At 59.0% G+C, this 114,894-nt stretch carries 106 protein-coding genes and 4 tRNA genes (1 of these 110 only partly in view); 29 read left to right on the forward strand and 81 right to left on the reverse strand.

Features of this window, described 5'->3' with window-relative positions; all coding sequences use genetic code 11:
• Window positions 1–204: 204 nt before the first annotated feature.
• Complete coding sequence (locus AC13DD_RS10630) at window positions 205–1,659, reverse strand: glyceraldehyde-3-phosphate dehydrogenase (RefSeq protein WP_413540232.1); 1,455 nt, start codon at window positions 1,657–1,659, stop codon at window positions 205–207.
• Between the two features lie 235 nt (window positions 1,660–1,894).
• Between AC13DD_RS10630 and mfd the strand changes: the two genes are divergently transcribed.
• A complete protein-coding gene (gene mfd, locus AC13DD_RS10635; RefSeq protein ID WP_273082614.1) occupies window positions 1,895–5,428 on the forward strand; it encodes a transcription-repair coupling factor in 3,534 nt (1,177 codons plus the stop codon).
• Window positions 5,429–5,457: 29 nt separating this feature from the next.
• Window positions 5,458–6,285 (forward strand): CsiV family protein, encoded by an 828-nt coding sequence (locus AC13DD_RS10640; RefSeq protein ID WP_273072123.1) that lies wholly within the window; start codon window positions 5,458–5,460, stop codon window positions 6,283–6,285.
• Here the strand turns inward: AC13DD_RS10640 and AC13DD_RS10645 are convergent.
• From AC13DD_RS10645 to AC13DD_RS10665, 5 genes are read right to left on the reverse strand one after another with little or no spacing between them, the layout of a single operon-like run.
• Window positions 6,260–7,048, reverse strand: a complete 789-nt coding sequence (locus AC13DD_RS10645) for an S-methyl-5'-thioinosine phosphorylase (RefSeq protein WP_008175084.1) — start codon at window positions 7,046–7,048, stop codon at window positions 6,260–6,262. The genes AC13DD_RS10640 and AC13DD_RS10645 overlap by 26 nt on opposite strands.
• Window positions 7,045–8,268, reverse strand: coding sequence for a mechanosensitive ion channel family protein (locus tag AC13DD_RS10650; RefSeq protein WP_482931115.1), 1,224 nt, complete (start codon window positions 8,266–8,268; stop codon window positions 7,045–7,047). The genes AC13DD_RS10645 and AC13DD_RS10650 overlap by 4 nt, the downstream gene beginning before the upstream one ends.
• 24 nt (window positions 8,269–8,292) lie before the next feature.
• The gene (locus tag AC13DD_RS10655) at window positions 8,293–8,787 is read right to left on the reverse strand and encodes a L,D-transpeptidase (protein ID WP_053112429.1); all 495 of its coding nucleotides are present in this window, start codon (window positions 8,785–8,787) and stop codon (window positions 8,293–8,295) included.
• Window positions 8,788–8,842: 55 nt separating this feature from the next.
• The gene (locus tag AC13DD_RS10660; RefSeq protein WP_008173132.1) at window positions 8,843–9,520 is read right to left on the reverse strand and encodes a TetR/AcrR family transcriptional regulator; all 678 of its coding nucleotides are present in this window, start codon (window positions 9,518–9,520) and stop codon (window positions 8,843–8,845) included.
• Between the two features lie 60 nt (window positions 9,521–9,580).
• Window positions 9,581–10,483: a hypothetical protein gene (locus AC13DD_RS10665; protein WP_053112430.1), complete on the reverse strand. Its 903-nt coding sequence runs from the start codon at window positions 10,481–10,483 to the stop codon at window positions 9,581–9,583.
• A 174-nt stretch (window positions 10,484–10,657) separates the two neighbouring features.
• Here AC13DD_RS10665 and AC13DD_RS10670 point away from each other — a divergent pair, with 174 nt between their 5' ends.
• A complete protein-coding gene (locus tag AC13DD_RS10670; protein ID WP_008173129.1) occupies window positions 10,658–11,278 on the forward strand; it encodes a riboflavin synthase in 621 nt (206 codons plus the stop codon).
• Window positions 11,279–11,291: 13 nt separating this feature from the next.
• On the opposite strand, the gene AC13DD_RS10675 is transcribed toward AC13DD_RS10670, so the two are convergent.
• The 5 genes from AC13DD_RS10675 to AC13DD_RS10695 all read right to left on the reverse strand — a co-directional run bounded on the left by AC13DD_RS10675 (window position 11,292) and on the right by AC13DD_RS10695 (window position 19,706).
• Entirely contained in the window at window positions 11,292–12,440 is a 1,149-nt protein-coding gene (locus AC13DD_RS10675) for a class I SAM-dependent methyltransferase (RefSeq protein ID WP_104270135.1), read from the reverse strand.
• A 165-nt stretch (window positions 12,441–12,605) separates the two neighbouring features.
• The gene (locus AC13DD_RS10680) at window positions 12,606–13,652 is read right to left on the reverse strand and encodes a class I SAM-dependent methyltransferase (RefSeq protein ID WP_008173127.1); all 1,047 of its coding nucleotides are present in this window, start codon (window positions 13,650–13,652) and stop codon (window positions 12,606–12,608) included.
• Between the two features lie 124 nt (window positions 13,653–13,776).
• Window positions 13,777–13,950: a hypothetical protein gene (locus AC13DD_RS10685; RefSeq protein ID WP_008173126.1), complete on the reverse strand. Its 174-nt coding sequence runs from the start codon at window positions 13,948–13,950 to the stop codon at window positions 13,777–13,779.
• A gap of 120 nt (window positions 13,951–14,070) precedes the next feature.
• The gene (can, locus tag AC13DD_RS10690; RefSeq protein ID WP_008173125.1) at window positions 14,071–14,754 is read right to left on the reverse strand and encodes a carbonate dehydratase; all 684 of its coding nucleotides are present in this window, start codon (window positions 14,752–14,754) and stop codon (window positions 14,071–14,073) included.
• 65 nt (window positions 14,755–14,819) lie between these two features.
• Entirely contained in the window at window positions 14,820–19,706 is a 4,887-nt protein-coding gene (locus AC13DD_RS10695; RefSeq protein WP_482931116.1) for an NAD-glutamate dehydrogenase, read from the reverse strand.
• A 163-nt stretch (window positions 19,707–19,869) separates the two neighbouring features.
• Here AC13DD_RS10695 and AC13DD_RS10700 point away from each other — a divergent pair, with 163 nt between their 5' ends.
• From AC13DD_RS10700 to AC13DD_RS10725, 6 genes are read left to right on the forward strand one after another with little or no spacing between them, the layout of a single operon-like run.
• Complete coding sequence (locus AC13DD_RS10700; protein ID WP_014577587.1) at window positions 19,870–20,832, forward strand: AAA family ATPase; 963 nt, start codon at window positions 19,870–19,872, stop codon at window positions 20,830–20,832.
• Window positions 20,833–20,869: 37 nt separating this feature from the next.
• Window positions 20,870–21,811 (forward strand): DUF58 domain-containing protein, encoded by a 942-nt coding sequence (locus AC13DD_RS10705; protein ID WP_273096808.1) that lies wholly within the window; start codon window positions 20,870–20,872, stop codon window positions 21,809–21,811.
• Entirely contained in the window at window positions 21,808–22,278 is a 471-nt protein-coding gene (locus AC13DD_RS10710) for a DUF4381 domain-containing protein (protein ID WP_288366748.1), read from the forward strand. Before AC13DD_RS10705 ends, AC13DD_RS10710 begins: the two co-directional genes overlap by 4 nt.
• A complete protein-coding gene (locus tag AC13DD_RS10715) occupies window positions 22,272–23,300 on the forward strand; it encodes a vWA domain-containing protein (protein ID WP_082220533.1) in 1,029 nt (342 codons plus the stop codon). Before AC13DD_RS10710 ends, AC13DD_RS10715 begins: the two co-directional genes overlap by 7 nt.
• Window positions 23,290–25,104, forward strand: coding sequence for a vWA domain-containing protein (locus AC13DD_RS10720; RefSeq protein ID WP_482931117.1), 1,815 nt, complete (start codon window positions 23,290–23,292; stop codon window positions 25,102–25,104). The genes AC13DD_RS10715 and AC13DD_RS10720 overlap by 11 nt, the downstream gene beginning before the upstream one ends.
• On the forward strand, window positions 25,098–26,834 hold the full coding sequence (locus AC13DD_RS10725; RefSeq protein WP_482931118.1) for a BatD family protein: 1,737 nt from the start codon (window positions 25,098–25,100) through the stop codon (window positions 26,832–26,834). The genes AC13DD_RS10720 and AC13DD_RS10725 overlap by 7 nt, the downstream gene beginning before the upstream one ends.
• A gap of 3 nt (window positions 26,835–26,837) precedes the next feature.
• On the opposite strand, the gene ccmI is transcribed toward AC13DD_RS10725, so the two are convergent.
• The 9 genes from ccmI to ccmA all read right to left on the reverse strand — a co-directional run bounded on the left by ccmI (window position 26,838) and on the right by ccmA (window position 34,081).
• Window positions 26,838–28,106, reverse strand: coding sequence for a c-type cytochrome biogenesis protein CcmI (gene ccmI / locus AC13DD_RS10730; protein ID WP_482931119.1), 1,269 nt, complete (start codon window positions 28,104–28,106; stop codon window positions 26,838–26,840).
• Window positions 28,107–28,174: 68 nt separating this feature from the next.
• Entirely contained in the window at window positions 28,175–28,648 is a 474-nt protein-coding gene (locus AC13DD_RS10735; RefSeq protein WP_412536079.1) for a cytochrome c-type biogenesis protein, read from the reverse strand.
• A complete protein-coding gene (locus tag AC13DD_RS10740) occupies window positions 28,648–29,184 on the reverse strand; it encodes a DsbE family thiol:disulfide interchange protein (protein WP_008173107.1) in 537 nt (178 codons plus the stop codon). Before AC13DD_RS10740 ends, AC13DD_RS10735 begins: the two co-directional genes overlap by 1 nt.
• Window positions 29,181–31,187: a heme lyase CcmF/NrfE family subunit gene (locus AC13DD_RS10745; protein WP_053112449.1), complete on the reverse strand. Its 2,007-nt coding sequence runs from the start codon at window positions 31,185–31,187 to the stop codon at window positions 29,181–29,183. The genes AC13DD_RS10740 and AC13DD_RS10745 overlap by 4 nt, the downstream gene beginning before the upstream one ends.
• A gap of 37 nt (window positions 31,188–31,224) precedes the next feature.
• A complete protein-coding gene (gene ccmE, locus AC13DD_RS10750) occupies window positions 31,225–31,695 on the reverse strand; it encodes a cytochrome c maturation protein CcmE (RefSeq protein ID WP_104270017.1) in 471 nt (156 codons plus the stop codon).
• A 14-nt stretch (window positions 31,696–31,709) separates the two neighbouring features.
• Window positions 31,710–31,949: a heme exporter protein CcmD gene (ccmD, locus tag AC13DD_RS10755; RefSeq protein ID WP_053112452.1), complete on the reverse strand. Its 240-nt coding sequence runs from the start codon at window positions 31,947–31,949 to the stop codon at window positions 31,710–31,712.
• 3 nt (window positions 31,950–31,952) lie between these two features.
• The gene (gene ccmC / locus AC13DD_RS10760) at window positions 31,953–32,696 is read right to left on the reverse strand and encodes a heme ABC transporter permease CcmC (RefSeq protein ID WP_008173103.1); all 744 of its coding nucleotides are present in this window, start codon (window positions 32,694–32,696) and stop codon (window positions 31,953–31,955) included.
• A gap of 31 nt (window positions 32,697–32,727) precedes the next feature.
• Entirely contained in the window at window positions 32,728–33,453 is a 726-nt protein-coding gene (gene ccmB / locus AC13DD_RS10765; RefSeq protein ID WP_008173102.1) for a heme exporter protein CcmB, read from the reverse strand.
• Window positions 33,443–34,081 carry a cytochrome c biogenesis heme-transporting ATPase CcmA gene (gene ccmA / locus AC13DD_RS10770; protein WP_053112454.1) on the reverse strand — a complete coding sequence of 213 codons (639 nt, stop codon included), beginning with the start codon at window positions 34,079–34,081 and terminating at the stop codon, window positions 33,443–33,445. The genes ccmB and ccmA overlap by 11 nt, the downstream gene beginning before the upstream one ends.
• A 255-nt stretch (window positions 34,082–34,336) precedes the next feature.
• Here ccmA and fliK point away from each other — a divergent pair, with 255 nt between their 5' ends.
• Together fliK and AC13DD_RS10780 are read left to right on the forward strand one after the other, a co-directional pair.
• Complete coding sequence (gene fliK, locus AC13DD_RS10775; RefSeq protein ID WP_412536080.1) at window positions 34,337–35,596, forward strand: flagellar hook-length control protein FliK; 1,260 nt, start codon at window positions 34,337–34,339, stop codon at window positions 35,594–35,596.
• Window positions 35,593–35,907 carry an EscU/YscU/HrcU family type III secretion system export apparatus switch protein gene (locus AC13DD_RS10780; RefSeq protein ID WP_014577604.1) on the forward strand — a complete coding sequence of 105 codons (315 nt, stop codon included), beginning with the start codon at window positions 35,593–35,595 and terminating at the stop codon, window positions 35,905–35,907. The genes fliK and AC13DD_RS10780 overlap by 4 nt, the downstream gene beginning before the upstream one ends.
• On the opposite strand, the gene AC13DD_RS10785 is transcribed toward AC13DD_RS10780, so the two are convergent.
• From AC13DD_RS10785 to flhA, 17 genes are all read right to left on the reverse strand, one after another.
• On the reverse strand, window positions 35,893–36,996 hold the full coding sequence (locus tag AC13DD_RS10785; protein WP_014577605.1) for an ATP-binding protein: 1,104 nt from the start codon (window positions 36,994–36,996) through the stop codon (window positions 35,893–35,895). The genes AC13DD_RS10780 and AC13DD_RS10785 overlap by 15 nt on opposite strands.
• Window positions 36,993–38,798 (reverse strand): GspE/PulE family protein, encoded by a 1,806-nt coding sequence (locus AC13DD_RS10790; protein WP_482931120.1) that lies wholly within the window; start codon window positions 38,796–38,798, stop codon window positions 36,993–36,995. Before AC13DD_RS10790 ends, AC13DD_RS10785 begins: the two co-directional genes overlap by 4 nt.
• 31 nt (window positions 38,799–38,829) lie before the next feature.
• The gene (locus AC13DD_RS10795) at window positions 38,830–39,276 is read right to left on the reverse strand and encodes a protein-L-isoaspartate O-methyltransferase family protein (RefSeq protein ID WP_482931121.1); all 447 of its coding nucleotides are present in this window, start codon (window positions 39,274–39,276) and stop codon (window positions 38,830–38,832) included.
• A 26-nt stretch (window positions 39,277–39,302) separates the two neighbouring features.
• The gene (locus AC13DD_RS10800; protein WP_014577607.1) at window positions 39,303–39,695 is read right to left on the reverse strand and encodes a DUF2802 domain-containing protein; all 393 of its coding nucleotides are present in this window, start codon (window positions 39,693–39,695) and stop codon (window positions 39,303–39,305) included.
• Window positions 39,696–39,762: 67 nt separating this feature from the next.
• Window positions 39,763–40,251, reverse strand: coding sequence for a chemotaxis protein CheW (locus AC13DD_RS10805; RefSeq protein WP_008173094.1), 489 nt, complete (start codon window positions 40,249–40,251; stop codon window positions 39,763–39,765).
• A gap of 134 nt (window positions 40,252–40,385) precedes the next feature.
• Complete coding sequence (locus tag AC13DD_RS10810) at window positions 40,386–41,195, reverse strand: chemotaxis protein CheW (RefSeq protein WP_482931122.1); 810 nt, start codon at window positions 41,193–41,195, stop codon at window positions 40,386–40,388.
• A complete protein-coding gene (locus tag AC13DD_RS10815; protein WP_039881985.1) occupies window positions 41,188–41,985 on the reverse strand; it encodes a ParA family protein in 798 nt (265 codons plus the stop codon). The genes AC13DD_RS10810 and AC13DD_RS10815 overlap by 8 nt, the downstream gene beginning before the upstream one ends.
• A gap of 194 nt (window positions 41,986–42,179) precedes the next feature.
• Complete coding sequence (gene motD / locus AC13DD_RS10820; protein ID WP_008173091.1) at window positions 42,180–42,962, reverse strand: flagellar motor protein MotD; 783 nt, start codon at window positions 42,960–42,962, stop codon at window positions 42,180–42,182.
• An 18-nt stretch (window positions 42,963–42,980) separates the two neighbouring features.
• Window positions 42,981–43,721, reverse strand: coding sequence for a flagellar motor protein (locus tag AC13DD_RS10825; protein ID WP_008173090.1), 741 nt, complete (start codon window positions 43,719–43,721; stop codon window positions 42,981–42,983).
• On the reverse strand, window positions 43,721–44,884 hold the full coding sequence (locus AC13DD_RS10830) for a protein-glutamate methylesterase/protein-glutamine glutaminase (RefSeq protein WP_008173089.1): 1,164 nt from the start codon (window positions 44,882–44,884) through the stop codon (window positions 43,721–43,723). Before AC13DD_RS10830 ends, AC13DD_RS10825 begins: the two co-directional genes overlap by 1 nt.
• A 65-nt stretch (window positions 44,885–44,949) precedes the next feature.
• The gene (locus AC13DD_RS10835; protein WP_062782274.1) at window positions 44,950–47,100 is read right to left on the reverse strand and encodes a chemotaxis protein CheA; all 2,151 of its coding nucleotides are present in this window, start codon (window positions 47,098–47,100) and stop codon (window positions 44,950–44,952) included.
• Between the two features lie 16 nt (window positions 47,101–47,116).
• A complete protein-coding gene (locus tag AC13DD_RS10840) occupies window positions 47,117–47,902 on the reverse strand; it encodes a protein phosphatase CheZ (protein ID WP_053115437.1) in 786 nt (261 codons plus the stop codon).
• 20 nt (window positions 47,903–47,922) lie between these two features.
• A complete protein-coding gene (gene cheY, locus AC13DD_RS10845) occupies window positions 47,923–48,306 on the reverse strand; it encodes a chemotaxis response regulator CheY (protein WP_008173086.1) in 384 nt (127 codons plus the stop codon).
• A gap of 162 nt (window positions 48,307–48,468) precedes the next feature.
• Window positions 48,469–49,212: an RNA polymerase sigma factor FliA gene (locus AC13DD_RS10850; RefSeq protein WP_482931123.1), complete on the reverse strand. Its 744-nt coding sequence runs from the start codon at window positions 49,210–49,212 to the stop codon at window positions 48,469–48,471.
• A 31-nt stretch (window positions 49,213–49,243) separates the two neighbouring features.
• The gene (locus tag AC13DD_RS10855; protein WP_482931124.1) at window positions 49,244–50,056 is read right to left on the reverse strand and encodes a MinD/ParA family protein; all 813 of its coding nucleotides are present in this window, start codon (window positions 50,054–50,056) and stop codon (window positions 49,244–49,246) included.
• A 68-nt stretch (window positions 50,057–50,124) separates the two neighbouring features.
• Window positions 50,125–51,432, reverse strand: a complete 1,308-nt coding sequence (flhF, locus tag AC13DD_RS10860; protein WP_482931125.1) for a flagellar biosynthesis GTPase FlhF — start codon at window positions 51,430–51,432, stop codon at window positions 50,125–50,127.
• 60 nt (window positions 51,433–51,492) lie between these two features.
• On the reverse strand, window positions 51,493–53,673 hold the full coding sequence (gene flhA, locus AC13DD_RS10865) for a flagellar biosynthesis protein FlhA (RefSeq protein ID WP_053112468.1): 2,181 nt from the start codon (window positions 53,671–53,673) through the stop codon (window positions 51,493–51,495).
• Window positions 53,674–53,891: 218 nt separating this feature from the next.
• Between flhA and upp the strand changes: the two genes are divergently transcribed.
• Genes upp through AC13DD_RS10880 form a run of 3 tightly spaced genes read left to right on the forward strand, consistent with a single transcriptional unit; the run spans window position 53,892 to window position 56,135 of the window.
• Window positions 53,892–54,530 (forward strand): uracil phosphoribosyltransferase, encoded by a 639-nt coding sequence (gene upp, locus AC13DD_RS10870; RefSeq protein WP_008173081.1) that lies wholly within the window; start codon window positions 53,892–53,894, stop codon window positions 54,528–54,530.
• A gap of 2 nt (window positions 54,531–54,532) precedes the next feature.
• Window positions 54,533–55,789 (forward strand): uracil-xanthine permease family protein, encoded by a 1,257-nt coding sequence (locus tag AC13DD_RS10875; RefSeq protein WP_088556889.1) that lies wholly within the window; start codon window positions 54,533–54,535, stop codon window positions 55,787–55,789.
• The gene (locus AC13DD_RS10880; RefSeq protein ID WP_482931126.1) at window positions 55,770–56,135 is read left to right on the forward strand and encodes a hypothetical protein; all 366 of its coding nucleotides are present in this window, start codon (window positions 55,770–55,772) and stop codon (window positions 56,133–56,135) included. Before AC13DD_RS10875 ends, AC13DD_RS10880 begins: the two co-directional genes overlap by 20 nt.
• 381 nt (window positions 56,136–56,516) lie before the next feature.
• On the opposite strand, the gene flhB is transcribed toward AC13DD_RS10880, so the two are convergent.
• The 23 genes from flhB to AC13DD_RS10995 all read right to left on the reverse strand — a co-directional run bounded on the left by flhB (window position 56,517) and on the right by AC13DD_RS10995 (window position 78,314).
• The gene (flhB, locus tag AC13DD_RS10885; protein WP_008173077.1) at window positions 56,517–57,653 is read right to left on the reverse strand and encodes a flagellar biosynthesis protein FlhB; all 1,137 of its coding nucleotides are present in this window, start codon (window positions 57,651–57,653) and stop codon (window positions 56,517–56,519) included.
• 6 nt (window positions 57,654–57,659) lie between these two features.
• Window positions 57,660–58,445, reverse strand: a complete 786-nt coding sequence (gene fliR / locus AC13DD_RS10890; protein WP_008173076.1) for a flagellar biosynthetic protein FliR — start codon at window positions 58,443–58,445, stop codon at window positions 57,660–57,662.
• A gap of 3 nt (window positions 58,446–58,448) precedes the next feature.
• A complete protein-coding gene (gene fliQ / locus AC13DD_RS10895) occupies window positions 58,449–58,718 on the reverse strand; it encodes a flagellar biosynthesis protein FliQ (protein WP_008173075.1) in 270 nt (89 codons plus the stop codon).
• Window positions 58,719–58,726: 8 nt separating this feature from the next.
• Entirely contained in the window at window positions 58,727–59,503 is a 777-nt protein-coding gene (gene fliP, locus AC13DD_RS10900) for a flagellar type III secretion system pore protein FliP (protein ID WP_014577624.1), read from the reverse strand.
• 4 nt (window positions 59,504–59,507) lie between these two features.
• Window positions 59,508–59,957 (reverse strand): flagellar biosynthetic protein FliO, encoded by a 450-nt coding sequence (fliO, locus tag AC13DD_RS10905; RefSeq protein ID WP_014577625.1) that lies wholly within the window; start codon window positions 59,955–59,957, stop codon window positions 59,508–59,510.
• A 1-nt stretch (window position 59,958) separates the two neighbouring features.
• A complete protein-coding gene (gene fliN, locus AC13DD_RS10910; RefSeq protein WP_008173072.1) occupies window positions 59,959–60,450 on the reverse strand; it encodes a flagellar motor switch protein FliN in 492 nt (163 codons plus the stop codon).
• Window positions 60,443–61,441, reverse strand: coding sequence for a flagellar motor switch protein FliM (gene fliM, locus AC13DD_RS10915; protein WP_273094625.1), 999 nt, complete (start codon window positions 61,439–61,441; stop codon window positions 60,443–60,445). Before fliM ends, fliN begins: the two co-directional genes overlap by 8 nt.
• A 36-nt stretch (window positions 61,442–61,477) precedes the next feature.
• Entirely contained in the window at window positions 61,478–61,987 is a 510-nt protein-coding gene (locus tag AC13DD_RS10920; protein WP_008173070.1) for a flagellar basal body-associated FliL family protein, read from the reverse strand.
• 165 nt (window positions 61,988–62,152) lie between these two features.
• Window positions 62,153–63,343, reverse strand: coding sequence for a flagellar hook-length control protein FliK (locus AC13DD_RS10925; RefSeq protein ID WP_008173069.1), 1,191 nt, complete (start codon window positions 63,341–63,343; stop codon window positions 62,153–62,155).
• 153 nt (window positions 63,344–63,496) lie between these two features.
• Entirely contained in the window at window positions 63,497–63,844 is a 348-nt protein-coding gene (locus AC13DD_RS10930) for an Hpt domain-containing protein (RefSeq protein WP_008173068.1), read from the reverse strand.
• A complete protein-coding gene (locus tag AC13DD_RS10935; RefSeq protein WP_008173067.1) occupies window positions 63,837–65,594 on the reverse strand; it encodes a PP2C family protein-serine/threonine phosphatase in 1,758 nt (585 codons plus the stop codon). Before AC13DD_RS10935 ends, AC13DD_RS10930 begins: the two co-directional genes overlap by 8 nt.
• Window positions 65,595–65,618: 24 nt before the next feature.
• Window positions 65,619–65,924: an STAS domain-containing protein gene (locus AC13DD_RS10940; RefSeq protein ID WP_053112487.1), complete on the reverse strand. Its 306-nt coding sequence runs from the start codon at window positions 65,922–65,924 to the stop codon at window positions 65,619–65,621.
• Between the two features lie 122 nt (window positions 65,925–66,046).
• Window positions 66,047–66,490 carry a flagellar export protein FliJ gene (fliJ, locus tag AC13DD_RS10945; RefSeq protein WP_008173065.1) on the reverse strand — a complete coding sequence of 148 codons (444 nt, stop codon included), beginning with the start codon at window positions 66,488–66,490 and terminating at the stop codon, window positions 66,047–66,049.
• The gene (gene fliI / locus AC13DD_RS10950) at window positions 66,490–67,884 is read right to left on the reverse strand and encodes a flagellar protein export ATPase FliI (RefSeq protein WP_053112489.1); all 1,395 of its coding nucleotides are present in this window, start codon (window positions 67,882–67,884) and stop codon (window positions 66,490–66,492) included. The genes fliJ and fliI overlap by 1 nt, the downstream gene beginning before the upstream one ends.
• A complete protein-coding gene (locus AC13DD_RS10955; protein WP_041645327.1) occupies window positions 67,865–68,758 on the reverse strand; it encodes a flagellar assembly protein FliH in 894 nt (297 codons plus the stop codon). Before AC13DD_RS10955 ends, fliI begins: the two co-directional genes overlap by 20 nt.
• On the reverse strand, window positions 68,758–69,801 hold the full coding sequence (gene fliG, locus AC13DD_RS10960) for a flagellar motor switch protein FliG (RefSeq protein WP_008173060.1): 1,044 nt from the start codon (window positions 69,799–69,801) through the stop codon (window positions 68,758–68,760). The genes AC13DD_RS10955 and fliG overlap by 1 nt, the downstream gene beginning before the upstream one ends.
• The gene (gene fliF / locus AC13DD_RS10965; protein ID WP_482931127.1) at window positions 69,794–71,503 is read right to left on the reverse strand and encodes a flagellar basal-body MS-ring/collar protein FliF; all 1,710 of its coding nucleotides are present in this window, start codon (window positions 71,501–71,503) and stop codon (window positions 69,794–69,796) included. Before fliF ends, fliG begins: the two co-directional genes overlap by 8 nt.
• Window positions 71,504–71,518: 15 nt before the next feature.
• Window positions 71,519–71,887, reverse strand: a complete 369-nt coding sequence (fliE, locus tag AC13DD_RS10970) for a flagellar hook-basal body complex protein FliE (protein WP_008173058.1) — start codon at window positions 71,885–71,887, stop codon at window positions 71,519–71,521.
• A 251-nt stretch (window positions 71,888–72,138) separates the two neighbouring features.
• The gene (locus tag AC13DD_RS10975) at window positions 72,139–73,605 is read right to left on the reverse strand and encodes a sigma-54-dependent transcriptional regulator (RefSeq protein WP_482931128.1); all 1,467 of its coding nucleotides are present in this window, start codon (window positions 73,603–73,605) and stop codon (window positions 72,139–72,141) included.
• 12 nt (window positions 73,606–73,617) lie between these two features.
• On the reverse strand, window positions 73,618–74,856 hold the full coding sequence (locus AC13DD_RS10980; RefSeq protein WP_273082652.1) for a HAMP domain-containing sensor histidine kinase: 1,239 nt from the start codon (window positions 74,854–74,856) through the stop codon (window positions 73,618–73,620).
• 230 nt (window positions 74,857–75,086) lie between these two features.
• The gene (locus tag AC13DD_RS10985) at window positions 75,087–76,538 is read right to left on the reverse strand and encodes a sigma-54 dependent transcriptional regulator (RefSeq protein WP_104270007.1); all 1,452 of its coding nucleotides are present in this window, start codon (window positions 76,536–76,538) and stop codon (window positions 75,087–75,089) included.
• 70 nt (window positions 76,539–76,608) lie between these two features.
• Entirely contained in the window at window positions 76,609–76,938 is a 330-nt protein-coding gene (locus tag AC13DD_RS10990; protein ID WP_092033270.1) for an SOS cell division inhibitor, read from the reverse strand.
• A gap of 17 nt (window positions 76,939–76,955) precedes the next feature.
• On the reverse strand, window positions 76,956–78,314 hold the full coding sequence (locus tag AC13DD_RS10995; RefSeq protein ID WP_482931129.1) for a DUF1329 domain-containing protein: 1,359 nt from the start codon (window positions 78,312–78,314) through the stop codon (window positions 76,956–76,958).
• 224 nt (window positions 78,315–78,538) lie between these two features.
• Between AC13DD_RS10995 and AC13DD_RS11000 the strand changes: the two genes are divergently transcribed.
• Both AC13DD_RS11000 and AC13DD_RS11005 read left to right on the forward strand, forming a co-directional pair.
• A complete protein-coding gene (locus AC13DD_RS11000; RefSeq protein WP_008177455.1) occupies window positions 78,539–79,051 on the forward strand; it encodes a DUF6586 family protein in 513 nt (170 codons plus the stop codon).
• 51 nt (window positions 79,052–79,102) lie between these two features.
• Entirely contained in the window at window positions 79,103–79,363 is a 261-nt protein-coding gene (locus tag AC13DD_RS11005) for a hypothetical protein (protein WP_008177453.1), read from the forward strand.
• Between the two features lie 4 nt (window positions 79,364–79,367).
• Here the strand turns inward: AC13DD_RS11005 and AC13DD_RS11010 are convergent, their stop codons facing one another.
• Entirely contained in the window at window positions 79,368–79,859 is a 492-nt protein-coding gene (locus AC13DD_RS11010; RefSeq protein WP_053112501.1) for a cell division inhibitor SulA, read from the reverse strand.
• 42 nt (window positions 79,860–79,901) lie between these two features.
• Window positions 79,902–80,513 (reverse strand): transcriptional repressor LexA, encoded by a 612-nt coding sequence (gene lexA, locus AC13DD_RS11015; protein ID WP_008177448.1) that lies wholly within the window; start codon window positions 80,511–80,513, stop codon window positions 79,902–79,904.
• A gap of 215 nt (window positions 80,514–80,728) precedes the next feature.
• Between lexA and AC13DD_RS11020 the strand changes: the two genes are divergently transcribed.
• Genes AC13DD_RS11020 through AC13DD_RS11030 form a run of 3 tightly spaced genes read left to right on the forward strand, consistent with a single transcriptional unit; the run spans window position 80,729 to window position 83,193 of the window.
• Entirely contained in the window at window positions 80,729–81,730 is a 1,002-nt protein-coding gene (locus AC13DD_RS11020) for an amidoligase family protein (RefSeq protein ID WP_273157551.1), read from the forward strand.
• Entirely contained in the window at window positions 81,723–82,457 is a 735-nt protein-coding gene (locus AC13DD_RS11025) for a gamma-glutamyl-gamma-aminobutyrate hydrolase family protein (protein WP_008177443.1), read from the forward strand. The genes AC13DD_RS11020 and AC13DD_RS11025 overlap by 8 nt, the downstream gene beginning before the upstream one ends.
• A 31-nt stretch (window positions 82,458–82,488) precedes the next feature.
• Window positions 82,489–83,193 carry an SIMPL domain-containing protein gene (locus tag AC13DD_RS11030; RefSeq protein ID WP_014577645.1) on the forward strand — a complete coding sequence of 235 codons (705 nt, stop codon included), beginning with the start codon at window positions 82,489–82,491 and terminating at the stop codon, window positions 83,191–83,193.
• A gap of 2 nt (window positions 83,194–83,195) precedes the next feature.
• Here the strand turns inward: AC13DD_RS11030 and AC13DD_RS11035 are convergent, their stop codons facing one another.
• Window positions 83,196–86,879, reverse strand: coding sequence for a translocation/assembly module TamB domain-containing protein (locus tag AC13DD_RS11035; RefSeq protein WP_482931130.1), 3,684 nt, complete (start codon window positions 86,877–86,879; stop codon window positions 83,196–83,198).
• 74 nt (window positions 86,880–86,953) lie between these two features.
• Window positions 86,954–88,603 carry an autotransporter assembly complex protein TamA gene (locus AC13DD_RS11040; protein ID WP_273157559.1) on the reverse strand — a complete coding sequence of 550 codons (1,650 nt, stop codon included), beginning with the start codon at window positions 88,601–88,603 and terminating at the stop codon, window positions 86,954–86,956.
• A 291-nt stretch (window positions 88,604–88,894) separates the two neighbouring features.
• On the opposite strand from AC13DD_RS11040, the gene AC13DD_RS11045 reads away from it, so the two are divergent.
• The 3 genes from AC13DD_RS11045 to AC13DD_RS11055 all read left to right on the forward strand — a co-directional run bounded on the left by AC13DD_RS11045 (window position 88,895) and on the right by AC13DD_RS11055 (window position 91,805).
• Entirely contained in the window at window positions 88,895–89,902 is a 1,008-nt protein-coding gene (locus AC13DD_RS11045; RefSeq protein WP_008177437.1) for a hypothetical protein, read from the forward strand.
• Window positions 89,903–90,101: 199 nt separating this feature from the next.
• The gene (locus AC13DD_RS11050; protein WP_039882193.1) at window positions 90,102–90,437 is read left to right on the forward strand and encodes a hypothetical protein; all 336 of its coding nucleotides are present in this window, start codon (window positions 90,102–90,104) and stop codon (window positions 90,435–90,437) included.
• A 129-nt stretch (window positions 90,438–90,566) separates the two neighbouring features.
• Entirely contained in the window at window positions 90,567–91,805 is a 1,239-nt protein-coding gene (locus AC13DD_RS11055; RefSeq protein ID WP_008177432.1) for an SAM-dependent methyltransferase, read from the forward strand.
• Between the two features lie 66 nt (window positions 91,806–91,871).
• Here the strand turns inward: AC13DD_RS11055 and AC13DD_RS11060 are convergent, their stop codons facing one another.
• The 7 genes from AC13DD_RS11060 to AC13DD_RS11090 all read right to left on the reverse strand — a co-directional run bounded on the left by AC13DD_RS11060 (window position 91,872) and on the right by AC13DD_RS11090 (window position 98,113).
• Window positions 91,872–92,378, reverse strand: coding sequence for a phosphoketolase family protein (locus AC13DD_RS11060; RefSeq protein ID WP_482931131.1), 507 nt, complete (start codon window positions 92,376–92,378; stop codon window positions 91,872–91,874).
• Between the two features lie 74 nt (window positions 92,379–92,452).
• Window positions 92,453–93,124: a DUF998 domain-containing protein gene (locus tag AC13DD_RS11065; RefSeq protein WP_053112512.1), complete on the reverse strand. Its 672-nt coding sequence runs from the start codon at window positions 93,122–93,124 to the stop codon at window positions 92,453–92,455.
• Window positions 93,125–93,199: 75 nt separating this feature from the next.
• The gene (gene glgP / locus AC13DD_RS11070) at window positions 93,200–95,746 is read right to left on the reverse strand and encodes an alpha-glucan family phosphorylase (protein ID WP_482931132.1); all 2,547 of its coding nucleotides are present in this window, start codon (window positions 95,744–95,746) and stop codon (window positions 93,200–93,202) included.
• Window positions 95,747–95,898: 152 nt separating this feature from the next.
• Window positions 95,899–96,171 (reverse strand): DUF5676 family membrane protein, encoded by a 273-nt coding sequence (locus AC13DD_RS11075; RefSeq protein ID WP_053112513.1) that lies wholly within the window; start codon window positions 96,169–96,171, stop codon window positions 95,899–95,901.
• A 12-nt stretch (window positions 96,172–96,183) separates the two neighbouring features.
• Window positions 96,184–96,375, reverse strand: a complete 192-nt coding sequence (locus AC13DD_RS11080) for a hypothetical protein (RefSeq protein WP_053112515.1) — start codon at window positions 96,373–96,375, stop codon at window positions 96,184–96,186.
• A gap of 224 nt (window positions 96,376–96,599) precedes the next feature.
• Window positions 96,600–96,676, reverse strand: a tRNA-Met gene (locus AC13DD_RS11085).
• A gap of 99 nt (window positions 96,677–96,775) precedes the next feature.
• The gene (locus tag AC13DD_RS11090; protein WP_075267570.1) at window positions 96,776–98,113 is read right to left on the reverse strand and encodes an acetyl-CoA C-acetyltransferase; all 1,338 of its coding nucleotides are present in this window, start codon (window positions 98,111–98,113) and stop codon (window positions 96,776–96,778) included.
• Between the two features lie 310 nt (window positions 98,114–98,423).
• Here AC13DD_RS11090 and AC13DD_RS11095 point away from each other — a divergent pair, with 310 nt between their 5' ends.
• On the forward strand, window positions 98,424–99,830 hold the full coding sequence (locus tag AC13DD_RS11095; protein WP_482931133.1) for a 3-oxoacyl-ACP reductase: 1,407 nt from the start codon (window positions 98,424–98,426) through the stop codon (window positions 99,828–99,830).
• A gap of 41 nt (window positions 99,831–99,871) precedes the next feature.
• Here the strand turns inward: AC13DD_RS11095 and AC13DD_RS11100 are convergent.
• The 6 genes from AC13DD_RS11100 to AC13DD_RS11125 form a co-directional block, all read right to left on the reverse strand.
• Window positions 99,872–99,947, reverse strand: a tRNA-Val gene (locus AC13DD_RS11100).
• 18 nt (window positions 99,948–99,965) lie between these two features.
• Window positions 99,966–100,042, reverse strand: a tRNA-Asp gene (locus AC13DD_RS11105).
• Window positions 100,043–100,109: 67 nt separating this feature from the next.
• Window positions 100,110–100,185 (reverse strand) — tRNA-Val (locus tag AC13DD_RS11110).
• 173 nt (window positions 100,186–100,358) lie between these two features.
• Window positions 100,359–100,616, reverse strand: coding sequence for a hypothetical protein (locus AC13DD_RS11115; protein WP_008171388.1), 258 nt, complete (start codon window positions 100,614–100,616; stop codon window positions 100,359–100,361).
• Between the two features lie 47 nt (window positions 100,617–100,663).
• Window positions 100,664–101,536: a DUF2846 domain-containing protein gene (locus AC13DD_RS11120; protein ID WP_482931134.1), complete on the reverse strand. Its 873-nt coding sequence runs from the start codon at window positions 101,534–101,536 to the stop codon at window positions 100,664–100,666.
• A gap of 139 nt (window positions 101,537–101,675) precedes the next feature.
• Window positions 101,676–102,656, reverse strand: a complete 981-nt coding sequence (locus AC13DD_RS11125; RefSeq protein WP_008171384.1) for a hypothetical protein — start codon at window positions 102,654–102,656, stop codon at window positions 101,676–101,678.
• Between the two features lie 296 nt (window positions 102,657–102,952).
• On the opposite strand from AC13DD_RS11125, the gene purE reads away from it, so the two are divergent.
• The 6 genes from purE to AC13DD_RS11155 all read left to right on the forward strand — a co-directional run bounded on the left by purE (window position 102,953) and on the right by AC13DD_RS11155 (window position 110,194).
• Window positions 102,953–103,444, forward strand: a complete 492-nt coding sequence (gene purE, locus AC13DD_RS11130; RefSeq protein ID WP_008171382.1) for a 5-(carboxyamino)imidazole ribonucleotide mutase — start codon at window positions 102,953–102,955, stop codon at window positions 103,442–103,444.
• A gap of 17 nt (window positions 103,445–103,461) precedes the next feature.
• The gene (locus tag AC13DD_RS11135; RefSeq protein ID WP_008171379.1) at window positions 103,462–104,580 is read left to right on the forward strand and encodes a 5-(carboxyamino)imidazole ribonucleotide synthase; all 1,119 of its coding nucleotides are present in this window, start codon (window positions 103,462–103,464) and stop codon (window positions 104,578–104,580) included.
• Window positions 104,581–104,651: 71 nt separating this feature from the next.
• Entirely contained in the window at window positions 104,652–105,230 is a 579-nt protein-coding gene (sodB, locus tag AC13DD_RS11140; RefSeq protein WP_008171376.1) for a superoxide dismutase [Fe], read from the forward strand.
• A gap of 284 nt (window positions 105,231–105,514) precedes the next feature.
• The gene (locus AC13DD_RS11145; protein WP_008171375.1) at window positions 105,515–107,575 is read left to right on the forward strand and encodes a putative bifunctional diguanylate cyclase/phosphodiesterase; all 2,061 of its coding nucleotides are present in this window, start codon (window positions 105,515–105,517) and stop codon (window positions 107,573–107,575) included.
• A gap of 22 nt (window positions 107,576–107,597) precedes the next feature.
• On the forward strand, window positions 107,598–108,185 hold the full coding sequence (locus AC13DD_RS11150; protein ID WP_053112523.1) for a LemA family protein: 588 nt from the start codon (window positions 107,598–107,600) through the stop codon (window positions 108,183–108,185).
• Between the two features lie 11 nt (window positions 108,186–108,196).
• On the forward strand, window positions 108,197–110,194 hold the full coding sequence (locus tag AC13DD_RS11155; RefSeq protein WP_482931135.1) for a M48 family metallopeptidase: 1,998 nt from the start codon (window positions 108,197–108,199) through the stop codon (window positions 110,192–110,194).
• A gap of 4 nt (window positions 110,195–110,198) precedes the next feature.
• Here AC13DD_RS11155 and gspD read toward each other — a convergent pair whose 3' ends face one another.
• The 4 genes from gspD to groL all read right to left on the reverse strand — a co-directional run.
• Window positions 110,199–112,148 (reverse strand): type II secretion system secretin GspD, encoded by a 1,950-nt coding sequence (gene gspD, locus AC13DD_RS11160; protein ID WP_482931136.1) that lies wholly within the window; start codon window positions 112,146–112,148, stop codon window positions 110,199–110,201.
• Window positions 112,149–112,180: 32 nt separating this feature from the next.
• Window positions 112,181–113,032: a type II secretion system protein N gene (locus tag AC13DD_RS11165; protein ID WP_092030860.1), complete on the reverse strand. Its 852-nt coding sequence runs from the start codon at window positions 113,030–113,032 to the stop codon at window positions 112,181–112,183.
• A gap of 1 nt (window position 113,033) precedes the next feature.
• Window positions 113,034–113,825: a type II secretion system protein N gene (gene gspN / locus AC13DD_RS11170; RefSeq protein ID WP_482931137.1), complete on the reverse strand. Its 792-nt coding sequence runs from the start codon at window positions 113,823–113,825 to the stop codon at window positions 113,034–113,036.
• Between the two features lie 133 nt (window positions 113,826–113,958).
• Window positions 113,959–114,894 carry the 3' portion of a chaperonin GroEL gene (gene groL, locus AC13DD_RS11175; RefSeq protein WP_008171364.1) on the reverse strand. It continues 717 nt past the right edge of the window, so only the last 936 of its 1,653 coding nucleotides appear in the window; its start codon lies off the right edge, out of view — the gene reads right to left on this strand; the stop codon is at window positions 113,959–113,961.

Below are 114,894 nucleotides of genomic sequence, written 5' to 3' on the forward strand. Positions count from 1 at the left end.
GACACCCTTGCCGTCCGGCTAGTGGTTCCCCTTGCCGGGTCCACAGGGGACTTGCACCCCCAAGTCATCCGGCCAGCACCACCTGTACCGGAACAGCGCCCGTCAAGGCGCTACGCGCCATGCCTGGCGCACAACAAAAAACCCCGACAGCAATCGCTATCGGGGTTCTGAACACCATTACTTCACCAGATCGGCGCGATTCGCTCAGTCTCTCGCACGTTTGGGGAAGATCGGGTAATTTACGCCGGCCATCTGGTTGACCACACGAATCACCTGCGCGCTGTAGCCGAACTCGTTGTCGTACCAAACATACAGGATCAGACGCTTGCCACTGGTGATGGTTGCCTGGGCATCAACGATGCCGGCATGGCGGGAACCGACAAAGTCGGTGGAAACCACTTCCGGAGAGTTCACGAAGTCGATCTGCTTCTGCAGCTCCGAGTGCAGCGCCATATCCCGCAGGTATTCGTTAACACCTTCCACATCAACGTCTTTCTTGAGGTTGAGATTCAGGATCGCCATGGACACGTTCGGCGTTGGCACCCGGATCGCATTACCGGTCAGCTTGCCCTTCAGAACCGGCAGCGCCTTGGAGACAGCCTTGGCGGCCCCCGTCTCGGTAATTACCATGTTCAGGGCGGCGCTGCGCCCGCGGCGGCTGCCCTTGTGGTAGTTATCGATCAGGTTCTGGTCGTTGGTGTAGGAGTGCACCGTCTCCACGTGACCATCTTCGATGCCGTATTCGTCTTCAATCGCCTTCAATACCGGTGTGATGGCATTGGTGGTACAGGAGGCGGCTGACAGGATCCTGTCTTCGTCAGTAATCCAGTCGTTGTTGATACCATAAACGATGTTCTTGATATCGCCCTTACCCGGCGCCGTCAGGATAACGCGGCTGACGCCTTTTGATTTCAGGTGCAGGCCAAGACCGGCTTCATCACGCCACTTACCGGTGTTGTCGATCACGATGGCGTTGTTGATGCCGTAATCCGTGTAATCCACCTTGTCCGGCCCATCAGAGTAGATAACCTTGATATAGTTGCCGTTGGCAATCAGGGCGGATTCCTTCTCATCAACGGTAATGGTGCCATCGAACGGACCGTGCACGGAATCACGGCGAAGCAGACTGGCGCGCTTCTCGAGATCATTTTCCGCACCGCCCTGGCGAACCACAATCGCACGCAGACGCAGGTTGTTGCCACCCCCGGCCTTCTCGATCAGGATACGAGCCAGCAGACGACCAATCCGGCCAAAACCGTACAGAACGACGTCTTTGGTGTCATTGTTGGCATCTTCCTCGGACTGGGCAGCGTACTGCCCCACAACCGGGCCGATTTCACGCTTCAGGAATTCGGTCAGGTCGCCGCCTTCCTCTTTGAACTTGACCGCCAGCTTGCCGATATCCACGTGGGCACGACCGAGTTCAAGTTTGTCCATGGCCTGGAGGATCGGCAGGGTGTCGTGAACAGAAAGCTCGCTGTCTTCAACCTGGCGCACAAATCGGTGGGCACGGATGATATCGATAACCGACTGGTTGATGATGGCGCGGCCGTATACAGAAGTAACCACATTGTTTTTGCGGTAGAGGCGGCCGATCAGCGGAATCATGGCTTCCGCGGTGGATTCTCTTTCTGTCCAGTTGGACAGGTGCTGATTGATCTGTTCGTGACTCACGCTTGGACCTCTGCAATTGGCACTTGGAAATTGGGGCGCACATTATCCAATTTAATCCGGTCGACCGCAAATACGGCGGGCCATGACCTTCGTATAGGTCGCGCCGGCTAATAACGCAAACGCCGACCATGGCGCCGGCGCCATGACAGTGAGGGGCGCGAGCGTTAGAATACGCGCCTCACCGCTCCCGGACATCCACAGCAGGAGAACCTGACCGCCCATGAGCCAAGGTGCCAGCACACGCCCGTCACCCCTCCCCCTGATTGCCCCCGAATTTCCGTCTCGGCCGGCCGATCACCGAACATGGGGTCAACTGCACGGCAGCAGTGAGGCGCTGGCCATCTGCGAAAGTGCGCGCGCGCACAAGGGTCTGACCCTGGTCATTACCCGCAGCACCGCCGATGCCATCCGGCTTGAGCAGGCCATGCGCTTCTTCCTGGGGCTACCCCCGGAAGAAGACGGCCCGGCGGTCAGCGACGACGGGCTGGAACTGCTGTCGCTGCCCGACTGGGAAACCCTGCCCTACGATCTGTTTTCGCCCCACCAGGACATTATTTCCCGGCGAATCCGGACCCTGCACCGCCTGCCCGCAACCAGCCATGGGGTTCTCGTGGTTCCTGCACGCACGCTGATGCACAGGCTGCCGCCAGTAAATTACCTCCAGGGCAACACCCTGCTTCTGGAAGTGGGACAGCCCCTGGATATCAAGAGCTGGCGAATGCAGCTTGAGGCGGCAGGCTACCGGCATGCCGAGAACGTCTACGAGCACGGCGAATACGCGGTCCGGGGCGCCATACTGGACATTTTCCCCATGGGCGCCAGCCAGCCCTATCGGATTGACCTATTCGATGATGAGATCGAAACGCTCCGGACTTTCGACCCCGAGACTCAGCGCTCAATCGACCGGATCGAACGCATCGAACTGCTGCCCGCCTTTGAATTCCCCTGGCACAAAGAGGCGCGCTCCGGATTCCGCAGCCGCTGGTTCGAGCAGTTCCCGGATGCCGACAAAGACACCCCCATCTACCAGGACGTGACTCACGGCATTACCCCGCCGGGCATTGAGTACTACCTGCCGCTGTTCTTCGACGAGACGGCAACCCTGTTTGACTATCTGCCAGGCGCCACTCACGTTTTTACTGCGGACGGACTGAACGATGCGGTCAGCCACTTTGACAGTGAAACCCGCAACCGGTACGAAGATCGTCGTCACGATCGCCTGCGGCCGATTCTGCCGCCCAAGCTCCTCTTCCTGCAGCAGGAAGAGCTGTTCGGACAACTGAAGGCCTTCCCGAGGGTAACCGTCTCCGCGGAGACAAAGGATGCCGCGGGATCAGTTAACTGCCCCACGACAACCTTGCCGGATATCGCCATGGACGGTCGGGCCGCAGACCCTGCCGGTCGCCTCAAGCGGTTTCTGGGAGAGTTCGACGGCCACGTGCTGATATGCGCCGAATCGTCCGGTCGGCGCGAGGCGCTGATGGAGAATCTTGGCGAACAGGGTGTTGAATTGAAAACCCTGTCCGGCTGGCAGGCTTTTCTCGACGATAAGGAAAGCTCGGTCGCCATCACCATTGCCCCGATGGAGCAAGGCCTGGTTCTGCCCGAGCATTCCGTTGCCCTGATCACCGAGACCGCCCTGTTCGGCGAGCGGGTACTACAGCGGCGGCGCCGCGAGAAGCCTACGGAAACGGACGATGCCGGCTTCCGGGATCTGTCCGAATTGCGGATTGGTGCGCCGGTGGTTCATATCGACCACGGTGTTGGCCGTTACCTGGGCCTGGAGACCATCACCGTAGAGGGCGAAGCGAGCGAATTCCTGATGCTTGAGTACGCCGGGGGCTCAAAGCTGTATGTTCCGGTCTCCAGCCTGCACCTGATTTCCCGCTATGCCGGCAATGACACCGAACACGCGCCGCTGCACAAACTCGGGACGGACCGCTGGAGCACAGCGAAACAGAAAGCCCTTGAGAAGATCCGGGACACTGCCGCCGAGCTGCTGGATGTGTACGCCCGCCGGGAGGCGCGCAAAGGCTTCAGCTTCGAGGATCCCAAGGAAGCCTATCGTGCCTTTGCTGCCGGCTTTCCGTTCGAGGAGACACCAGACCAGCAGGTTGCTATCCAGTCGGTGTTCGAGGACATGACCAGCGAGCAGCCCATGGATCGCCTGGTGTGTGGCGATGTCGGTTTCGGGAAAACCGAGGTTGCCATGCGCGCGGCGTTCCTGGCTACTTGGTCGGGCAAGCAGGTGGCGGTTCTGGTCCCCACTACCCTGCTCGCCCAGCAGCATTATGAATCCTTCCGGGACCGTTTCTCGGATACCCCTGTGCAGGTCGAGCTGCTCAGCCGGTTCCGCACGGCTGGCCAGACCAGCAAGGCGTTGGAGGCGGTGGAGAACGGCCGGGCCGACATCGTCATCGGCACCCACAAACTGCTACAGGGCGACATCAAATTCAAGAATCTTGGCCTGGTTATCATCGACGAAGAGCATCGCTTTGGCGTTCAGCAGAAGGAAAGACTGAAAGCACTGCGGGCCGAAGTGGACATGCTCAACCTGACCGCCACCCCGATTCCGCGGACGCTGAACATGGCCATGGGGCATCTGCGGGATCTCTCGATTATCGCCACTCCTCCGGCCCGGCGGCTCTCGGTGAAAACTTTTGTGCGCCAGAAAGACAACGCCATGGTCAAGGAAGCCATACTGCGGGAGATTCTCCGGGGCGGTCAGGTCTACTTCCTCCACAACGACGTGGCCACCATCGAGAAGACGGCAGAGGATCTACGTTCGCTGATTCCGGAAGCGCGGGTGGGCGTCGCCCACGGGCAGATGAGAGAGCGTGATCTGGAAAAGATCATGTCCGACTTCTACCACAAACGCTTCAACGTGCTGGTGTGCACAACCATCATTGAGACCGGCATCGACGTTCCCAGCGCCAACACCATTATTATCGAGCGGGCAGACAAGTTCGGCCTGGCGCAACTGCATCAGCTTCGGGGCCGGGTCGGCCGTTCGCACCACCAGGCCTATGCCTACCTGCTCACGCCACCGCCGAAATCCATCACGGCGGACGCCAAAAAGCGTCTGGATGCGATTTCGGAGGCGCAGGACCTGGGTGCCGGCTTCATGCTGGCCACTCACGACCTGGAAATCCGCGGTGCCGGGGAGTTATTGGGGGAAGAACAGAGCGGGCAGATCGAAAGCATCGGCTTCACCCTTTACATGCAGCTGCTGGACGAGGCCGTCAAGGCCATTCGCGAGGGCCGAACCCCGAATGCCGACCTGCCACTTAGCCACGGCACCGAAATGAACCTGAGAATCCCGGCTCTGATCCCCGAGGATTATCTGCCGGATGTCCATAACCGCCTGATGCTCTACAAACGGATTGCCAGCGTGGACAGCCCGGAAGCATTAAAAGAACTTCAGGTTGAAATGATCGATCGGTTCGGATTATTACCGGATCCGGCCAAAAACCTGATCCGCCAGACCGAGCTTCGATTGCGTGCAGAAGCCCTGGGCATCGTGAAAGTCGATGCCGGCAAGGAGTGGGCGCGGATCGAGTTTGGCAGCTCGACACCGGTGGATCCGCTGGTTCTGGTTAAAAAAGTGCAATCCGCACCTGACCAGTACCGGCTCGAAGGCGCCAACAGCTTCCGTTTTCGGCTGAAGGATGCCACAACCGGTGGTAAACTCGACGGCATTTCCCGGATGCTTGGCGAGCTGGAGCCAGCAAAAAATGACGCGTCCGGCTCATGAACGGCCGACCAACAAGTGGAGTACGACCCTTGCAAATTGATGGAATTCGCTGGTGCCGATACCCGACCCGGGCCATCCTGGCAGCTCTGCTTCTGAGCTTTTCTCTAACAGGCGCCGCACAGCAGCCTGACAGGGCAACCTTGCCTCTTGAGCCCGGCACGCCGGTTCCGGATGACTACTACCGGGCGGAGTTTGTCATTCTTGAGCGGATCGTAGAGCCGGAAGCTGTGAACGAACGGATGTCTGATCGCTCGGTAGAGCCGCCCCTTGAGACCGAAGAGGTTCTCTGGTCATCGCTGGAGAATGGCACCACGGAAACCACACTGGAATTGGCGCCCCGAAAGGATCTCCATCTTGCCAGTGCCGCCGCCAGACTCGAACGCAGTGGCCGTTACCGTGTGCTTGTGGCTGCCGGTTGGTACGAGGCGTTTCCACCAGATTACGAGGGGACACCCTTGCGGGTTGAAGCAGGTGACTGGCTGAATGAGGCTCGCACCCGGGAGGTTGAGGGACACATCACCATCGACCGGCAACGCTATTTGCACGTCAATGTGCATCTGAACCACTGGCAACTGGCAGAAGAGACATCGGAGCCGCCTGTAGAGGCTGCGACCGAGCTCTCTGAAGAAACACCCCCCGCTCCGGACGCATCCGGAGCAAGTGACTCCGCCCCAATGTCAGCAGCAACCGGAGAAACAGCCGGTCAGCAACTACCTGTTCTGGCTGAACCCGCGCCCCTGGAATTGTTGACCTGGATTCGGGAAACCCGCCGGATGCGCAGTGAGGAAATCCACTTCCTCGATTCCCCCACGATCGGCGTGCTGGTGTTTTTCAAGAAGATTGAGGCAACGGAGTAAGCACCCCAAGGCCAGCCATCGAGACTTCGAGGATCCGCTTGACCCCGGACATTCCCTGCTCGATGGCCGCCTCAATTTCTTCCATGGTGATGATATGGTCGGATTTTCCAGCCGCCCAGTTCACCACCAAACCCAGACAGACGTAACGCATTCCAAGTTCCGCCGCCAGCGCGGCTTCCGGCATACCGGTCATTCCTACCAGGTCGCAGCCGTCCCGCTCCATCCGGATGATTTCAGCCGCGGTTTCCAGCCTCGGGCCCTGGGTTGCGCCATACACTCCGAAACCGGAAAACGGGACGTTTTCTGCTCCGGCGGCATCAATCAGGATCTGCCGCGCGCTCTCGTCGTAGGGCCAGGTGAAATCAATGTGGGTCACCGAGTCCAGACTGCCCCCGAAAAAGGTGCTGGCACGCCCCCATGTGTAGTCAATAATCTGGTCGGGAATAACCACATGGGCAGGTCCCATATCTGCATGAATACCGCCCACGGCGTTGACACCAACGACCGTTCGCACACCGGCATCGTAAAGGGCCTTGAGGTTCGCCCGGTAATTCACCTGATGGGGTGGAATACGGTGTGGGTTACCATGGCGCGACAGGAACATCACCGGCTGATCACCCAAGCGCCCCTCTACCAAGGGCGCTGAAGGCATGCCCCAGGGCGTTCCGGCTTTATTCTCGCCGGTGATTTCCAGGCCAGACAATGTGGTCAGGCCTGTACCCCCGATAATCCCGACAGGGTGCATTTTCTCCGGTGACGTCATTCTGACTCTCCTGAATCTTCTACATCTCCGGTGGTCTGGCGATTCTGCGATTTCTGCGCACTTTTCCCGGAGGAGGCTTCCCCACGCTTATCTGCCGAGTCGTCCGATTGCGATCCGGACAGCCGAACCCCTTCGGGCAAGTGCAGAGTCCGGGTCGGGAAGGCGACCTCAGCTCCGTAGCCTTCAATAATATCGCTGATCTTCAGCAGCACATCCTGTTTCACTTCGTGGAATGGAACCCACTGGGTTGTCTTGGTAAAGCAATACACCATGATGTCCAGTGACGAGGCATTGAAGGCCAGGAAATTCACAATCAGGGTCTCATCGCTCTCGATATCCTCATGCTGCTGAAGCATGGCTCTGATATCGTCAACGATCGTTGCCATCTGTGCGACATCCGCATAGCGGATGCCAATGGTCTCGTAGATCCGACGATTGCTCATGCGCGAGGGGTTTTCTACCGCAATGGTGGTAAACGCCGCATTCGGCACGTAAAGAGGACGCTTATCGAAGGTACGGATGGTCGTCAGACGCCAGCCGATATGCTCAACCGTACCCTCGATGTTCCGATCGGGCGATCGCACCCAGTCCCCGACCTTGAAGGGTCGATCCAGGTGGATGATAAAACCGCCGAAAAAGTTCGCCAGCAGGTCCTTGGCGGCAAAACCAACCGCAATACCGCCCACGCCGCCGAAGGCCAGTACCCCCGAAATGCTGTAGCCCATGGACTGCATGGCAATGAGCACGGCCGTAATGAGGACAACGGCCCGGGACAGTTTGCTCACCGCGTTGACGGTGGTGTAGTCCATGGGCTGTTTCATTTTCAGAGGAGATACGAGAATCCCCTCCGCTTCTTTGATCAATCGCAGAATCGCCCAGACCAGTACGAAGATGAAACCAATCTGCAGCACCGACTCATTGGCCTTGAAGATCTCCGCTTCCGAGTATTTGTGAGCCACTTCGGCAGCCCAATAGACCCCCTGCAGCCAGACAAAGGCGACCACCGGCTTGCGAGCCGCATGCAGCAAGGCATCGTCGAACAGGTTTTTGGTCTGGCTGAATTTGCGCTCAAGAGCCGCAATTATATGGCTGGCAATGTAGGCGACCGTGGCCGTTCCAAAAACCAGCGCAAAGACAACAATTCCGACACGCCAGGCTTCAGACAGCAGCCCGAAATTCTCGATCCAGCCATTCACCATGGCCATAACATCCCCGATCATCGGATTCCTCTGGTCTAGACAGTTTTATCGAATAGAAACGGCCGTTCCCGGCCTGACGCGATCAAACAGATCAATAATGTCTGCGTTGCGCATCCGCACGCAGCCATGGGACAACGGCACGCCCATGGGCTCGCTGTCCGGTGTGCCGTGAATGTATATGAAGCGGCGGAAAGTATCGACACCCGGGCCCCTGTTTTTGCCCCACTCGCGACCGCATAGCCAGAGAATCCGGCTCAGTATCCAGTCGCGTTCGGGATGAAGCCGGGCGAGATCCACGCTGTAGGTTTCGCCGGTGGGGCGCCGGGCACGGAATACTGCCCCAACAGGAAGACCGGCGCCAATACTGGCCCGGACATAGTGCTCACCACGCGGAGTGCAGCCACTGCCATCGCTCTCTCCCGGCCCGTTCAGGCCGGTGGAAACCGGATAGGTGGCAACAATCTCTCCGCCTTCGCTTTTCAGCTGCAGGCGCTGAAGGGTCAGGTCAATATCGATTCGAACAGATGCGGGGTGCGTCAAAACCGGCCAGGCTCCCTTGGAGGTTAAGAGGGAAGCCTAACCGAGAGAGAGGAATTCAGGCAACCGAGACCTTGCTGCCAGCTGGCGGGATCAGCATGGCGTCTTCGGCCTGCATGCCGGCTGCCAGGAAAGGCACCAGGCGGGCAGCAATTTCCTGGACGGTGGTTTCCACGCCCAACTTGTTCTGAAGAATATCGCGAAGCGCATCGCTGCTGGACATGGTAAACGCCGTTGCCCCCAGCATGAACTGGATACGCCAGTAGCGATCCACCGAGGAAAGCTGAGGCGTTGCTTCCTTGAGCAGGCGCATGAACCGGCTGAAGGGCTCGCTGTACTCTTGCTCAAGGAACTTGCGCAGATGGCCCTGTGACTGGGTATAGGCAAGCCCAAGCAGGCGCATGAAGATCGAGATACCCTTTTCGTTACGCTGGGGCATACGCACCGCACTCTCGGTAAGCGCCCAGAGCGTCTGATTCAAGGTTGGAGGCTTACCGCTGCACCGCTCTTCCAGCTCATCGAACGCGTTTTCCAGTGTGGCGGAAAACGGTGTCAGAAAGCGCGCAAACACCGCATGAATCAGTGCGTTCTTTGAACCAAAGTGGTAATTGACAGCGGCCAGATTTACTTTAGCCTTACTGGTAATCATTCGGAGCGAGGTTTCCGAAAAACCCCGGTCGGCGAACAGCTCTTCGGCTGCATCGAGAATCCGGTCAACGGTATCAGACTGCGCCATTTTGTTATCAATGCCTCTAGCAAACGTCTGTTTGAAACATACGTTTGAAGCGCATCTGTGTCAAGTTCTCGGCTCAGGCTCTGCGGCGACTTCTTCCCACCCCTGATCAATCGCTTCCTGATTACCCTCGAAAAAGGCTTTCTGAACGCGGCTGTACGCCTTCTCTGCCTCCAGCAGGTAAATCAGGTAAAGGCGCACGTGCTCCCGGCGAGTCAACTGGCGTGCCAGGACCCGGTTCTCCGACAGTCGCAACAGGTGGCCAAAACGCGTGTTCTTCAGCGCAGGGTTAAAATCCGACATCCTGGCACATTGCCAGATAAGGCCATCAGAGCCCTCCAGGTGGGCAACGTGCTGCCTTGCCTCGCGGAGCATCCGCTGCCGGGTCATAAGCAGATCAAGATAGGAAGGTTTTGTTGTGTAGATTCGGCGCACCGCCGGAATCCCGAGCAGCAGGATGATCACAAACGCACCGAAACCGCCGCCTGCAATCCAGGCTGGCACAAACCCGGTCAGCCCACTCAGAAAGATGGCTGCCGCAATCAAGGCACTGAATAACCAGAGGTCTCGGCCCCGACGCGCCTCGGCCATCGTAAAGTTGTCCGGCCAACCGTTCATCGCCAGCAGCTCAAAGTCCATCAGCAGCACCCGGTCGCATTGACGAAGCATCAACCGGAGTTTGCGTTGCCGGGATTCCGCCAGAATCCTCTCGGGCTTGCTGCTACCAGCGTCCCGATGCTGATCACCGCCCGAGGCTTCTTCGGACCCGGTTGCGGTATCCGGCGCCTGATCAACGGGCAGCGTTTCCGCGCCTTTTGCGGCATCCGCACCTGCAGCCGGCTCAGAAGGCTGGCTTCCCGCCTCCACGGGTGCGGGCACAGGATCGGCCGCCCGACCAGGGCGCAGCACGGGGGCCTGCGCCGGACTGTTTGCCCGGGTGGCGGCCTTACTCTGATTTTCAGCCATGGCAGATTGTCCGCATTCAGGGGTTATGAAGGGTATCGACCATGATGCAGGATACTTGAATGTTTACCCCGGTATACCGACATCAGTCGGGCCTTGGCATCAGTCAGCCCGCTCGCTATCCTTGGCGCACCTGCCGGAAAGGCGCCCCATACCACATTGAATGAGGTCAGGCTTATGTTCACAGGCATTGTCCAGGGCATTGCAACCATTGAAGACGTCACCGCAGAGCCCGGGCTCAGCACTTTTGCCATTCGCCTCCCCGCAGAAAAGGCAGATGGCGTTTCCATCGGCGCCTCGGTGGCAATCAACGGAACCTGCCTGACCGTCACACGCCAGGAAGACAGCGTGCTCTATTTCGATGCCATGCAGGAAACCCTGAGACTTACCACGCTGGGTGAGCTGACTACCGGGGACCAGGTGAATTTCGAGCGCGCCGCCCGCATTGGGGATGAAATTGGTGGCCACCTGCTTTCTGGCCATATACATACGGCGGCCAACATTGTCGAAATACGGCGTACGGAAAACAACGTCACGCTATGGTTTGAGGTGCCCGAGGAATGGGCCCGCTACATCTTCCCCAAAGGCTACATCGCCATCAATGGCGCCAGCCTGACTATTGGCGAGGTACGGGGCAACCGGTTCAACATCCATCTGATCCCGGAGACGCTGCGGGCCACAACCTTTGGGTCCTGTGAAGAGGGCCAGCGGGTGAATATTGAAATAGACAGCCAGACCCAGACCATCGTGGATACCCTGGCCCGGCTCGGGTATGACCGCCCGGCGCCAACATTGTAATCTGACAGGTTATTCAGCGGTTGCCAGCCCGAAACACCACGAACTTGGGGCTGGCGTCCAGCTGCTGCACTGACGAAAAGTACCGGCGCAGGCTTCGGTGATAGCCAAGGTGTCGATTTCCTACCAGGAGCAGGCGACCGCCCGGCCTCAGGTGTTGCGACGCCTGCTCGAATAACCGAAGTGCGATGTGATCACCGACCACACCACCCTCGTGGAACGGCGGGTTCAGTAGTATCAGATCAAAGGCTCCCAGATCGGACTCAACACCGTCGCGATGGGAAAAAGCGGCTTTGGCATCCGGAAAGGCTTTTTCAACATTACGACGGGCACTGAGCACAGCCTGGCTTGAAACATCGCTGAAAACCAACTGCAGACCCCGTCGCTCCGACAGCGCCGCCAAGCCCAGTACGCCGTTACCGCAGGCCAGATCAAGCGCCGAATCGCCAGCCCTGGCCGTCGACACCTCGTTGACCACATGTGGCAACATCAGGCGGGTGCCGATATCCAGCTTTTCCCGGGCAAACACCGCCGGCAATGCCTCTATGCCCACATCACCTTTTCGGTCGCCCAATCGGTAACCTTTCCAGGTCGCTGACCAATCCGCGAGAGTCGCAGCGCCCCTGTTACATCGAATCACCCGCGCTTTCTTTCGCGCCGGCAGCACCTGCTCTGTCCGTACAGCTTCGGCGAACACATCAACGCTTCTTGCCGGTAGATGCTTGATCATGCCGCCTGCCAGCAACACGCCGGAATCCGCCATCACGCGATTGAGCCAGCGCAGCAACCAGGCCAGATAGTCGGCCTGGCGGGGTATTCTCAATACCACCAGGTCAAACGGGCCCTCGGGCGCATTAATCCAGCTGAAAACAGATTCAGGTGGCGTGACTTCCGGATTCAAAGAAGCATTATGTGCCAGGGCAGCGGGCAACACAGCACTGTCGGCCACCACGGTCGGAGAGAGCGCTGCCAGCCCCAGTGAAAGAGCCCCGAACTGATCATCCACCACCAGAACACGGGGCTCACCCAGGGCTGCCGCCGCGCAAATGGCTTCCTCAAGCAGAAGCTCGTCCGCCGCATCCCATGCCCTCAGCGTCGGATCACCAGTGCCTGGCCGGGCAAGAATCAGTGAGCCTCCGGAGAAATCAAGTTGGGCGGTTGTCATTTCGGGCATGCTGGAGGCCTTTTGTCACAAAAGCGCCATTCTAGGCTGTTTATTCTAGAAATTAACCCTAACGTGGAAGGTGTTCACGCTGAACATCCCTTTTCCGGTTGGCTCCGTTGTTCTGGACGCGAACCTCTTGCCCCTCACCCCAGGGGCTTTTTTCGTTCAGGAACGTCGAAAAGCGCGATAAACGGTAAAACGCTGATTCTCCCGCAATCGTTCAACCGGGCCGATACAGCGCTTCATCAATGGCTCGTAGGGCAGAAAACTGTTCGCCACCAGGCGCACCTCACCACCCGGCGCCAGATGGCGCACTACCTCCCGAAGAAAACGCTCAGTCATCGACAGGTCTGTTCTGACACCAGAGTGAAAGGGTGGATTACTGAGAATAACGGGCCATGAACCCTCGATGCCCGGAAGGCCGTCCGAAGCCATGATCCGCCCGGAAACGCCATTGCGCTCATAGGTGGCCCTTGCACAGATAACGGCCTGGGACTGAACATCAATCCCGTCGATCGTCAGCCGGGGAAGGTCCTGCCGCTCTTGCCAGCGATGGAGCCAGGCACCGAGGACACCCGCACCACAGGCAAAATCCAGAACCGGGCCAGACCGCAGAGGCGCCCTGTCCAGCGTTTCCATCAGCAAGCGGGTACCGTCGTCCAGCTCACCAAGACTGAAAATACCGGGCAGTCCGGCAACATCCAGATGAACCGACTGGCAGTCAATCCCGGTCCAGGTCATCCACTCCCGAAGCGAGAATTCTGGAAGAGGTTCGATATTCTCAGCACACCAGACCTGGCAATGCCGGGCGCTATCGGTCTTGGTAGCCTGCGGCGCCACGGCCTTGAGTTGTTTCACGGCCCCGGCAATGCCTTCTTTCTTCTCACCTACCAGCACCAGTCGAGCGCGGGGTGCTGCCAGCCAGCGTGCCAGGGCAAGACGCAGGTCAAGCTCCGCCCGGGCCTTGGGAAGAAAAACCACGAGTGTGTCAAAGGTATCGGCAGCCAGAGCAGGATCGTCGTAGCCAAAACAGATCTGCCAGCCGTCGCGCCCGCTGAGTGAGGCACACACACCGGCATGCTCACTCATTGCCATACCGCCAGCGGGCAAATCCGTCAGCAGCTCACCAGCGGATACGCCCAAAAGGGCCAGCCTCCCCTGCACAAGGTGGCGGTTTCGCAACAGGACTTCATGGGAATTGGGCAATGACATTGATGGGCTTATCCCGAGTGGGTAGTTCAAAGACGGGATATGCTAACCGGAATGAGCCCTCGCGTCTCCCTTGAAAGACGGAGACCGGAGGGCCTTCAGAGAGGAAATACCATCAAATCTTCAATCACTTGTAACGGGCAACCGTTCCAACCCTCAGGGCGTCCTCCGGTGACATACCCCAGTCCTCAGCCTGACCGGCATCAGACGATTTCCGCCCCCGACCCCGTGACTCCGCGCTGGCCGTGGCATCTTTCCTCTGGTTCAGAACTGTCAGGGCTTTTTGCATCAATTCTTTCATGGTCACACTCCTCGCTTACTGCAGTATCTACTCTAGCAAAGCAGGAGGTGACCAACTGTGATGACGCCGAGGGTCAGGAAGTGACGCCCTTCACGAATTTTTGACGCAATTTTACATTCTTCACTGCATGATTTTCTGGCGTCCAGAGCGTACCGGCCTCTGAACCAGCTCATCGATGCTGTTCTGCCGTACCCGCTCACGATCTTCCTCGCAGGCTACCGACAACCCCATATCCCGCAGAACCCCATCCGAGACATCGTAGACAAAGCCATGAACCGTGAGCGGCTGACCCCGCCGCCAGGCTTCCTGAACAATGCTGTTCTGGCAAACATGCCCCACCTGCTCAACCACGTTGAGTTCGCACAGACGGTCGACCCGATCCTGAACGCCCGGCAGGGCATCGAGTACTTGCTGATGCCGGTCACGGACATCCTGAACGTGTCGAAGCCAGTTGCTGATCAGTCCAAATCCTTCATTGAGCAATGCCGCCCTGACGCCGCCACAGCCATAGTGGCCAACCACCAGGACATGTTTGACCTTCAATACTTCGATGGCGAACTGCAGTACCGACAGACAGTTAAAATCCGTGTGGACAACCACGTTGGCCACGTTCCGGTGAACAAAAAGCTCCCCCGGCAGAAGATCGACGATCTGGTTGGCGGGCACGCGGCTGTCTGCGCAACCAATCCACAGGTATTCCGGTGCCTGCTGATTCGACAGGCGGGTAAAAAACTGCGGATCCTGGGCCTTGATACCGTCTGCCCAGGCCCGGTTTTTTTCCAGAAGATGGTCAAGCTGACCCATTATCCCACTCCGTTTGATGATTCCCGTCCGGCGATTGAACGGGAATACGCATCCCAAAGCAATACTCAGTTGGTCTGCACTTCCACCTCCGCATGAGGCTGATGCATGGTGCTCTGGGCCAGATCCAGCAACTCACGCAGGGCCACAGAGAACATGGCGTACTCCGGCTCCCGCACACCCTTGAGCTCGGAAAGCATGGATTTCCAGCGGTCGATCATCTGCTGATGGCGGGACAGCCACGCCTCCACGCAGGCCGGCACGTCTTCCGGCTTGTCTGCCAGCTTCAAGACACCGGTGGTTAGCGCCCGCTGCTGCCAGTCGAGATCTTCCCGGAAACTTTCCCGGGCCAGGGCCTGCCAGTGTGAGCCGGGCTGCAGCGATGCAATGGCGCTCGCGAACCAGTTCAGATCCAGGCGGTCACCCAGCTCATAGTAGAGATTGGCCACCGTCTTCAGTGGCATGCCAGAGGCTTCGTGGGCCTCGATGATACCCAGAGACGAGTACAGGTGGCCGGTACCCGAAACCACGGACGCCAGCTCTGATGGCAGCCCGGCATCCACCAGAGCCTGATGCCGTTTCTCCCAGGTGGTTTTCGCCTGATCACCAAGATACTCGGGCAGCCCCGCTGTAATCGCCCAGACGCTGTCGGCAAAGCGCTCCATGTGGTGCTGAATGCTCAGCTCCGCCCGACGGTTGCGTAACAGCCAGCGCACCGAACGGCGCATCAGGCGCATCAGGTCCTGCATCAGCTCCATCTGTAGCTGGGCTGAGACATGGAAATCCAGGGCTTCAATCCTGTCCCACCAGTTATCAATGCGGAACACGTCACGGGCGATAATCCAGGCCAGAGCAATAGAGGCGGCATCGGCCCCCGTAGACTGGTTCAAACGCTCCACAAAGGTAATCCCCATGCGGTTGACCATGTCATTGGCAATCTGTGTCGCGATGATTTCACGCCGCAGCTGATGCTCTCCCAGCTCCTTCGAGAATTTCTGGGTCAGATCCCTGGGAAACACCTTGTACATTTCACCGGCCAGCAGGGGATCGTCAGGCAGGGTGCTGTCGATCAAGGTCTGCTTCAGGTCGCCCTTCACATAGGAAATGAGAACCGACAGTTCCGGCCGGGTCAGCCCTTTCTTGTCCAGCTTGCGCTCGGACAGGGTCTCGTCATCGGGCAGGAACTCCAGGGCACGGTTGAGCTTGCCCTCGCTCTCAAAGGTATTCATCAGCCGGCGATACTCTTCCAGCCGGGTCGCTGCATCCTCGCTGGCAATACTGATGGCCTGGGTCTGCCGGTAGTTGTTCTTGAGCACCAACTCCGCGACGTCATCGGTCATCTCCTCAAGCATGATGTTGCGCTGCTTGTTAGTGAGATCACCCATGGCAACGGCCCGGTTGAGCAGGATCTTCATGTTGACCTCGTGGTCAGAACAATCCACACCGCCGGAGTTGTCGATAAAGTCCGTGTTCAGGCGTCCGCCCTTGAGCGCAAATTCAATGCGACCGAGCTGGGTAAGCCCAAGGTTGCCGCCCTCACCGACCACCTTGCAGCGAAGATCCGAACCGTTGATCCGCAGACCGTCGTTGGCCTTGTCGCCCACATCACTGTGGGATTCACTGGCGGCCTTCACATAGGTGCCAATGCCACCGACCCAGAGCAGGTCGACCTGGGCCTTGAGGATGTGCGAGATCAGCATGTTTGGTGGCACCCGATCCGATTTGATACCCAGCAGTTTCTTCATTTCCGGGCTGACCGGGATAGATTTTGAATTCCGGCTGAAAACCCCGCCTCCCTTGGAAATCAGCTTGCTGTCGTAATCGGTCCAGGCGGATCGCGGAAGTCCGAACAGACGCATCCGTTCCTTGTAGCTCTTCTCCGGATCCGGTGAAGGGTCGACAAAGATATGCACGTGGTTGAAAGCAGCGACCAGCTTGGTCTTCTCTGAGCACAACATGCCATTGCCGAAGACATCACCACCCATGTCGCCAATGCCGATGGCGGTGAACTCGTCCAGCCCGGGGTTGATGCCCATTTCCCGGAAATGCCGCTCTACAGAGACCCAGGCACCCCGGGCCGTGATGCCCATTTTCTTGTGGTCGTAACCATTACTTCCGCCGGAGGCGAAGGCATCGCCCATCCAGAAACCGTATTCCGAGGCCAGACCATTGGCGATGTCCGAGAAGGTTGCCGTACCCTTGTCAGCCGCCACAACCAGGTAATGGTCGTCGTCGTCATGACGGATCACCCGTTCCGGCGGCGCAATGCCGGCATCCACCAGATTGTCGGTGATATCCAGCAACCCCCGGATAAATGTCTTATAGGCTTCGATGCCCTCGGCCTGGAAAGCCTCCCTGTCCGACGGATCCGGCAGGCGCTTGGCCACAAAGCCACCTTTGGCGCCAACCGGCACGATAACCGCATTCTTGACCTGCTGAGCCTTGACCAGCCCAAGAATCTCGGTGCGGTAATCCTCAAACCGGTCTGACCAGCGCAAGCCGCCGCGGGCGACCTTGCCACCCCGCAGGTGTACGCCTTCGACGCGCGGCGAGTACACGAAAATCTCGAACATCGGCATGGGCAATGGCATGTCCGGAATCCGGGATGGATCAAATTTCACGCTGATGTAGGGCTTGGGACCACCGGACTCGCCATGCTGGTAGTAGTTGGTACGCAGTGTCGCCTGGATCAATTCCAGGTAGAGCCGAAGCACCCGGTCTTCACTGAGGTTCTCCACATTTTCGAGGCCGGCATTGAATTCGATTTCCAGTTTCTGCTGGGCCGCCTGGCTCTTCCCGGGGCTCTGGTAAGGCTCCGGATTGAAACGTATTTCGAAAAATTCCAGCAACAGGCGGGTCAGTTCAACGTGGTTCACCAGCGTGTTGGAGATAAAGGTCTGACTGTTGGAAAAGCGTATCTGGCGCATATACCGGGCGTAGGTCCGCAACAGCGCGATTTCCCGCCAGCTCATGTAGGAAGAGAGCAGCATCCGGTTGAAGGCGTCGTTTTCCGCTTCTCCGTACCACACCCGGCGGAACAGCTCCTCAAAGATCGGACGGATACGATGAATATCGACAACAGTCCCCTGGTGAGCCTGGAGCGTGAAGTCGTGAATCCACACCGTTTTGTTGTGCCGGTCGATGACCTCGAAGGGATGTTCGCCGATAACCCGGAAGCCGAGGTTGTCGAAGATCGGCATCACATCGGAAAGCGGCAACGGTTCGTCCGGGTAGAAAAGCTTGAAATGCAGCGTGCTCTCGTCTTCTTCCAGAGCCCGGTAGAAGCTCATGGCAAGGTCATGATTGTTCGCCGATGAAGCGATATGCTCCAGGTCGATCGCCGCTCGCCTGGGCGAGAACATATCGGTGTAGCTGGCCGGAAAACCGCCCGCCCACAAGCGATAGAGCTCATTGCCCTGCTCTTCGCCCCAGGCCTCACTCAGGGCTTCAGACAACCCATCACGCCAGGACTGGGCAAGCTCGATAACCTTTTCCCGGATCTCCGCCGTGGGCAGTTGGCGGTTCTCGACCTGGGGTACCCGGATGGTGAACTGGACCCGCGCAAGGACCGACTCGGAAAAGTGGGTGACAAACTCGACGTCTTCCGCTCCCAACCGGTCAACCAGCACCTGCTCGACTTTCAGCCGTAGTTCGGTGTTGTAGATGTCCCTCGGAAAGAACGCCAGACAGGTAACGAACTGCCCATAAACGTCTTCCCGCAGGAACAATTCGATCCGGCGACGCTCCTGGATGTACAGGATACTTTTGGCCACCTTGAGCAGTTCATCCTGCTCGATCTGGAACAGTTCGTCCCGGGGATAAACTGTCAGGATCTGTTCGAGTTCTTTACCGGCGTAGTCGTCACGCAGAAAACCGGACCGTTTCATCACGCTCTGGAATTTACGGCGCAGCAGGGGAATCTCGTCCGGCCGCTCGTTATAGACGCGGGCAGTGTAAAGGCCCAGGAACCGCCGCTCACCGACTACCTCGCCTTTGCTGTTGAATTTCTTGACTGCGATGTAGTCCGGGTAGGCGGGCCGGTGCACCCGCGAGCGCTGGGCCGATTTGGCGAAGATGAAAATATCATCGCTTCGGGTCATCTCGTGGCGCGTGCGCTGCGGCAGTTCGTTCAGGCGAACCCGGTCCGGGCGCTCGTTATTGACCCGGAGGATACCCAGTTCGGAATTCTCTACCCGACGCACCACCATGCCACTCTTGTCCTTGGCAAAGTCGTACTCATCGTAGCCAAGGAACGTAAAATGGTCCCGGGCGAGCCATTCCAGAAACGCCCTGGCCTCTTCTTTCTGCTCCTCGTTAATGCCCGCCGTAGTGTTGTCCAGCTCACCAAGAATCTCGTTCACTTTCTCGGTAACTACCGGGAAGTCGCTGACAGCGATCCGCACCTCATGGAGCACGTTCTGCAGGGTATCTTCCAGATCACGGAGATCCTCGGGATTACTGTGCCGATCAATCTCGAGAACAATGAACGCCTCGTAGTCCGAACCGGAGGCTTTCTTTTTAGACGTGTGCAGCTTCTCGAGTTTGCCATTCTGGTCGCGGTTCACCTGCAGGATCGAGTGTTGGATAGAATGGGTACCGATCTCCCGGTGGTTGATCGCAATGCGCAGGGAATCGATCAGAAACGGAATGTTCGGATGCAGGATAAAAACAACGGTGTGGGTCGATTGCCAACCGTCACTCTCCAGGTCGGGGTTGAAAACAGCAACCGGAGTTTCCTCGGCAGACCGCTTCTGCAGAAACTGCCAGGCGGCCAGAACGGCGCCATAGGTATCCGCAAATCGTCGACTGACCAGCTCTTCAAGGGGAATATGAGCATAATGCTGCTTGGCAAATTCGCTGATTTTCTTGGCTTCGGTTTTGGAAATCTTCTTAGCGAAAGCGTCAGCCAACTGTTCAAAGAATTGATCCTTGCTGGCCACTGTCAGCGCATTCATGGTCGACCTCAGTTAGTGTGAAATAAACGTAATCGGCGTATCGTCACATAAGCATAGTCAAACCCTTGATTTTTGCCGGCCAGACGCCAAAACTTCGGCAACTACCTACGCACGATACGGGTTTCTCCGGAAAATCCTCAGATACAGAGAGCAGTCATTTCCAATGTCGCTACAGCATACGTTCGGTGAGTTACGGGAACAGTTAGCCAAACGGATAATCGGGCAGGAAAAACTGGTGGATCGTCTGCTGATCGCGCTTCTTGCCGACGGCCACCTGCTTGTAGAAGGCGCCCCGGGGCTGGCAAAAACCACGGCCATCAAGGCGCTTGCCGACCATCTGGAAGGCGACTTTCACAGAATCCAGTTTACGCCAGACCTGCTGCCCTCAGACGTTACGGGCAGTGAAATCTACCGCCCGGAAACCGGGCAGTTCGAATTCCAGCGCGGCCCCATCTTCCACAACCTGGTGCTTGCGGATGAAATCAACCGTGCGCCTGCCAAGGTGCAGTCTGCCCTTCTCGAGGCCATGGGTGAACGCCAGATCAGCGTCGGGATGCGCACGTTTCCGCTGGACCGGCTGTTCCTGGTGATGGCCACCCAGAATCCCATCGAGCAGGAAGGTACCTACCCGCTGCCCGAAGCCCAGCTGGACCGCTTTCTGATGCATGTGGTTATCCACTACCCGTCGGCGGAAGCGGAGAAGGCCATCCTGCAACTGGCCCGTAACGATTATCGTCACGGCCTTCCGAAAACGGACCTTCGCCTGACGCCAGACCAGGTGTTTGATGCCCGCGCGGAAGTCGCGAACATCTACATGGCGGAACCCGTAGAGCAATATTTGTTGGCCCTGGTGCTGGCAACCCGCGACCCGGCGGCACTGGACCCGGAACTGGCCCGCTGGACAGCCTTCGGCGCCAGCCCCCGTGGCACCATCGCCCTGGACCGCTGTGCCCGGGCGTTGGCCTGGCTAGACGGCCGGGATTACGTAACACCCGACGATGTCCGAGCCATGGCCTTCGATGTGCTACGACACCGCATCCTCCTAACGTTCGAAGCAGAGGCCGAAGGCATGACCGCTGACACGGTTATCGAACGGCTGATCGAACGTGTTCCGGTGAGCGCCTGAAGCCATCGACGGAAGCAAGACACGGGAGCCGTCAGGCATGGGCAACACCGACGCAATAACGCACATCGGCCTACCGGATCTGATCCGCCTGCAGGCAGACGCACGGGCACTGAAACTGCCCTCTGCCCGCCCGGTTCGGACGCGTCAGGCCGGCTTGCAGCGCTCGCCGCAACGCGGCCGGGGCATGGCGTTTGCCGAGGTACGGTTGTACCAGCCCGGGGACGACATCCGTAGCATCGACTGGCGGGTAACGGCGCGGCGTCAGGAGCCCCATACCAAGCTTTATGAGGAGGAACGGGAACGGCCCGTTCTTCTTCTTTGCGATCTCGGCCCAAGCCTGTTTTTTGCCAGTACCGGCGCCTTCAAGCAGGTTCGTTGCGCACAGATCGCCTCCATTCTGGCCTGGCTGGCACTCTGGTCGGGCGATCAGGTAGGTGGCATTGTCTTTAACGACGAGGCCCTGAGAGTGCTTCGCCCGGCGCGGCGGAAGAAATCAGTGCTGCGACTGCTGGATACTCTCGATGAACTGCAAAGAAGGGATAATCGAGGGCCGGAACAAAACGAGCCGTCCGGCCAGAGCCGCCTGGACATGGCACTGACCGAGGCTCGCAGGGTGGCCCATACCGGTAGCCGGATTTTCGTGATCAGCGATTTCCTGGATATCTCAGAGGAGACGGGCACCCTGCTCGGCGCGCTCGCCCGCCATAACGGCGTCAGCGCCCTGAGGGTCGTGGATCCATTGGAAAAAGAGCTGCCGAAAAGCGGACGCTTTGCGATAGCCGGCCCGGACGGACCGGTATGGTTCGATGCCGGAAACCTCCGGTTCCAGAAGGCCTGGCACGAGAAAGTCACCAACCATGAACACCGGCTGGCAGAGTGTTTCCGTACCTCCGGCGTTACCATGGCAGAAGTGTCCACGGCGAATGACCCCGCAGCGACCCTCAAATTGCTGCTGGGACCCGGAGGCCGCATAGGATGAACCCGCAGGATCCACTCAGCCAGCTTCGGGACATTCACCTGCCTGAAACAGGGGGCCTCTGGCCTCCGGCGCCAGGTTGGTGGATCCTGGCCGTTTTGCTCATTGCTGTGCTTGCTGCCCTGGTCTGGCTGTTTCTCCGGCGGAGACAAAGAAACCGGTGGTTCCGCTCCGCTCGGGCCGAACTCGCCAGACTGGAACGATCAGCAGCCGCTACCCCCGCGTGGTTCACACAACTGAACACCCTGCTGAAGCAGGCCGCCCGCGAGCGCTACCCGGAACAGCACCCGGAAGCGCTGACCGGCGATGCCTGGGTGGAATTCCTGTTAAAGACCGCCCCGAAGGACCGGGTTGCGTCCAGACCGGTTGCCGAAGCGCTGGTTCACAGTGCCTGGCGACCTGAGGTTTCAACCAAGCCGGCCGACGCCCTGGCGTTCGCCCGTTTGTGGCTGGGAGGTCAGAAATGCTGAATCTCGCCTGGCCCTGGGCTCTGGTTCTGGTGCTCTTGCCCCTGATTCTCAAATGGCGCAAGCCCGGAGCGCAATCGGTCGACGCGCCCGTGTTGCCGGTTGGCCACTGGCTGTCGGACCTGCCCGGTGTCAGTCGTCGTGGCAATGCCGTACCGCTCTGGCAGCAACTGTTGCTGTTCCTGATGTGGACGCTTCTGGTGGTTGCTCTGGCACGGCCGCAGCATGTGGGCGAGCAGGTCCAGATGCCCGTTTCCGGCCGGGATCTCATGCTGGTCGTCGACATCTCCCCCAGCATGGATGAACAGGATATGGTCCTTCAGGGCCGGAGTATTAATCGATTGCAGGCGGTCAAGCGCGTGCTTGATGACTTTATCTCCCGCCGCCAGGGTGACCGGTTAGGTCTGATCCTGTTCGGCACCGAGCCCTACGTACAGGCGCCGCTCACCTTCGATCTGGAGACGGTCAGAACCCTGATGCGTGAGGCGGGCCTTGGCATGGCCGGGCGCGCCACGGCCATTGGCGACGCCGTGGGCCTGGCAACGAAACGCCTGAGAAACCGGCCCCAGGATCAGCGCGTTGTGGTCCTGCTGACTGATGGCGCCAATACTGCGGGCGAAATCACCCCAGACAAAGCTACCGAAATCGCCGCGGCCGCCAGCATTCGCCTGTACACCATTGGTATTGGCGCCGAGTCCATGGTCCAGCGTGGGCTGCTGGGTTCGCGCCGGGTCAACCCATCCAGGGATCTGGACGAAAACCTGCTAACCCGCATGGCCCAGCAGACCGGCGGGGAGTATTTCCGGGCGCGCAGCCTGCCCGAGCTGGAGCTTATCTACGAGAGCATTGATCGACTGGAACCGATCGAGCTTGAAGGCAAGTTCTATCGGCCGGTAACCGAGCTCTATGTCTGGCCTGCCGGGCTCGCGGTCATTCTGTGGCTGGCGCTGTTCCTCGTCCGCCACGGGCGGGAACTTGTTGCTGAAACCCGCCGGAGCAAGGAGGAGGAAACGCATGTGGGCTGACTTCCATTTCCTGCGCCCGCTCTGGCTGCTGTTAATCCTGCTGATACCGATACTGTATCTTGCATTCCGGCAACTCCGCATGGGCGACAGCGGATGGTCCCGGCTTATTCCGGCCCGTCTGCTCTCGCCCCTGATTCGTCACAACGGTAGCTCGGGCCAGTCGAACAAGTCACCTCTGGTTCCGGCCTCTTTGGCCCTGATCATTCTGTCCCTGGCCCTGGCCGGACCGGCCTGGCGGGAGGCACCGACACCGCTGAAACAACCCGGCGACAGCCTCCTGATCGCACTGGACCTTTCACTGTCCATGCTGGCAACGGACGTGGAACCTGATCGGCTGACCCGGGCCAAACGGAAAATCCGGGATATTCTCGAGCTTCGGGAAGGCAGCCTGACCGGCCTGCTCGTCTTTTCCGGCGATGCCCACGTGGTAACACCGCTGACCGATGATGGCAGTACGATTGAGGGCATGCTCAACGTGCTGGACCCGGTGATCATGCCGGCGACAGGCAACCGGGCCGATCTCGCCGTTGCCCGCGCAAAGGCATTGCTGGAACAAGGCGCACCGGGCGAAGGTCGCATCCTGTTAATCACGGACAGCATCAACGACGACTACGAAGGTTCCATCCGGGACACGCTTTCCGGCACCGGATACGCGCTCAATACCCTGGTCGTCGGCACCGAGAACGGAGGCCCCATTCCCCTGGCCCGGCGCGGTTTCATACGGGAGAACGGCGACATTGTCATCAGTCGTGCTGAACCCGAAGCGCTGGCGGCACTCGCCCGCAGCAGCGGCGGCCAGAGCCATGAGCTGACCCTGGACGACACCGATATTGAAGCGCTCGACCTGAGCCCGCGGGACAGTGACGACTGGCAGGATTCCGAGGACGGCCTGACGGTCAATCGCTGGCAGGATGACGGTTACTGGTTGCTCTGGCTCGCGCTGCCGCTGGTTTTGATGGGGTGGCGCCGGGGGGCTCTCAGTGCGCTTGCTTTGATCCTGCTGCCGGTCTGGCCGCAGCCGGCAGCCGCCATAAGCTGGGAAGAGCTCTGGCAGAGGGAAGATCAGCGAGCTCCCGCCTTGATTCAGGACAACCCGGAATCAGCCGCCCGCCAGCTTGAAGACCCGGAATGGCGGGGCTCTGCGCTCTATCGTTCCGGCAAGTTCGACAGCGCCGCCGAAGCGTTTGCGCGCAATCAGGGTCCCCGTGCCAGTTACAACCGGGGCAATGCCCTGGCCCGTGCCGGAAAACTGGAAGAGGCCCTGGCTGCCTATGATGCGGCGCTGAACGCAGCGCCCGACATGGAAGACGCCCTTCACAACCGGAGAATTGTCGAGGAACTTCTGAATCAAAAACAGCAGAACCAGAACGGCAATCAGGATAACAACCAACAGGATTCCCGGGACTCCCAGGGCGACGGCAGTAATCAGCAACAAAACCGTCAGGACCAGAACGGAAACAGTGAAAGCGAGAATCCCGGAAGTCAGGGGAACAGTCAGCAGCAGAACCCGGAAAACAACGAGTCTTCTTCCGACACGGAGAATCAGCAAGGCGGCCAGACGGCTGAACAGAATCAACAGCAGGCGGGCGAGCGCGGAGATCCCGAGCAGGCTTCCGGGGAGCAGGAAACCCCGTCCGGCCAGTCCCCGGCACCCGCCCCTATCTCTGAAACGCCGCTGACCCAGAGCCAGGAGCAGTGGCTCAGGCGCGTCCCTGACAATCCGGGCGGATTATTACAGCGCAAATTTCTGCAGCAGTATCAACAACGCCAGACTCCATCCGATGAGGGCGATACACCATGGTAAAACGGCTGATGATTCCCGCCGTCTGTCTGTTTCTTCTGACGGCACTCTGGCTGCCGGCCCAGGCACAACCCCATACGCAGGCCCGGCAACTGACAGTCGAGCCGGACCGGACCCGCCTCTATGAGGGTGAGGTTCTGACCCTGACCGTAAAAGGCAGCATGGAGATAGACATCAATCTCGGCAACCTGTTCGACTTCGACATGTCGAGCCTGCCCAAGCCTGATATAGAGAAAGTGGAACCAGATTTTGAGATCCTGGCCCAGAACCAGCAGTACAGTATCCGCACCGTAAACAGTCAGATGGTGGGTGAAATCACCTGGACCTACCAGTTGGCACCGAAAACCACCGGCGAACTGACCATTCCTGCACTCACCTTCAAGGATGCTGTTTCGGAGCCGGTTACCGTGGAAGTCGTCGACGGCTCGCCGCCAGACCAGGCCGCGCCTGGAAGGGACAGCTTTATCGAGCTGTCCGCCGATAAGGATGAAGTCTATGTGCAGGAGCAACTGATCCTGACAGTACGGCTTTTCTTCAGGGGCAACCTCATTCGCGGCGAGCTGTCTGAGCCGACCCATCCCCATGTGATTATCGAATCCCTGGGCAGGCAGCAGGAATTTTCACGCTATCGCGACGGTGTGCGATACCGCGTGGTGGAGCGGCGCTACGCGATCTTCCCCCAACGACCGGGAACCTTGAAGCTGCCCCCCGTACGCTTCGAGGGACAGGCCAGAGATGCCTCTGGCAGCCTCCGTTTCCTGAGGGACAGTGAGGAGCTTTTTGAGGTGCCGGTCAAGGATGTCCCGGCCCAGTTCAGTGGCGATACCTGGCTGCCGGCAACAGGCTTGTCGCTTGAGGAGTCCGGGCTTCCTCCGTCACTGGAAGTCGCGACCGGCGAAAACATTACCCGAGAGATCAGGCTGACGGCGGCGGGCTTGCCCGGGGAGGCACTGCCACCCTTACCCGATACGGTCCCGGACGGACTGAGAAGTTACCCGGAAGAGCCAGAGAGGCAGACCGAAACAACGCCGGCAGGCCTGACCTCTTCGCTGAAGCAATCCGTGGCTCTGGTACCGGTTGAGGCGGGACAGATGACGTTGCCAGCCATTCGCATTTACTGGTGGGATACCGAAGCGGATCGGGAACGCGTTGCCGTCATCCCGGAAAAAACCCTGACGGTGACGGACCCGAATACCGTCGCCGCCGAACCGCCGCAACCCGCGAATGGAGAACCGGCCCCTGAACCGGACACGATTAGCCCGGAATCATCGACTGACCGGACAGCACCGGAGGCCGGGCCGTGGCAGTGGCTCACCCTGGCGTTCGGCATACTCTGGGCCGGAACCTTGATGGCATGGTGGTGGTCGCGCAAAGGCGCCAAGAACGCCCCCGCCTTTACTCAGCACAATGACGATGAAGATGTCGCCTTCGAGCACCTGATCACGGCCGTGAGAAGCGGTTCAGCCCAGACACCGGAGCTGCTGGTAGCATGGGCCAATCGGCACAGACCCGGCGAACACTTCCGTTCCGCGTCTGACGTTGTGCACCACTTCCAGAACGAGACCATGGCAACAGAGCTCGGCAAGCTCCAGGCCCGGTTTTTTGCGCCAGACCATGACAACGAAAACTGGGATGGACGGCCACTGGCCCGGACTCTTGAGGCCATTCGAAAGCGAAAACAGACGCGGGCAAACGCCGATCTGCCTCCGCTTTATCCCGAGGGCCTCTCCTGAGGATCAGTCAATCAGTTGCTGATCGATCACAACCGCTACCGGCGCTTCCTGGCTCTCGTTAACGGCTACAGGAACGTCGGTGCTGCCCTGCCAGTCTCCTGCCTGGGCGGCCACATTGCCGGAACGGCTGAGACGGGCGGTTACAACCACCTCGTCAACACTGGAAATGGTAGCCTGCGGTGACATGGCGTACCGGTCGTCCAGCCAGATCTCCACCGGCAACTGATCTGCCGTCAGCCGGGCTACTGCCAGAGGCGGGCCCTGCTGGACATTGGGCTGGCGAGCAAACAGGAACAGAGTGGTATCTGCAGGCACCTGATTCTGGAAATCCTCGGAAAGCGTTACCCGAACGGTAACCCCAGCACCGGAGGTTTCGGCTGCGGCCACCTGTGCCGGTGGCTCCTCGCCGAGACGGGTGTAGGCTTCACGAATACCTTCCCGAATGGAGCCAATCTGGGGGTGGTCGGGTGCTACGGTTTCGATCCGCTCCCAGTACTCGATGGCTTCCCGATAGTTCTGCTGGCTGAAGGCATTGATCCCCAGCAAACCGAGGGCATTCACTTCATCCGGATTCAGCTCACGGGCCTGCTCAATGGCCGCCGTAACCTCTTTCGTCATGGCGCCCTGGCTCCCGAAGAACAACGCCTGGGCCGACAGACCATAAGCAACGGCTCGCGCCCGACTATCGTCATTAACACTGTCGGCCAGTTGCCGGAAAGCCCAGGCTGCATCGTCGAAGCGTTCCAGACGCATGTAGGTGCGTCCCAGCATTGCCCAGCCGTCCGGATTATCCGGGCTGGCTTCCAGACGTTCCCGGAGCTGCCCTGAAAGCTCGGTCATCTGGGCCTGCCTCGATCCTTCGGTGGTTCCCATTTCCTGCATGGTAATGAACTGTTCAACCCGATCCATCGCGCCCCAGCGCTCATACAGATAAACCGTGGCAGCCGGGATCAGTAGAATCGAGACCAGGGCCACTGCCATGGCACTCCTGCGACCACTGATCACGGGCCTCACCTGGTCCTGCTCTGGAACGTCATCGAGCATGCTCCCTGCAAGCTCCTCCTTGAGTTGCCGGTAATTTTCGTCGTCCAGAATACCGGCCTCGTATTCGTTGTCGAGCTCCTTCATCCTGGAGCGATAGGCCATCAGATTCTGGTTTTTCAGGTCCGTCTGCTTCCTCGTGCCGAGCCGATGGAAAAAGACGGGGTACAAGACAAACAACAGGGCAAGAACAATCAGTACCGTTGCGGCAATCCAGAAAGTGTCAGTCATGGAGTTTCAGTCACAGGTTCAGAATTAAGAATGAGGTTGCGGCCAGGACATGCCGGAAAGTGCCGGCTTCAGGAGGATCTTTCCTGCTCTGCCAGCATTTTGTCGACACGGGCTTTCTCTTCAGTGCTCAACGCCGGGCCTGACGGCCCCGCTCGCCGGGAACGAATCACCACACCAGCAACCACCAGAAACCCGCCGAACACCGCAATCGCAGGTGTCGCCCAGAGCAAGATTGTCCGGCTGTCCAGCTCGGGTTTGTAGCGAACAAACTCACCAAACCTGCCAACGAGAGACTCAACGATTTCCTCGTTGCTGGCCCCGTTTTTCATCATCCGGTAAACAACATCCCGCATATCCTTCGAGATAGGCGCGTTGGAATCGGCAATGTTCTGGTTCTGGCATTTCGGGCAGCGTAATTCCGCGATCAGGTTTTGGTAACGCTGCTCCTGAGCCCGATCCGAAAAATCGTATACGTCGGCCACCTCGGCTGCAGCGGCACCGGAAAGCAGAAGCACCAACATCAAATAAACGATCCGGACCATCAGCCATTCCCCTGAGCGTCATTGAACACAGGCAGCAGCGTTTGTTCCCAGACCGCCTTATTGACCACACCCACATGGCGATAGCGAACCACGCCTTCGGCATCAATCACGAAGGTTTCCGGCGCGCCGTATACCCCCAGATCAAACCCGAGTGTGCCCCTGGGGTCATAGATGATTTTCCGGTAAGGGTCGCCCAAACGGTCAAGCCACAACAGCGCATCCTCGCGGTTGTCCTTGTAGTTGAGACCAATGATGTTGACGCCTTTCTCTTCGGCCAGCCACATCAGGTCGTCGTGCTCGTCCTTGCAGGCGGGGCACCAAGTGCCCCAGACATTCAGCAGAGTGACCTGGCCACGAAACAGGCTCTGATCGAGCACGACATCAGCGTTGTGCAAATCTTTCAGACTGAACTCTGGCACCGGTTTGCCAACCAGAGCCGATTCCAGTTTGGTCGGATCCTTGCCGATACCCGCGAACAGCACGACACCAACAACAAGGGCAATCAGCAGTGGCAGAAAGAGCAGGAACCGCTTCATGAGGTAACTCCAGCGGACGTCGCAGAACCTGGCTCAGGCGCGACAGTATCGGTCTGCACCTTCGTGTCAGCTCCCTCCCGGATGCGGTAGCGGCGATCAGCGATAGCCAGGAAGCCGCCGGCTGCCATAAACAGCGAGCCCAGCCAGAGCCAGCGAACAAGCGGCTTGTATTGCAGCCGGATGGCCCAAGCCTCGTCGGTGATGCGCTCACCAATGGCCACGAAGATGTCCCGGAACAGACCGGCGTCGATATCGGCCTCGGTCATGACGCTCATCCCCACGGAGTATTGGCGCTTCTCGGGATGAAGCACGGAAACACGCTCGCCATCCAACATGACATCGAAGGTGCCATATTGAGCCGTAAAGTTAGCGCCCTGGCGCGCGCCGATATCCCTGAATACAAAATGATAATCGCCGACGGTCGCGACATCGCCCGGCACCATGCGAACATCACGCTCAATGCCGTAGTTGGAAACCACCGTAGCCCCCGCCATGGTAATGGCCAGGCCCAGATGCCCGAGCACCATGCCGTAATAGCTGCGGGACTGCCGCTTGAGGCCGTGCAGACGGCCTTTTCGGGACGATGATTTTTCCCAGAGATCCCAGAAAGTAGCAACGGTTACCCACATGGCAGAAAACACGCCGAGGAAAGCCCAGGGCTTGAATCCACCATAGCCGATCAGGACCGCCGTGGTGGCAACGATGCTGATTGCCAAGGGCCACAGCAGTTTGCGCGCCAGCCAGCCACCATCGGTTTTCTTCCAGCGGGAGAAGATACCAGCGCCCAGCAACAGGCCCGTTGCGACGGCCAGTGGGCTGAACGTCAGATTGAAGAACGGTTCACCGATCGACAGTTTGCCCAGTTCCAGATAATCAAGAACCAGCGGATACAGTGTGCCGACCGCCACCAGAATCGTGGCGGAAACCAACAGTACGTTGTTAAGAAGCAGGAAAACCTCTCGGGAAAACGAGCCGTAGCGCGACCGGACGTGAACCACCGGCGCCCGGAACGCATAGAGCGCCAGGCTTGCGATCACCGTTACTGCCAGCAGGCCCAGCAGGAAGGTGCCCCGCTCCGGGTCCGCCGCAAAAGAATGCACAGAGGTGAGCACGCCGGAACGGACCAGGAAAGCGCCCAGCAGACTTAGTGAAAAGGTGACAATGGCAAGCAGTACGGTCCAGCTCTTGAACACGCCGCGCTTCTCGGTAACGGCCAGCGAGTGCATGAGTGCAGTCCCCGACAACCAGGGCAGCAACGATGCATTTTCGACCGGATCCCAGAACCACCAGCCGCCCCAGCCCAGCTCGTAGTAGGCCCACCAGCTCCCGAGGGCGATACCCAGAGAGAGAAAGGCCCAGGCAACCGTGGTCCAGGGGCGCGACCAACGGGCCCAGGCGGCATCGAGGCGGCCATTGATCAGCGCAGCAATGGCAAAAGCGAAAGCAACGGCAAAGCCGACATAGCCCATGTAGAGCATCGGCGGATGCACGATCAGCCCGAAATCCTGGAGCAAGGGGTTCAGATCTGCGCCATCGGCGGGCACATTGGGCAACAAACGGTCGAACGGATTGGAGGTAATCACGATAAACAGTAGGAAGCCGACGCAGACCATGCCCAGCACCGAGAGCACCTGGGAGATCATCACCGCCGGCAGGCGACGGCTGAAAATAGCGACCGCCAACGTCCAGCCCGCCAGCATCAGTATCCAGAGTAGCAGCGAGCCCTCGTGACCGCCCCAAACAGCGCTGAACTTGTAATACCAGGGCAACAGGCTGTTACTGTTATTGGCCACATAGGCCACCGAAAAGTCGTCAGTCACGAAGGCATGGGTCAAGACGGCAAAAGCAAGCCCCACGAAGACAAACACGCCGGACGCCAGCGGCCTGGCGAACGCCTGAAGATTGTTTCTGCCGGTCAAAGAACCGGCCAAAGGGACTACGGATAGAAGCACTGCCAACAACAGTGCGAGAATCAGTGCAAGCTGTCCGAGTTCGGGATACATTAAAGGCCTCCAGAAACCAGGCTGTTAGATAAATCGGTTAGTAGGACACGGTTTCCGCACTGCCACTGGCTGCATGCCGACCCTTCGAGGCCTTCTCCAGCGCATCCGCGACTTCCGGCGGCATATAGTTTTCATCGTGCTTGGCCAGCACTTGATCGGCCACAAAGCGGCCACTTTCATTCAGCCTGCCCATGGCAACCACACCCTGCCCCTCGGCAAACAGATCCGGAAGGATACCGGTGTACTGAACCGGCACAGACGCGTTGAAGTCGGTCACCTTGAACTCAACCATCAGGCTGTCCGGATCACGCAGAACCGAGCCCTCCTCGACCATACCACCGGCCCGGATTCTGACATCCACCGGCGCTTCGCCGGCGGAAATCTGGGTGGGGTCGTAGAACAGATTGATGTTCTGTCGCAGCGCATAGGTGGTCAGACCCACAGCGATGGCCAGCCCCACCAGCAGGAACAGGACAATAGTCAGTCGCTTTTTTCGGATTGGATGCATCAGATATCTGCCTTTCAGTCTTGGGAAACCTTGACGCGGGTGAAGGACGCTGCCGAAGCTGACGCAGCCTGCGGGTCCTGCCGGCCTGCCTGAAACTCATAACCGCGACGGCAGGCCTCAATAGCGGCGTTGCGGCGACGCAGAGACCATACCATAAGGCCGATCATCAGCAGGAAAAATACGGCGTAACAGGCCCAGACATAGGGCCCGTGACCTTCCATCACCATAAATGCCGAAAAGGATTCAAATGCCATGCTTCAGCCCCTCCCGGCCAACACATAATCTTTAACCCAGCGCGTTCTCTGCTCGCGCAGAAGAATCTCGGTCTGCATACGCAAACAGGCCAGCCAGCCGAACAGCAGGTACAGCCCGAGTACCGAAAGGAGCAGCGGTACCCACATTTCCGCCGGCATGGACGGCTTTTCAGTCAGTTTGAACGTCGACGGCTGATGTAACGTATTCCACCATTCAACGGAGTACTGGATAATCGGTATATTCACCACCCCGACCAGAACCAGCACCGATACAGCCCGCGCCGCGGATTTTTCGTCGTTGATTGCCCTGTCCAGAGCAATGACACCACCGTACAGGAACAGAAGAATCAGCATCGAGGTCAGCCGGGCATCCCAGACCCACCAGGTACCCCAGGTGGGCTTACCCCAGACCGCTCCGGTAAACAGGGACAGAAAGGTCAGTACCAGCCCCACCGGTGCGACCGACTTGACGAATACATCCGCCAGCTTCATGCGCCAGACCAGAGTGACGACAGCCGCCACCGCCATCATCACGTAGACCGACTGGGCGAGAAAGGCCGTAGGGACGTGGATGAAAATAATGCGGTAGCTGTTGCCTTGCAGGTAATCCTTGGGAGCATAGGCCAGCCCCCAGACAATGCCTGCCATCAACAGCAGGATGCCACCTGCCAGTAGCCAGGGCATCAGCCGGGCTGCAATCCCGAAGAACCATTTGGGAGAACCCAGCTTGTGAAAAAATTGCCACATCAGATGGTTACCGTCCTACCGTTACCTTGTTTTACCCGTTGAACAGGCTGATACGCAGCGCCGCTGCCGATGCAAAGGGTGCCAGGGTCAGTGCCAGCACCAGAAACGCGCCCATCAGGGCCAGATAGGCTCCCGCGGGAGCGCCCTCTGCGGCCGAAGCCACCGTACCTGTTCCGAAAATCAGGACGGGAATGTACAGCGGAATGATCAACAGGGACAAGAGCACCCCTGCCGACCGTAATCCAAGCGTCAGCGCCGCGCCGATTGACCCGATCAGACTCAGCACCGGTGTACCGATCAGCAGCGTTAGACACAAAACTCCGATGGAGTTCCCGTCAAGATGGACCATTACGCCCAAAACCGGCGTTAGTACCACCAGCGGCAAGCCTGTTAACACCCAGTGCGCCGCTGTTTTCGCCAGTACCAGCAGAAACAGGGGCTGGGGCTGAAGCACAAGTTGCTCGAGCGTGCCGTCGTCAAAATCATGGCGAAACAGGTGGTCCAGCGACAACAACACCGATAGCAACGCCGCTACCCACAGGATACCGGCCCCGGCCTCCCGCAGAAATGACACTTCCGGGCTAACCCCCAGGGGAAAAAGGGTTACGACCATGACAAAAAACAACAGCGGATTGAGCAGATCCTGGCGCTGCCGGAAGGCCACCTTCATATCCCGGGCAAACACGGTCTGCATTGCCGCCAGCGCACCGACGGTGTCTTGCCGCAAAGTCAGTGCCGGCCTGCAATCAGCATTCATCGGTCGACCCTCCGCCCAACACAATGCGTTGCATACCGGGCAATCTGAGATCGTGATGGGTCGTCACTACCACCGCACCTCCCTCGGCAGCCCGTTGTTGAAGCAGCTGTTCAATGGCGCTGACACCGCTGGCATCAATGGCGGTAAAAACTTCATCCAGCAGCCAGAGCGGCTCGTCGGCAATCAACAGGCGCGCCAGGGCAACCCGTCTTTGCTGCCCCGCCGAAAGATTGCGACAGGGCACATCCTGGAACCCGGTCAATCCGGTGCCATCAAGCGCCTGACGCAGAACGGGATCTGGCAGCGGCCGCCGCCCGGCCGTCAGTGCCCGGAGATTCTCCATCGGTGTCAGCAACGGCTTTATGCCAGGCCGGTGGCCAAGATACAGGGTATTGCGGAGGAATTCTTCCCGCTGGGCAGACCTGGACTTGCCGCACCAGAGCAGATTGCCGGACCAGGCGTCGTTCAGGCCGGCCAGCATTCGCAGCAGCGTGGTCTTGCCGGAGCCGTTCGGCCCCTCGACACGGGCGACCGTACCGGGCAGTATGGAGAACGACAGGTCACGGAACAGGATCCGTTCATCCCGCTCGCACTGCAGATCGACAGCCTGTAATAACGGCTCAGACATCAGGACCCCGTAACCAGGACGATGCGCGTGAAGACGGCATCGGGTGCATTCGTGACAGCGGCGACCATGAACATTGTTCTCGCATGACCTGCCGGCGCGGACTATTATAACAAAAGCGCCGGCGGATTACTCTTGTCCAACATCAAATCAGTGACGATGAAACTACCCAACGGACAACAGCCCCCGACACCTCCAGCCCAGCCTGCAACACAGACGTCCCGGCCTTCAGTCTCAACCGAAGCGGCCCGGGAGCCCGTGGCCGCATCAGCGCGGCAACTGCTCGATCAGCTGCAGCTGACGAACCGGGAAACCACCCTGGCCCGGGTGGCCGAGATCATCAACCGTCAGGGCGGTAACAGCGCGGACCTGTTACTGGACATTCGCGGCAAGTCTCTTCTGGTTCAGGCGGCCGTCGGCAAGACTGAACTGGCAACCGGTGACTGGGTAAAAGTGATGCGGGCCGGCAATGAGCTGCAGCTGATGGGCAAACTGGCACCCGCACCCGAAGCCGGTATCGCCCGAGCGCTGGCCCAGCGACTGCCCTGGCAGCAAACCCTGGATGGTGGACTGGCAAGGCTGCTGGGCACTCTCACACAAGGCCTCCGGCAAGACCCGCTACCGGGCCAACTGCCCTCATCGCGAGGCCCCCAACCTCTGCCGGAGGCCGCCAGACAGGCTATTGAACAAATGATGGCGAGGCTGCCTTCGGGGAACAGTCTGACTCCCGGTTCTGGCAGCCAGGACACGACATCGCAACAGGTCCGGCAATGGCTTTCAGAAAGTGGCCTGTTCGCCGAGTCGCGACTGGCCCAGGCACCCTCTGCCCAGTTGCCCGATCTCAAGCTGGCGCTCGGTAGAGTGATCACCGCCTTGCTTGCCCAACAGGGCAGTACACCAGAACACTTCAACCGGCTGACACCTATCTCGACGCCAGAGCTCATGCAGGCGCCGCTGCAATTTCCCCAACCGCTGGCCACACCCCAGGCCCCCGGCAGTGGCGAAGCGCCCAGCGTCGGGCAGATGCTCCGCCTGCTGGCCGGAATGCTCAACCGGATCACCGTCAACCAGTTGCACAGCCAGGTACTCACGGCCAGGGGGGGCGGCGAAGCTCCGGGCCCGGCGCCCGCGTCGACTCTGGTACTTGATCTGCCGTGGCTGACACCACAAAACGAACCGAGACTGGCACAGGTCCGGATCGAACAGTACCCCGAGAACAGCGAGTCAGAAACCAGGTCCGCGAAAACCACCACGGCTGAATGGCGGCTATCACTGACCATGGATCTGGATGAGGCAGGCCCCCTGCACTTTGATGTTTCCCTCCGCCAGCAGGCGGTCAGTGCAAGGGTCTGGGCCGAAAAGCAGTCAACCCTGCGCCAGGTGAACCAGGAGCTTCCCGCCTTGCGGCAGAGCCTGAGCGATCTGGGCCTGGAAGTCACTGACCTGGACTGCCGCCGCGGCACGCCCCAGAGCAGCGTAACCCGACTCGAACACAGACTGGTGGATACCCGGGCATGACCTCAGAGACAGAGCATCACAGCAGAGCCGCCGTTGCGCTCAAGTACGATGGCGAGAAAGCGCCAACCATCAGCGCCACCGGCACCCATGAGCTGGCGGAAGAGATCATCCGCATCGCCCGGGAGCACAATGTTCCCCTTTATGAAAATGCGGAGCTGGCCAGCATTCTGGCGCGCCTGTCACTGAACGAAGAAATTCCCGAGTCGCTGTACCGGGTGATTGCGGAAATCCTGGCGTTTGCCTTCCATATTCGCGGGCTAACCCCAGACGATCGCAGACCCGGCGAGTCGGATGATTCAGTGAATCAGTGATCGGAGCGCCCAGGCCTGCTGCCAGTTGTCGCCACGCCTTGGCGCCACGGTGGTTTCAAAGTAATGACGCAGCCGGCGCCGGTCCTCGGGCTGGTCCTTGAGGGCTGAACCGATGATGTGGTGCATTAGCTGCTCCACCGTGATACTGCCCCCGCCGTAATACCAGGCGTTCAGGCTGGCCGCGTGAGCCACCGAAACCGCTTCCGCCGTCGACAGCGCCGAACCGGCGAGTCGGTCGGTACTGCGTCCATCAAGTGTCTGACCATTGCGCAGCTCGTGGAACATGGTCACCAGTACCTCGATGACCGATTCTTCAAGTGCCACCTCTATCCCGGCCCGACTGTTGGCCCTGCCAACCTCCCGGAGAACCACATCCATCTCGTCGGCCAGATTGCGGATCGGGCGTATTTCCTCGAAGTCCATGCGCCGCTTCAGGGCGGCGCTCATCCGGTGTACACCCTCATCAATACTGTTGGACGTGGCGATGACGTTGAAGCCTTCCCGCGCAAGCACCACCCCGTCGTCGCCCGCCAGCTCCGGAATCACCACAACCCTGTCGGACAAGACCGAGAGCAACGCATCCTGCAGCGCCTGCGGACAGCGGGCGATCTCTTCAAACCGCACCATTCGACCCTCCATCATGCCCCGCAGCAACGGGCTCGGAACCAGCGCTTTCAGACACGGCCCCTCGGTGTGCAGGACCGCCTCGTTCCAGCTGTACAACAGTTGCCCTACGTCGCTCACCGCCCCGCCCTGCAAGGTCAGGGTAGAGCCACCCGAAATGGCGGCAGCCAGCAATTCCGACAACCAGGATTTGGCCGTTCCCGGCTCGCCAACCAGCAGGCACCCGCGACTGGTGCACAGGGAAATGATGATCCGGACCACCATGGCACGCTCCGCCACGAACTTCCGTTCAATGCCGAGCTTCTCATCCCCCATCACGAACTTTTCCACCGCTCGCGGGGACATCTGCCAGCCGGGTGGCACCGGGCCATGATCCATCCCTCTCAGCTTGTCCAGCTCAGCGGCATAGACCACTTCTGCCGGTTCCCGCTGGGCTGCCTTTGTAACCGATTGCTTGTTGCTCATTCCTGACTCCTGCGGCCGCCGCGAACTTCCGGTGCCATGCGCTCTCTCGGGAGAATACGGGGCAGTTCGGACAGCGGAATTATGCCTTCAATAACATGGTCCAGAGCACTGTCCCGCATGGTCACCAGTCCGGCATCGAGAGCGCGCCAGCGAAGCTCACCGATGGGCGGTTGGCTGGAAATGGCATTCCGGATGTCCGAATCAACTTCCATATACTCGACGATCGCCACTCGCCCCTGGGTGCCGCGGCCGTTGCATTTGTCACAACCGGCGCCCTGAAAACACCGGAAATCCGCGGGCGGGCCGTCGGGAAACACCTCGGACAGAATCACCGGGTCCGGCTCTGCAGGCTGGCAACAATGCTTGCAGATGCGCTTGGCCAGCCGCTGGGCGATCACAGCCAGCAGCTCACCGGCAATGGAATTCGGGTGGATACCCAGATCATACAAGCGCTGCAGTGAATCCACCGCGTCGTTGCAGTGCAGCGTGGACAGAACCACGTGGCCGGTCTGGGAGGCCCGTATCGCCTCCAGAGCGGTTTCCTGGTCACGGATCTCGCCCACCAGAATGACATCCGGATCTTCCCGGACAAACGCCCTCATGGCATCGGCGAAACCAAAGCCAATTTCTGATCTGACCCGGGTTTGTTGAATGTTGTCGATGGAGTACTCGATGGGGTCTTCCACCGTGATAACTTTCCGGCGGCCGTCATCGGCAAGGGTCTGCAGCCCCGCATACAGCGTGGTGGACTTGCCTGACCCGGTCGGACCGACCACCAGCACCAGTCCCGCCGGGTTATCCAGCAAGCGCTGATAACGGGCACCGATCATGGATGACATGCCAAGTTCGGCAATGGTCATGGCGCGGCCGGTCTGCGGCAGCAGACGTATAACGGCATGTTCGCCATGGAGCGAAGGCTGGGTCTGTATCCGCAGATCGTAGGCCATATCGCCGAGCTGCAGCCGGGACCGCCCACCCTGGGGCAGCCGGTGCTCGGCGATGTTCAGTTCTGCCCGCAGCTTGATGACGTTAATCACCCCTTTCATCTCCCGGGCCGACAGCTGGTACTGGGGCAGGTCATGGAGATCGCCATCCACCCGAAGGCGAATGCGAATCCGGTCACCGTACTGCTCTATATGGATGTCGCTGGCTTTTTCACTTACAGCGTCCATCAGAATGGCTTCGTAGACAGACACCAGATAGGGGCTGACGTGCTTGTTTTTCGGATCCTTGCCCAGAAGCTGATCCTTACTGCCAGTCGGGCCCGCCGTCTGGTTCGGGGTTGGTTCCTGATCCGCTGCAAAGCGGCGCCCTTTGGCAGTCAGATCAAGAGCTGACCAGAGCCGACGAAAGTCCGTCGGTGTAACCAGCAGGCAGTCAACCACCTGGTTAGGACTCAACCGCTCGAGCTGATCAGTGCGCGCATCGGGATCGTCGGTCACAACCGTGATCCGACCATCTTCCTCGGCGATGGGTATCAGTCGTGAGAGATCCAGAAACGTTCGGGAAAATCGCCGGAACAGCGCCGGATGGAGATCCGGCAGAAGCTCGTCCGCGTCGGTGAAGGTCATGCCCCGCTGGCGGGCAAGAGAACGGTAGAGATCAATCTCTTCAAGATTCAGTTTCCGCCGGAGCACGTCCAGCAGCCGGCAATTCTGCTTCGCTGCCTCCGCCTTTGCCTCGGCCAGGACCGCTTCGTCCACGACACCCTGATCAATGAGGATCTGCTCGACGTTACGGTTGAAGTCGACCCAGCCCAGGGTGCGCACACGCTTGAGCTTGGCACCTTGTTTTTCGAACATGGCCAGGCTCGGGACGGGTCCCGCTCGCCCTTCAAGACACACCAGGCGCCCCCCCCTCACGAACCAGGTGCGCCAGGGCAGTCTGGTCCCTGACAAACGAGGTACACAACACGAGATCACAGAGTGGATCAGGCTCGGGCGCCTCTTCCGCACGGGCAACAACGACATCCACATTGTGCATACCCAGGCGGACAAACCGCTCTCTGGCAGCCTCTGCGACAACGGCATTCCGCTCCACGTACAGGACCCGATGGGCGAGCCCGGACAGCACAGCGGCAAAATAGCCTGAGCCACCGCCCACGTGCATCACCATCTGATCCGGTTCTATTTCCGGGAGCAGGGAGAGAATGTGGCTGACAGTTTCTTCGCGGGGAATAGAGTGGCCGGTTATCGAGGCAACCAGGTCAGAACCGGAAACAAAATCATGGCGGGATACAGATCGAAGGGCCTCAAGGGCCCTCGGATAGACTCTCTTCATTCAACAACGTCCGTAACGGCTTGGTATCAGGCCGCCTGACGTTTTCTGAGTGCTGACACCAGCTCGGCCTCGGGACGGGAAATTCCGCACGTGTTCATAAGATCGTCGATATCGGCGCCGAGATCAACCAGTCGAGAGGCTTCATCGTAAGAGATTCGCAGCGGATCGTTCTGGCGCATTTCGTCGAGCGTGGTCCTCAGCTCGTGCAACTGACGCTCACAGCTAACCAACCGCTGCCCTACCCCCATGCTGCCACTGGTGGTGGCATGCAGTTCCCGGCCAAGGGTATCACAGCGCTCTTTCAGCGTTGCTCTGAGGCTACGTACCTGGCGCCCGAGAAACAGGCCCTGAACGAAAACCAGAGACAGGGCCGCAACAGTCAGCGCCCAGGGAAGGTATGAAGGAATTTCTGCAAACATGACGGATGTCTCCCGTTAATTGCCACGGAAGGCATCCATCGTGAGGCCTGTAGCGGGTTGCCCCGGATCACAGTGCCGCGATTTCAGCCCACTCGTGGTCTGACAGCATCTTGTCGAACTCAACCAGAATGATCAGTTCGCCATCCTTGTTGCACACGCCCTGGATAAATTTGGCACTTTCCTCGTTACCCACGTTCGGTGCAGTTTCAATTTCGCTGGCTTTCAGGTACACCACCTCGGCGACGGAATCCACCAGAATGCCCATAACCTGGTTGGCAGATTCCATAACCACAATCCGGGTGGCATCGGTTACTTCGGCATCGGCCAGGCCAAAGCGCCGGCGGGTGTCGATAACGGTAACCACGTTACCCCGAAGGTTGATGATGCCGAGCACATAATCCGGGGCCCCCGGAACCGGAGCAATCTCCGTGTATCTCAGCACTTCCTGAATCTGCATGACGTTCAGACCGTAGGTCTCATCATCCAGCCGGAAGGTAACGTACTGCAGTACCTGATCGTCCTGGGCCTGATTGGTTTGTCCGCTCGGGGATGCCATAGCGATGTTTCTCCTCTTGGGCTGCCCGGCGGGCAACCTGATCGTCAAAAAAATATCATCAGTGCCCAATACTATAGTTAAGGGCACAAACCGTGCCAGCACGGCTCGGTTTCATTCAGTAACCATTGTTTGCGTCAGCTCAGATCCAGATGGTGCTCTCTTTCCGCCCTCACCAGCAAGTCTGCCATGGTGCGCACATCAATCAGCGCACACATGTGGTCAATCACAGTGCCGGCCAGCCACGGACGCTTGCTTCGGGCTGTGCGCCAACGCACTTCGTCCGGCCGGAGGGTAAAGGACTGGGCGACGTCATCACAGGCGAGCCCCCAGTCGCTGTTATCCAGCCGGATCACGAACCGGTAGTTGTCCCGGGCATCGGGCGGCACCCGCCCTGCCATGATCCATTCGGCGGTATCCACCACCCTCAGGTTCTGATCCCGGTCCGGGCGGATTCCCATGTACCAGCGTGGACTTCCCGGGATGGGCCGGATCTCTTCTTCAATGCGGTGAATGGCACCGAGCAGAATCAGAGGCACCGCCAGCTGCAGACCGGCCACCGTGAAAATGAGGCACTCAAAGGGCTGTTCTGACCACTCCGGGCGGGACGGCGGCGCGGCCGGCTCCGGCGCAGGCTGAGCTTCAATCCTTGCCTTCGGCACCGGCGCTTCCGGCACCTGTCGCACCACTGGCCTCTCAGATTCCGCCGGCGTTTCCCGGACCCGTTTGGGTGGTTCAGGTCTTGCCGGCGGTTTTTCGACGGTTGGCACAGATGCCGGTTTCGTGCGGGTTGCCACCCGCGGTTCCGGAGGTGCAGGTTTCACCGGTTCCGGCGCTTCGATTTCCTCCCGAAGCGCCGTATCAGTGGCCGTGTGCAGCAGTTCGTCAAGATAACTGGCAATGGCGGTTTCCGGATCCGCCAGCCGTGTCAATTTATCGTCAGCCATGCTGACGCTCCTTCACCCTGCCCACCCGGGCCATGAGATCATCCAGCAGATGGCTGTAGGCGCGGACACCATGGGTTTCGGCATCCAGCGCGGACGGTGTTATTCCGCCCTGGCTGGCATCCCGGAACTTGGTGTCCACCGGAATCGCAAACTGCCAGAGGGACTCGCGGTAGGTCTTCCGCAACAGGTTCAGGCTTTTCACCGACGCCTGTGTCCGCCGGTCATACAAGGTGGGCACAATGGTGTAAGAAAGTTCGTTTTTCTGGGAACGCATGATCATCTTCAGGGTATGGAGCATGCGCTCCAGGCCCTTGATGGCCAGAAATTCGGTTTGCACGGGAATGATCAGATGCTGGGCTGCCGCGAGGGCGTTAACCATCAGAACCCCCAGAGAGGGGGTATTGTCGAGCAGGACATAATCAAAGTCGTCCCAAAGCTGAGTCAGAGCCCGGGAAATGATCAGCCCCATGCCTTCCACGCCAATCATTCGTCGCTCAAGAGTAGCCAGGGCTGCACTCGCCGGCAAAAGGGACAGGCCCTTGCAGCTGGTCTCCGTAATCAGTTGGGCAGGTAGCCCTTCCGGAACCTTGCCTTGGTGCTGGAACAGGTCGAAAACACTGTGCGCGATTGTATCCGGATCGTACCCGAACCAGCTGGTGAGTGAGCCATGCGGGTCCAGATCCACAACGAGAACACGCTTGCCGCGTTCGGCAAGCAAGCCGCCCAGGGCGACCACACTCGTGGTTTTACCGACACCACCTTTTTGATTGGCTACTGCCCAGATTCGCACGCTTTGATTCTCCAGAGAATACATCGGTGTGGCCGGCAATTGACCGTTGCCACAGTCCCGTTTATCGGCCATTCCCGGGGCAACTTGAACCAGTCCTCGGAAAATCCGGCAAGCTGTTGCCGGCGCCTTATTGTTAACGAGGAGTAATACAGGAACCATGCCAATGGCTCTATACGCATCTGCCGACGATCGGGTCAGCGCATGGCACCGCGAATACTGGCGTCACGGGAGATCAGCAATACCACCCGGCGGTTTCTGCGGCGCCCTTCCTCAGTGTCATTCCGGGCAACCGGCTGATACTGGCCATAGCCGACAGCCGCCAGACGTTCCGGCTCAATGCCCTCCATCACCAGCATCCGGACCATGGCAGCCGCCCGGGCGGCTGACAATTCCCAGTTTGACGGAAAACGGGAGGTACTGATCGGCTGATTATCGGTGAAGCCTTCCACTTTGACAGCGTTGTCCCGGTTGTTCAGAACCGTGGCGATTTTCTCGACCACCTCGAACGCATCGTAATGGGGCTCGGCATCGCCGCTGCCAAACAAAAGACTGTTGGGCAGATTCAGCTCCAGCCACTGGTCGCTGGTCTCAAGCGACACCACGCCCTGGTTGATCAGCTCATCAAACTCCATGGAAAGCTGGTCAGCCATGGCTCGCAGCGCTTCGGTCCGCGCCTGCGCGTCCATCTCCGGATTTCGGGGCGCTTCGGTCACCGCCGGCGGGATTACGTTCTCGGCAGGCGCATTCAGCGATCTCTGGGGCTGGTCGCCAATCTCGATTGGCTGGAAGGAGCGCTGGGGTGCATTGAACACGCCGGTCAGGGTTTCAGAAAGGACTTTGTATTTGCCTTCGTTAACGGACGATACCGAGTACATCACGACGAAAAAGGCGAACAGCAGGGTGATGAAATCCGCGTAGGAAATCAGCCACCGCTCCTTGTTGTGCAGATCATCCTGGGGTTGCCTACGGCGCCGCATAAGTTGGCCTGCGCATGCTTACTGCAGGAAGCCCCGCAGCCGCAATTCGATGGATTTCGGGTTTTCACCCTCGGCGATGGCAATCAGGCCATCGATCATCATGTCCTCATAGCGGGTGCGCTCCCGCACGATACCGCGCATCTTGTTAGCGACCGGGAAGAACAGGAGGTTGGCCAGCGCCACACCGTAGATGGTGGCTACAAAGGCGGTTGCGATCCCGCTACCCAGGGATTGGGGATCCTCAAGGTTGGTCATCACCTGGATCAGGCCCATGACAGCCCCGATAATGCCGATGGTTGGCGAGTAACCACCCATGGCCTCGAACACCTTGGCCGACTCCAGATCCCTCTGCTCACGGGATTCCAGATCAACTTCCATGATGCCCCTGATGGTCTCGGTTTCGGCACCGTCGACCAGCAACTGCAACCCCTTGCGGGCAAAGGGCTCCGGCTCGCGCTCGGCAAGCCCTTCAAGGCCTAGCAAGCCCTGCTTGCGAGCTTTTACACTCCAGTCAATGACTTTTCCGATACCGTCTTCAAGGTTGATAAACGGCGGGAAAAAGACCCAGCGCACCTGAGTGAAAGCCCGCTTCAGCATGGGCCACGAGGTCTGCAGGATAGTCGCGGCCAGAGTGCCACCGATGACGATGATGGCCGCCGGCCCATTAAACAGTGAGCCAACCGCTCCGCCTTCCAGCAGGTTACCGCCAAGAATTGCGGCAAAGGCCAGTATGACCCCGAGCAGGCTCAGGATATCCATCAGCACACACCTTCCGCGAGGCGTGGCCCGATCTCGTCCAGGGACAATACATCATCCGTCAGCCCTGCCTTGGCGACGGCCATCGGCATGCCGTAGATCACAGACGATTTTTCATCCTGGGACCATATATCGGAACCGCTCTGCTTCATCATCCGACAGCCTTCTTTGCCGTCCGAGCCCATCCCGGTAAGAATGACGCCCAGCGTCTTGCCCGGAAAGCTGCGGGCAAGAGAACCGAAGGTAACGTCCACGCAGGGTTTGTAATTGAGCCGCTCGTCTCCGGGCAGAATACGGATCCTGGGCTGTCCGCCCCGATTCTCGACCATCATCTGTTTGCCGCCGGGCGCCAGCAAAGCCAGGCCGGGCCGCAACACATCACCATCCTCAGCCTGCCGGACTTCAATCCGGCAGAGCTTGTTAAGGCGTTCGGCGAAGGCAGGCGTAAAACTCGCCGGCATATGCTGCACCAGAACAATCGGTGCCGGGAAGGTCGCGGGCAACACCGTCAGTACCCGCTGCAGGGCAACCGGGCCGCCGGTTGAAGTACCAATGCCAACAACGGCGTAATGCTTGGCCGGCCCACGGCGGCCATGGCGCCTGGGGGCCTCGGTTTCGCCCGGAGAACCTGCCGACGCTGCCGGAGCCCGGGTGTCAGGACGCTGACGCGGTGCTGGTTCCGGACGCGGGCGCCCTGCAGGCTCCGGCGCCCGGGAGGCCGGAGCTGAAGGTTCCGCGCGGGAAGGCGCAGGAGAACGGTTGCCGGGACGACTGCGGGCTACATCCAGAATCCGCTCAATCAAGATTTTCTGAAGCTGACTGTTGTCCCGGGCAATTTCTTCGAAATTCTTGGGCAGAAAATCAACGGCGCCGGCCTCGAGCGCATCCAGTGTGACCCGGGCGCCCTCATAGGTGAGCGATGAGAACATGAGCACCGGTATCGGATGTTTGCGCATGATTTCGCGCACGGCAGAGATGCCATCCATCACGGGCATCTCATAATCCATGGTAATCACGTCGGGACGCAGTTTCTCGGCCAGCTCAACGCCTTCCCGACCATTGGTCGCAGCACCTACCACTTTGATCTGGCCGGAGCTGGTCAGGATTTCCGTCAGCCGCTTGCGAAAAAACCCTGAATCGTCAACGACCAGGACAGAAACTGTCATCCACTTCTCCTACCCAATCCATCGTTCTTCGGCCTTCTCTGGCAAAAAGCGCCGGAAGGCCCGGCTCAACCGTAATGTTGCAACAGGCTTGGCACATCAATAATGAGTGCAATCCGGCCATCGCCGGTAATAGTGGCACCGGCCATGCCTGGCGTACCCTGGAGCGCTCGCCCAAGGGGCTTGATAACCACTTCTTCCTGACCAACCAGCTGGTCGACCACGAACCCGACCTGCTTGGTACCCATGGCCACAATGACAACATGGGCGTTATCGGGCACCTCCTGGCCAGCACCGCCACGAACCAGCCAGCGCTTGATATGGAATAGCGGGAAGACTTTATCCCGAACCACAATGCACTCGCGCCCATCGACGATGTTGGTCTTGGTCAGGTCCAGATGGAAAATCTCGACCACGTTGACCAGCGGCAACGCAAAGGATTGATCGCCCAGCATGATCATCAGGGTGGGCATGATGGCGAGCGTCAGCGGAACCTTGATGACAATGCGAGAGCCCTTGCCCAGCTCGGATTCGATGCTCAACTGGCCATTGAGCTGGCCAATCTTGGTTTTCACCACATCCATGCCGACGCCACGTCCGGACACATCCGAAATCTGCTCCTTGGTGGAGAATCCGGCGGCAAAAATAAGGTTGTAACACTCCGAATTGGTCAGCCGGTCCGCGGCGTCCTGGTCGTAGATACCCTTTTCGACTGCTTTGCGGCGCAGGACTTCCGGATCCATGCCCGCGCCGTCATCCTCGATAAACAGCAGAATATGGTCTCCCTCCTGCTCGGCAGAGAGGGTAACCGTGCCCTGGCGTGGCTTCCCGGCCTTCTCGCGGACTTCCGGAGCCTCGATCCCGTGGTCCACCGAATTCCGCACCAGGTGAACCAGCGGATCAGACAGCGCTTCAACCAGGTTCTTGTCCAGATCGGTTTCCTCGCCATGCATCACCAGGTTCACCTCTTTCTTGAGGTTTCTGGCGAGATCGCGCACAACGCGGGGGAACCTGCCGAACACCTTTTTGATCGGCTGCATGCGGGTCTGCATGACGGCGGACTGGAGATCAGTCGTAACCACATCCAGGTTGGATACCGCCTTGTGCATGTGTTCGTCTTCACTTTCAGCACCCAGACGCTGCAAGCGGTTACGCACCAGCACCAGCTCACCCACCATATTCATGATGTCATCGAGCCGCTTGGTGTCGACACGAACCGTCGTTTCCGCGGCCGGGGCATTCTCGCGAGCAGGCATCGCCGGTGCGGCAGCGCCTTTGGCCTCCGGCTTCTCGGCCGGCTTCGACTTTTCGGGTTTTGACGCGTTTGCTTTCGCTGAAGCTGGTTCTTTTGAAGATGCAGGCTGTTTCGGCGCTGAGGGCTGTTTTGGAGCTGCAGGCTCTTTCGAGGCTGAAGGCTCTCCGCCCGCGGTCGGGCTTCCGCCCTTGCCGTGAAGATCGTCCAGCAGTTTCTCGAATTCGTCGTCGGTGATCAGGTCATCGCCGCCAGCAGATCCGGCCTTGGCAGCCGGCTTTTCTTCTTTACCAGAAGCCTCTTCCTCGCCAGCTGGCGCACCGGCAAACTGACCTTTTCCGTGCAGTTGGTCCAGTAGCGCTTCGAATTCGTCGTCGGTTATTTCGTCGTCTCCAGAACTTTCCTGGTCACCGCCGGCCGATCCGGCGCTCGAAGCCGAGGAAACCTCCGCTGATTTCTCGTCCTGCAGTGCGTCCAGAAGCTGTTCGAACTCGTCGTCGGTGATGTCGCCACCGTCTTCTGCCGGTTCGCTCTCTTCCTGCTCAGGTTGAGCGGCAGCGGTCGGTGCCCCCTCGCCTTCAGGCTGGGCCAGGGCATCCAGACGGGCAATCAGTTCGTCCGGCGCCGGTGTCAGCTCCTCATGATTGCGGACCTGCTCAAACATGGCATTGACGTAGTCGAGTGCTTCTAGAACCACGTCCATCAGTTCGGAATCCACCTTGCGCTTGTGATTACGCAAGATGTCGAAAACGTTTTCCGCGGAATGGCAGCAGTTCACCAGCGCTTCAAGCTGAAGGAAGCCGGCTCCGCCTTTCACGGTATGGAAACCACGGAAGATGGCGTTGAGCAGATCACTGTCGTCAGGATGTCGCTCAAGATCTACCAACTGCTCTGACAGCTTTTCGAGGATCTCGCCGGCTTCTACCAGGAAGTCCTGCAAAATCTCTTCATCAGCATCAAACGCCATGCGTTACCCTCATTATTCAGAAACCGAGACTGGACAACAGGTCGTCTACGTCGTCCTGCCCCGAAACTACATCTTCACGCTCATCGGCCTTGATCTGGGGCCCGACGCCCTTCTCTGCAGACTCTTCTTTTTCTTCAATCTGGTGCACCGTGCCCGTGAGCTGGTCCACATGACTGGCCATCACCACCAGGCTGAGCATCTGCTCCTCAACCTCTTTCACAAGGGCGGTGACCTTCTGGATGACCTGACCTGTCAGATCCTGATAATCCTGAGCCAGCAGGATTTCCGACAGGTTGCTGTACATGGTGTCGGCATCGGTTGCCATGCTGACAAAAAAGCGATCAATCCGGCCGTACAGCTCGCGAAACTCAGCCGGCTGCATTTCCCGGCGACGCAGGCGCTGCCACTCATCACGCAACGCGGCGGCCTCGTCTCTGAGGGCATTGGCCACCGGCATGGTTTCCTCAACCAGGTCCATGGTCCGGTTGGCTGCTTCACCGGTCATCTGCACAACGTATTCGAGACGATCAGAGGCATCTGTCATTTTTGACAGTGCTTCCTGCTGCTCGGCGTTACGGGGATCAATCTGGAAGTTCCGGATTGCTTCGTGCAGGCTCCGCGTCAGCCGCCCTACCTCACGGTACAGACTCTGATCCCTGACCTCGCTGAGTTCATTGATCAGGGTCATGGCTTTGGCATAATCACCCGCATCAACACTCTCGGCCAGTTCCGCTGCCTGCCGCTGGAGCTTTTCCGTCACCTCCGGTTCAAGGCCCCGATGGTTCTTTTTGCTATCGCTCATGAGAGCCATCCGACCTCTGGTTACTGGATTCTTTCAAAGATTTTCTCAATCTTTTCCTTGAGCACGGCAGCGGTGAACGGCTTGACCACATACCCGTTTACGCCTGCCTGGGCAGCGGCAACGATCTGGTCGCGCTTGGCCTCAGCAGTTACCATCAATACCGGCAGGGTTTTCAGATTCTCGTCCGCCCGAACGGCCTTGAGCAGGTCGAAGCCCGACATACCCGGCATGTTCCAGTCGGTCACCAGAAAATCGTATTTGCCGCTTTTGAGCATTGGCAGTGCCGTGTTGCCGTCATCAGCTTCATCGGTGTTGGTGAAGCCAAGATCACGCAGCAGGTTCTTGATGATCCGTCGCATTGTGGAGAAGTCGTCCACAATGAGGATTTTCATGTTTTTGTCCAATGGGACCTCCAGTTAGTAACACCCGGAATTCGTTTGACCTTTGCGTTCAAAGTCTAGCAGGCCGCTGTTTTAACCGCTTATTGTCGGACCTTTGCTTCGGTTGTAAAGCATCGGTTACCAAAAACTACAGACTACCTCGTTGGCGACACAGACTGAACGCGGTCAGTTGTCCGATTCCTGACGCCAATCCGAGAGCCGTCCCCGAAGGCGCAGGGCTGCCTGGCTGTGAATCTGGCTTACCCTGCTCTCACTGACGCCGAGCACCGCGCCAATCTCCTTGAGGTTCAGTTCTTCCTGGTAGTAAAGGCTCAACACCAGCTTTTCCCGCTCCGGCAGGTCTTCAATCGCCTCAGCGAGGCTCCGCCGGAAGGCATCGGAGGACAACCCATCAAGGGGATTATCCTGCGTCTCTGTCTGTTCTATCGGCAGCTCTCCGGATTCATTGAGCTCGTCGAGGCTAAAAAGTCGACCGCTGTTGGAATCGGAAAGGTAGGAGTGGTATTCGGGTAGCCCCATACCCAGCTCTTCGGCCACTTCCTGGTCGTGGGCTTCGCGGCCAAGTCTATCTTCAACGGCCTTGATGGCCTGGGAAATGCGACGGGCGTTGCGATGAACAGAACGTGGCACCCAGTCACCCTTGCGGATTTCGTCCACCATGGCGCCGCGAATACGGATACCGGCGTAAGTCTCGAAGGTAGCACCTTTGGTGGAACTGTAACGCTGGGCGGCCTCGAGCAGACCGATCATGCCGGCCTGCATCAGGTCTTCAAGCTGGACGGACGCCGGCAGGCGAGCCATCAGGTGAAGGGCAATTTTCTTGACCAGCGGCGCGTGCTGCTCAATAAGCTGAGCCGGCTTCTGCGCACTTGACTGGTTATAGATTCCGAGGTTTTTCGCCAATGTCATGTATCCGGTTTTTTGTTTGACTGGATCCGATTCAGACTTCGACGAGCCGCTCCACAAAAAATTCCAGATGCCCGCGGGGAGAGGACGGCAACGGCCAGCTATCTACCTTGTCCGCCAGCGCCTTGATGGCCAGTGAAGCTTTCGCCCTGGGATAGGCGTCCAGCACCGCACGCTGCCGCTGAACTGCTTTCTTCACGGCCTCATCGTAGGGGACTATTCCTACGTATTGTAGTGCCACATCGAGGAAGCGCTCGGTGACCCGGGTCAGTTTTTCAAACAGATGCCGGCCTTCCTGCTCATTCCGGACCTGATTGGCAAGAATACGGAAGCGGTTGGTTCCATAATCACGGTTCATCAGCTTGATCAGGGCATAGGCATCGGTGATCGAGGTCGGCTCGTCGCAGACAACCAGCAGCAGCTCCTGCGACGCTCTCAGAAAACTGACCACTGACTCGGAAATACCGGCGGCGGTATCAACGATCAGGACATCGATCTGATCACCCAGTTCGCTGAACGCATTAATCAGCCCGGCATGTTCCATGGGGCTGAGCTGGGTCATTCGTTGGGTACCGGAAGAGGCGGGGACAATCTTGATGCCACCGGGACCATTCACCAGAACGTCCTTCAGATCACAATCGCCCGCCAGAACATCCTGGAGGTTGCGATTGGCAGCGATGCCCAGCAAGACGTCGATATTGGCGAGCCCCAGATCGGCGTCGAGCAGCACCACTCTCCGGCCTTTCTGCGCCAGGGCAATTCCGAGGTTCACCGACACGTTACTCTTGCCGACACCACCCTTTCCGCCGGAAACTGCAATCACCTGTACCGGATGTGCTCTGCTCATACTGTTTTTGGTCTCTCGCCACGTTTCGCCGGCTTTGTCTCCGACGCCTGCTGTCAATCTGTCCGGTCTCAGGCGTGTTCTTTCAGGCCCTCTGCGACCGCTTGCTGTTGCTGGAGTGTTTTCAGCCGATCCACGGCCAACCGCACCAGCGGAACGGCTTCTGCGTGGTGCAGGTCTTCAGGAATCTTCTGGCCGTCTGTGTAATAGGCTACCGGCAGACCGGTTTCCATCACAAACCCGAGAGACTCGCCCAGCGTCAGGGCCTCGTCGATTTTGGTCATCACACAGCCCGCAAGATTTGCCATCTTATAGCAATGCCACACGGATTTCATGATGCGAGGCTGACTGGTTGCCGAGACCACCAGATGGGTTTTGATATTGTGATGGCTGCGAGCCAGTTCGGCCAGCTGTTCCTGATAGCCTTTGTCCGCACTGGTCAGTCCGGCGGTATCAATCAGCACCAGATGACGGTCTGACAGCTCGTCCAGAATATCGTCCAGACTGTGGCTCTCATCCACGACCCGAACCGGCACATTCAGGATCCGACCGAACACGAATAACTGCTCGTGCGCCGCCACCCGATAGCGATCCGTGGTAACCAGGGCCACGGAATCGGAACCATGCTTGAGCACGTAGCGAGCGGCGAGTTTTCCGATGGTGGTGGTTTTCCCGGACCCTGTCGGCCCCACCAACGCGTAGGCGCCGCCCTCATCCAGCCACTCCATGCGGGAGGTCCGGACCCCGGTACACAGCATTTTCAGGGACTGCTTCCAACCGTCTTCCAGACGCCCCGCCTTGTGACGACGGGAAATTGACCCCGCCAGATCACTGCCGAGGCCGAACTCCTGCAAGCGCTCGGCAAGCCTCTGCTGCACGGCGGTGGTCGCAGAAACCTCCGGCTCCGGTTGCGGCCGACGGCCCTGCATCATGTCTCTGAGCGAGCTGATCTCGGCCCGCATCTGCGCCAGCTCATCGGAATAGGCTTCCCTCGGCGCCTGTGGCAGAGGTTCAATATCACCAAAACCACCGCTCACCCCTTCCTGAATGGCAGCGAACGAACCGGCGTAGCTCGCGCCCTGCGATGCCCGCTTTTCCCGTACTTCACGGATGCGGTCCCGGGACCGGCTCAGCTCGTCCTCAAGACGCCTGTGCTGGTCGGCCTGCATCTCGGCCAAGCGGGACCCGTTGGTGGCTTCTTCTGCCTGGTTGCCCAGTCGCTGGCGCGCCATATTCTCGTCATAGTCCAGCGCCGTCACAATTTCGACACCGCCGTCGACCCGACGATTGGAAAGGATCACGGCGTCCGGCCCCATCTGTTCACTGACCTGCTTGAGCGCCTCGGCCATGGTCTGAGCAAAAAACCGTTTTACTTTCATGATGCCTCTTCCTCCACCGGCAACGCCGTGCCGGCGCTGTCCGCTCTGTCATCCGCGCCGTTACTGGCCAACGGACGCCACGATCGTAATCTGTTTGTTATCCGGAATTTCCTGGTACGAGAGCACATGGAGCCGCTCTACCCCGTAGCTGGCGAACTTCGCCAGCACCGGCCTCAGGGGCCCGGACACCAGCAGAATGGCTGGCTTGCCGAGCATCTCCTGACGCTGGACGCTCTCCTGAAGCGAGCGCTGGAGTTTTTCAACCATATTCGGCTCCAGGACCAGGCCAATATCTTCCTGTCCGCCGGATTGTTGACTCTGCTGAACAGACTTTAGCAATAACTGTTCCAGATCCGGATCCAGGGTGATCACCGGTATCTCTGATTCGTTGCCGCAGATACTCTGGACAATCATCCGGCGCAGGGACTGCCGCGCAACGGTGGTCAACAGCTTCGGATCCTGACTCTTCGGATGCACGTTCACGATGGCCTCGGCAATGGACCGCATGTCTCGGATCGGCACTTCTTCCTTCAGGAGGTTCTGCAGCACTTTCAGCAGCAGACTGATGGATACGGTGGTGGGTACCAGTTCCTCGGCCAGCTTCGGAGAAATCTTTTCAAGCTGATCCAGCCATTTCTGGACTTCCTCATGGCCCAGCAGCTCGTGGGCGTGTTTCTGCAGTACCTGGTTAAGGTGGGTCGCGACCACCGTACTGGCATCGACCACGGTATAGCCGAGCGTCTGGGCCTGGTCTTTCTTGTCTGGCTCAATCCAGCTGGCGTCCAGACCGAACGCCGGATCCTTGCCTTCAATGCCTTCTATCTTTCCGAATACCTGACCGGGGTCGATGGCCAGTTCGCGGTCCGGATGGATTTCCGCTTCGGCAATGGTCACGCCCATCAGGGTGATGCGGTAGACATTGGGCATCAGATCGAGGTTGTCTCGAATGTGGACCGAGGGCATCAGGAAGCCGAGATCCTGGGACAGCTTTTTACGAACGCCCTTGATACGACTGAGCAACTGGCCACCCTGTGACTTGTCCACCAGCGGGATCAACCGGTAACCCACTTCCAGACCGACAATATCGACAGTGGACACATCGTCCCAACCCAGCTCCTTGGTCTCTCCGGGGGCCGGTAGTTGACGCCCCTGATCGCCGCCAGCATCACCGCCTGGAGGCAGATCACGACCCGCCGGCCGTGGAGCCGCCCCGCCCGCGCCCCTAGCCGGGAATGCGCCATCTTCTTCGACGGTCTGTCTCTGGTGCTTCCAGATATACCAGGCAGCGCCGGCGGCCAGTGCACCCAGACCCAGGAAGGCCACGTGGGGCATTCCGGGAATCAGACCGAGAATGATCAGGATAGCGGCGGCAATGGACAGCGCCTTGGGCGCACTGAACATTTGCTGGAGGATCTGGCCGCCCATGTCCTGGCTGGAGGTAACCCGCGTTACCATGATTGCAGCAGACGTGGACAGCAGCAGCGAGGGAATCTGTGCCACCAGGCCGTCGCCAATGGTCAGCAGCGCATATCGCTCCATGGCCAGCCCGAAATCCAGGCCGTGCTGCAGCATACCAATGGCAATACCGCCAATGATGTTGATCGCAAGAATCAGCAGGCCGGCAATGGCGTCGCCCTTCACAAACTTGGACGCACCGTCCATGGAGCCGTAGAAATCCGCTTCCTGGGCGATTTCGGCACGTCGATGCTTGGCCTCATCCTGATTGATCAGGCCGGCGTTCAGGTCCGCATCAATCGCCATCTGCTTGCCTGGCATGGCATCCAGCGTGAAACGGGCGCTCACCTCGGAGACCCGGCCGGCACCCTTGGTCACGACCAGGAAGTTGATGATCATCAGGATCGCAAACACCACCAGACCCACGGCGTAATTGCCGCCGATCAGAACGGCGCCGAAGGATTCGATCACTTTACCGGCGGCATCGCCGCCTTCGTGGCCGTTCAGCAGAACAATCCGGGTGGACGCCACGTTCAGGGCGAGACGCAAAAGTGTGGCTACCAGCAGGACTGTCGGGAAGGACGCAAACTCCATCGGCCGCAGGGCGTAGACACACACCAGCAGAATGACAATGGACAGGGTGATGTTGAAAGTAAAGAACACGTCCAGGAGGAACGCCGGCATGGGCAGAATCATCATGCCCAGCAAGCCCATCAGCATGATGGGTATGCCCAGGTTGCCCCGCGTCAGGGTTTTGACGTTATTGAGGACTAAAGCTCTGTCCATGCCGGATACTTCTCCGATTGGCCGTGCCTGCAGGCGTTTTGAAGGTCGAAAATCTGACACCGGAGCGTCGTTTGGAAGGGTTATCGCAAGATCCGTACCACCCCTTAGGGGATTTCCGTTAAGCAGCCATTTGCGGCCTGACTCGCCTTGCCAGATGCGGTATCCTTGCGCCATTTGATCGCGACGCCAAAATTCCAACCAGACACACAGGTGACCCCATGCCAATCCACGAGGTAAAACACCCTCTGATCCGCCACAAGCTCGGCATCATGCGCCGTGCGGATATCAGCACCAAGAATTTCCGGGAGCTGGCACAGGAAGTCGGTGCACTCCTGACCTACGAGGCCACCAAAGACTTCAATCTGCAGGAAAAGACCATCGAAGGCTGGGCAGGGCCGGTTAACGTGGAACAGATTCACGGCAAGAAAGTCACCATCGTGCCGATCCTGCGGGCCGGCCTTGGCATGCTTGACGGTGTCCTCAGCCTGATTCCGGTGGCCCGGGTCAGTGTTGTCGGCCAGATCCGCAATGAGGAAACTCTCGAGGCCAGCACCTACCTTGAAAAGCTGGTGGGCGAACTGGACCAGCGCATGGCCATGATTGTCGATCCAATGCTCGCCACCGGCGGCTCAATGATCTCCACCATTGACCTGCTCAAGAAGGCTGGCAGCACCGAGATCCGGGCCCTGGTTCTGGTCGCCGCGCCCGAAGGCGTTGAAAAGGTTCTGGAGAAACATCCGGACGTATCTATCTACACCGCCTCCGTTGATGAGCGCCTCAACGACAAAGGCTACATCCTTCCGGGTCTCGGCGATGCCGGCGACAAAATCTTCGGCACCAAGCAAAAGGACGTTTAAGAATGCAGGACCATACCAACGACCCAGTCTGGAAACAGGCCATTGCTGGCTCCCAGATGCTGCTGGTGGCGTTCGGCGCGCTGGTTCTGATGCCACTGATTACCGGGCTGGATCCCAACGTGGCCCTGTTCACCGCCGGCCTGGGCACCCTGATCTTTCACGTGGTGACCGGCGGTCAGATCCCGATTTTCCTCGCGTCGTCCTTCGCCTTTATTGCCCCCGTGATTGCCTCCAAAGGCAAGTTCGGCATGGAAGAGACACTCGGCGGCCTGATGGCAGCGGGTATTCTCTATATTTTCCTCAGTGGACTGGTGCGGCTGCGGGGCACCGGCTTTGTCCGCCGCCTGCTGCCGCCAGTGGTTATCGGCCCGGTGATCATGACTATCGGTCTCGGCCTGGCGCCGGTTGCCGTTCACATGGCCTCCGGCCGCACCGGTGATGGCGCGAACCAGCTGATTCCCTACGACACGGCGATCTGGATCGCCATGATCTCGCTGGCCGTAACCATCATCATGTCGGTCTGGTCGAAAGGCATTTTCCGGCTGATTCCGATCATGTTCGGCGTTATCACCGGCTACATCCTCTCCGCGTTTGCCGGTATCGTGGATACCACGCCAATCCGGGACGCCGCCTGGTTCGCCGTTCCCAACTTTGTTGCGCCGGAATTCAGCTGGGGCGCCGTGCTGTTCATGATCCCCGTCGCCATTGCGCCGGCCATTGAACACATCGGTGACGTGCTGGCCATCGGCAACGTGACCCGAAAGAACTACCTGGAAAAGCCGGGCCTGCACCGCACCCTGCTGGGTGACGGTCTGGCCACCAGCGCCGCCTCCATGCTTGGAGGACCGCCCAACACCACCTACTCGGAAGTCACCGGCGCCGTTATGCTCACCAAGAACTTCAACCCCAAGGTCATGTGGTGGGCTGCCTGCATCGCCATTGTTCTGGCTTTCGTTGGCAAATTCGGCGCAGCACTGCAAACCATCCCGGTGCCCGTCATGGGCGGCATCCTCTGCCTGCTGTTCGGTTCCATTGCCGTCGTTGGCCTGAACACACTGATCCGCCACCAGGTAGATCTGTCGCAGTCTCGCAACCTGGTTATCGTAGGCGTTACCCTGGTGTTCGGTATTGGCGGCATGGTGCTCGGGCACCTCGAAGGCATCGCGCTCTGTGCGGTGGCTGCCATCATCCTGAACCTGATACTGCCCGGCAGCCGCGAGGCATGGGGTAAAGCCGTCTATGAGCAGAAAGCCGACTGACAGCTCCGGCATGGCCGCCCGCAAGGCCCTCCGCCTGATGGCCACCGGCCGACTGGCCGCCGCCATGGCCAAACGCCCGGGCTCGGTTTACCTCTCCGAAAGCTACTACCAACCCCGCCAGCCGGTGCTGAACACTACCCTCAAAGTGCTCGGTGGCGTCCTCGGGGCCGTTACCCGTAGCGAGGTACCGTTCCACTTCCAGACCGACGAGCAGGCCCGCAAGCACTTCCTGTCCTGCGGCTTTACCTCGACCACGGTCCATGACCCGCTGGCCTCGTATGGGATACTGCCGATTCCGGAAAGCCGCGGGGAGCCGATGGTTCGGGTTATCGAGGCTGGTTGCTGATCTCGCCTTCCACTCCTGCCCCAGCCTGATGATTTAGCGGGAAGAGGTTTGTGGGGCTGCCTCCCAAAAACCGCTACGAGCACATCCATGTGCGCTTGGCGTCGGCCATCCATGGCCGCCGACATTTTTGGGAGGCAGCCCCACAAACCTCGCAAACCTGACGGGAATCCGCCAAAAGATCGTGAGTTGGATGAGTATTTTTCAGCGATATCGAGGGGGGGGTTGATAAGTGGTTGTGGGTGGCCTTTTAAGGACTGTCTGTGGCCATGGATGGCCACAGTCAAGCGCACATGGATGTGCTCGTAGCGTGTCCTGAAAAGGCCACCCACAACCGCGCTAACTCCCAAACCCGCAGGCTACCAAAAGGAACCCAACTCCAAACTAGACGTCGCGCCGCAAGTCCGAGGGAATCGGGAAATCAGGCATACCGGGCTTAGGCCCACGCCCCTTGCGGAACTGCCGAAGCTGGAACACATAGGCGAGCACCTGGGCAATGGCCATGTACAGGCCATCGGGAATCTCCTCGCCGATGTCGGTGTTGTGGTACACCGCCCGGGTCAGCGGCGGCGTTCTCAGAATCTCGACTTTGTTTTCACGGGCAATCTCCATGATCTTGAAGGCCACCTCATCGGCCCCCTTGGCCACCACAATCGGCGCAGCCATCGCCTTCTGATCGTACTTCATGGCAACCGCATAGTGGGTCGGGTTGGTGATCACCACGTCGGCGGTGGGCACGTCCTGCATCATCCGGCGCTGGGCCATTTCGCGCTGGAGCTGCCGGATCTTGCCTTTTACCTCCGGCTTGCCCTCAGTGTCCTTGTACTCGTCTTTCACCTCCTGCTTGGTCATGCGCAGTTTTTTCTGGTGATCGTAGATCTGGAAGGGTACGTCGATCGCCGCGATGATGATGGTGGCGCAGGAAAGCAGGAAAAAGCTCCAGGCGATGGTCCAGAGTACATGTTCCATGGCCGGCACCACCGGCTCCTCGGCAATGGCCAACAAGTCTTCCGTGCGCAGATCGAGGATCAGAATGGCCAAGGCCATTACCAGACCGACCTTGGCAATGGCCTTTACCAGCTCGATAAGGGAGCGCATTGAGAACATGCGCCCGAGGCCCTTGATGGGGTCCATGCGATTGAGTTTCGGGGCCACGGCTTTGCCGCTGATCAGCAGGCCGCCGATGCCGATGGAGCCGAAGATAGCGGCGATCAGCAGTAATACCAGAATGGGAGAGAGAGCCCAGGCCGCTTCCTTGGAGGATTCAATGAGCTGCACGCTCATGTGGCGCATGTCGAAGATGGCGGAGCGTTCGATAACGAAGCTATCTCGCATGATCGCCTCCAACGAGGCTCCCAGGCTGGCGCCGAACATCAGCATGCCGCCGGCGCCTGCCAGGAGGACGGCCATGGTGGCCAGCTCTTTTGAGCGCGCAGTCTGGCCCTCCTCCTTGGCCTTTTCGAGCCTTCGGGGGGTGGCCTCTTCCGTTTTTTCCTGACTGTTGTCGTCTTCTTCGGCCATAAATCTCTACGGCTGCCCCTGCAATCCCCGCATGAAATCAAAGGTTTCCCGGGCGTACTGATCGAAGTGCGGCAGAAAATTGGCGTGCAGCACCCATATGGCAAACAATCCAAAAATCAGGCCAATCGGGAAACCCAACGCGAAGATGTTCATCTGGGGAGCGGCGCGCGTCATGACACCAAAGGAGATGTTGACGATCAGCACGGCGGTAACCGCCGGCAACGCCAGGAGCATGGCGGAGGCGAACATCCAGCTGATCCGGTGGGCCAATTCCCAGACTCCGGTCTGGCCTAGGCCTTCCATCCCAATAGGTAGGGTCCGGAAGCTTTCTATAAACACTTCAAAGGCAACCAGGTGGCCGTTCATGGCCAGGAACAACAGGGTGATGGTGATGGTGTAAATCTGGGACAGTACGGGCACGTTCACACCGTTGGCCGGATCGACCATTGAGGCAAAGCCCAGCCCCATCTGCATGGCGATCATCTGGCCGGCAATCACGAACAACTGCCAGAGTGCGGTCAGCGCAAAGCCCATGCCGACGCCGATGAGTATCTGCTGCAGGGTAATGACCACGGCATCGGCGCTCAGGGCTTCCACCTGAGGAACGGGCGGTATCATGGGCGCGATGAGTATGGTCATCAGCAAGGCCAGCCCGAGACGGATCCGGGCCGGCACCAGCTGGGCACCGAAAATGGGGATCACCATCAGGAAGCTGGCCAGGCGGAACAGCGGCCAGAGGTGCTGGCCGACCCATTGGCCGATCACATCCGCGCTGATCTCCGCCGGTATCATCCGTCAGCCAATCAGGTAGGGTATGTTGCCGAACAACCGGTTGGCATGATCCAGCAACTGCGTGAGCATCCAGGGGCCCCAGACGATGATGACAATCAACGTAACCAGCAGGCGCGGCAGGAAGCTCAGGGTCTGTTCGTTAATCTGGGTGGCAGCCTGGAAGGTACTGACCACAAGACCAATCACCAGCCCCGGGCCGATGATGATCGAGGCAAGAAGCACGATCATCCACAGGGCTTCGCGCAGAATGTCGATAACGGTTTCCGGAGTCATGATGCCTCCTATATTCCGTAACTGGCGGCGAGTGTGCCCATGATCAGGGCCCAGCCATCCACCAGAACAAAGAGCATAATCTTGAACGGCAGGGAGATGATGATCGGCGACAGCATCATCATACCCATGGCCATGAGAACACTGGCCACCACCATGTCGATAATCAGAAACGGTATAAACAGGATAAACCCGATCTGGAATGCGGTCTTGAGTTCACTGGTCACGAATGCCGGCATCAGGATCCAGAAAGACACGTCCTGCGGCGTCTCGTACTGCGTGTCAGAGATTCGCATGAACAATGCCAGATCGCTCTCACGGGTCTGTTCCAGCATGAATTTCCGGAACGGTTGGCTTGCCAGCTCGACCGCCTCCAGGGAGGTTACTTCCTCCTGCATGTAGGGTTGCAGCGCCACCCGGTTGGCCTCTTCCAGCACCGGTTTCATGATGAAGATGCTGAGAAACAGGGCCAGGCCGAGAAGAATCTGGTTCGACGGTGTGGATTGCAGGCCAATTGCCTGGCGCAGGATCGCAAACACAACGATGATGCGGGTAAAAGACGTCATCATCATGAGCATGGCCGGCAGGAACGTCAGCGCTGTCATCAGCGCCAGGATCTGCAGGGTTACCGAGTATTCCTGGGCGCCCTCGCCTTCTCCGGGCGTCACTGTGAAAGCCGGTATACCAGGGATGCCGGAAGGCTCCTGAGCCAGCGCCAGTGGCGCCCAGACAAAGCCCGCCAAGACAATCAGGGATGGAAGCAGTCGCTTGATGGTTGCCGCAAGCATGGGGCTAGTCGTTCCTTGTCGGGGAAGTCCAGGATTTGCCGATCATGCCCTGCAGACGCCGGGCAAAATCACTGGAGCCGGCGCTGCCAGCCTCGACAACCGGCTCGTCAAACACATGCAGGGTCCGGATCGCCGATGGGGTAATACCCAACAGGATCTGCTGGCCGCCCACCTCAATCAGCGCGATACGCTCGCGAGCACCAATGGCCATCACCGACACCACCTTGATGGCGTTGTTGTTCATGCCGGTCATGCCATTCATACGGCGGATAATCCAGGCGCAGCCATAGATCACGGCAATCACTGCCACCAGCCCCAACCCCAGGCTGACAATGGTGCCAACGGTATCCGGGGCACGCACGGGTGAATCAGGGGCAACCGTCTTGGCAGTTTCCTGGGCAAAGGCCGGGTTGATCAGCAGCAGCGCCAGTACCGCAATGGATTTGGACCACATTTTACTTCTGCAACCGCTTGATACGTTCGCCCGGGCTGATCACATCGGTGAGACGGATGCCGAACTTTTCATTCACCATGACCACCTCGCCATGGGCGATCAGGGTACCGTTTACCAGCACGTCCAGCGGTTCGCCCGCAAGCCTGTCCAGTTCGATAACCGAGCCCTGGTTCAGTTGCAGCAGGTTCCGTATCGGGATCTGGGTGTTGCCCACTTCCATGGAAATGGTGACCGGTATATCGAGAATGACGTCGATATCCGGAGCAGGACCACCACCCATGGAGGGTTCGCTTCCGGTCTCGAATTCCTCCATGGGCGCAGCCTGAACATCGTCTTCGGCCTCTCCGGTCTCGCCGGCCTCTGCCATCGCAGCGGCCCACTCGTCCTCGCGTTCGCCCTCATCACCGGACTCTTCCATGGCGGCTTCCCACTCGGCAGCCAGCTTTTCGTCTTCGCTGAGCTCCTGCTCGTCTTTCTTGTCGTCGTCAGCCATTGCGTCCCACCTTCAATTGTTTCTTTACCTTGGGCCTTGATGCCCGCTCATGAATCCGCAGTGCCAGTTTCCCGTCACGGGTCCCCAGAGTTGCCTTGTAAACGGGGATGCCGTTGGCGGTGACCGTCAAATGCTCGGGCACCTCCACCGGGATAATGTCACCGGCTTTCATCTTGGCGATGTCCCGCAACGAGATCCGACGGCGACAGACCGTCGTGTTGATCGGAACGTTGACCTCTTTGATGTCTTCCTGGAGCGCGTTCACCCAGCGCTCATCAACATCGTCAATATCACTCTGAACCCCGGCATCGAGCACGTCGCGGATGGGCTCGATCATGGAATAGGGCAAGGCAAAATGCAGCTCACCGCCGCCGCCGTCGAGTTCAATGTGGAAGGTGCTGACCACGACCACCTCACTGGGGCTGACGATGTTGGCCATGGCCGGGTTCACTTCTGAGCTCAGGTACTCGAAATCCACCTTGAGGACCGCGTGCCAGGCTTCCTTCATATCGTGGAACACCTGATCCAGAACCATCTGCACGATGCGGGTCTCGGTCGGGGTGAACTCGCGACCCTCGATCTTGGCGTGCCGCCCCTCCCCACCGAAGAAGTTGTCCACCAGTTTGAAGACCAGCTTGGCATCCAGCACGAACAGCGAAGTGCCGCGCAACGGGCGGACTTTGCACAGGTTCAGGCTGGTGGGCACGTACAGGGTGTGGATATACTCGCCGAATTTCATGATCTGGACGCCTCCGGTGGAGACATCGGCGTTGCGACGCATCAGGTTGAACAGGCTGATCCGGGTGTAACGGGCAAAGCGCTCGTTGATCATCTCCAGGGTCGGCATCCGGCCCCGAACGATGCGGTCCTGACTGGCAAGGTCGTAGTTCTTTATGCCGGTATCGTCAGTCTCTTCATAGGTATCAATGTCACCGTCATCCACCCCGTGGAGGAGGGCATCGATTTCATCCTGTGACAACAAGTCCTGCATACGTAGTCCTGCCCGTGAAGTACCTTGGCCCGTGCGCTATTGCACGACAAAATTTCTGAATAACACCCGTTTGATGGCGGGCTCGCCTTCCTGCTCCAGAACCTGATTCACCGTGGTTAGCATCCGCTCGGCCAGGCCACTGCGGCCCTCGGGCGTCTGCAGCTCGTTGAAGTTACTGCTACCAAGGACTGTCACCAGCTGGCTTCGAATGAGAGGCATGTGCAGCTTGGCAGCTTCAAGCGCCTGTGGATCGGTGGACTCCAGCGCCAGATAAGCCTGGGCGTAGCGTTGGCGACCCTCAGCCTGAACCGTGGTAACGATGGCTTTTTCCATCTGGTAGTAGCTGCTGGGAATAAAGGTTTCCTCTGCAACCTCGGTTGCGTCACCCTCTTCCTCCCCCATGCCCGGAAGACCGCCGCCCAGGAACCACAGGGTACCCACCACAGACAGCACAATGGCCAGGATCACCACCACAACCAGCATGATGATCAGTTTCAGTTTTCCCTTCTTGGCAGGAGCCGCTTCAGATTCGTTATTTTCAGCCATAATGTTCGCTTTGCCAGAAATCCGTCACGGGGAGCAATTTTCCGCGACTTTTCAGGATTGGATGCAAAGGGCGGGCCAGAACACCCAACCTTCCCGTTCAGAACAGCAGTTTAGCGTTGCCGGGAAGGATGGGCAAAGGAGATTGGAAGAGAATATCGAAGGGTATCAGGCGAAGATGTCTACTTCGCCTTTCCAGCTGAGATCAAGGCTGCCGGAGCTGATGCCTTCATCGTCCTGATCGCCAGCGACCAGCGATGCCGAACCGCCACCGGAGCCATTATCGTTTCCGGTGCCCTGCTCGCCGGTCTGCTGGCGAGGCGAATCGGAAACATCGAAGCCTGCCAACGACATTCCCTGCTCACCCAGCATATCCCTGAGCCGGTGGGAATGCAGTTCAAGCTGGTCACGGACCACGGGATTGGCCGAATGGACCGTAATACTCGCCTGCTCGTTCTGCACCCGGACCTTGACCTCCATGGGGCCCATGTCCGGTGGTGTCAGGTGGATTTCGGCAACCGACATGTTACGGGCAGTCAGCCAGCTGAGCTTGCCCACCAGTTTGTCGCCCCACTCTGCATGGCCTACCGGCACATCAATGGACGTAGCATAACCTCGTAATGGCGCAGCGTTCTCGGCCGTCAGTTTTGCTGCCCCATTGGCATTATTGGCCGCTTGCTGGGACACCAGATCCATGGCGGACTGGAAGCGGCCAGAATTGATCAACGAGCCGGAATCCGCATTGCGGCCGGAGTCGGTGAGCACTGAGGCCTTCATGACATCTGTCAGTGTCGCATCGCCGGAAACACCGCCGGATCCGGACTGAGCTTTCTGACCCGAGGCCCCTGTGAGAAGGCCACTGAACAATCCGGCAACGGAATTCGCTTGGCCCGAAACACCGTTGGCAGCATTGACGCCGACTCCCGGCATTGTAGCTGACATGGCGGACTCACCGGCACCTCCGGCTTTTGGATTCAGCCAGGACTGCAACTCGACAAAGGTAAGGGGAAGCGCCGTCGGCTCTGATTTGCCATCACCTGCTACAGCGGCCCAGTCCGCGTCCTGTGATTCAGCATCCGTGGCAGCGTTGGCTTTTTCGCCACCCTTTGGATCAGCGTTCGCGTTTGCTTCCGTTTTCGTCTCTGAAGGTGTGTCCCGGGCCGCCCGGGATTCATCGGCAGATCTGGCCTCAGCGGCCCGATCCGCCTTCTGGCGATCGAGCCGCTTTTGCTCAGCCTGGGAGACAGAGTCGAAATCGCTTTTCCTGTCAGCCGGATCTCGGCTGGCTCCGGATTTTGACGGGCCGGGATCTTGTTGCGTCCCGGGCGCGGGGGTTTGGGGAAGAACCATCTGGGCCATGGCAACCTCTTGCCGCTTTTATCGCATTGTCGCCCTCACCTTGCCGGACTTGGCCGGTGCATGGGCGGTTAATCCACTCAATGCGAAGGACAAAGCAATTGTGATGCCAGCGCACACCTGCTTCGCCTGACAAACGGCCTGAATAGACCTGATTCACCCCACCATCAAGCCATCCAGGCCTGCGATTACCTGTTCGAATTCCCGGGCGATGTCATCCAGTAATCCCGAGGCATCGTCCAGCCGGGATTCCTTTCCTGCGATTTCCGCCCTCAGGCAGAGATCGCCAAGTCGTGGGGCGCCAATATTGATACAACTGCCCTTGAAGCTATGGGCCGTCTTGGCAAAGGCGTCACTATCGTCAGCCCTCAGGGCTTCTTGCAATCCCCGAATCCTGTCGCGGGAATCTGCAACATAGGTCTGTATCAGCACTTCGAATTCGTCCTCCATGACGTCTCGAAGCTCAGCCAGTGCCTCCTCGTCCAGGTGTGGTTTATCAGTCATCTCGATTCTCCGCTGTACGGGCGAACTGCCAATCGTAGACAATTTCAACATGATTGCCCTGTTCATGAAACCTGATGGTCTCCGCCAGACGTTTCAACAGCAGCAGGCCCCGCCCTGCATAGCGCCCGCTCATGGTTGGGGAATTACCGGGGGCCACGCTGGGATGATTGTGAAAATCAAACCCTTGGCCGCTGTCCTCACAGATAACACGAAGCCGACCTCCATCCGGTTTCAGGGAATGGTGCAGTGTGAACCGGATGTAGTGACCCTCCACGTTGGCCAGGCGCCGATTGCGCTCCGCGTAGTAGCGGCCAAAGCCCTCCGGTGAGTGCTTCCATTCTGACGGGAGTTCCAGAACACCGTGCTCCAGCGCGTTGTTGTAGAGTTCCGCCAGCAGGGTATAGATTTCGCCGCTCTTCCGTCGAAGACCCGGCACCTCCATACAGATATGAAGCAACAGAGGCAGGGGACTGAACTCTCCGAGGGTCCTTTCCCGGATTTCATAGCTGCAGCGCCATTCCGCCGGCCCGGCAAGAGCAGACGGTGCGGCACGATCTGGCAGGGTAGCCAGCCCCGCCTCGTCCATCATTTCCAGACAACAGAGCGTCAGGTCATCGCCATCCTCAAAGTTGCCGGTGAACCGGTGAACCGCGGACATCATGGCATCGAACGGATGGTCCCCATCGTCCAGCCGGTCAAGCGTGCCGGTAACGCCCTGCTCACCGAACACGTTGCCGGCGCTGTCGGCAGATTCCAGAAAGCCGTCGGTCATCATCAGCACTCTGTCGCCAGGGGCGGCACCAACCCTCTCGAAATCGGCATTGAACTGATCTGGTGCAAGGATACCGAGGGGAAGATGCCGCGATGGCAATGCCAGGAGTTCTCCGGTGGTCCGGATCAGCCAGCCATCCGGCAGACCGCCGTTCCAGATCTGCAACTGATTAAGTTTGAAATCCGCCTCAATCATGGCGCCACAGCAGAACATGCCCGTCGGCAGAATCCGTTTGAGTTTCTGGTTGATCTCGCGCAACACGTCCTGGCCGTTAAAACCCTTATTGGCCATGCCGTAGAAGATCTCGGCTACAGGCATGGCGCCGATGGCAGCCGGCAGACCATGGCCGGTGAAATCCCCCATGAAGATCAGCATCCCGCCCGCCGGCCGGGGCGAGGCAAACAACACATCACCATTGAAAATGGACAGGGGCGAAGCGTGATAACGAATATTGGAGGCATCCAGGCAGCCGGAATGAGCCACGTTATCGAAGACCCGTTTGGCGATTTCCTGCTCTTCGGTAAGTTGTCGGTTGCGCTCACGAATGAGATCCCGCTGATCCGAGAGGGTCCGGTGCATCAATCGCATTCGGTTGAAAGCCTTGATCTTGGCTTCAATGATGATCCGGTTATAGGGCTTTCCCAGGAAGTCATCGCCACCGGCCTCCAGACATCGGGCCAGGGCACCGGCTTCAGACAGGGAGGTCAGGAAAATCAGGGGGACCAGCCGTTCGCCAGCCAGGAGCTTGATCTGACGGGCCGCTTCCATGCCATCCATGACAGGCATCAGGGCGTCCAGCAGCACCAGATCCGGCGCCTCCCGCTGGAAAACAGAGACCGCGTCCAGTCCGTTTGCAACATCAAGGACTTCGTGCCCCAGTCGCTTCAGCAGTGTTTTGAGGATCAGGCGATCGCTGTCTGAATCGTCAGCGATCAGTATTCTCAGGGGACGGCTATGTTCTGCAACGGAATCATCCATGAGTACTCCGGCAGTCCGCGAGCATCAGCGGATATTGAAAAGTTGCTCGAAATTGGAGATTGAAAGGATACGACGGACATCGTTATTGCAGTTTTCGATGACGATTCCGGCACTGTCACCTCCGGCATAATCACGGAGCAACAACAGCATTCCCAGCGCCGAGCTATCGAGGTAGGTGGTGTCAGACAGATCCACAATGTAATTCCGGATGTGCGGATCACCGTGCTCGTAAGCATCACGGAACGCCTGATGGGTGCTGAAGTCGAAACGCCCCTCTATCCTGATAACAAGAGTCTGACCGTCATCATCGCGGCGCGTCTGGATCGGCATTCCAAAACCTCCCGGGCTATCAAGAGCAGCATTTGACCGGCGTGTACTACCAGCCCTACATCCGGTAAGGATAGCTGAGTGGTCTGATTTTGCATCTGTATTTGCTTGATGCGGAGCAAGATTCAGCGTCGACGTTGGTTAAAAGCCCGCCCCGCGGCCTCATCCGAAAGCTTCTGTTCCCGGAGATCCTGCTCCCTCTGCTCCTGCTGGCGGCAGGTTTCTATGTATTTTTCCATGCCACGCCGGCGCTCCCAGGCGTGCTGCCATTCCTTTTTGCGCGCCTCGAAGACCTTTTCCGCCTGCTCCAGCTGCGTCTGTTGCTGCCGGATTACCTGATCCAGTTGCGCAATAAAGGCCTGCCACGCCTGGAGCCTGGACACCTGCACAATCCCCTGTTGGCTGTTGCGAATCTGATCCCGGTACTCCTGCTGGTAGCGATTCAGGTTCTGGACCTGTTCGCGCTGCTGCTCCGCCAGCTTCCTGGCCTCTCCCATTCGCTCCAGGGCTTCCTGCTCCTTGCGCTCCTCCAGGGAAAGAACCACTTCCAGACGCCGGGAACGCAGCATCAGGCATCACCTCCGCCGCCAGCTGCCGGATTCGGCACGGCCGACTTACGCCGATCGGGGGATCGACGCTCTGGCACCACCGCCAGCAACTGGTCAACACTTTCCTTCAGTGGTGCACTCTCATTCAGGCCCTGCTGCAGGAACTGGCGCATATTACCGATGTGAGTGATGGCAAAATCGGTCTCGGGATCGGAACCCTTCACGTAAGCGCCGACAGAGATCAGATCCCGGGCCTGCTGGTACCGTGAGTACACCTGCTTGAATCGCTGGGCCCTGGAAAAATGTTCGGTCTCGGTTACCTGCGGCATCACCCGGCTGATCGACGCTTCCACATCAATGGCGGGGTAGTGTCCCTCTTCGGCAAGCCGGCGGGAGAGTACGATGTGGCCATCCAGAATCGCCCGGGCAGCGTCTGCAATCGGATCCTGCTGGTCATCGCCTTCGGTCAGTACGGTGTAGAACGCCGTGATAGAACCACCTCCGGGGCGACCATTGCCGGTTCGCTCCACCAACTGGGGCAGTTTGGCAAATACCGAGGGCGGGTAGCCTTTGGTCGCCGGCGGCTCACCCACGGCCAGCGCAATTTCCCGCTGGGCCTGGGCGTAACGGGTAAGAGAATCCATCAACAGGAGCACGCGTTTGCCCTGATCCCGGTAATACTCGGCAATCCGGGTGGTCAGCATGGCGGCGCGCAACCGCATCAGTGGCGAATCGTCCGCGGGCGCGGCCACCACCACCGAGCGGGAAAGGCCCTCTTCGCCCAGGATGTCTTCGATAAACTCCTTTACCTCGCGGCCCCGCTCACCAATCAGGCCCACCACGGTGATGTCGGCATCGGTAAAGCGGGTCATCATGCCCAGCAACATACTCTTGCCCACGCCGCTGCCGGCAAACAGACCCAGGCGCTGCCCCTGGCCGACGGTCATCAACGCATTGATCGCCCGAATACCCACATCCATCGACTGCCGCACCGGGGCGCGGTTCAGCGGGTTGATAATATCGCCGGTGAGCGCCACGCGGGCTTCGGCCTGCAAGGGGCCTTTTCCGTCCAGGGGCTCGCCACTGCCATCGACCACCCGGCCAAGCAGCTGGGGGCCAACCGGCACCCGGCTTGCGGCAGACAGAGGCACAACCCTGGCACCGGGCTTGAGCCCCTCGATTGCTGTCAGGGGCATCAGATACACCCGGTCGTCCTCAAAGCCCACCACTTCCGCCTCAACATTACCGGTGTTCTGGCCAAAAATGACACAGCGGTCACCGACCACCATGGGGCAGCCGACACATTCGAGGGTAAGGCCCACCATGCGGGTCAGTCGGCCGGAAAGTTCAGGCTCGGGCTCGCTTCCCAGAAACTCCTGAAAGCGGTTGAGGCGATCAGCGAGGCTCGAGGTCATCACCGTCACCTGTATTTTGCGCCGGCTTCGGATCGTCTGAGGAATCCCCGGTCTCCGGGGAATCCAGCACGTCCCGATGGAAACCGGTCAAGTCTTCCATCATGGAGTCCAGTTCCTCGGTTTCTCCGCCCTCACTGTCGCTCATCTGCTGGTCCAGCATGCTCTGCACGGCCCGCTGGAAACGTTTCTCAACCGTGAAATCCACCAGGCTGTGACGGGTTTCCACCTTACAGCCACCGGGCAGAATACTGGCGTCTTCAATGACGGAAGCGGACGCTTCGAGGCGGGCGGTCACCTCGCGAACCATTTCACAGTCTTCCGGGTTTATATGGATGCGGATGTTTTCCGCGGTGGAGGGTAGCGCCTCCATGGCGCGGCGAACCACGTGACGGATCTGGGAGGAGTCGATGGTCAGTTCACGATAGACCACCGCCCGGGCCAGAACCGTGGTCAGGTTGACCAGAGAGGTTTCAAGTTCGTCCTCGTGGCGCTTGATCGGCAGCAGTAACTCACCGAGTAGATGTTCGAGACGGTCAAGCTTGGTGTCGATTTCCTTGCGGGTATCGTCGTAGCCCTGACTTTTGCCTTGCTCCCTGCCCTCTGCCAGGCCGGTTTCCAGCCCATCCTGGTGGCCTTCCTCTTTGCCGGCCTTCAGGCCATCCTGGTAACCCTGTTCCCGGCCCTCGTTATAGCCGTCTTCCCGGGCCGCCTCGCGAATCTCGTCAATGTCGGCGGCGGTGAGGGGCTTGACCTCGCGCTCCTCTTCCCGCGCTACTTCATTGCCACGGGCATCCAGCAGGGGCAGCTCCCACCGTTCATAGGCGGTCAGCTGTTCCTTGGGAATGCGATTGACGTCACGGGTGGAATCTTTCATCACATCATTTCTTCGCCGGCACCGCCGAGGGAGATTTCACCGGCCTCGGCCATACGGCGTGCAATGGTGATAATGTCTTTCTGGGCGGATTCAACTTCGCTGACCTTGACCGGCCCCTTGGCCTCAAGATCATCCTGCAGCAATTCCGCAGCGCGTTTGGACATGTTCTTGAAGATCTTGTTCTGAACCTCCTCGTCGGCGCCCTTGAGGGCCACCACCAGCACTTCCGAGGACACTTCCCGCAACAGCGCCTGGATTCCGCGGTCGTCCACTTCCTTTAGGTTATCGAACACGAACATCAGGTCTTCGATGGTGCTGGCAAGGTCCGGATCCATATCCTTTATGGAATCCATCAGATTGCCTTCGATGCTCCGATCCATGAAGTTCATGATGTCCGCTGCGCGCTTGACCCCGCCAATGCGGCTGGTCTGGGAGGCGGCGCCACCCGAGAACTGCTTCTCCAGGATATCGTTGAGTTCCTGCAAGGCCTGGGGCTGGATACTCTCCAGTGACGCAACACGCATCATCACATCAAGGCGGACCTTCTCATCCAGGGTGCCAAGAATTTCAGCGGCCTGATCCGGATCCAGGTAGGAAATAACAATGGCCTGGATTTGCGGGTGTTCATAGCGAATGATGTCGCCAACGGCCCGGGGCTCCATCCACTTGAGAGTATCGAGGCCGGTGGTATTGCCGCCAATCAGGATGCGATCGATCAGGCTGGATGCCTTGTCGTCGCCGAGCGCCTGGGTGAGCATCGTCCGGATGTACTCGTCATTGCCTACGCCAAGCCCGGTCTGCCCGCCTACGGCATCAACAAACTGGTTCATCACGTAGGTCACTTCGTCCTTGCTGACATCCTTCATCTGAGCCATGGCCACGCCCACACGCTGGACCTCTTTGGGGCCCATGTGCTTGAGGATTTCTGCGGCATCCGCTTCGCCCAGTGACATGAGCAGAATCGCAGCCTGCTCCACACGCGGAATTTTCCGCTGCGGCTTTGATGGCTCACCGCCACCCTGTTGATTGGCTTGCTCAGTCATCGACGTTCACCCACTGGCGCATTACCTGTGCGACCCGCGCCGGGTCTTCGGCAATCAGCCCTTTCAATGCGTTCAGCTGCCTATCATAACCGTCTGTGGCACCCGGCAAAAGCAGATCATCCTGGGCGGACATGGCCTTGCGGAGCTCATCTCCACCCTCGATGTCATCAAGGCCCCCGTAACCACCGCCACTGCCGGAGCCGGAATCCAGGCCGCGTTCCCGCTGGCCTCCGCTGGACAGGCTTTTAAGCGTTGGGCGCAGCAGCCCCAGCACGAGCACCAGAATCACCAGGCCTGCGAGCACTTGCTTCATCAGATCCCAGAACCAGGGCTGTTCCCAGAACGCCGGAGCCTCGAATTCAACGGATTCTTCCTGCGCAAATGCGGTATTCATCACCGTAACACTGTCACCCCGGGCAGCTGAATAGCCCACGGCGTCCCGAACCAGCATGCTGAGCCGCTGCAGCTCCTGCTCCGGCCAGGGCTCGTAGCTGACTTCGCCCGTTTGTGGATCCACTACTTTCATGTCGTCCACCGCCAGAGCCACGGTCACCCGCTTGACTCTGCCCAGCTCCTGACGTCGGTAGCTGACAGTACGATCCATTTCATAATTCCGCGTGGATTCACTTCGCACGTTGACCGGTGCTGGCGCCGCCTGCTCACCATCACCACCGGCAGCCTGCTCTGGCACCGTAGCATCAGCCGGCGGCTGGTTTGCCAGCGCACCGGGAATGCCGCCCTGTGCGCCGGCAGTGCGCCGTTCGGTCAGCTCACGCTCACTGCGCACCGCCTGCTGTTCGGGGTTGAACAATTCCTGTGCCTGCTCCACCGAGGAGAAATCGAGATCCGCCGACACTTCGGCACGATAGCGGCCATCACCCACGATGGGTCCGATGAGAGAGGCAACCCGACGTGTCAGACGCTCCTCGACTTTGGCGGTGTATTCGTATTGGTCCGCCATCTGATCCGCACCGCTCTGACTTTGCTTGCCCGTCAACAGATTGCCGTTTTGATCGACAACGGTTACGTGTTCCTTGCTCATCATGGGAACACTGCCGGCAACCAGATTCACAATAGCGTTAATCTGTTCCTGTTCTGGCCGGCGACCAGCGAAAACTTCAAGAAACACCGAGGCAGAGGGATCACGGGCATCGCGAACAAAGACAGAGCGCTCCGGGATAGCCAGGTGCACACGGGCATTCCGAACGCCACGCATGCTGGCAACGGTGCGGGCAAGCTCACCCTCAAGCCCGCGCCGGTATGAGATGGTTTCCATAAACTGGGACGTGCCGAGACCACGTTCCTGGTCCAGCAGTTCGTAGCCCATGGTTTGACGATCGGTGACACCTTCGGCCGCCAGCTTCAAACGGGCGTTGTAGACCTGATCCGAGGGAACCAGTAATGCGCCGGTGCGCGGATCCATCTTGTAGTCGATACCGTTGCTTTCGAGGATGGTGGTCACATCCTGGGGATTGTAGGATGAAAGATCACCCACCACCGGCTGATAGTTCGGCTCCTGAGCCCAGAGCACGACCGCCAGCCCCAGCGCCACGCTGGCGGCAAGCCCCACCATAAGCCCGATCTGGCGCAGCAGGTTGAGCCGGTTGAACCCCATGAACAGGTCGCTACGGCTCTCTGGCGCGTCTCCCTCCCGGGCTGCGGGCATGTTGGAGGCATTGGTTTCTGCAGGTACGCTGGCCATGACTCTGCTCCGTTATCAGATCGGCATGTTCATAATGTCTTCGTAGGCCCGAACCACCCGGTTACGTACCTGGGTCAGCGCTTCGAAGGAGACAGAGGATTTCTGGGCGGCAATCATCACGCGGGTGATGTCTACGTTCGGATCGCCCATGTCGTAGGCGGTTCGCAGATCCCCAGCCGTTTTCTGGAGATCGTTCACGTTGTTCACCGCGTTGCTAAGCATGTCATTGAAGCTGGGCGTCTCCTGGGTTTCCTGAACCTGGCGAGGGCCGTCTATGCGACCACGAACCGATTGATCCTGCTCGACCCGCTGGTTCTGCATCATCTGTGAACGCAGGGACCTTATATCGGACAAAACACTGTTGATGTCGGCACGCTGAACCATAACTCTCTCCTGGCTCCGCCCTCCCAGGGACGGAATTGCTCTTGGGATAATCTCAACTCCGGTGAAGCAATTGGCAGGCCAAGTAGTTTTTAGATATAAATATCAGAAGGTTACGAATACAAGGACGGAGTCGTGAAAGTTCCATGACGGACTTTTGACGACGGGCAGGGTGCCCCCACCGGCATGGGGAATCGAAGATAAAAAAACGGCACCCCGAGGGGTGCCAATGAAGGAGTTCGTCTTGCAGGGGGTCAGACCAAGGCCATTTCGGCGTCCAGATCGATTCCGGCGTCGCGCATCTGGGCCAGCTTGTACCTGAGCGTGCGGGGGCTGATCCCCAATTGCTCCGCGGCCCTGTTGCGACGCCCACGCTCTTTCCGGAGTGTCTGAATAATAATACGGAATTCCTGCTGCCTCAGATCATCTCCCAGCGAAACCGCGCCCTCCGGCTCGTCACTGCGCAAATGAGAAGGTTCGTCTAGGGGGGAAAAGCCAGAGTCTGAAATATCCGGCTCGCCCGCTGCTATGTTGGCAACGGTTTCGGTCATCGAAACCGGCGCCGCGCTGCGAAGGTCCGGCCGGCCGGTGATGCCCAGCTCCAGACACAGATCTCCAGATTGAATGACATTTCCCTGGTGCAGCACCAGCGCTCGCTGGATGGCATTGTCCAGCTCCCGCACATTCCCCGGCCATTGATGATTCATAAGCGCACTTTTTGCGTCCTGGGCAAAGGTAATCCCGGTCAGCTTCATTTTGCGGCAATGCTTTTTAAGCAGCGAAGTAGCCAGTGGCATGATATCCAGCGGCCGCTCCCGGAGCGGCTGCCAGTGCATCGGGAACACTGTCAGACGGTAATAAAGGTCTTCCCGGAACTTGCCTTCGCGAACGTAATCCGCCAGATCCCGGTTGGTGGTCGCTACAACACGGACATCCAGGCTGATGGTTTTGCGACCACCAACCCGCTCCACTTCCCGCTCCTGCAATACCCGCAAGAGCTTGGACTGAAGCCCCAGATCCATCTCCGAAATCTCGTCCAGCAGAATGGTGCCGCCGTTGGCCTGCTCGAATTTGCCGGGCGAGGAGGCGACGGCACCGGTAAAGGCACCTTTCTCGTGACCGAACAGGATAGCCTCCAGCATGTTTTCCGGTATTGCAGCACAGTTGATCGCTACGAACGGCTGCTCTGACCGTGGGGACTGCTGGTGAATGAACCGGGCAAGGACTTCCTTCCCAGTTCCGCTTTCCCCCGAGATCATGACGGTGGAATCGCTGCCGGCCACTTTGGTCGCCAGCTGGAACATCCGCTTGCTGATCGGGTCTTCTGCCACCGGTTCATCACTGGCTTTCTCACGCCCGCCGCCAACAACCTTGCTGACGGCATCCACCAGGAAACGCGGTTCGAATGGCTTCACCAGATAATCGATAGCACCGGCCTGCATGGCGGATACCGCATCGCTGATCTGGCCATAGGCCGTGATCAGCATCATCGGCAGGCCCGGGTACAACCGCTGCACCTCTGCCAGAAGCTGGTGCCCTGACAGACCCGGCATGTTGACATCACTGACCACCATATCCACCGGAGCCTCGGCCAGTCGCTCAAGGGCTTCGCTGGCATTGCATGCTTCCCGAACCCGGAATTTTGCCAGTTCGAGGGTGGTTACCAGCGCTTCACGCAGGTCATGGTCGTCCTCAACAATCAGAATCTGGGCCTTGGCCATGGTTGCCTCCGATCAGTGTCTGTTACGTAATTGCGGCAAACGCAGGGTGGCTACAGCACCGCCCTGCTCCGGCGATTCAATGGAAAACCGTCCCTGATGCGCCTTGATAACGGCCTGCACCACCGCAAGGCCGAGACCCGTGCCATGGGACTTGGTTGTATAAAAAGCTTCGGTCAGCCGGGCAGCGTCCGAGGGCTCAAAACCTGGGCCGTTGTCCACAACCCGGATGACCAGTTCCCCGGTTTCCTCGGTTACCCGAACCGCCACATGGCGAGCGCCGGCCTCCAGGCTGTTATTCACCAGATTGGTACAGGCGCCAACTAGGGCATCCCGATTACACATCAGCCGGCAGTCGCTGGAGATTTTGTTCTCGAGATTCACTGTCGCGCCCGGAGCCGGCTTCAGCCCCTCGACTGCCGATGCCAGTGCAGAGACCAGTTTGTCGGCAGATAACTCCTCGGCCAGCCGGGTTTCGCCCCGGGCGAAAATGAGCATATCCCGCACCTGCTGTTCCAGGTGGGTCAGGCGCGACATCAGGCGGGAAGCACAGCGCTGACGCATTTCTTCGTCCAGATCCTCCTGGCTCAGATGGCCACCGTAAAGAATGGCCGCGGACAGCGGGGTACGGATCTGGTGAGCGAGAGACGCAACCATCTTGCCCATGGCAGACAGACGCTGGGCGTGAGCCAGCTGCGCCTGAAGGTACCGGGTTTCGGTTAGGTCTGTCAGCAGGATTAACTGGCCGGGCTGGTTTTCCATGGTCCGGATCTCGATGCTGACCCTGCGACCATCCTTCAGAGATACTTCGTGGCCATCGTCCCGCCGGGGCGCAAAACAGCGATGGATGACATCAACCCAGCGGGCACCGTCAAGGGGCTCCCCCAGAAGCGCAATAGCTGCCGGGTTGGTCTGCGTTACCACGCCCTGGCTATCCAGAACGACAACGCCGGCAGGCAGTGCGTTCAGCAAGGTGGACAGACGATCTGCCAGCTGCTCTTTTTCTTCAAGCTCCTGCTGACGCTGGAGCGATTCCTGGTTCAGCTCGCCGGAAAGCTGGTTGACCCGGGATTCGAGGGTCCGGTAGGAGTCAGTGATCTGCCGCGACATCCGGTTAAACAATTCCAGGGCGGTATCCACCGCCTCATCGTCCTGTTCCGGAAACAGGGCGGTAACCTTGTCATTGACGTCCGCCGCAGCGTTGGTCTTTGTGCCGCCCGCGCCGGACTGAAGAACAAATTGTGCCTGACTCATAACCTGACTCCCCGATCGGCCCGTCGGTTCGGACCTCATAGTTCGGATACTTCGTTTGCAGGTTTGTAAGCCAGCAACGTGCCAACTTGATTTTTTCTATATATTTCAAAGGCAAGGAGATTCTTGAAAGAGTAGAATGACAATTTTACGTCGGTCAGAAACGGAAACGGCGCCTCAGGTTACGAACCTTTGACGCCGTTCAGGGAGCTCTAAATTCCGGGCGATCCTGCTCAGGACTCCTCAGATTCCTCTTCCCGCAGCCCGTACTTTCGAACCTTCTCTACCAGAGTAGTGCGTCGGATCCGCAGCTTCTCGGCAGCCCTGGCCACAACGCCGCCGGCCTCGTCGAGCGCCTGCTGGATCAGCTGTTTCTCGAGGTTGGAGAGGTAATCCTTCAGGTCGATACCGTTCACCGGCAGCAATGCCGGGGCATCCAGGCCCACCAGGCCAGGAATACCGGAAGGCATACCCGTGTCCTCCACCGGGCGATTCTCATCATAGTCGTCAACGTAGCGGAACTTCTTGGGCAGCTCCTGCACGCCGATTACACCATAGGGATGCATGATCGACAGGCGTTCAACAAGATTCGCCAGTTCGCGCACATTGCCCGGCCAGTCGTGCCTGCACAGACTCATGATGGCCGCGGAATTCATCCGCAGCGATCCACGCTTCTCTTTTTCCATCCGCGAAATGAGTTCATTAATCAGAAGGGGAATGTCTTCCACCCGGTCACGCAGGGCCGGCATCTCGATGGGGAACACATTCAGGCGATAATAAAGGTCTTCCCTGAAATCCCCGGATTCAATCATGTCTTCCAGGTGCTTATGGGTGGCCGCGATTACCCGCACATCTGCAGACTGGGTGCGATTGCTTCCCACCCGCTCGAACGTTCGCTCCTGCAGAACCCGGAGAATCTTGACCTGCATGTTGAGCGGCATGTCTCCGATCTCATCGAGAAACAGAGTGCCCCCCTCGGCCATCTCGAAGCGCCCTACCCGGGCCGTGATGGCTCCGGTAAAGGCCCCTTTTTCATGGCCGAACAGCTCGCTTTCCAGCAGCTCCGCCGGAATGGCGCCACAGTTGACCGGAACAAATGGTTTATCACGACGGGAAGAATGGTAATGCAGGTTGCGGGCGACCACCTCCTTGCCGGTACCGGACTCACCGGTAATGAGAACGCTGACGTCCTTATCCGCCACCTGCTCCATCAGCTGGCGTACCTGCTGGACTTTTCGGCTGGTTCCCACAAGGCTCCGGAAGAGCTGCAAACCGCGCTGCTGGCCACGCTCCCGGGAGCGGGTGAACTGATCCCGATAGATCTGGGCCCGGTAGAGCGAATCGACGAACTTGGTGTAATTGAGCGGCCATTCCATGCGAGCAATGATGCGACCGCTGGTCTCGTCGGACAGCCCCTTGAGCTCAGGGTGACCAACAACCAGAAACGGTACGCCCTGAACGGCATCACACACAGCGGTGATCGCCTCGGTGGCTCCTGCATCCTCGCCATTCACCACCGCGACCGCGATATCTGAAAGGCTTTCCTCATCACCACTGCTCAAAAGTGCCCTGGCTTCATCGCCGGCAAGGACCTGCTCCTCGCCAATGAACTCAAGAATGGTGACTATGTCCCGCAATCTTGAATCATCCTCGCTCAGCACCAGCACTTTGTTATTTTTAGACATTCAACCGAATCTCTTGGGGGATTTGTGCGGTATTTAAGACTGTAAGAACCCCAGAGTCAATTTTATGACGCTATTTTGGTCGGTTTGAAGAAACGTTCTGGTAGGCCTTCGCCGCACTCCGGTTCCTGTTTACACCCTTCAGGCCATCCTCCGCCTCCTTGCGGGCCATTCGGGCCGATTCATCGGCGGCGTCAATAAACTGCTGTAGTTCCTGCAAGCGGAGCCTCACCGGCTCCGCATCAACCTCTCCCGCTTCCAGGGCAGCCATCAGCGGCTCGACTGCCGGCTTCACCTGCTCGTTCAGCCCCGCCATCGCGTCCCAGTCCTTTTCGGCCAAGGCGCGACCGAGATCCGCCATCAGTCGATCCAGGTGGTCCAGATGGGCTTGCGGGTCTGCCATGTCAGTCTCCTTGGAAATCAGCGGCGAGCGGCACGACGGGCGGCGGAGGCAGTAAATTCGTTGCCACGGAACCCCGGGGCGAAATCGTACGCCGGGAATCCATTATCCAGCCCATCAACGTAATAACGCTCCGCCTTCAGGTCGTAAGTCATTTCCATGGTAGTCCAGAATACCGGCTCACTGTAATAGCTGATGTTGTGAGCTTCCGACACACGCCACAGATTCCCCTCTGCATCGTATTCCTCGGACGCGAGGATCTGCCAGCTGTCTTCATCCACGTAAAACACGCGGCGATCGTAAATGTGACTGATACCGGTACGGCGTTTCGCTTCGACGACCCAAACCCGATGCAGTTCATAGCGGGTAAGCTCCTGATTGATATGGCCCGGACGAATCACGTCGTCGGCTTCTATTTCCGGCCCGTGAAGCTTGTAGGCATTGTAGGGCACGAACAGCTCGCGCTTACCTTTCAGCTCCCAGTCGTATTGGTTAGGCGCACCGTTGTACATGTCTTTCTGGTCGACGGACCGCAGCGAGGATGAATTCGGCAGGTCGGTTTCGTAGGCCAGGTTGGGCGACCGACGAAGACGACGGGAACCGGAATCATACCGCCACGCAAGACGCGGCGACCGCACCTGGTCAAGCGTTTCATGCACGAGCGTGATGGTGCCGGCCAGTGACGACGGCGAGACAGTGTCCGTCTTCAGGTAAAAAATCTTGTTATCGATTTCCGCCAGCTCCGCACCCCTCTGGCTGTATGCGAAGAAGTAGTCGTAATCATTGACCACCGGGTTGTAGGAGCCATCCCTCTGGGGCGTTGCAGAGGCACTACGCAGGGAAATTTCTTCGCCCCGATAGCTCAGGATATGGTTCCAGATAACCTCCAGACCATTTTTTGGAATCGGGAAGGGACTGGTCATGATGGTGTCGCGAACGCCGTTACCGTTGTCCAGCAACTGCGCTGTCAGCGCGTTCTCACGAAATTTGTCGTAGACGTGCTCGGGAAACGCGGCAGTCCGTCGGGTCTGGTAAACCGGCATGAAGAAGTCGGGCCCATACTTCTCCAGCATGGCAATGTGGCCGTCTGAAAGCTTGTCCCTGTATAGCTCCAGATTGTTGGAGGTAATAACGAAAAGAGCCTCATCTTCGGGAAACGGGTTAATTTCCACTTGCCCCTCACGCCAGCCGTCCGGCGGCGTGGCCAAACCTCCGGTCCATTCGGGTATGCTGCCTGAGCGGTTGCCCGCCTTTTCGGCTCCGACCGGGGTCAGTTCACCACCCAGCCGCTCGGCCTCGGCGGCCGTGACCTTGGACAGGGCCTGTCCGGAAAACCCGAGAAAAACCAGTGCGACACCTGCAACGAGTTGGCTTCGCATCCCTTACACCTCCAGAAATTCATGCTGTTGGGTAGCCGCCACGAGCAGAACTCGCACAGCCGGGCGCCTTTTTGCCAAATTCAAACGGTCGTTTCAAGTGAATGTTTGTGTTTTATTGTGAAACCTCACCGCACAGAGAATGGAAGAAATTTGATAGCGAAAATGATATAGTGACGAATTAATTTTTCGGGGTTACACCCGCGCTGGGGGATTGAAGGTATTCCATGGCCTCGCAATGGCACTCACTGGTTTCTCAAAAGCTCTTTCTCGCCCGCACGCTGCTTCAGCCACTCGACCGGCCCACAGACGAAGCTCAGGAACAACGTCCCAACGAGGCGGAACAGGCGCTGCGCCGGGAAGCCGCTATTCAGGGGGCGATCGAGCTGCTTCTGCGGTCTCGAAAACTGTTGCTGGTCATGGTTGCGAGGCTATACCAGAGAAAATCAGAGGAACCTTCAACCCTTGATGAGCTGGTCGCTCTTATCGGGCCAGAACCGAGTGAAGTTGGCCGCCTGAAGGAGCTAGAACAGCGATCCGGGAGTTGGTGGAACCATCTTGAGCAACTCGAGCGCGCTCAAAGCAGACCTCCGGCGACCAAAAAAACCGTGAGCGAGGAAAACATTATTGCGGTATCGGCCGATTCCGGCCCGGATCGATCGTCGGCTGCTTTGATGAAAACGCTGACCGCCGTCAAACATTTTGCCGACGATCTGGAAGAGCAGCACAGCGAGTGGTAAGCCACTCCCAGCTCCGGCTATTCAAATCGTATTAACTTGAAGGTTTATTGAATGTCACCATCGTTTTTTGAAATCGTGCAATTGACCAATGGCGATTACGCTCTGCGCCGCATTGATGATGACAGTGCGCCACTGGTAAAAATCTCTTTTTCGGAAGAAGCCCGGGAAATGATGGAAGATCGGGATATGTCGGTTGCCAAAGCCATGATTGCAGCTGGCATTGAGGCTGTAGGCAATGTTGCCCACGATATCGACTGGGAAGATGACGAACTGGACGCCTCAGACGCCCAGCCCTCCTACACTCTGCATTGATCGGTTAACGCTGCCTGAGAACGACGCCGTGGCTATTGCCCTCGGCCGAGGCTCTTTGCAGGGATTCGAAGGCAACTCGCCCCAGTTTACGGGTCCACATGACCACAGCGTGACAGGTGCCGGCACTGAGGGCTCGCTCTGCCAGGTCCTGGGCAGGATAGTCCGGTGTTGAACGCAGCACCAGCAATTCGCCGGCGACAATCCCGTGCATTTTTTGCCACTTGCTAACCAGCGCCTGGGGCGGGTCGATCCAGGCCAGCCAGCGCTTCTCTTGATTCAGCTGGGTCAGCATTGGCAACAGCAGCTGGAAATTTTCTACCTGGCCTTCCGGCAGAATGATCTCCGTCACATTGCCACAGACTTTGGGTTCGGTGGTTTCCGGAGCGCGTCGGGCGCGAATGACGGAACGTCGCTCGCGGGCGGCGGTTGCCGACACTGAACAGGACAGAGCATTGGGGTTGTAGGCCAGATTCTGATTAAAGCTCATTTGTTCCATAATTCACCCGTTATTCAAACTATCTGAGGCTATCCGAACCGCTCAGTGCAGGTCAGAGCGGCGGATAACACCAACACCCAGACCCTCGATGAACAGCTCCTGTTCGGTCAGGTCCACTTCGATCGGTGCGAATTCTTCGTTTTCGGCAATCAGGTAGACTTTCGAGCCTTCCTTGCGGAAACGCTTTACCGTGACCTCATCGCCAACCCGGGCAACAACCACCTGGCCGTTGTGAACATCCTGGGTACTGTGAACTGCCAGCAGGTCGCCATCAAGAATACCGATGTCTTTCATGCTCATGCCCCGGACCCGCAGAAGATAATCTGCAGACGGCGAAAAGAATTCTGGCTGCAGTGTGCAGTGGTCCTCGATGTGCTCCTGAGCAAGGATCGGACTACCGGCAGCGACCTGACCAATGACCGGGAGGCCCAGATCCTCTTCCGCCTCAGGCAGACGGATGCCGCGGCTCGCTCCCGGCACCATCTCGATGGCACCTTTCCTTGCCAATGCCCGGAGATGTTCTTCCGCGGCGTTGGCCGAACGGAAGCCCAGTTCTGCTGCGATTTCAGCACGGGTTGGCGGATAGCCGGTCTCGTCGACGTATCGGCGAATAATATCCAGTACCTGGGACTGCCTTGCTGTAAGCTTCATCAAGCTACTCCGCTATATCGGGATCGGGCCGCTGCAAACATCAGCCTCTCGTAAGAGTGGCTCCGGAGGCCCTGTTTTTTTATACAGTAAACTGACTATATACAGTGTTTTATCCAGTGTAAAGTCGGCTCCCTGATTTTCTTGCATCCGCTTAATAATGAGGATCAACGGCGGTGTGATATGGTTAGGGCACTATTCCTCACGAACCAGGGAGCACCATGACTCAAGTCAGTGCCTGCAGGATGCCTGACATCCTAGAGACGAACGAAGGGAAGGAACGCCGGGTTGGCGTCGAGATCGAACTGTCTGGTCTGGGCTATGATGAGCTGGTTACATTGGCGGCGAAGATGCTGGAGGGCACACCTGAGCTCAAGTCACGCTATGTGACAACCTTGCAGACAGCTCTTGGCGACTTCACAGTTGAGCTTGATTCCGATCCGATCAAGGATCTAGATCTGGCGGACGAGCGCCTCCCCGAGTCCATTCGTGAACTCGGTGGACAGGCGATGGATGTGATCGACGCCGCGGCTGAACGCGTGGTACCCCTCGAGATCATAAGCCCACCCCTGAAGTTTTCCAGCGTCGAGGTGATTGAAACGCTCATCGACAAACTCAGGAACGCCGGGGCACTGGGCAGCCGGGACGCCATCTATTTTGCGTTTGGCCTGCAGCTTAATCCTGAGTTGCCCGACCTCAGCCCGGAGACCCTGGTTCGTTATTTCCAAGCGTTCGCGGCCCTGTATGAATGGCTCAAGCACCGGCATCAACTGGACGTCAGCCGCAAATTCACCACCTACATCGAACCCTGGCACGGCAGCTACACAGAGCTCCTGATGGAAGACAACTATCATCCAAACCTCGGGGAGCTCATGGAGGATTACCTGGAGTTCAATCCTACCCGCAATCGCGCGCTTGACCTGCTTCCACTGTTTGCCCACCTGGACAAGGAACGGCTGGAACGCCATGTTCAGGATCCCAGGATAAAAAGCAGGCCAACCCTGCATTACCGGTTGCCGGATTGCGACATCGACAATCCCGGCTGGCATTTCTCAACCGTTTGGAACGACTGGGTCGTTCTGGAGCAACTGGCCAACAATCCCGACGACCTGGCCGACATGCGGCAACTGTTCCGGGAGCGGCGCAAACTGAATCTTCACAACCTGACCCACAGCTGGCGGGAAACCACTGACGACTGGCTGGCCAAAAACGGGTATGTCTGAAGAGTCCAAAGAACAGGAACTTGAGGTTCCGGGCCTGACGATCGGCATCAGTGGTCCCGCTCGAAAAAGCCTTGCCCATCGCCTGATCAGCCTGGGTCTGCGCCTCCACGGTGCCCGGACCCACTATATTCGCCCCGGTTCACGGGTTGCCGTACCGATGCTTGATGGCCTGGTGCTGTCAGGCGGCACCCACGTCCATCCTGAACGTTATGGGCAGGAGCCACAGGTTACCGCCAACTATGACCGCAAGCGGGATAAAACCGATCAGTCACTGCTTGAGCAGGCTGAAGCCATTGGCATTCCCGTGCTCGGGATTTGCCGCGGCGCCCAGTTCATCAACGTTTTCCACGGCGGGTCCCTGTGCCAGAACGTGACACCGCTGAGGGTCAATACCCGGCATCGCCCACTGCTCTTGCCCCTGCAAACCGTGCGACTGGTAACGCACAGCCGGCTTGAGCAAGCCATGCGCTCCCCGGTGATCGGCGCCAACCGGATTCACAGCCAGGCCATCAAGCGCCTGGGCCGCAACCTGCGCGTGACCGCCGTGGACAATGATCTGTTTGTACAGGCTATTGAAAGCACCGGACGCCAATGGCTAACCGGCATCCAATGGCACCCGGAATACCTGCTCTACCATGGCGGACACCGACGCATCTTTGGCCAGTTCGTGGATGCTGCCCGCCGATACAAACTGGCGCGCCTGGAACCGGATTCCGACGACGCCTGATCCATCAACGGTTTCCAAAGGAGGCACTACCATGAACGGACGGAACCGAAAGCTCCGTTTAAACCTGAAGTCCGGTTTTATTCTCCCTCTCGCGCTCACAGTACCTGCTCTGACAATGGCAGGTGAGGTTACGCTCACTGGCGAGGGCAGTGTCCGATACGAGCCCGACAGCGCCAGACTCCAGTTCACAGCCAGTGCCGAGCACGAGCTTCCCCAGAAGGCCACCGAACGGGTAGCGGCCCTGATGGCGCAGTGGCGCGAGGGTATTACCGAGTACCAGGATCAGCTCAATGATTACTCAGACGCGTCGGTAAACCTTTACACCCGAACTCTGCCCGCATCTGAAAGGGAGGAGCAGCCCCGCAAGCAGGCCGTCGCCTCCCAGACCGTCAGCTTCAGCATCAGTGATCTTACTCTGCTCAACCCCCTGCTCCAGCAGGCCCAGGCTGTGGGCCTGGATTACCACCTGGGCCCTCACCAGTTCTTCCACTCGGATGAGACCGGTATGGAACAGGAAGCACTGGCCAGAGCCATCGCAGACGCCCAGGCCCGCTGCCGATTCGTGGCCAGTCAGCTCGACCAGAGCTGTGGTGATGTGGTCACCATCAACATCAATGGCGGGCACCGCCCGGTACCAATGATGATGGCGGAGGCCAAATCCATGTCGGATACGGTCTCGAGCGTGGGTGAGCGGGAAATCCGGGCCTCAGTGAGCGCCACCTTCGAGCTGGACTGAACTCAGAAATCCCGGGTGTAGAAGATATCCAGGGAGGCCGCCAGCCCGCTGGCAGCCTCCAGATAGAAGTAGCGGCCCAGATCGTAGCGCAGAGCGACCGTGGTGATCGGCTCGAAGATGCCGACACCGTAGCGGACACTCAGTTCATCCGTCAGATACCCGCTCGCCACCACCGAGGTCTGATCGCCGGAACCCTCCGCTTCCAGGGTGAGCTGGCGAATACCGAACTCTTCGCCAATTTGCCCCGTCACCTTGTTGGCCTGGGTCAGTCCCAGGGACAGCGCCGCCCGGCTCATCTGGCCCTCATCACCCTGGCTCTGGGGCGCCCGGCCAAGAATGACATAGGAAAGCGCCTCCGTCTGAGGCATGTCGGGGTTGGAGAATACTTCCGTCTGGGGCGACTGCACAGGGCCGGTCAGACGAATACCGGCCACGACGGTATCCACGGTGCGGACGGCCTCGATGTCCAGATAGGGCTGGGTAAGGTTGCCCACGAACAACAGTCTTGCCCGCCTGAGCTTGAGCTCCTGACCATAGGCTTCATACTGGCCATTGACCAGTTGGAGCGTGCCACGGGTATCCATGTCATTGCCAATGCGAAGAGATCCCTCCAGATCACCGGTCACGCCGAAGGCGGCAAAAGTCACCTGATCTTCTCCAACAACCACGGTCACATCCATATTCAGCGATCGGACAACGGGCTCTTCCCGTTCCACGCCGACAATGACCTCATCCTCCGAGACCGACACGGCCTGGTCCGGCAAACCCTGTATCTCGATGTCGCCTCTTGGCACTCCGACCTGTCCGGATACCTCCAGGGCCCCCTCACTGAAAACGATGGTCAGATCCGGCTCCACCTCAAGCTGCGCATAAGGCTCCAGGTTGAATGGCACACGGCTGCCGGAAATCGTGATTTCCCCCCGGGGAGACTGTTGCCAGTCGATTTCCCCATCCACAATGGTCTGGCTTCGCGCATTGCTCCGGATCCTGCCACTGATCTCGGCCGAGTAACCGCCAAACTGAACGCTGGCGATCACCTCCTCGATCGGTACCGGCAAGCGGGGATCGGAAACCCGTCCATTCACCAGGTGCAGTTCGCCGGTCACCGCCGGCTTCATCAGCGGGCCGGAGAGCTGGCCCTGGCCGTTCACCCGACCGGCAACTTCGTCCAGCCCGGAAAGCAGTCCTGCAAGGGCAATATCCAGACCCTCGAGACTGAAGGAACCCTCAACGTTGCGGTCGTCCGAGTTCGGATCCAGGTTCATGTCCAGCGTGAAATCGCCAAGCTCCGGTCCGGAAAGACGGACTGCAAGGTCGGCCTGTTTCGGCTTCAGGGCGACCTCGCTTGTCAGGGTATTGTAGGCGAGCGACTCCCACTCGCCGTCCACCAGCAACTGGAATTGTCCTTCACCGGCGTCCAGGAAAAGGCGTCCGTCCGGACCGTCGCCGGTGGTGGTGAAATCGACCTCTCCGTTGATCCAACCGTCCCAACGTAATGTCTCTGGCAGCAAGGGAGCGAGGGCCCCGGTTGGGAAGCGGTCGATACGATAGACAATGCGGGGAACCGGAAGCAGTGTCTGGTCCTCGGCACAAACCGTACTCTCCTCCCAGCGCCAGCAATGATTGCCAAATGTGAGCTCACCATCGGCTTTGTATGCCAGGGTCGCCGGGGCCTGCAGCCGCCATTGTTGGGACTGTTCCGGAAGGTCAATCACGCCCCGGGACAGCTCTCCCTGCCAGGTTCTCCAGTCAGCGCCGGCCCCTCCTGCGAAATCCAGCTCAAGGTCAGCCTCGGCATGACGTGCTCCGATGCTCACGGTGTGCTTTCCCTGGGTGCCATTGGCTTCCAGAGTGAGCGTTTCAAGCCCTTGCCCGAACCCGTTGAGATTTTCCGCCTGCAAACGGCTGACAAGACGCATGCCGTCCTGCAGATCGGCCTCAAGACTGAGGGTTTCAATGGCGAGCTCATCCTGCCAGCCCAGGTTTTTGCCACTTGCACTCAGCTCGCCCTTCGGGCGCTCTGGTGTTCCCTCCGCCTTCAGAGTGGCTTGCAGATTCCCCGTCAGGCCAGGCAGGACAATTTCCGGCGCGGGCAGGTTCAGAGCCAGATCACCACGCAGAACCTCGCCCCAGGTACCGCTACCCTCAATACGGTTGTCACCCACCAACAACTGCAGGTCGGATAGTTCCCAACTGCCTGATGAGGTATCTAGCCGTCCCTGCAGAGACGCGGGATTGGAACGCCAGTCGCCCTCAAGATCCCATCCGGCATTCATGGCAGGTACCGGTCCATCCCCGAGTTGTCCCTCGGTCGTCACATCACCGCTGAGACTGGCTTCCAGTACAGGTACCCAATAACCGGGATTGAAGTCTTTCAGGCGCAAGGCCGCCTGCCAGGAAAGCGGCCCGGAAAAGTTCACCGAGCCGTTGCCGGTAAGAGACCCGGCGCCTGTGCTGACGGCCAGGTTGGTCAGTGTGGTCTGCTCGGCATCGCCATCCACCGTGGTGGTCAGTTCAGCGCTGCCCTGAGGACCCTCGACACCGGCTTGAAGCTCTGCATGGTAGTTCCCCTCACGCCAGGACACGGTGCCATCCAGGGAACGAAGGGTTACCACTGGCGGCTCAAAGCCCGGGATCAGCGTATACCAGGGAAATCCGCGCAAACGGATGTCGGCACTGGCTTCGAGGCCCTCGCTCCAGGAGACATTGCCATTGGCCACCACAGTGTCTTGCCCTGCACCATTCTCCCGGTCCGCGGCCAACTCGATCCGGATGCTCTCGGCCGCGCGAGTCGTCGCCAGGCCCTCCAGGGTCAGCCGTACCAGGCCTGTCGTGCCCGGAAGCGTAGCCTGCCCCCGGGTGCGAAAACCCTGCTGAAGGCTACCCCTGGCGTCCACAGACCAATCATTGAGCACAAGGGTCTCCGGCAGCGCCTGCGCTGCGCGGAACTGATCCGAGGTTAGCCTCAACTGTGCCGGCAGGGCCGGATCGAGCGGCTCGACTTCCCCCGAGAGTTCAGCATCCAGGTAGCCACGGCTGGATGCAGCGACCATCAGGTCCCGAACGCTGCCGGAGAGCCGGGCGTCGAGAAGCCACTCGTCTCCATAAGGCGGCGGGATGTCCGCTTTGACTTCCAGATTGACAGGCCAGTCCCGGCGGGTTTCTATCCGGCCAGCGGCGGACACCGTGTACTCACCCAGCTGATACCAGGCGCGCTTTATGTTCCAGGCGGCGCCCGACCCTCCGGCGTCCAGCTCAAACCGGTCCCAGACTTTGTTGCCGTTGAAGGTAAAAGGCCCGAGCCGGACGCCACTGATATTCAGCGCCAGCGGCAGGTCCACGCCCGGCAGTGTAATGGGGCTCCCGCCTTCGGCTTTGTCCGTCGGAGGCAATTGCGAGACTTCGAGCGTCTCTGCTTCCAGATTCTCTATACAGAGCTGTTTTCGGAACAGACAGGAAGGGGACCAGTCCACGAGTGGCGACTCAACGACCACTTCGACCCCGTAACCACGCCATTTCAGGTGGTCGGCTTGCCACCGACCAAACAGAGATCCCCGGTCATTTTCCACCTGAAGCCCTGGCACCTGTTCTATAACCCAGGCGGTTCCCGTCTCAGAGCGCAGGGCCAGCAAAACAGCGGCCACCACAAGGACAGGCACGAGAATCAATACCGCCAGCCCTACCAACAGCCAAAACCGGAGGCGGCGCGGGCGTGCCGATGGCTTGTGCGGCCTGTCGTCCGAAGTTTCCGGTGTCCTCGTCACAGCTCAGGGCCCATGGAAAAGTGAATGCGCCAATCCCCGCCAAATTCACGATCCAACCCTTTGGCGATGTCCAGCCTCAACGGCCCGACCGGGCTGATCCAGCGTATGCCGACACCAGCGCCGGTGGCCAGCGGGTCGCTCGGATTGTTGATCGCGTTGCCGTGGTCGACGAACATGGCGGCACGCCATTTGTCCGCAAACTGATACTGATACTCGGCACTGCCAACCATCAGGAAGCGTCCGCCCACCGGCACGCCGTTATCATTCTCTGGCGACAGGGTTTCATAGCCATACCCTCGCACACTCTGGTCACCGCCAGCGAAGAAACGCAGGGATGGAGGTACATCTTCAAACCGGTTGGTTGCCACAGCCCCCGCCTGCAGACGGCCCAGAAACCGGTGCTTGTCCGCCAGCGTAAACAGCCCCTTGACCAGTGCGTTTACATGAAGGATATCCACATCGGACAGCGCCGCCCGATGCGAACCGGTAACATCGAACTGCAGGCGATAGCCCCGGGATGGGTCCAGTGGCGAGTCCGTGTGTATTTTCGAGTATCCCGCACCGGGCAGCAGGAGTGTGCTTGTGCCTTTCTCGTCATTGCCGATGTTAAAGCGCTCACCTTCCCAACGCAGCGACAATATCTGTAGCCAGCCGTTATCCAACTGATGCTGCCACTGCTGCCCCAGGCTCAGAAGTTCCGATTCCACATTCTCGATGTCCTCGCGCTGGTAACCGGCGCTCAGGCGGATCAGGTCGGTCATGGGCGGATCCAGGGGCAGCTCGTACCAGGTACTCAGGTTCTGCCTGGGTACCGAGAGTTCTGTCTCGGCGCCCCGCTTGTGCCCCATGGGATTGATCCAGTGTTCCCGCCAGTTTCCACGGAACCTGGGTCCGACATCGGTCGAAAACCCCACGCCCGCCGCCACAGAGCGGGCCTCGCGCCGGGTGAGATCAACGCGGACCGGAATCACGCCGTCCTCGGCACTACCCGGTGAGGCATCGATATCAACACTGCTGAAATAGCCGCTGTTCAGGAGATCCCGGTTGAGCCTTGCTACTTCATCAGCATGGAAGGGTATACCTGGCTCGAAAGAAACGAACTGCTCCAGTAGACCGATCTCGAACCAGTGTCCCTCGGCAAAGGTTACCTCTCCGAGCCGGTGCCTTTCGCCGCTATCATAGATAAGCGTAACCGCAGCGCTTCGGGTTGCCGGATCCACTTCCAGGGTACGGGTAACAAATGTGCCGTCGAAATAGCCACGCCGTCGGGCACGGGTCTGGATGGTGTCTCGCAGGCTGGCATATTGACCGTGGTTGAGAATGTCGCCTTCCGCCGGGTGCTCTGGCAGATCGGCGTTAAACCGTTCATCTGACGCAGCTGCCCCCCTGATCTCCACGGTCCGGGACGTAACTCGCACCGGCTCCCCCGGTGTAATGGACAGAACGAGCGTTGCCGTTGTGTCGGAACCACCCTCTTCAATCCGCCAATCAATCAACGGGCTGTAATACCCGAGCGCCCGCAATGCCTCCTCGGCCTGACCAACGGCCGTGGGGGCATAACGCCTGAGATTACTGGCACTGCGGCCTTCAACCTCCCCGATAAACGCCTGGGCATTTGATTTCAGATCCGGGTAGTCTCCCTCCATGTTCACGACGACCTGTTGCGCGCAAACCCACGACGGCAGCCAGCAGAGCAACAAGATCAAAAGCCGGACCCGGCCCGAATTCACGACTTGATAGATTGATAGCATCCGGCTATTTCAGTGTTGGTGGTAACAAGAAGGATTTCCGTTCAAGCGTGGGAGTTTAATGGCAGACGGTCAAGTTAATCCATGGTTGGCCTTTCGGACTGCCCTGAGCGGCTCAAGGGCGAGTCGTTTGTGGCGTTGAAATAAGCTAACCTGTCAGATACTTAGCAACAGACCGGACCCTGGCGAATGCTGAAGATAAATCGAGAAAACCTGAAATCCAGCCACCAGCTTGTCTGGTTCATCATTGATTTCCTGATGCTGGGCCTGCTGATCATCAACCTGGCGTTCATCATCTGGGACTCGATCTATAACTTTGTAGCCGTTCAGAATCTGCTGAAAGAGCATGCTCCGGCCATACAGTCGGCCTACCACCCCATCCATGAACGCTTCATCTTTTACGATCTGATCTTCGTCAGCATATTCCTGACCGAGTTCTTCGTCCGCTGGGGTTACGCCATCAAGGCAAAAATCTACGACCGCTGGTACTTCTACCCGTTTATTCACTGGTATGACCTGGTGGGCTGTATTCCGGTGGGAAGCCTGCGTTTCCTCCGTATCCTCCGTGTGATCTCCATCATCTATCGACTGCACCAGTACAAGATCATTGACGTTACGAACACCAAGATCTACCGCTTCGTAAATTTCTATTACGAAGCCTTTATGGAAGAGCTCTCTGATCGCATTGTGCTGAAGGTGCTGAGCGGCGTGCAGCAGGAGGTCAAACTGGGCTCTCCGCTGTTTGACAAGATCCAGAAGGACATTCTCTATCCCCGACGGGACATGCTCTCCGACTGGATTTCCAAACGGGTTGCCGAGGCGGCCCAGGAAGGCTACGTACCCAATCGCGGAGCCCTCAGGAGCTACCTGGAAGACACAGTGGATAATGCCCTCAAACAGAACCTGGAACTGTCACGACTGAAATATCTTCCGGTGGTGGGCCCCACCATTCAGGAAACCCTGGAAGAAGCGGTCGGCGACATCGTTGCCCATGTCATCCACCAGATCCTCGAAGACCTGGCTTCAGCCTCCAATCACGCCTTCATTGAAGACATCGTGAATGTTTTCCTGCCGACACCCGGTGAAGTGAAAGCCGACGAAGCCCAGAACGAGGCCTTGATTAACCTGATTATCGAAATCATCGACGCAGTCAAGGACCAGGTGAACGTAAAACACTGGCGATCAGAGCTGCCGTGACTCGCTGGCGACAGGCCTTAAGACCAACAAAAAAAGAGAACATCCATGGATGTACAAGACACCCCGACTCATTATCAGCCGGCCCATGAGCTCCTGAAACAACTGGAGGCCGGCACCCTGACCAGCGAGGCACTGATTACCGCCTTACTGGAAAGAATCCGGGACCAGAACCCTGCCATCAACGCGATTGTGGCGCTGGATGAACACAGCGCACTGGCCAGCGCCCGCGAAGCGGATAAGCAACGCGCGCTCGCTGGTTTCCTTCCGCGGCCACATCCCCGGCCCGCCCGGCACCCAGTCCCGACCGGATCTGGTCGAGGGCGGCCCCATGGCCCGCAATGCCCGGGTCGGTTTATGGCTGGAGGATCCGCTGTGCCCGGTGGAGCATGAGCTCACCGGGGGTTATCGCACCCTGGGCAACTCCCTGGCCGACAGGGGCGCCCTGGTGAACCTGGATATCGATCCGGGCCGAAGTAAGCCAAGATCATCCGGAAATACAGGAGTACGTCCGGATGGCCGGAAAAGACTTCCATAGTTCCGGTAACTCCTGCAAGCGTCCCAGTTTCCGATAAGGTTTGACGAACAGCAGTTGCCTAATAAATGATAGTCCACCTACTTTTTAACCCACTGAAACTTGCTGGGAACAGCGTAAGGATGGAAAGGCATGAGCAGGGAATCCTTGCCGGAAGGCGGGCACCTGGGGTCCCGGGAAAAGCCAACGGGAAAGACGAGCGCAATTCACCGTAATCTTTTCCTGCAGGCGCTGAAATCTCTTCAGTTCGGTTCGTTATCGCTTACATGGCCGGATGGAAAGACGACCCGCCATGAAGGAAAACAAGACGGTGTGCATGCGGAAATGGCATTGCTGCAGTGGGATGTCATCGATCACCTGATCACCCACGGTGACGTGGGATTGGGCGAAGACTACATGGCAGGCAAATGGTCCACACCCGACTTGCTTGCCCTGATGCGCCTCGCCGCAGGCAATATCGTTGTTTTTGATCGGGTTTTGCACACCAGCGTATGGCTCAGGTTATGGCACTGGTGCAGGCACCGGTTGTCTTCCAATACACTGAAACGCAGCCGTAAGAACGTCCAGGAGCACTATGATTTAGGCAACGACTTTTATCAGCTCTGGCTGGACCGGAGCATGACATACTCCTGCGCCCTGTTTGACGGCAATACGTCCCTCTCGCTTTACGAGGCCCAGAAAGCGAAATATGAACGCATCCTTCAGCGACTGGCACCGGAACCGGGAAGCCGCATTCTGGAAATAGGCTGTGGCTGGGGTGGTTTCATGGAAATCGCAGCCACACACGGATGCCATGTGACCGGTGCGACCCTGTCCGGCGAACAGGCGGATTATGCCCGCCAGCGACTCGAGTCCGCCGGACTGGCGGAAAATGCCGAGGTTCGTTTACAGGACTACCGGGAGCTGTCCGGCCCCTTTGATTACCTGGTATCAATCGGGATGTTTGAGCACGTTGGCGAATCGTACTGGCCCGCCTACATGAGGGATGTGCACGACTACCTGAGACCTGGCGGCAAGGCAATGATACAGACCATTACCATTGCCGAGGAGCGATTTGAGCGATATCGCTCCGGCAACGACTTTTTGAGGGAACATATTTTCCCCGGTGGTATGCTGCCTTCCAGAAAGCGTTTTGAAGCTGTTGCCGCCGATAGCGGCCTGGTGGTGAACGATGTGTTCGAATTCGGGCAGGATTACGCCATTACGCTGGAAAAGTGGCTGGCGAACGTCGACGAACAGATACCGGCGATACGGGCGCTCGGGTACAGCGAGATGTTCGTGCGAAAGTGGCGGTTTTACCTGGCCAGCTGTGCCGGTATGTTTCGCGCCGGAGGTATCAATGTGATGCAGGTGGAGTTAAGCCGGGAGTAGCGACCCGGCTTTTCCGCAGCGACGAGCGTTATTGGCTGCAGGCATGGGAGCCTGCAGCCATGGGAATTATTCTTGACTTCGGGTGGGGTCCGCGGTTGCCCCCCAGCGCCATTGGGTAACCTCCGGCATATCCACGCCGTGCTCGATGATGTGATGCCGATGCTCGATCAGCCGGTCACGCAGCCATTGCTTGAGATAGGCGGCCCGTGACCCCAGTTGCGGAACCCGATCAATGACATCCGCCACCAGGTGGAAACGGTCCATGTCATTGCGCACCACCACGTCGAACGGCGTGGTGGTGCCTTCCTCCTTGTAGCCACGCACGTGGAGGTTCTTGTGATTGGTGCGCCGGTAGGTCAGGCGATGGATCAGCCAGGGATACCCGTGATAGGCGAAGATGATCGGTTTATCGGTCGTGAACAGGGTGTCGAAGTCCTTGTGTGACAGCCCGTTCGGGTGTTCCGCCTGGTCCTGCAGGGTCATGAGATCCACCACGTTGATCACACGCACCCTGAGCTCGGGCAGGTGGCGGCGCAGAATATCCACCGCCGCCAGGATCTCCAGAGTCGGCACGTCGCCGGCGGGCTCGGCCCGGCACTGGCTTGTTCGGTTTGTATAGGTTTTTCAAGATCAGGTCCTCCACAAAGTCAGGGATAGGAGTGCTTCAGGTCAGGCTCAGGTTTCTGTTGCGGCCGGATGACCTGCAGGCAAGCCCAAACTTCCCAGACCAGGAAAACCGCCAGCGCGACACGCTCCGCCAGGCCCGGCGCGATATCCAGTTGAATGGCGATCACGAACGCCGTCACCGCCGTCGCCGCGATCACCGACAGCACCAGCGAGGCGGCGCGCTGGCGGCGCCAGTCGAGCTGACGGCGAAAGGCCGCTGAAAACACGAACAGCGCGGCGAGTTCCAGTGCAAACGCCAGGCTGGCTGCCCCCCGGTGTATCTGCCCGGGCAGGTTCGGCGCCTGGCCGGGTGCCTCGATGGGAAACAACGCCGCCAGCAGGATACCGACCGCGGCCAGGCCGAACAGCAGTACCGACCAGGTCCGCAGCGGCCCCGGGCGCAGCGCGCCGCGCAGGGCCAGGGTCAGCGCCAGGTTACCCCAGCCATGCACGAAGGCGCCAACCATGAACAGCCAGCCAAACGGCTGGTTAGCCAGGTCGCTGACATAATCGCTGGTCCAGTCGACCCCGCTGCCGGTCAGGTGCAGGGCGATAATTGCCGCCCCGAACACCGCAACCCCCGCCAGCCCCAGCAGCGCAAGCCTGCGCACCGGCCATGAAAACCTGTGTTCCCTGGTCATACGTGCTTTCATCTCTCCTGAGTGTCTCCTGCGCGCCAGGACACCAACCCGACTCGCGATCTTCCTGGATGCGCGATACCCGCCCGCTCACCGTTGCCAAAGGATGTGAGCAGCTTCCAGGGGGATCGCCACACCATTGTGATGCGGCATGAGTCGCGCGGTATAGTCTGTCGCCGGGCGGGCCGCAGGGGCTGCTGCGCGATAGCTGTAGCCGCTTTCGCCGTCCGTCGGTTGCCGCAGGCGCTGCATCTCCACCCGTTCAGGTGCGCTACCGTCCCTGCCGTCGGCGTAGAGCTCAACCCGCACGGCCTCCGGATCAAGGTCTCCGAGGTAGACCTGAACCTCGAAGAGGTGTTGTTCACCGTCAGGCTCGACCTCAACGTCGCCGAAGCGTATCGCGGCCCATTTGTGATCCAGCGCGTGCCGCCATTCAACCAGTTCCGCGCCGACTCCCCCTTTGCCAGCGGCCCGCTCACGGTATGCAGCGGCAGCCGGGAGGTAGTGTTGCTCGGTGTATTCGCGCACCGTACGGTTGGTAGAAAAGCGCGGTGTCAACCGCGCCATGCTCTCGCGCATCCGGTTCACCCAGGCGGAGGGAATGCCTTGTTCATCACGCGTATAGAACTCGGGGATCACTTCGCGTTCGAGCAGGTCGTACAGCGCATCGGCTTCAGCCGCATCCCGGAACGGATCATCGCCATGTTCCTGGCCGTCCCCCAGTGCCCAGCCCACATCCGGAGTGTAGGCTTCCGCCCACCAGCCGTCCAATTCCGACAGATTGATACCACCATTGACAAGCACCTTCATGCCACTGGTGCCACTCGCCTCCCAGGGCCGGCGCGGCGTGTTGAGCCAGACATCCACGCCCTGCACCAGGTGCTCACCCAAGTGCATGTCATAGTCGCTCAGGAAGATCACACGGGCGCGCACCTCGGGCCGCTGGATGAATTGCATCCATTGCCGGATCAGGGCCTGGCCCGCCCGGTCCTGCGGATGAGCCTTGCCGGCCATAATGAGCTGCACCGGGCGCTGCGGGTCAGTCAGCAGGCGCAGCAGGCGCTCCGGGTCATGCAGCAGCAGGTTCGGCCTCTTATAGGTGGCGAAGCGGCGGGCAAAACCCAGCGTCAATACCCCGGGATCAAACAGCTGGTTCGCAGTATCAGCGGCCTCGGGCGCCTCGCCGGAGGCGGCCAGTTGCCGGGACAATCGATCACGGACGTAGTCAACCAACGCCTTACTGGCCGCCGTGCGGAATTGCCAGAGACGGGCGTCGGAGAGGGCGCGAATGTGCTGCTCATGGGTTTCCGTGGTCCCCAGCCAGCGTTCCTTGCCACAGGCCTCGGTCCAAAGATCATCCGCCGCCGCCGAGTCCCAGGTCGGCATGTGAACGCCGTTGGTCACGTGCGTAACCGGCACCTCATCCACGGGCCAGCGCGGGAACAGCGGCGCAAACAGGTGCCGGCTCACCTTGCCGTGCAGGCGACTTACGCCATTCACCGCCCCGCTGCCGCGAATCGCCAGGTACGCCATATTGAAATCCTCGGCCGGATCGTCCGGATTCCGGCGGCCCAGCGCCAGCAAATCGTCGAGCGTAATGCCGAGCTGGTTGCTTGCGTAGCCACCCAGGCAGTGCTCGATGAGGCCTGGTGGGAAACGGTCGAAGCCAGCGGCCACCGCCGTGTGGGTGGTGAAGAGATTGCCCGCGCGCGTGGCGGCCAGCGCAACGCCGAACGGCTGACCGGTCCGCTGCATGAAGTGGCGGGCGCGCTCCAGCACGGCCAGAGCCGCATGCCCTTCATTCAGGTGGCAGACTTCCGGTTCGATACCGAGCGCGGCGAGCAACCGCCAGCCGCCAATCCCGAGGATCACCTCCTGCATCAGGCGTTGATCCGGCGCGCCCCCGTAAAGCTCACTGGTTATTCCCCGGTACGGCGGGTAGTTCGCCGCATCGTTGCTGTCCAGGAGGTAAAGCTTCACACGGCCCACCTGGACCTGCCAGGCGCGCAGCCAGATCGGGTGGCCGGGCAGGCCGAGCTGTATCCGCAGCCACTCCCCGTTGGAATGACGCAACGGCGTGATTGGCAACTGGCCGGGATCGTTATACGGGTAAAGCGCCTGCTGTGCACCGTCCCGGTCGATCAGCTGGCGAAAATAGCCTTGCTGGTAGAGAAGCCCCACGCCAATCACCGGAACACCCAGATCGCTGGCGGCCTTGAGCTGATCGCCCGCCACGTTGCCCAGCCCGCCGGAATAAATGGGCAGGGCCTCGCTCAGCATGAACTCCATGCTGAAATAAGCGGCACAGGTTAAAGGCGGCCGCGGGTAGGTTTGCTGAAACCACGCCGGCGCCCGAGCGGCATCTCGCCTGGCCTGCACCAGGTCCCCGACGTCTTTACGGAACGCCGGATCGGCCAGAAGTCCCTGGAGCTTCTCCCGCGAGACCGTCTGCAGAACGACCCAGGGGTTACGTGTGGCTTGCCACAACTCGGGATCCAGCTGCCGCCACACCTGGTCGGTCGCATGATTCCATGACGAACGCATATCCAGGGCCAGCTCGGCCAGGGCATCAAATCCCTCGACATCCGTATGCAGTGGGCCGTATAGCAGCTGGCTGACAGGGGTTTCATTGTTCATGGGGTCTCCTTCCTTATTAAGACCGGGGCCTGCGTCCGTTGATAGCCCTTGCGCCGCCGCTCACCTGCGCCGCGGCTCACCAGAGTGGTGCCCCTGCCAGGGTCAGTTGTGCTCCGGGGGATTAAACCGTGGTTGCGTGGACGGGGGCGGACTCAGTCCCCACTTTGCTTGGCATCGAAGTAACGGTGAAGTCGATTGTAGATCGGGCAGAACACCAGCCCGGCATAGGCGCCATATAGGAAACTCTCAATCAGGCCGACCACAAATCCCCACCAGGTCAGCCACTTGAATCCCGGCAATACCTGCTCAAGAAACGCATGCATATGCAGGCTTTGGGGCGTTACCAGTCCATAGATAACGCAGACAATGAAGGTGACCGCTGCGAACAACCCCAGCGCCCAGGTAACCAGTTTCGTGTTAAGCATGTTCCACTCCCATCAATGGCGATGACCCGAGGGTCGGTCCTGATTGCTGTCCGGTTTGTCCGGCTTGTCCGTCTTGTCGGACGCGCCATGTCCGCCGTGCCCGCCTCCGCCGTGACCACCATGCCCACCGTGACCGAACATGTGCATGGCCACGAACAGGATGCCGATAACCACCCAGAACCAGTTTTCCGCTAACCATTCCATATAACCCTCCTCCGTCTGCGGTTGCGCCCGACTGCCATTGTGTGATCTCCGGAGCGGGCATGCATCTCCAGCGAGATAAGCAAACCACAGTCACCTGAGTTCAACCTGAATTATTGGAGCGAACCGGATCGGGATTTGACCTCAATCAAGTCAGGAATGGGAAACTTTCTGCGGACAAATAAAAAAGGCAGACCAGTAGCTTACTGATCTGCCTTTCTCTTAGATGGTAGCGGGGGCTGGATTCGAACCAACGACCTCCGGGTTATGAGCCCGACGAGCTACCAGACTGCTCTACCCCGCATCAAACTGGTTGTTGCTCAGGGAACCCCTGATCAACGTGGCGCGCATGATAAGGGCTGAGCCTGGCACTGTCAAAGGAAAGTTCCGGTTTTCCGGAAACTTACCGCTCCAGAATCGCTGTTACCCCCTGCCCGCCTGCGGTGCAGATGGAGATCAGGCCGCGGCCACTGCCCTTTTCCTCCAGCAACTTGGCCAGGGTCGCAATGATGCGCCCGCCGGTGGCGGCGAACGGATGGCCGGTGGCCAGGCTGCTGCCTTTTACATTGAGTTTGTCCCGGTCGATGCTGCCCACCGGCTTGTCCAGCCCCAGACGGTCCTTGCAGAAGGCGGGATCCTGCCAGGCTTTCAGAGTACACAGCACCTGCGAGGCGAAGGCTTCGTGGATCTCGTAGAAATCGAAATCCTGAAGTGTCAGCCCCGCTTTTTCCAGCATCCGGGGTACGGCGTAAGCTGGCGCCATCAGCAGCCCCTCTTTCTTGTCCACAAAATCCACCGCTGCCACCTCGGAGAACGTCAGCCACGCCTTCACCTCATGGTTATTCTCTTTCGCCCACTCCTCACTGGCCAGCAGCACGCAGGAGGCGCCATCAGTCAGCGCCGTGCTGTTGGCCGCCGTCATGGTGCCGTTGTCCCGGTCAAACACCGGCTTGAGCGTCGCCAGCTTCTCAAGGGTTGTATCCGGCCGCAGAATATTGTCCTTGTCCAGCCCCGCCAGCGGCGTCAGCAAATCTTTAAAGAACCCCTCTTCATAGGCCTTGGCAAGCTTCTGATGACTCTCCCAGGCCAGCCTGTCCTGATCTTCCCGGGGAATGTCCCACTCCCTGGCCATCACCTGGGCATGCTCCCCCATGGACATGCCGGTGCGAGGCTCCCGGTTCTCCGGAACCAAGGGCACGAGGTGCGCGGGCCGGAACCGCGCCAGAATCTTCAACCGCTCGCCGGTGGTTTTGGCCCGGTTCAGATCCAGCAGAATCTCCCGAAGCCCCTCGCTTACACCAATCGGCGCATCGGACGTGGTATCGGTACCACCGGCAATACCACATTCGATCTGCCCCAGGGCAATCCTGTTGGCCACCAGAATGGCTGCCTCCAGCCCCGTCCCGCAGGCCAGCTGAATATCATAAGCCGGTGTCTCCGGCGCCAGACCACAACTCATCGCCGACTCCCGGGTAAGGTTAAAATCCCGGGAATGCTTGATCACCGCCCCTGCCGCCACTTCCCCGAGGCGCTTGCCCTGAAGACTGTACCGATCCACCAGCCCCCGCAGCGCGGATGTCAGCAACTCCTGGTTACTGATCTTGCTGTAGGCGGTATTGGACCGCGCAAACGGAACCCGGTTACCACCCAGCACTGCTACGCGGCGAATACCCGAAGGGGCTGTGCTGGTCTTTTTTGAAGTAGCGGTTTTCTTGCGTGGAGTTTTCGATGCTTCTGCCATGATCAATCCAATCCTTTTGCGGAAAATTTCATTGCCGGATGGAGCATTGGGGGCTGGCCTCCCAAAACCGTGCGGAGCCATGGATGGCGGAGCCGAGCGTACAAGGACGTATTCACAGCGTGTTTTGGGAGGCCAGCCCCCAATGCTCCCTGCACCCAGGCTGGCAACAAGTGTAGCGACAACGCACAATGCCTCATTGGCACCCCTGACAACACCCTACAGGCATTGAGTCAATCCAAAAACTGTCCGATTCTTTACCCTGTAGACAATCCGCATCCAGAGAACCGATTGCAACCACAAGGAAGCCCCCATGTCCGACCTCTATCTTAGACTGGTAAACACCCCCGTTGGTAGAACCGCCGCACAATCCCTTGGTCTCCCCGCGCCCGCGCCACTGAAGCGCCTGAAGCGCACCGACCAGCCATTTATCGAAGGCAAGGTGCTCATCGGCGCCGCCAACGGCGGAAAAGCCATTGCCACTTTAGGCAGTATTCTCGGCGCCAGCGCGGCCACCCTTCATCACGCCAGCGAAAGCAATCGCCTGGCGGACTCATCGAAAGCCGGCAACAAAGCCCGGCCGCTGGACCTGGCCTCCGACATCAACCAGCAGTTTTCGGCGCTGGTGTTTGACGCCACCGGCCTGAAAGGTCCGGCCGACCTGCGGGCACTATACGACTTCTTCCACCCCACCATCAAAAAACTGGGCAGCAACGCCCGCGTTCTGGTAATCGGCCAGAATCCCGCCAGTTGTCGCAAGGCGCCGCAGGCCGCCGCGCAACGGGCACTCGAAGGCTTCGTACGCAGCGTTGGCAAGGAAATCGGCAAGAAAGGCTCCACGGCGAACCTACTGTGGATGGCCCCAGGGGCAGAGAAGCAACTGGATTCCAGCGTGCGGTTCTTCCTGTCTGCCCGCTCTGCCTATGTGTCCGGCCAGGTCGTGAAGGTCGGCAAAGGCAACGCTGCCCCTGCCACCAATCCCGTCGCACCACTGACTGGAAAGGTGGCACTGGTCACCGGAGCGTCCAGGGGTATCGGTGCTGCCATTTCTGAAACCCTCGCCCGGGACGGCGCCACCGTGATCGGCCTCGACATTCCGCCGGCCATGGAAGAACTGGAAAAGGTCACATCCGCTATCAACGGGAAGGCTCTGGCCTGCGACATTACCGACGACAAAGCACCAAAGTTGATCGCCGACTTCATCGAAGAGCATTTCGGCGGCGTCGACCTGGTCATTCACAATGCCGGCATCACCCGCGACAAGACCCTTGGCAACATGCCCGAGCACTTCTGGGATATGACAATTGCCGTAAACCTGACCGCCGAGGAATTGATCGACGAAGAGTTGGCCAAGCGAGAACTGATGAAAGAGAACGGCCGCATCGTCTGCATCTCCTCCATCAGCGGCATTGCCGGAAATTTCGGGCAGACCAATTACTCTACTGCCAAGAGCGGCGTGATCGGCTACGTGGAAGCCATGGCCCGGCAACTGAAAAACGGCATCACCATCAACGCCGTCGCCCCCGGGTTTATCGAAACCCGGATGACCGCCGCCATGCCGGTCACCATCCGCGAGGCCGGTCGCCGGATGAACAGCCTCTCCCAGGGCGGGCAACCCGTTGACGTGGCGGAAACCATCGCCTGGTATTGCAGTCCTGCGTCCAGCGGAGTGAACGGCAACGTGGTGAGAGTCTGCGGCCAGTCGCTGATTGGCAAATAAAAAAAGGGCCGATCCTTTCGGATCGGCCCTTTTCGGAATTTTGGTGGGTGGTACTGGGATCGAACCAGTGACCCTCGCCTTGTAAGGGCGATGCTCTCCCAGCTGAGCTAACCACCCGGGGATACTGCATAAAAATGGCGGAGCGGACGGGACTCGAACCCGCGACCCCCGGCGTGACAGGCCGGTATTCTAACCAACTGAACTACCGCTCCGCATCAATTCTGACCCTCGGGCCCGAACCTGAAACCGGATGGGGTGATCCGGTGATGCATTTGAAAGTGGTGGGTGGTACTGGGATCGAACCAGTGACCCTCGCCTTGTAAGGGCGATGCTCTCCCAGCTGAGCTAACCACCCACTTTCAAGCCTTCCTATCTAATCTAAAAAGGCATTCACTTGCTTGGCAGCCGCGCTGTCTCAACCAAGTGAGAGGCGCATTTTAAGCATTTGGCTGGCGGTGTCAAATATTTTCCGGCAATTTTATAAAAAAACCTGCAAGCCATTCAAAAGCGTACAGTTTTTAAGCAAATTCAGTTTTTACCCGAGGTCTTGCTAGCGGTTTTGACTGCCCGTATGGCCGGGCGATTCTGGCCCGCCTGCTGAGCCTTCTCCTGCAGGGACAATTCACTGACACGACTGCGCCTGTCTTCCGGAACCGCCCGATTGGCCAGGGAGCAGTTCAGGTCATCAAGCCGTTTCTGCAGATCGCCCCAGCTATCGAGTAGTTGGGGGACCACATCATCGGCCAGTTTTTCAAATCTGAGTCGAAGAGAATCCTTGAGAGCCATTGTTTTAATTTCCCGAGTCCTTCACCTGCCGTCAGTGTAGTCAGCACTCAGAAAATCCACCAGCCACCACCGGATTCTGCTTCTTCCCGACGCTCACGTTCCTGCTCCAACTTGGCGTACTCACGCTCCAACCTGTCGATTTTCCGATCCGTTTCCAGGGGAACCGTGGGACCACCGCCGAACGGCCAGAACCAGGACGTGGATTCGTACTTGCCCTCCTGCTTCAGGCGCTCGATCTCGAGCTCACGCTCCTCCTCCAGCAGCACCAGTTGCCGCTCGTAATCCAGGTCTTCATTCACTTCCACAATGGAGGTAGCCGCGTGGTTTGGCGCCAACAGATCACTGTTCAGAAAACGGGTGGAAACAATCTCCTCTGCCTGCATGGCATATTCCCGCGTCACCAGCTGGAGGTCGCCCTGATTCAGCGAATGATCCGGATCCAGGTCCGGATGCCGTTGGCCCGGTTCCGAAAGCTCGTTATAACGCAGGTAATAGATCTGTCCTGGCTCAACGTCCAGCGTGGCATCGGCGATCAGGCTAAGACTGAAGGAGTTCATGCCCTCCAGACCAACCAAAGGTCGGCGCATGGCAATGTGGCGCTCTCCGGGGCTTACCTCAAGCCAGGTGAAGCTGTCGTTGCGAATGTTGAAATAGTGGGTGTCATCTATGTAGACACTGGGCGCTTCAATTTCATCAGCCGCCCATTGGGAGTGTGTCCTGTAGAAGTACAGCACCGCGTTGCGCCGATCCCAGCTATCGTTGTCGATATGAACGAAGTCATGCCCGGAAACCGGATGCAGGAACGACCCGACGCTTTTGCCGATGGACTGATAAACCGTACAGCCCGGCAACGCCAGCAACAGCCACATCGCTGCCAGAAGCCGGGGAACAAGAAAAACGGAAGGCACTCGGGTTTTCATTGTTGTTAACTCTTCATCCTGATTGCGAGTTGCCTGATCTTAACAACTGCACAAAAACAGAAATGAGAGCTACCGCAAGGGATGGCTACAAACCGTTACAAAACCCGAAATGCCGATTGCTGGACCACGCTACGGGCAGTTACTGCCCGCTGATCTGGCTCCGTAACTGATTCACATCTTCAGACAGCCGAACCAGACGGGAGGTCAGTTGTGACCGCGAGGCATCGATAGACTCAACCGTGCGCTTGAGACTGGCCACCTCATTACGGAGCGCCTGAACCCGGCCATCATCGGCCAGCTCATCGGTCTCCCGCTCCAGGGCCGAGATCCGACCCTCCATGCCGCTGATTCCCAGCTTCTGCTCCTGCTCAAAACGCCGGATACGGCTCTCGATCACCTGATCCACATCCGCCAGCTGCTGGCTCAATTTCGTCAACTGATCCGTCGCCTGCCGGTTGGCATCCTGCAGCGCTGCAATCGACGTCTCCGTTTGTTGTTTCAGGGCTGCAATATCGGCGGAAAGCGAGGACCGGACCTTTTCAACCGACGTCTCAAGCGAACCAATGGCCTGCTTGCCCTCAGCAAGGCCGGATTCCAACGCGGCAATCCGTTCCTGCTGCTCATCCAGGCGCTTCTTGTTGCGTTCATTGGCAATGGCCCAGAGTTTCCGGATCTCACTGTCTGCCGTATCCAGACGCTTCGTATGCGCCGCGATCTGCTCCTCCAGAGTAGCGCCCCTCTCCTGAAGGTTTTCCCCCGTTTCCGAAAGCTCGCCCTCAAACCGAGCAAGCGCCAGCTTGCTCTGCCGCGCCCAGTAATCCGCTTCTTCAAGCTGCCCTTCCAACGCCTGAACCCGCTGCTCCTGGGAGTACCAGCCAGCACCCGCGGCAACGGCCAGCACAATCAACAACACCCACAGCATTGCCGAGCTACCGCGACCATTGCTGCCGCCACTTCCGTTACCGCCCTTGCCACCTTTGGGAGGCTTCGCTGGTGTCGACGGTTCGCCTTTCCCTCCGGACGCTGGCCTGGACTTTCTTTCCGCTGCCTTTTTCGACTCGGCACTACCAATCGGTCGTTCAGCCCTCAACTCATCATCATCTGGACGGATCGGTTCCATTACAGCTCCTGAGTATGGACGGTTAAAATAATAAGGTCTGATAATACCTGTACTTACCCGCAGGTAAAAATGAAGCCGCGCTCATGCCAAATCTTCCAGAGCGTTCGGGGCGGAGTTGAGAGGCCTTTTCCGGAAATGTCTGAAGCCAAGGATGGCTTCAGTCAAGCGCACATGGATGTGCTCGTAGCGGTTTCCGGAAAAGGCCTCTCAACTGCGCCTTCCACCAAGGTTTGTTGCATGGTAAGTAGCCAAAACATACAATGGCCGGCTTTCCAATTATCACAGGACTGTTGCATATGCAGCCGCTTGTAGGACTCATCATGGGCTCCAAATCCGACTGGCCCACCATGGAACACGCCGCCACCATGCTCGAAAAACTTGGCGTGCCCTATGAAACCAAAGTCGTCTCGGCCCATCGCACACCGGATCTGCTTTTTGACTACGCCAAAACGGCCGCAGACCGCGGCTTGAAAGTCATTATTGCGGGCGCCGGCGGCGCAGCGCACCTGCCGGGCATGGTTGCCTCACAAACCGCCCTGCCGGTCCTTGGTGTTCCTGTTCAGTCCAAAACCCTGAATGGACTGGATTCGTTGCTCTCCATCGTCCAGATGCCAGGCGGCATCGCTGTCGGCACCCTCGCTATTGGTAAAGCCGGCGCAACCAACGCTGGCCTGCTGGCAGCGCAGATTATCGGCACCTCAGACGACAGCGTACGCAAAGCGGTTGAGCAGTTCCGGGCCACACAGACCGAAACGATTCTGGACAATCCTGATCCTCGGGACCAGTAACAGGCAGGAGAACTCGAATGAGAATTGGTGTACTGGGCGCTGGCCAACTGGGAAGAATGCTGGCACTGGCCGGATACCCACTGGCCAAGACCTTTGTTTTCTATGACATGTCCGGCAGCCCCAGTGCCGGCCTTGGTGAAGTCATCATCGACCGCGAGGGCCAGTACCTGGATGATTTCCTCTCCCGGGTCGACCGTGTTACCTATGAGTTCGAACACCTGCCAGTAAACGTGGCCGAGAAAATTGCTGCTCACAAACCGGTTCACCCCTGCCCCCGGGCATTGCAGGTTTGTCAGAACCGGGAAGCGGAAAAGACTCTGTTCGGCGGGCTGGGCATCCCCACGCCAGAATGGAAAATTGCCGATAGCGCCGCCTCGTTGAAAGCCGCGGCCGAGGAACTTGGCTGCCCGGTGGTAGCGAAGTCCAACACCGAAGGATACGACGGCAAAGGCCAGGCCGTACTCAAATCGCCTGAGGACGCCGAGGCCGCCTGGACCTCCATCGGCCACCCCCGCCTTATCGTGGAAAAGTTCGTCGACTTCCACCGGGAAGTGTCGATTATCGCCGTTCGCGCTGAAGACGGTGAGCTGGCCTTCTACCCGATGGCGGAGAACACCCACCACGAGGGGATTCTGCGCTACTCCATTGCGCCTGCTCCGAAGCTCGAGAAGCACGTTCAGGAAGATGCGGAGCGGTACATCAAGGCACTACTGAACGAATTGGACTATGTCGGCGTATTAACGCTTGAGTTGTTCGAGACAACCGATGGCCTGGTCGCCAACGAGATGGCGCCGAGGGTTCACAACTCGGGGCACTGGACCATCGAAGGCGCGATGACCAGCCAGTTCGAGAACCACATTCGCGCGGTTAGCGGACACCCTCTTGGCAACGTTGCTCCACGTGGGTTGAGCTGCATGATCAATATCATCGGAGAGCACGGCGACATCGAGCGAATCCTCGAACTGCCCTACGCCCATGTTCATCTCTATAATAAGGGTGAACGACCGGGTCGGAAGCTGGGCCACGTAAACATTCTGGCCGACAGCTACGAAGAGCTCGTCTGGCGGGTGAAGAACTGCGCCCAGTTCCTGCCGGGCAGCCCAGAGTTTAAAAGTTCTTTAACACCAAAGGGTTGATCTGACTCAAATCGACCCTATATTGGGGTAACGAACATCAACATAAACAGAGAGACAGGGAGAACGACCTCATGGCATTTGAACTTCCCGCACTGCCCTACGAAAAGAACGCACTGGAACCGCACATCTCTCAGGAAACGCTCGAGTACCATTACGGCAAGCATCACAACACCTACGTCACCAAGCTCAATGGCCTGATCGAAGGTACGGACAACGCCAACAAATCGCTTGAAGACATCATCAAGAGTGCCAGCGGCCCGCTGTTCAACAACGCCGCACAGGTCTGGAACCACACCTTCTACTGGCACTGCCTGAGCCCGAACGGCGGTGGTGAACCCACCGGTGCTGCCAAGGAAGCGATCGAGAAGGCGTTCGGTTCTTTCGAAGATTTCAAGAAAGAATTCAATGATAAAGCAGCCAACAACTTCGGTTCTGGCTGGACCTGGCTGGTGAAAAAAGCGGACGGCACCGTTGCCATCGCAAATACCAGCAATGCTGAAACCCCGTTGACCGGTGCCGATAAGCCGGTACTGACCGTCGACGTCTGGGAGCACGCGTATTACATCGACTATCGCAACTCCCGCCCGAACTACCTGGAAGCTTTCTGGAACCTGGTGAACTGGGATTTCGTAAACGAAAACCTGGCCTGATCCCGGCCTCGCTTCCAGACACAGTCTAAAACGACTGTGATCAAGCGCCCGCCTCTGGCGGGCGTTTTTGTGTCTGCGATACCCAAGCAATTACAATTTGATACAAGCACACTCTGAAATCTTTGGAAAAATCGCCGATACTCCATGAAGATATCGCGAACCTGAACCATACTTGGAAACAACCATCAGGGTGAGCCCCCACGCACATCACCCAAAGTGCGACACCTTTGCCCTGAACCTTGCAGATCAGCGGCTCTGCAAAAACCGGAACAAGACAGGCTTGAATGCAAAACTCCTTCGAGGTTGAACATCGCCTGGGCTATCGAATCTTACGGTGGATTCTTGCGGTGGCCCTTGCCAGTGGCGTCGTTGTCAGTGCCATACAGGTCATCCTGGACGCCCAACGTGTGTCCAGAGGGCTGGATAGCGATGCCAAGCAAACCATCGCGATGGTGAAAGACGCAGCCACCCAGGCGGTGTTCAGCATCGACGCCGAACTCGCGCAACAAGTCGTGGACGGCCTCTTCGCCAAGGAAGCGGTCCACATGGCCCGCATCGTCCACCCTGACGGCGACCCACTGGGAGATCGCAGCCGTCCACTCCAGGAAACCGCTTTCCGCCCGGTCACCGATCCGATTTTCGACGCCGACCGGCTCTATCGGGAACCGCTTTTCCGCGAGGGTAATCCGGAAGACGTCTACGGCTTTCTTGACGTTCACTACGACACTGCAGCAGCGGCCCGCACCTGGTTGGACAGGGCGGCTGTCACTTTCGCTTCCGGCATGGCCACAGCTCTCATTCTCGGCATGGTGTTGTTCTATGTATTCCACCTGCTCCTGACGCGCCCCCTCCTCCGAATTGTCAATTCCGTGAGGCAGGTGGATCCTGCGCACCCGGATGACCGCCTGGTCACCACGCCATCCGGCCACCAGAGCGACGAACTTGGCCTCTGGGTCAACGCAACCAATAACCTCCTGGTGGCCATTGGTGACAGCCAGAAACGTCATCGCGAGGCGGAGGACCGGGTGAGCCGTCTCTCACGTTACGACCAGCTCACTGGCCTGCCCAGCCGGGATACCTTCATGGAGTTGCTGGTGCGGGATATTGAGGATGCCGCCAGGCGCAACGCCCAACTGTCGCTGATTGTCTGCGGCATCGACGATTTCAAATCGGTGAACGAGCAGTGCGGTTTCCGGTCCGGGGACCTTATTCTACAGACCGTTGCCGACCGCCTGACCAACAAACTGGACAATGCCCGCTTCACCATTGCACGCCTCGGCAGCGACCAGTTCGTGGTTGTCCAGAAAGGACTTCGGGACGGGTTTCAAGCAGCAGACACAGCTGAGCGAATCCTGGCCTGTGTCAATGAGCCCATGCTGGTCGAAGACCAGAACATCTCAATCAGCGCCACCCTGGGGGTTGCTCTTTACCCCTCCGACACCAGCAAGGCAGACCGACTGCTTCAGAGTGCCGAACAGACCATGACCCTGGCCAAGCAGAACGGTCACAACCACTTCCAGTTCTATGTCGCCAGCATTGACCAGGAAATCCGGGACCGGAAGCAACTGGAAAAGGATTTGTCCCAGGCTCTTGGTAATCACCAATTTCATCTGGTTTACCAGCCCCAGATTAATCTGGAGAGCAAACGGGTAATCGGGGCAGAGGCATTGTTACGTTGGGAGCACCCGACTCGTGGCACGGTTCCCCCCGACTTCTTTATCCCGGTGGCCGAAGCAAACGGCTCTATCGTGGAAATTGGCCAGTGGGTTCTGGACCAGGCTTGTTGGCAGGCAGCTCGCTGGGCCTCGGACGGCTCGCCGCTTCGTATTGCTGTTAATCTCTCGGCCGTTCAGCTGCGCCAGGAAAGCATTGTCGATGATATTCTCGATACCCTGCGACGACACAAGATACCGGCCGGGCGGCTGGAGCTGGAGGTAACAGAAACCAGCTTCATGACCAACCTGTCAGACGCCGTAGCCAAACTCCACAGACTCAACAAAGCGGGAATAAGCATCGCGGTGGACGACTTTGGAACCGGCTACTCGTCACTGACCTACCTCAAACAGATGCCGGTACAGCATCTGAAGATCGACAAACAGTTTATCCGCGATCTGCTGGTCAATGAGGAAGATACCCGAATCGCCAATACCATCATCGACCTTGGCAAGAGTCTGAACCTGTCAGTGGTTGCTGAAGGGGTGGAAACGGCAGAGCAGGAATATTACCTGAGCCAGCGTGGCTGCAAGCTCGCCCAGGGCTATTTCTTCAGCAAACCGTTGCCGCCGCGTGAATTTGAGACCTTCGTTAAAGGTTTTCACGAGCAGATCGTGGAAAATAACCTCTGAACCACTACCTCTAGGAGTTGCCATGGGAACCACTGTTATCGGCCTGATCGTTATCGCCGTCATTGTTTTCTATCTGGTCTTTATCTACAACCGCCTGGTTTCCCTGCGCAACCAGTTCAAAAACGGGTTTGCCCAGATTGATGTTCAACTGCAGCGTCGGCACGACCTTATTCCGAATCTTGTGGAAGCGGCAAAAGCCTATCTGACCCACGAAAAAAGCACCCTCACCCAGGTGATGGAAGCCCGTAACAATGCGGTCAGCGCCCAAAAAGACGCCGCCAAGGATCCTGGCGATGGAACCAAGATCCAACGCCTGGGCAGCGCCGAAAACCTGCTCACCAAGGCGCTCGCAAATTTCTACGCCGTGGCCGAGAACTATCCGGAGCTGAAGGCCAACGAAACCATTCAGCAACTGATGGAAGAACTCTCCAGCACCGAGAACCGGGTCGCCTTTGCCCGCCAGGCCTATAACGACGGCGTCATGAGCTACAACATCTTCCGGGAGCAGTTCCCGAATAATGTTATAGCCGGCATGTTTGCGTTCAAGGAAACGTCGCAACTGGAACTGGAATCACCGGAAGCCCGTCAGGCACCGAAAGTGGCCTTCTGAGGCCCTGAATCATGGCTCATCCCGGTTTCTTTCAGCGCCAGGCCCACGCCCGGCGCAACACCACTCTGCTGGTTTTTCTTTTCCTGACGGCGGTCGCGTTTATCACGCTTGCCGTCTGCCTTGTGGGTTATTTTGTAACCCGTAGTGAATCCTCCGGTCTTGCGTTCCACCACTGGCTGCTCTCCAATCATGGCCTGTTGACCGCCGTTACGGTTGTCTCCCTGATTGTTCTGGGCTCCCTTCTCCGCTGGGTTGATCTGGCCGGTGGTGGCAACCGGGTCGCCAAAATGGTTGGCGCCAGGCCCATTGACCCCGATACCCGCGACAGTGACGAGCGCAAACTGCGCAACATCGTTGAGGAAATGGCTATTGCCAGTGGTGTCTCGGTGCCGGAACTCTATGTGATGGATCAGGAAACCGGCATCAACGCTTTTGTGGCCGGCTACACTCCCGGTGAGGCCGTCATGGTCGTCACCCACGGCGCCATCACCCAGTTATCCCGGGACGAACTGCAAGGCGTGGTCGCCCATGAATTCAGCCATATTTTCAACGGCGACATGCGGCTGAACGTTCGGCTCATTGCCCTGCTTGCCGGCATCCTGATGATCGGACAGATTGGCGGCTTTCTACTGCGCGCATCCTTCTACCGCGGCCACCGGGTGGGTCGATCACGGGACGGTCGGGCCCAGGCGGCCATGGGCATCATTGGTCTGGCCCTCTTTGTGATTGGCTATGTGGGCGTTTTCTTTGGCCGGCTGATACAGGCAGCGGTCTCCAGGCAACGCGAAATGCTGGCAGACGCATCCTCCGTGCAATTTACCCGCAATCCCGAAGGCATTGCCGGAGCGCTGTTCAAGATCGGAATTAAGGGCGGTTACCTGGACACAACCAGCCACGCCAGCGACATGAATCACATGTGCTTTGGCGAAAGTGCGCGGATGAAGTTCACCTCTTTGCTGGCATCCCACCCGCCCATAGATGAGCGAATCAATGCCATTCAGCCCGGCATGCTGGCCAGATTGCGAAGCCGGCTCAGGGATACCGAACCAGGCGCCGATCTCTACCGGGGAGGCTCTGGAGCACCAGAAGCGGGCGCGTCCGGGTTCAGTGGCGCGGCAACTGACATACTCGGGCCGGTTACCGGCAGGAGTGGCAGAACCTCACCGCTTGCATCCAGCCCGGAAAAAACCATAAAACCGGCCCGGAAATTTTCAGATCAGGTCGGCACTATCAACCGGCAAAGCGAAGATTTCGCCCTGCGTTTTCTGGAACGCCTGCCAGCCACCTTCCGAAACCTGCTGTACACCCGGGCCGGGGCCACGCAGCTCTGCTATGCCATGCTGATCAGCGAACTGCCGCGTCCACAGCAAACGGAACGGCTGAACCTGCTGCCGGCACACCCGGTATTGGGCAGCCAGCCGGATCTACTCGAGAAACTGCTGCCGGCACTGAAAACCATCGGCGATGGCGTCCGTTTCCCTGCCCTGGAGCTGGCCATGCCTGCCCTTCGCAAGCTGGACCCGGAAGAGCGGGAGTTGCTCATTACCAATGTCCAGAAACTTGTGGCGGCGGATAACCGGGTTACCCTGTTTGAACTCGCTCTGACAAGCTTCCTGTCACGCCACCTGGGCGACGAAGCAGCCAGAGTGGTACCGGTGCGCTATAAGAGCTACAAACCGGTCATGCCGGCCCTCCAGAGGCTCCTGAGCTTGATGGCAAGGGCTGGGTCTGAGTCCCAATCTGACGCCGAGAAGCTCTATCGGGAGGCCATGGCCGGCTTCATGAATGCGAAGGATGGAGTGGAGCCAGTTCTGGAAAAAGTCACCATGCGCCAGCTACGGGAAGCGTTGACCGCGTTGAACGGTCTTTCACCGCTGCTGAAACCGGCAATCATCGATGCCTGTGGGCACTGCATTACCCGCGACGGGAAAGTGGAAACCCGGGAGTACGAACTGATGCGGCTGGTGGCGGACCAGATGGATTGCCCGATGCCGCCACTGGCTGTCTGAGCGCTTACTTTACCCGGGTGCTGCCGTCTTCAAACAGCGCGTCCACTGTCGGACGCTGCTCTTCGGTGGGGATACCCAGCTTCTCCCGGATGTTCAGATTGACGTCCCAAAGCTGATTGAACTTGTCGGAAGTAGCCGCAACGGCCTCTTCCTTGCCCAGCATGATTTTGGGGCGCAGGAACACCAGCAGGTTGCGCTTCACCCGGCGCTCCGATTCGGAGGAGAACAGGCGACCAACGAACGGGATGTCACCCAGCAGGGGCACCTTGCTCCTGTTGACCTGGTAATCATCCCGGGTCAAACCGCCCAGCACGATGGTCTCACCGTCATCTGCAAGCACTGTGGTCTTGATTTCCCGCTTGTTGGTGACGATATCCGAGGCGTCCTCGATGCTGTCTGCCACGTTCTCTGTGGTCTGCTCCACCACCAGACGCACCAGGCCGTCGGCACTGATGGTCGGGGTAACCTTGAGGGTCAGACCGATATCGCGACGCTCGATGGTGGTGAATGGATTGGTGGTGCCGTCACCGACAACCGTCGACTGGCCAGTGCGGAACGGGACATTCTGGCCCACGATGATCTCGGACTCCTGGTTATCCAGCGTAATAATGCTTGGCGTAGACAACAGGTTTGCAGCAGCAGACGTAGACAGTGCCTGCAGGAGAACCCCCCAGCTCACACCATTTTCGTTCCGTTGGCCGGCGCCGATGGTGATACCACCGGTAGCCGGCGTGATGGCGGATCCGGTCAGAATCGCGCTGAGCACCTCACCCAGGCTGCGACCCACGTTACCGAAATTGGTGCCGGCAACCGGCGTGGATTCGCCGGACTCGTCACCGACCGCAACCTGGACGCCCAGATCCTGGCCCAGTTCGTCGCTGATCTCGACAATGGCCGCCTCAATCATCACCTGGGCACGGCGCACATCCAGCGCCGCAACAATCTGTTCGGCTTCCTGCATCAGGGATGGCTCACCCCTCACCACCAGCGCGTTCAGCCCCTCATCCGCAAACACGGCAAAGCTGCTTTGCGGTTTGGCGGCACCGCCGCCTCCCGAACCGGTACCTTCTTTCACCAGCTCGCCCATCACACCCTTCAGGATCTCAGTCAGGTTTTTGGCGTCGGCGTGTTTCAGCCTCAGGACCTTGGTGGTGCCGCCGGTGGCAGAGGGCTGGTCCAGCTGTCGAATCAGGCCGCGCATCTTTTCGCGGAAGGTCTCATCGCCCCGCAGAATAAGGCGGTTGCTGCGCTCATCTGCCGTGACGCTGTATTTTCTGGCGGCATTGTCGCCGCCGGCCCGGCCGAGTTCATCCGGGGCCAGTTCCTGCAGCAGGGTCACCATATCACCCACCCAGGCTTCCTGAAGCTGGATGACTTCCACTTCGTATTTGGACGGGCTATCCAGCTCCCGGACAATCTGCTCGATGCGCTGGATATTGGAAGAATGATCACTGATGATCAGGGCGTTGGCGGCGGCCACCCCGGCCAGATGGCCGTATTTCGCCACCAGGGGGCGCAGAATCGGCACCAGCTCCAGGGCGTTGGCGTTGTCGATCTGGATAACCCGCGTGATCAGCTGCTCGGAGGGGGTTTCGGGAAAGCGCTCCAGAATCTCTGCCGACTGTTTGGCATCAACCTGCTGCACCACCTTGATCACTTCTGCGCCCGGGATGGCGGTAAAACCGTGAACATTCAAGACCGCCAGGAACAGATCGTAAATTTCGTCCCTGTTCATGGGCGCGCTGGAGAGCACCGTTACCTTGCCCTTCACCCTGGGATCCACCACAAAACTGTACCCGGTAATGTCCGCGACCTGGGTCACGAACGCACGGATATCGGCGTCTTTCAGGTTCAGCCGCCATGTCTCGGCTTCCTGCCCATGCGCCATGGACATAAAGGGAAGGAGAAAAAGCAGGACAATGGCCCGCAAAACATTGATCTTGTGGTTATACATCTGGCGATTTCGTCCTGTTTCGATGAACCCGGTCAGCGCCACTGCTCGGGTATGGCATAACTGATGGTGAGGATGGATCCGTCACGCTCGATTTCTATCTCCAGCTGGGCCTGGCCGCGCCAGTTCTCAAGCAGGGCCTTATCCTGGCTGATATCGCCCAGCCGCTGACCGTTGATAGCCGTTATCACGTCCCCGGCCTGCAGGTTGACGGCGTTAAGCATGGCGTTAGAGCCGTCATACACGTAACCGGACATGCCGCTATTGTCCACCGGGCTCAGCCCGAAAGGCGCCAGTGCGGCAATGCCCTGGCTGTCAATCTGTTCACGGGCGCTGGCCAGGAACTCATCCGGTGATGATTCTGCAGGCTCCTCGGTCACTTCTGCAACCAGTTCAGACGACTGTTCCTCGAAAGTCAGGGATTCGTATCGCCCACCCCGACGAATCAGAACACGCCCGGGTTCCACTTCCGCCAGCTCGGCATTGCCGGGTAGCATCTCCCCTACCCGGTAATATGCGGTTTCTCCATTGCTCCCAGCAACTATAGCACCGGAGTCCTCCGGGCGCTGTGCGACAAGTACCCCTTCCAGCCGGAGCCGAAGCCGGGTTTCCGGAGCCGAGCGGCGAACCGCATCGGCCACCTCGACCGGTCGCTCAGACCGCCCGAAGAAATCGTAAACGGCCATAGACGTTGTCAAACGGCTACCGCCTGACAGACTGCCTGCACCGGCTGCGACCGGCGCGTCTGGAACCGGCCGGTCGTCCCAGGCGTATAACCAGGTCATCCGGGCGAGAGTATTGGCCAGATACACCACCAGAACCAACAGCAACAGGTTGGCGAGGATCCGGGAAATCCGGCTCTGGGCCGGAATACTCAACAGCGCCATATTATCTTGCCCCCGGTACGAGAGGCTGGCGTACCCGGAATACGACATCACCGGGGCTGGCAGAATCGGGCCAGGGCTGGCCGGCGAGATCCACCATACGCTTGTAGACACGCAGTTCCATCATTCCGTTCCAGAACACGGTGGCATCTGCTGCTGGCCCCTGGCCGGCCTGCTCGGAGACTGTCAGCGCCACACCACCCTGGGAGGTATCCATCGTCGCCTGCATGGGCGGAAACTCGGCCTGCCCACGCTGGCCACCCATTGGCCAGGTCACCAGGCCGCCATCCCAGCGCCCCAGGCCTTCCGCCCGCGTAATCCGGTTATCGGCCCAGGCCATATTCAGACGGTCAATCATGACTTCGCCTTCAATCATGGCGCCGCCGCTCTGGCGGATCAGCTCCTCAAACTCGGCCACCGTGATCCGTCCGCTGGCATCAAGCTGGGCACTGGCCGGCCAGCCCACCGTAACATCGCCGTTGAGCGAGGATTGCGACGATTCCAGGGAAATTCGGGCTGGCCATTCCAAGCTGGTGACCGACGGCATATAAAGGCGCCAGTCAACACGCACCGCGAAACCGGCCACCACAACCCCGGCTTCGCCATCCCAGAGTTTGCCGGCAACTTGCTGAACCTTTACCTGGGGAGGCAGAGATACATGGGCAGAGGCTTGCTGCCAGACCCATCCCGCAGGGACCAGAAAGACCAGTGACAGGACATAAACCAAAGCGCCCAGCAGCAGGAGCAAGAATACCTTGCCGGGGCGGAGAAAGGATTTGGGTTCAGCGTCACTCATTCGGCGTTGCACAGATAATGGACCGGAAGCCGAGTCTAGCAAAGCCATGGGGCAAGTTCATGACAAAAAAACAAAAACCCCGCGTTGGCGTGAACCAACGCGGGGTTTTTAAGGGGCCGAGATCAGGCCGGCATTACATCATGCCGCCCATACCTCCCATGCCTCCCATTCCACCCATGTCCGGCATACCGCCGCCGGCAGACTCGTCCTGCGGCTCATCCGCAACCATCGCCTCGGTGGTGATGATCAGGGAAGCCACAGAAGCGGCCGCCTGCAGAGCGGAACGGGTGACCTTGGCAGGATCCAGGATACCCATTTCCAGCATATCGCCGTAGGCTTCGGTCGCGGCGTTGTAGCCGAAGGAACCTTCGCCTTCGCGAACCTTCGCAACCACAACAGAAGACTCACCGCCTGCGTTGTAAACGATCTGGCGCAGAGGAGCTTCCATGGCACGGCGCAGAATGTTAACACCGGCTTTCTGCTCTTCGTTGATGGCGTCTACCTTGTCCAGGGCCGCAATGGCACGGATCAGGGTTACACCACCGCCCGGCACGATGCCCTCTTCAACCGCGGCGCGGGTAGAGTGCAGCGCGTCTTCAACGCGGGCCTTCTTCTCTTTCATTTCCACTTCGGAACCGGCACCAACCTTGATAACGGCAACACCGCCAGCCAGCTTGGCAACACGCTCCTGCAGCTTTTCCTTGTCGTAGTCGGAAGAGCTGTCTTCGATCTGCTTGCGGATCTGCTCAACGCGAGCTTCGATGTCCGCCTGCGCACCAGCACCGCCGATGATGGTGGTGTTTTCCTTGGTGACGTTCACACGCTTGGCTGTGCCAAGGTCATCCAGGGTGGTGTTCTCAAGAGTCAGGCCGACTTCTTCAGAGATTACGGTACCACCGGAAAGGATCGCGATGTCCTGCAGCATTTCCTTGCGACGGTCACCAAAGCCAGGCGCCTTGACAGCGTTTACCTTGACGATGCCACGCATGTTGTTCACTACCAGAGTGGCAAGCGCTTCACCCTCGATGTCTTCAGCGATGATCTGCAGCGGCTTACCAGCCTTGGCTAC

This window comes from Marinobacter sp. L-13 (genome assembly GCF_056857715.1).

Bases quoted from the DNA above. Each gene is read 5' to 3' on its own strand.
- mfd (WP_273082614.1), top strand. From the start codon at position 1,895: ATGAGCCAAGGTGCCAGCACACGCCCGTCACCCCTCCCCCTGATTGCC.
- AC13DD_RS10645 (WP_008175084.1), bottom strand. From the start codon at position 7,048: ATGACGTCACCGGAGAAAATGCACCCTGTCGGGATTATCGGGGGTACA.
- AC13DD_RS10650 (WP_482931115.1), bottom strand. From the start codon at position 8,268: ATGATCGGGGATGTTATGGCCATGGTGAATGGCTGGATCGAGAATTTC.
- AC13DD_RS10660 (WP_008173132.1), bottom strand. From the start codon at position 9,520: ATGGCGCAGTCTGATACCGTTGACCGGATTCTCGATGCAGCCGAAGAG.
- AC13DD_RS10665 (WP_053112430.1), bottom strand. From the start codon at position 10,483: ATGGCTGAAAATCAGAGTAAGGCCGCCACCCGGGCAAACAGTCCGGCG.
- AC13DD_RS10670 (WP_008173129.1), top strand. From the start codon at position 10,658: ATGTTCACAGGCATTGTCCAGGGCATTGCAACCATTGAAGACGTCACC.
- AC13DD_RS10675 (WP_104270135.1), bottom strand. From the start codon at position 12,440: ATGACAACCGCCCAACTTGATTTCTCCGGAGGCTCACTGATTCTTGCC.
- AC13DD_RS10680 (WP_008173127.1), bottom strand. From the start codon at position 13,652: ATGTCATTGCCCAATTCCCATGAAGTCCTGTTGCGAAACCGCCACCTT.
- AC13DD_RS10685 (WP_008173126.1), bottom strand. From the start codon at position 13,950: ATGAAAGAATTGATGCAAAAAGCCCTGACAGTTCTGAACCAGAGGAAA.
- can (WP_008173125.1), bottom strand. From the start codon at position 14,754: ATGGGTCAGCTTGACCATCTTCTGGAAAAAAACCGGGCCTGGGCAGAC.
- AC13DD_RS10695 (WP_482931116.1), bottom strand. From the start codon at position 19,706: ATGAATGCGCTGACAGTGGCCAGCAAGGATCAATTCTTTGAACAGTTG.
- AC13DD_RS10700 (WP_014577587.1), top strand. From the start codon at position 19,870: ATGTCGCTACAGCATACGTTCGGTGAGTTACGGGAACAGTTAGCCAAA.
- AC13DD_RS10705 (WP_273096808.1), top strand. From the start codon at position 20,870: ATGGGCAACACCGACGCAATAACGCACATCGGCCTACCGGATCTGATC.
- AC13DD_RS10710 (WP_288366748.1), top strand. From the start codon at position 21,808: ATGAACCCGCAGGATCCACTCAGCCAGCTTCGGGACATTCACCTGCCT.
- AC13DD_RS10715 (WP_082220533.1), top strand. From the start codon at position 22,272: ATGCTGAATCTCGCCTGGCCCTGGGCTCTGGTTCTGGTGCTCTTGCCC.
- AC13DD_RS10720 (WP_482931117.1), top strand. From the start codon at position 23,290: ATGTGGGCTGACTTCCATTTCCTGCGCCCGCTCTGGCTGCTGTTAATC.
- AC13DD_RS10725 (WP_482931118.1), top strand. From the start codon at position 25,098: ATGGTAAAACGGCTGATGATTCCCGCCGTCTGTCTGTTTCTTCTGACG.
- ccmI (WP_482931119.1), bottom strand. From the start codon at position 28,106: ATGACTGACACTTTCTGGATTGCCGCAACGGTACTGATTGTTCTTGCC.
- AC13DD_RS10735 (WP_412536079.1), bottom strand. From the start codon at position 28,648: ATGGTCCGGATCGTTTATTTGATGTTGGTGCTTCTGCTTTCCGGTGCC.
- AC13DD_RS10740 (WP_008173107.1), bottom strand. From the start codon at position 29,184: ATGAAGCGGTTCCTGCTCTTTCTGCCACTGCTGATTGCCCTTGTTGTT.
- AC13DD_RS10745 (WP_053112449.1), bottom strand. From the start codon at position 31,187: ATGTATCCCGAACTCGGACAGCTTGCACTGATTCTCGCACTGTTGTTG.
- ccmE (WP_104270017.1), bottom strand. From the start codon at position 31,695: ATGCATCCAATCCGAAAAAAGCGACTGACTATTGTCCTGTTCCTGCTG.
- ccmD (WP_053112452.1), bottom strand. From the start codon at position 31,949: ATGGCATTTGAATCCTTTTCGGCATTTATGGTGATGGAAGGTCACGGG.
- ccmC (WP_008173103.1), bottom strand. From the start codon at position 32,696: ATGTGGCAATTTTTTCACAAGCTGGGTTCTCCCAAATGGTTCTTCGGG.
- ccmB (WP_008173102.1), bottom strand. From the start codon at position 33,453: ATGAATGCTGATTGCAGGCCGGCACTGACTTTGCGGCAAGACACCGTC.
- ccmA (WP_053112454.1), bottom strand. From the start codon at position 34,081: ATGTCTGAGCCGTTATTACAGGCTGTCGATCTGCAGTGCGAGCGGGAT.
- AC13DD_RS10780 (WP_014577604.1), top strand. From the start codon at position 35,593: ATGACCTCAGAGACAGAGCATCACAGCAGAGCCGCCGTTGCGCTCAAG.
- AC13DD_RS10785 (WP_014577605.1), bottom strand. From the start codon at position 36,996: ATGAGCAACAAGCAATCGGTTACAAAGGCAGCCCAGCGGGAACCGGCA.
- AC13DD_RS10790 (WP_482931120.1), bottom strand. From the start codon at position 38,798: ATGTTCGAAAAACAAGGTGCCAAGCTCAAGCGTGTGCGCACCCTGGGC.
- AC13DD_RS10795 (WP_482931121.1), bottom strand. From the start codon at position 39,276: ATGAAGAGAGTCTATCCGAGGGCCCTTGAGGCCCTTCGATCTGTATCC.
- AC13DD_RS10800 (WP_014577607.1), bottom strand. From the start codon at position 39,695: ATGTTTGCAGAAATTCCTTCATACCTTCCCTGGGCGCTGACTGTTGCG.
- AC13DD_RS10805 (WP_008173094.1), bottom strand. From the start codon at position 40,251: ATGGCATCCCCGAGCGGACAAACCAATCAGGCCCAGGACGATCAGGTA.
- AC13DD_RS10810 (WP_482931122.1), bottom strand. From the start codon at position 41,195: ATGGCTGACGATAAATTGACACGGCTGGCGGATCCGGAAACCGCCATT.
- motD (WP_008173091.1), bottom strand. From the start codon at position 42,962: ATGCGGCGCCGTAGGCAACCCCAGGATGATCTGCACAACAAGGAGCGG.
- AC13DD_RS10825 (WP_008173090.1), bottom strand. From the start codon at position 43,721: ATGGATATCCTGAGCCTGCTCGGGGTCATACTGGCCTTTGCCGCAATT.
- AC13DD_RS10830 (WP_008173089.1), bottom strand. From the start codon at position 44,884: ATGACAGTTTCTGTCCTGGTCGTTGACGATTCAGGGTTTTTTCGCAAG.
- AC13DD_RS10835 (WP_062782274.1), bottom strand. From the start codon at position 47,100: ATGGCGTTTGATGCTGATGAAGAGATTTTGCAGGACTTCCTGGTAGAA.
- AC13DD_RS10840 (WP_053115437.1), bottom strand. From the start codon at position 47,902: ATGAGCGATAGCAAAAAGAACCATCGGGGCCTTGAACCGGAGGTGACG.
- AC13DD_RS10850 (WP_482931123.1), bottom strand. From the start codon at position 49,212: ATGACATTGGCGAAAAACCTCGGAATCTATAACCAGTCAAGTGCGCAG.
- AC13DD_RS10855 (WP_482931124.1), bottom strand. From the start codon at position 50,056: ATGAGCAGAGCACATCCGGTACAGGTGATTGCAGTTTCCGGCGGAAAG.
- flhF (WP_482931125.1), bottom strand. From the start codon at position 51,432: ATGAAAGTAAAACGGTTTTTTGCTCAGACCATGGCCGAGGCGCTCAAG.
- flhA (WP_053112468.1), bottom strand. From the start codon at position 53,673: ATGGACAGAGCTTTAGTCCTCAATAACGTCAAAACCCTGACGCGGGGC.
- upp (WP_008173081.1), top strand. From the start codon at position 53,892: ATGCCAATCCACGAGGTAAAACACCCTCTGATCCGCCACAAGCTCGGC.
- AC13DD_RS10875 (WP_088556889.1), top strand. From the start codon at position 54,533: ATGCAGGACCATACCAACGACCCAGTCTGGAAACAGGCCATTGCTGGC.
- AC13DD_RS10880 (WP_482931126.1), top strand. From the start codon at position 55,770: ATGAGCAGAAAGCCGACTGACAGCTCCGGCATGGCCGCCCGCAAGGCC.
- flhB (WP_008173077.1), bottom strand. From the start codon at position 57,653: ATGGCCGAAGAAGACGACAACAGTCAGGAAAAAACGGAAGAGGCCACC.
- fliR (WP_008173076.1), bottom strand. From the start codon at position 58,445: ATGATACCGGCGGAGATCAGCGCGGATGTGATCGGCCAATGGGTCGGC.
- fliQ (WP_008173075.1), bottom strand. From the start codon at position 58,718: ATGACTCCGGAAACCGTTATCGACATTCTGCGCGAAGCCCTGTGGATG.
- fliP (WP_014577624.1), bottom strand. From the start codon at position 59,503: ATGCTTGCGGCAACCATCAAGCGACTGCTTCCATCCCTGATTGTCTTG.
- fliO (WP_014577625.1), bottom strand. From the start codon at position 59,957: ATGTGGTCCAAATCCATTGCGGTACTGGCGCTGCTGCTGATCAACCCG.
- fliN (WP_008173072.1), bottom strand. From the start codon at position 60,450: ATGGCTGACGACGACAAGAAAGACGAGCAGGAGCTCAGCGAAGACGAA.
- fliM (WP_273094625.1), bottom strand. From the start codon at position 61,441: ATGCAGGACTTGTTGTCACAGGATGAAATCGATGCCCTCCTCCACGGG.
- AC13DD_RS10920 (WP_008173070.1), bottom strand. From the start codon at position 61,987: ATGGCTGAAAATAACGAATCTGAAGCGGCTCCTGCCAAGAAGGGAAAA.
- AC13DD_RS10925 (WP_008173069.1), bottom strand. From the start codon at position 63,343: ATGGCCCAGATGGTTCTTCCCCAAACCCCCGCGCCCGGGACGCAACAA.
- AC13DD_RS10930 (WP_008173068.1), bottom strand. From the start codon at position 63,844: ATGACTGATAAACCACACCTGGACGAGGAGGCACTGGCTGAGCTTCGA.
- AC13DD_RS10935 (WP_008173067.1), bottom strand. From the start codon at position 65,594: ATGGATGATTCCGTTGCAGAACATAGCCGTCCCCTGAGAATACTGATC.
- AC13DD_RS10940 (WP_053112487.1), bottom strand. From the start codon at position 65,924: ATGCCGATCCAGACGCGCCGCGATGATGACGGTCAGACTCTTGTTATC.
- fliJ (WP_008173065.1), bottom strand. From the start codon at position 66,490: ATGCTGCGTTCCCGGCGTCTGGAAGTGGTTCTTTCCCTGGAGGAGCGC.
- fliI (WP_053112489.1), bottom strand. From the start codon at position 67,884: ATGACCTCGAGCCTCGCTGATCGCCTCAACCGCTTTCAGGAGTTTCTG.
- AC13DD_RS10955 (WP_041645327.1), bottom strand. From the start codon at position 68,758: ATGAAAGATTCCACCCGTGACGTCAATCGCATTCCCAAGGAACAGCTG.
- fliG (WP_008173060.1), bottom strand. From the start codon at position 69,801: ATGACTGAGCAAGCCAATCAACAGGGTGGCGGTGAGCCATCAAAGCCG.
- fliF (WP_482931127.1), bottom strand. From the start codon at position 71,503: ATGGCCAGCGTACCTGCAGAAACCAATGCCTCCAACATGCCCGCAGCC.
- fliE (WP_008173058.1), bottom strand. From the start codon at position 71,887: ATGGTTCAGCGTGCCGACATCAACAGTGTTTTGTCCGATATAAGGTCC.
- AC13DD_RS10975 (WP_482931128.1), bottom strand. From the start codon at position 73,605: ATGGCCAAGGCCCAGATTCTGATTGTTGAGGACGACCATGACCTGCGT.
- AC13DD_RS10980 (WP_273082652.1), bottom strand. From the start codon at position 74,856: ATGAGTCAGGCACAATTTGTTCTTCAGTCCGGCGCGGGCGGCACAAAG.
- AC13DD_RS10985 (WP_104270007.1), bottom strand. From the start codon at position 76,538: ATGTCTAAAAATAACAAAGTGCTGGTGCTGAGCGAGGATGATTCAAGA.
- AC13DD_RS10990 (WP_092033270.1), bottom strand. From the start codon at position 76,938: ATGGCAGACCCGCAAGCCCATCTGGACCACCTGGATCGACTGATGGCG.
- AC13DD_RS10995 (WP_482931129.1), bottom strand. From the start codon at position 78,314: ATGCGAAGCCAACTCGTTGCAGGTGTCGCACTGGTTTTTCTCGGGTTT.
- AC13DD_RS11000 (WP_008177455.1), top strand. From the start codon at position 78,539: ATGGCCTCGCAATGGCACTCACTGGTTTCTCAAAAGCTCTTTCTCGCC.
- AC13DD_RS11005 (WP_008177453.1), top strand. From the start codon at position 79,103: ATGTCACCATCGTTTTTTGAAATCGTGCAATTGACCAATGGCGATTAC.
- AC13DD_RS11010 (WP_053112501.1), bottom strand. From the start codon at position 79,859: ATGGAACAAATGAGCTTTAATCAGAATCTGGCCTACAACCCCAATGCT.
- AC13DD_RS11020 (WP_273157551.1), top strand. From the start codon at position 80,729: ATGACTCAAGTCAGTGCCTGCAGGATGCCTGACATCCTAGAGACGAAC.
- AC13DD_RS11025 (WP_008177443.1), top strand. From the start codon at position 81,723: ATGTCTGAAGAGTCCAAAGAACAGGAACTTGAGGTTCCGGGCCTGACG.
- AC13DD_RS11030 (WP_014577645.1), top strand. From the start codon at position 82,489: ATGAACGGACGGAACCGAAAGCTCCGTTTAAACCTGAAGTCCGGTTTT.
- AC13DD_RS11040 (WP_273157559.1), bottom strand. From the start codon at position 88,603: ATGGAGGGAGACTACCCGGATCTGAAATCAAATGCCCAGGCGTTTATC.
- AC13DD_RS11045 (WP_008177437.1), top strand. From the start codon at position 88,895: ATGCTGAAGATAAATCGAGAAAACCTGAAATCCAGCCACCAGCTTGTC.
- AC13DD_RS11050 (WP_039882193.1), top strand. From the start codon at position 90,102: ATGAACACAGCGCACTGGCCAGCGCCCGCGAAGCGGATAAGCAACGCG.
- AC13DD_RS11055 (WP_008177432.1), top strand. From the start codon at position 90,567: ATGAGCAGGGAATCCTTGCCGGAAGGCGGGCACCTGGGGTCCCGGGAA.
- AC13DD_RS11065 (WP_053112512.1), bottom strand. From the start codon at position 93,124: ATGAAAGCACGTATGACCAGGGAACACAGGTTTTCATGGCCGGTGCGC.
- glgP (WP_482931132.1), bottom strand. From the start codon at position 95,746: ATGAACAATGAAACCCCTGTCAGCCAGCTGCTATACGGCCCACTGCAT.
- AC13DD_RS11075 (WP_053112513.1), bottom strand. From the start codon at position 96,171: ATGCTTAACACGAAACTGGTTACCTGGGCGCTGGGGTTGTTCGCAGCG.
- AC13DD_RS11080 (WP_053112515.1), bottom strand. From the start codon at position 96,375: ATGGAATGGTTAGCGGAAAACTGGTTCTGGGTGGTTATCGGCATCCTG.
- AC13DD_RS11090 (WP_075267570.1), bottom strand. From the start codon at position 98,113: ATGGCAGAAGCATCGAAAACTCCACGCAAGAAAACCGCTACTTCAAAA.
- AC13DD_RS11095 (WP_482931133.1), top strand. From the start codon at position 98,424: ATGTCCGACCTCTATCTTAGACTGGTAAACACCCCCGTTGGTAGAACC.
- AC13DD_RS11115 (WP_008171388.1), bottom strand. From the start codon at position 100,616: ATGGCTCTCAAGGATTCTCTTCGACTCAGATTTGAAAAACTGGCCGAT.
- AC13DD_RS11120 (WP_482931134.1), bottom strand. From the start codon at position 101,536: ATGAAAACCCGAGTGCCTTCCGTTTTTCTTGTTCCCCGGCTTCTGGCA.
- AC13DD_RS11125 (WP_008171384.1), bottom strand. From the start codon at position 102,656: ATGGAACCGATCCGTCCAGATGATGATGAGTTGAGGGCTGAACGACCG.
- purE (WP_008171382.1), top strand. From the start codon at position 102,953: ATGCAGCCGCTTGTAGGACTCATCATGGGCTCCAAATCCGACTGGCCC.
- AC13DD_RS11135 (WP_008171379.1), top strand. From the start codon at position 103,462: ATGAGAATTGGTGTACTGGGCGCTGGCCAACTGGGAAGAATGCTGGCA.
- sodB (WP_008171376.1), top strand. From the start codon at position 104,652: ATGGCATTTGAACTTCCCGCACTGCCCTACGAAAAGAACGCACTGGAA.
- AC13DD_RS11145 (WP_008171375.1), top strand. From the start codon at position 105,515: ATGCAAAACTCCTTCGAGGTTGAACATCGCCTGGGCTATCGAATCTTA.
- AC13DD_RS11150 (WP_053112523.1), top strand. From the start codon at position 107,598: ATGGGAACCACTGTTATCGGCCTGATCGTTATCGCCGTCATTGTTTTC.
- AC13DD_RS11155 (WP_482931135.1), top strand. From the start codon at position 108,197: ATGGCTCATCCCGGTTTCTTTCAGCGCCAGGCCCACGCCCGGCGCAAC.
- gspD (WP_482931136.1), bottom strand. From the start codon at position 112,148: ATGTATAACCACAAGATCAATGTTTTGCGGGCCATTGTCCTGCTTTTT.
- AC13DD_RS11165 (WP_092030860.1), bottom strand. From the start codon at position 113,032: ATGGCGCTGTTGAGTATTCCGGCCCAGAGCCGGATTTCCCGGATCCTC.
- gspN (WP_482931137.1), bottom strand. From the start codon at position 113,825: ATGAGTGACGCTGAACCCAAATCCTTTCTCCGCCCCGGCAAGGTATTC.